Source organism: Ruegeria sp. CH8, from assembly GCF_056536985.1.
The window spans coordinates 1-112,287 of sequence record NZ_JBQFQR010000003.1 but is presented as its reverse complement, the minus strand read 5'-3'; the positions used below and the strand labels follow the sequence as shown (position 1 = coordinate 112,287).

Here is a 112,287-nt window from a genome sequence, read left to right as displayed (position 1 = left end):
TGAATGCGGATGATGCTGGGCGACGCATTACGGAGGCAACCGCAGGCCCGCTTTTCGCCGACCATGCAATCGATGGTGACGAACCCAGCGGCAAAATATATGTCCTGCGCAGCAAATCCGATCACCCAATGATCAGAGAAAATCGCGAGTTGGCCCATAAGATCGGTGTGACTAACATGGATGTGGAGAAACGTATTGCGGGCGCGCATCTGCAAGCAACATTTCTCCTATCTGAGGTCGAGATTGTCGCAACCTACGAACTCTTCAATATCAACAGGTCCAAGCTCGAAAACCTATTGCACAGAATATTTGAACCTGCGCGGTTGGACATAGAGATAATGGACCGGTTCGGAAATCCGGTTCGACCACGGGAATGGTTCTTGGTTCCATTGTTCGTAATCGATGATGCGGTTCAAAAGATTAAGGACGGTACGATCACGGACTACAGATATGATCCTAGTAAAGCCAATTTGGTTCTCCACTCTGACGAAGAAGAGGTTTTCCCCAAGTTGGCGCTGTTAGTCGAGCGAATGCACCCTAAAGTCGGATCCGAAAAGAAGGTGTTCCCAATGCAATCCAAAGAAAGCGCCGACTGGTTCATGGAAATGATTGAAACATGTTGGGGGGGGCGAGCGACGTTGATAGATTTACGGTCTCCAAAAGAGAATATTGACCTTTTTCGAGAACGAGAACTTAATTTGCTTTCACCATGGGTGATGGTGCAGGTTCGCAAAGGTACGGCTGAAGGCTTTCTCCACTCTGAAGAAAAAACAGCAAGGCAACAGGCCGTTAACTGTCTTGAATTGTTTCCAGATGCGACCGCTGAAGCCGTTCAATTCTTTTTTGAAAGCAAATCAGTTAGTGGAGGAGATGTAAAAAGTTATGTCACTTGGTATGGTTCGCGGTTTTATGACGATTACTTCGTTGACGGAAAGCCTTACGGGCTAAAGAAACTGCATGAGTGAAAACAGCTCTTTCACTGCCTGAGGCATCAAAATGACTGGCTTCATGCCAAGGCAAAACGGTCGCTAACCTAATTTGATCGGAGCCTTGTGTTGTTCTACAAAAATAACATTCGAAAACACTGACAGTTTTCGTTCATTGAATTGTATGTTTCGGAGGGAGCCAATTTGAGCAGGCGGACGAGGAACAAGTTTAACCCACTGGGAGCAAGCGGAAGAAGTGTTCCAAGTCCGGGCGGCACCAAGAAGATAGTGCCGGGCCAATATCTGAAACGAGCCGAAGCCGCCAATCAACTGAAATATGTCAAAGGTCTTCTTGTCGAAAGTGATGACCTAGCCGGAATAGCAAAAGAGCTAAACGCCCAATGGTGGAGCTTCGATGGGCTACCATGGACCGAAGAGAAGCTCAAAGCTATCAGAAAAAAACATTTGAAAAGATGAAAAACCCGTATCGCGAAGTCCGCAAACAACTCATCGCATTGGCCTTAAGCAAGCCGGTTTAGGACTGAATTTTGCAAACCGGAAAAACGCGAGGTTCACGAAGGACGGCACCTGCCCGGCCGTAAAAAAGAGGTTCAAAGGTCGCCGTTTTCTTTCACTGATGGCGTGCAACTTGGTATTCATACCGCCTTTGGTTCTGCCAATCTGGAGACCGCGTCCGCCTTTTTTACGCTCAAACTGGACGCTTTGCGGTGGGCTTTCAGATAGGTGGCGCCGCCACGTCCATTAACTGCTCGGCCAACATCCTTTTCAGCTTGGCGTACTCAGATTTCAGCGTCTTCAAACGCCGCGCGTCAGACACATCCATCCCGCCATACTTGGATCGCCACCTGTAGAAGGTCGCGTCGCTGATCCCATGCCTACGACACAGCTCCTTCGCGCCACGCCCAGCCTGATGCTCTTTCAAAATGCCAATGATCTGTTCTTCGCTGAAACGGCTTCTCTTCATCGTCTGCCTCCTCAGTTGGAGAACAGGCTAACTCCATATCACGGACATTTCAGTGGAGCAGGTCAGGTCGGGAATGTCGTCAAACCTTAGCATTCGTGCTTTCCTCTAACTGAAAGGTATAGGATTTGAAAAATGTCGCGTATTTGCTCTGGTTGCGACCTTAGGGTTGCTTGCCGCAGAAGATTACCAGTGCCAGTGCATTCGATATAACCGAACCTCGATTGCTTCTAAGAAACGCCAAGACGCACAACATACATCACACCTCACTTGATCCAGCACTAGCTGCATTTGTCTGCGGCCCCGGCTTTAAGAAGTTTCTTGAGTTTATCAATTGCACTTTGACGATCCGGAACAGGCTGGCCCGCTTCTTCGCAGGTCTCCCGTACAAACTCCCATACCGCATCTATCAAACTTGGGGCGTCTTCGAGCTTCGGAGGTTCATCATGTACAATTAAATCCAATGCGCACAGTGCTGCCCAGTAAGCTTCTCTTCCGCGAAAGCGATCAACTGTATCATCCCTCATGCGTCACCCCACATTACGTACTCGGCTTGTGAAAAATTGCGTAGCTAGAAACCCAACAACTGGGGCGCTTGTTTTTCAAATTCAACCAAGCGTTCGTACAGTTTCGATATATCCGATTTTAAAGTCTCTTCATTGGGTACGCCATCAATCAAGAACACGGGCCAGCTTTCGCTGTGCGCTGGACTGTCATCAACGCACTCCCAAACTTCAACAACACCGGGTAGATCCCCTAAATACTTCTCGACTTCATACGTATCCGCAGACAACTCAAATCTTATCGGACCGGAACTGCATTCAATCTGAAACTCTTGGTTTTCGACAAGCTCGCCCGCAACTTCTCCCACAGAAGTCATGTCGAGTTCTGAAAGTCTGCCGGCTCCTAGCTTTAACCCAAAGAATTCGTTTTGGATGGCGTACGCCAAAACGTCTTCATATTGATAATAACCTAGCTGGTCATCTTATCTGCGCTCCGAATACTTTATGTACAATTCACCTATCGAAACAGTTCGTACGGATCGGCTAGGTTGTTAAAAACCCAGCGCTGATGCAAGGCCAAATGCTCAAGATCAGATTTACTCCTGAACGCTATCCCGAACAACAATGCACCGCCAAGTCAAAACGCAGCGGCAAACGATGCAGACGCTGCCGCAGGCCTGGTTGGACCGTCTGTCGAATGCACGGTGCGGGCGGACGAGATCGCGTTGACAGACAAAAACCAGAACCAGCAACAGGACCCACAAACCAGCGCAATCGAATGCTGAAAATGGGACGACGGTTAGCGCGTTCTGCGGTCCAAGACGTGCCACGCGAGGTAAAAAGGGAATTTGCCAAAAACTGGGCCGAAAAAGTTCCGGAGCCTGATCATGAACGGTTTCTTTTGTCGCTTTGGGCCAGAATGGGCGGTAGGATGGATACTCGCGGGTGGCGAGAAGCTCAGAAACAAGTTGGCCTCTTGCATGAGACGTGAAGAAGCGCGCAGCCGCGCTGCGAACGCGGTAGGTGTAGTTTTGTGTCAAATGTAAGGTTTTGAAGCGCGAAGAGTTAACAAAATTGAAACCGGCCTTCGCGACAAAAAACATCATGCGTAGCTTTCGAAACTTAGGAACTAAGCCCGGAGGCAACCGCCACAAGTAAGAACAGTGTAATTGGTTTCTCGCCGACCCGCGATATGGCCCGGGGTGGGGTAGTGTAGCCCTGCGGAACTACCCTACCCCGATGAGAATATCTGCGCAGCGTGAATGTGAATGAACAGCATATATAAGTTCGTTCATTCACGCTTTGGCCGCCACCCACCGCACCCTCGGCTTACGGTCGTTTCCGAGTTTGGGGTTCACATGGTCCTCCTTCACGATCCACCGTTCGGCCTCCAAATGCTTGATGACTTTGCCATGATGGTATTCTTTATCCGGATCGATCTGTTTTATGACCTCTTTAAGTGAAATGGCGGCATCTGCCTTTCGATATGAAACAAACTCCGTGTCGAGGATCGGTTTAAGCTTCTGCCAGAGTTCTTCGTCGGCTTGCTCCTTACGACCGTATGGCTTCAGGGCTGGCGTCATGACCATTACCGTTTCGGTCCGTCCGTCTTGGCACTTCACAAGCTCGACGGTTTTTTCCATGAAGCACCGGATGCCATCGGGTCCGATGTTGCTTTTACCGATCGTGAGTTCGACCACTTTATTCGGGTCATGAACGGAGCGACCCTCCCAATCCTCCTTCTCGGTCTTTGTCAGGTTGTTCATGACAGCGACCACGCGACCCGCGTCGGCGAGTTCCCCTCCGTGTTTGACATCCGAAACGCCTGCCTTTTTGTTCTGGTCCAGTTTCCGAGTGTGAACGACAAGGATAATCGCCACGTCGGTTTTTTGTGCAATTTCCACAAACGCCCGAATTAGGGCGTTCTGCGCCTCGTTTGAGATTTGCGTGCCGCCATAGAGGACTGCCAGCGGATCGATGACCATAACATCGAACCCGCCTTCGACGATGAGGCCTGTCAGTTTCTTCCTGAACTGTGGATTTACGCTGACACCTTTTTCGTCTTCGATGAGCGCTTTCAAGTCTTTTCCAAAATACTTCTCCAGTTGATTTGATCCGGCGATGTGAAGCCGATCTTCGATGTGGTGATCTTCGATATGATGCTTCTGCGCCACGCCTTTCAGGGCACGCCTGATCATGTCGGTGTCATCTTCGGCCTGCATGTAGAAGACGCGCGCGGCTCGGGTGACGGTCCATCCGACGATTTCATTGCCTGCGGCGATGCCGACGGCGGTAGTTCCCATGCAGGACGACTTCCCCGTGCCTCCGGAGGCCGCCACGACGCTCACAAAACCTTTTGCGGCGAAGGGGCCGATTATCCGGTCAATGCCCCTTTCTGGGACGTCTGAGGGCCTCCAGCACGTCGTCTGCAGGAACTCCTTGGCGCTCATGGTTGCGCTTTGCGGGATCGCGACGACATTTTGCCGGAAATCGAGCCACGGCTGCCACTGGTCGTCCGCCTTTTCCCTTTCGAATGAGAAGGGGCGCCCGTCGGCGTCTTTTATATCTTTCCTTACGTCGTTTTCGTTGGTGACGGACCAGCCCTGAGGGAGGTCGCCGTTGGCAAATCCGTGCGCCGTGCGCCAGTCTGCGTCGGCATAATCACGCTGCTCGTCCTTCTTTGGGATTTTCCGGCGGGAGACGATGCTTTCGTTTTTGAAGAATATGTTATCCATCATACCTCCCCCGTGCGCTTGTTAAATTGTTTGATACGTGCGCGGGCGTTTTCGAGACCCTCGGTACTGTGTTCGATCTGCTGGTAGATTTTCTGTGGCAGTTCGGCGTATTCGCCGTCTGGCTCGCACTGGTCAAGAATGACATCGAGTTTCTGGGTGATGCTGGCGATTTGCGACATGAGCTTTTCCATCATTCGACCACCTTCAATTCGACATTCAGCTTTTCGATCCGCTGGTTTTTGCGTTCGAGGCGGCCGCGTTCGCCGAAGGCTTCGGCGTCGACATCCGTGATCTGGTTAAAGAGGTTCCATGGGTCTCGTGTCATGTTGTTGTATTGGACGACGTGCTTGAAGCCGGATGCGATGGTGACGGTGATCTGGCTGTCGCCGAAGGCGTTTGTGCCCAGTTCGGCGCTTTCGATCCTGTTTTGATCGACGGTGAGGAGCTTCGCCACCCCAGATATTGTAGTGTAAGGCATGCGCCCTCCTCCATGTTGTGGAGGGCGGTTTCGTATGCTAGGTGGGTAGGTACCATACGGGACCGCCTCCCGTTTGAAATTGGTCGCCGAGAGTTTTGGTAGAACCTCGGCGACTTTTTCGTTTCTGGCACATGTTGGGGTTTCTTAATAGTTACACGATATCAGGGTCTTACCCTGGATTGGGGTTACTTTAGGTCTGTATCGTTATCCAGCCAGCAGTCGCGCGATACGGCTTTTAGCCGACGGGTAGGCGTTAGAGATACGGCCTCTATGTAACGATAAATCGTCGGCTAACTTGGGAGCAGTAGAACGGCTGATGAATTAACGCTACGAGGACCACATGACGCAACGCCAAGAAGCTCTCAAAACAGGCATGATTGAAATTGACCACATTATCTCAAAGCGCCGTGATGCGCGTGAGGACTTCCACTGGCGCAAGGACAAGGTGCCAGGGTCGAACTGGGCGGTGGCCCTTAGGGAACGCCTAATGGCGGCCATAAGCGCCGTGCGCGTGATGTTCGACGAGCAGTTGCCGTTACTCGACGACTGGTGGGATCAGGACCGCGAATTATGCCACGCTCGGTGGCGTGTCTAGGATGTGCTGCGCGCCGAAGCCAAGCTGGAGGTGGCCGTGTGGCGCAAGCCGAAGGATGCCGAACGGCAGCGCGAGAAGCGTCCCAGGGCGCGGGAGGCCAAGCAGACCGACTGCGCTCACTGCGGGGAGCCCCTCAAGCCCCAGCGCTCGACCGCCCGCTTCTGCTCGACCAAGTGAGTGCCGCGTGGCGGCTCATCGCAGCACCTCAACCCAGTCGACCATGGCCTGACGGCGCTCTTCGAGGCGCTGGGAACGGTTGTAGACACCTGCAATGCCTTTGCGGGTGTGGGCAAGCTGTCTTTCGATCAGATCGTCGTCAGCGATCCCCAATTCGGCCCAGTGCGTGGCCAGCGTCCGACGGAGGTCATGCGGGTTGAACGGATCGATCCCAAGTTCCTCGGCCCACTTTACTGACCAGCCTTCTTTGCCATTGAACTGCCCGCCATAGGGGCCATTGCGTCGGCCATTGGGGAACACCCACGGGCAGCGTTCCTTGAGGACGGTTTCCATTAGCGGGTCGACAATCGGACAGGAATGCGGCTTGCCATTCTTCATCCGCGATCCGGCGAGATCGATCGTGTCGCCCTTCAACTCCGACCACCGCAACTCGGCCACCTCCTGCTTCCTGAGGCCTGTGACGATCAGCCAGAGCATGATGGCGGGCGCGCTGTTGAGCGACGGGGCATATTCCCTGCAGTGGCGGTAGAGCTTTCGAACCTCGTCGAGTGTCAGCACCCTGTCGCGGTGCTTGGCCGCTACAGGTGGCTTGCGCGGCATTGGCGATCTGTCGACCAGCCGGACGCTCTCGGCCCAGTTCCAGAAATGTGAAGCGACCCGAAAGAAATTTCGAGCGCCTGCTGTCGCTCCCCATGACGACACCATCAGCGCACAGTCGTCTGGTCGAACCTCTGTCAGGGGAATGTGACCGATGGATGGCTCCACCTTTCTGCGCCAGTGGCTCATATCGTCTTGCGGACGTTTTAGCTGGCACTGCCTTAGCGGCCAGTACAGTGTTTCGAACACTTGCTGAGTGGTCTGAGTGCCCTCTACAGGCTTGTGTCCGTCTACGGCTGCATGAGCAGCGGCTGCGCGGCGCCTAGCCTCCTTGAGAGTAATCTCCCCGGCGCGCCCAAGGGCCTTCTGAGTCTGCTTACCATAGCGGCTGTATCTCACGACGTAAGTGCGAGCGCCTGCCGGCGTGACGCGTACTTCAAGTCCACGCTGCGTTGGATCGGAATGTCGCCCAACAGGAAGCTCTCTGATCATCTTTTCCGTGAAGGGTGTGTCCTTAACACGTCCACGTTTTTTCGGAAAACTGACGATCTTTCTATCTTTAATTTGCTCGGACAAGGTACACCTCTACGTTCATAAACGTAAATAATTACGTCTATAATGTACCCCACATCAGTAGATGTACCAAGGGCTTTAATCTGAACTAGTAGATATACCGGATCTGGTCTGTCCAGTATCGCTCGACCCGGCGCAGAGAGGCGGTGATGTCGTCGATCCCCTCCAGCCCCAATACACCACGGGTCTGCAATCCTTCGGCATGGCGCAGGAAAAGCGTGGACACGATATCGCGGATTTCCCGCCCGCGTGGGGTCAGACGCACCCGGACCGATCGTCTGTCGATCTCGCATCGCTGGTGGTGCATATAACCCATTTCAACCAGCTTCTTGAGGTTGTAGCTGACATTGCTGCCCTGGTAATAGCCGCGGCTTTTCAGTTCACCCGCCGTCACCTCATGATCGCCGATATTGAATAGCAGCAAGGCTTGAACAGCGTTGATCTCTAGCACCCCGACACGCTCGAACTCATCCTTGATGACGTCCAGCAACAGACGGTGAAGACGCTCGACCAAAGCGAGCGCTTCCAGATAGCTGGTCATAAACCCCTTGGTTCCAGGCGCGGAGACCTGCATTTCCATACTCATCCGATCCTCCGATTCAGTCGCGCTGTTTCAGGCAGCATGAATCGAATTCCCGAAAAATCGGTTAAGCTGGATTTTCTTTATTTTTGAAAGGTCTGCGCGATTTCCGCGATGAGGTCGGCAAAAACTGCGGGCGGCTGGACCTGACCTGTAACCCACTGATAAAGGTCCTGATCGTTTTCGTGCAGCATGGCATCATACAGGTCCAGACCGGCTGCATCCATCTTTTTCAGGTTGCGTTCGGCATAGGCTGACAGGATCAGGTCCATTTCTTTGATCCCGCGCCGCATGGACCGCATCTGCATACGCTTGATCCGTACTTCTCGTGTTTCTGTCACTGGGTCCGCTCCAGCATCAACCTCAACTTCTTTTCCAGACGCGCGGCGCGTTCAGCGCTGGCACGCATCTCACCACGGATCGCGCGCAACTCTGCAACAGCGTCCGCCAATTCCAGATCGCCCTCGCCTTCTTCGACCGGGGCTTCCATGCCCTCACCCTCACCAGTCAGCAGCCACATGATCGAGACGTTGATCATGCCCGCCATCATCGACAACCGGTTGGCGCGCGGCTCGGACAGATCATTTTCCCAAGCTGCAATCGTCGCCTTTTTTACTCCCAGGCGTCGGGCCAGCTGGGCCTGAGTCATCCCTGCTGCCTCACGTGCGCCTGCCAGCCTGTCCCCGAATGTCGCTGCGTCTGCTCCGTACCAGTCGTTTTCTTCGTTCATCGGGGTCTCCTGAATCTGCTTTTTATACTTCTTGATCGTCATTCAGGCGCACCCTATGACAGTCAGGTTGAACATACAAACCGAGGCCGACCATGAGTTTCCTGTCTGCGACACTGTCACGCGTAAAACCCTCTCCGACGATTGCGATGACAGCAAAAGCGGCCGAGTTGAAAGCTGCCGGTCGCGACGTGATCGGCCTGAGCGCGGGAGAACCCGATTTCGACACGCCGCAAAACATCAAGGATGCGGCGGTGGCGGCCATTGCAGCGGGTAAAACCAAGTACACTGCGCCCGATGGCATCCCCGAACTGAAGCAGGCTGCCTGCGCCAAGATGAAGCGCGATCATGGGCTGGACTATGCGCCCGCGCAGATTTCAGTTGGAACCGGTGGCAAGCAAACGTTGTATAACGCGCTGATGGCGACGATGAACGATGGTGATGAGGTCATCATCCCCGCGCCCTATTGGGTCAGCTATCCGGATATGGTGCTGCTGGCCGGGGGAACTCCGGTTGTGGTCGAAACGACGTTGGCGAACAGTTTCAAGCTGACCGCAGATCAGCTTGAGGCCGCGATCACGCCCAAGACCAAGTGGTTCATCTTCAACTCTCCGTCCAACCCAACCGGCGCGGGCTACAGCCGCGACGAGTTGAAAGCGCTGACCGATGTGCTGATGCGCCACCCGCATGTCTGGATCATGTCCGACGACATGTATGAGCACCTTGCCTATGACGGGTTCGAATTCTGTACCCCGGCCGAGGTCGAGCCCGGACTCTATGATCGCACGCTCACCTGCAACGGTGTCTCCAAGGCTTATGCTATGACAGGCTGGCGCATCGGCTATGCCGCCGGTCCGGTCGAGATCATCGCCGCAATGCGCAAAATCCAGTCGCAGTCCACGTCGAACCCCTGCTCGGTCAGCCAGTGGGCGGCGGTTGAGGCGTTGAACGGCACGCAGGCCTTTCTGGCCCCGAATAACGAGACCTTCAAACGCCGCCGCGATCTGGTCGTGCGGATGCTGAACGAGATCGACGGTATCACCTGCCCCACGCCCGAAGGCGCGTTCTACGTCTACCCCTCGATTGCAGGTCTGATCGGCAAGACCACCCCGGCGGGTACAGTGATCGACTCGGATGAGTCCTTCGCCACCGCCCTGCTGGAAGAGGCCGACGTGGCCGTTGTATTCGGCGCGGCCTTTGGCCTGTCACCGAACTTCCGTGTCAGCTACGCAACCTCAGATGAAGCCCTGACCGAGGCCTGCACCCGCATCCAGCGCTTCTGCGCGTCCCTGACCTGAGCCGGAGGCCCCGATGACCGCAGAACTGCCCGAATACTACTTCCGCATCCGCGAGAACGGCGCGGCGGTGTTTCGGATCGACACCGAAAACCGCCAGCGGCGGATCGAGATGGATCAGATCGCGGTCATCAACATCCGCAACGGAGAGGTCAAACCGCAAGGCCAACGCACCCTGACCGAGGCCGATCAGGCCGAAATCGCGCGTTGGATCGAGGAACGCAAAGCCCTGCTGGCGCAGCGCGATATCGACGACATTCACCGCGCGGTTGACTACATGAACCTGACGACGCAATGGGCGCAGTCTAAGGCGACAGATGAGCAGCTAGAGGATGTCACGGACCGGTTGCTGCTGGCGATGCACGATCTACGCTCTGTTTTGGTGCGCAAAAAAGCGGATCGGCTGACCAAGGGCTAATCGGGCAGCTATTCCGCTGGCACACCAACAGCGCGAACTGAACGCATCCAGAACCGCGCCATCAGCAAAACCGCAGCACAGGCAAGGCCCAGAACGAGGCCCATCCAGATGCCGATACCGTCCATGCCCCGCACGAAGCCAAAGTAGTACGAGGCCGGTATCCCTACGACCCAATAGCTGAGCCCAGCCATCACCATCGGTATCTTGGCGTCCTGCAATCCACGCAGCAGGCCCAGCGCAATAACCTGCGCCCCGTCCACCAGTTGGAACAGAGCGGCCATGGCCAGCAGCCCCGTGCCGATGGCCAGAATCTGCGGGCGTTGCGGATCGTCGGATTCCATAAACAGCGAAATCAGCGGTTCAGCGCAGGTCAGGAACAGGATGACCGTCATCACCGACACCACCAAAGACATGCCCGTCACCGCAATCGCGCCCTTTTCAAGATGCGCCCGGTCCTTGCGACCCAAGGCATTCCCGGCCCGGATCGTTGCCGCATTGGACAAGCCCAGATGCACCATGAACGTGGCAGAGGCCAAGTTCAACGCGATCCCATGCGCCGCCAGCGGCACCTGACCCAGCCAGCCCATCATGATGGCCGACATCGCGAACAGGCTGACCTCGGCCAACGTGGTCAGACCAATGGGCACGCCGAGGCGCAAGACGCTGAAAAAAAATTCCCAATCCGGGCGCCAGAAGCGTTGGAATAGGCTGTGTTCCGGCAGCACCCGCACTGCGTAGATGACGACAAAGACCAAAGACACGATCTGCGTCACGACCGAGGCGATTGCCGCCCCCATCACCCCCAGCTCGGGCGCGCCCCAGTTGCCGAAGATTAAGGCATAGTTCGTCACCGCATTCACCACTGCGGCGGTGACGGTAATCCACAAAACGATCTGCGTGCGCTCCAGCGCGGCCAAATAGGATTTCAGCACCATGACCAATAGCGCCGGGAACAACCCCCACCCTGCGACACGCAGGTATTGTGACGCGGTTTCAGCGACTTGCGGGTCTTGCTTAAGAGCGATCAGGATCGGTTGAGACCACCACAGAAGTGGCATCATCAGCGTCGCATAGATCAGCGACAGCCACAGCCCCATGCGGGTCGAGCGGCGGATGCTGGTCTCATCTTCTTCAGCGGCAGCGGTGGCCACTATGGGCATCACCGCCCAGCCGAACCCGGCCCCGAACAGGAACAGCACGAAGTAATAACTGCTGGCCAGCGTCACGGCGGCCAGCGCCTCGACCCCGTACCAGCCCAGCATGATCGTATCAGTCAGGCCAATCGCAAACTGCGCTAGATGCCCACCGATCAGCGGGAAACCCAGCACAGCGATAGCCCGGAAGTGGCCGCGATATGTCATCACCTTGTTCATCCCATCAGCCTTATGCCCGGCCAGAGGCCGGGACAAGAGGTGATAATGGAAATTTCAGGTTGAGACTATCTGTGCGCGGCCAGTTGGCTTAGCCAGTCATTTCATTTCAGGGTGCAGGGTATTGCCTAGAATATGCTCGGACCGATGGATCACGTGATGTGCCTGCCCCACGATCAGGGGATCAGGTTGACCAACGATATCGTGATCCTTGTCCGGGTAGTCCAGCGTCGACAGGAAATGCCGCATCGTATTCAGACGAGCGCGTTTCTTATCGTTCGATTTGACAATGGTCCAAGGCGCATCGGCGGTGTCGGTGTAGAAAAACATCGCTTCTTTCGCCTCGGTGTAGTCGTCCCATTTGTCGAGGCTGGCCTTGTCGATCGGTGACAGCTTCCACTGTTTAAGCGGGTCGGTCTCACGACTTTTGAACCGGCGCTGCTGTTCGGCCTGCGTGACCGAGAACCAGTATTTGTAAAGCTGAATGCCCGACCGGACCAGCATCCGTTCCAGTTCGGGCGTCTGGCGCATGAATTCCAGGTATTCATTGGGCGAGCAGAAGCCCATGACCCGCTCAACGCCGGCACGGTTGTACCACGAGCGGTCGTAGAACACCATTTCCCCAACAGTCGGAAGCTCCTGAATATAGCGCTGATAGTACCACTGGCCTTTTTCTTCCCAGGTCGGCTTATTCAGCGCCACAACGCGGGCCTGACGGGGATTCAGGTGCTCCATGAACCGTTTGATTGTGCCGCCCTTACCGGCCGCATCACGGCCTTCGAACAGCAAAACGAACCGCTGGCCGGTTTCCTGTGCCCAAAGTTGCACCTTCAGCAATTCGGCCTGCAATTGAGCCTTCTGCGCCTCGTACGCGCCGCGCGCCATCTTGCGGCCATAGGGGTATTTACCGCTCTCGAAAGCTTGCCGAATTCGCTCGGGGCTGGGCTGAGCCGGCTCGGGTTTCGGGGGCGGAACAATTTTGACGGGGGATTGTTTTTCTTCGATTATTACCGCAGCTTCCATTCAGTCTTTCCTTTTCTCACTATCCGCGGACAGGGCTAGCAGAAGACGCAGCTTTTCGCTTTGATTGGTGTCAAATTGATGCCCGAAAAACCCATCAATTCGAGGATTGAAAGGATGGTCAAAATGCGTACGGATACCATCGAACTGAACGGCCAGACCTTCTTTCTGCGGCGCTGGGGAAAGCCCGGCCTCCCGCCCCTGCTGATATTGCACGGATTTCCAGAATATGGCGGAGCGTGGAGCGATCTGGCCCCGTATCTGGCGGATCATTTTCACTGCATTGCGCCGGATCAGCGCGGCTATGGGCAAAGCTGGTGTCCTGCGGGCGTGGGGAACTACGCCGTGTCTCAACTGGTCTCGGACATGGCTGAGCTGATCGGACAGGTTGGCGGCCCGACCTGTGTACTTGGTCACGACTGGGGCGCGTCGGTTGCCTATGGGCTGGCCATGTTCCGCCCGGATCTGGTCAGTCGCCTGATCATCGCAAACGGCGTCCATCCGGTTCCGTTTCAACGCGCCATGGCCGCCGGTGGCCCGCAATCCGAGGCGTCGCAATATATCAACGCCTTGCGCGCGCCGGATGCTGCGTCGCAGTTCTCGGCTGACAATTTCGCGCGGCTTGAACACTTCTTTCGCTTCGGCATGGGGATAGACTGGCTGTCCGACGCGCGTATGGAGGAGTATCGCACCGAATGGGCCCGCCCCAATCGGATTGAGGCGATGCTTAACTGGTACCGCGCCTCGCCTCTGGTCGTCGCCAAGCCGGGAGAGCCGCGCACCGATCTGCCCGAATTGCCAGTGGACCGCCTGATGGTCCGTTGCCCGCACCTGCTTCTGTGGGGACCTGATGACAAAGCCCTGCTGTCTGAGGCCACAGCAGGGTTGGAAAAATACGCGCCCGACCTGACCCGCATCGAAATCCCCGGCACCGACCACTGGCTGCATCACCAGCGACCAGAGGCCGTCGCACAGGCCATTCTGGAATGGGTTGCGGACTGACCGCCTAGGTATGACCCCAATCCTCGGGGTCATCCGAGTTGTTCGGCGACAGGCCCAGAATATCGCCCTCGGTCGAGCACCCCAACCCAAGAACTGTCCGGTTCGCATAGGCAAAGTAGGCGCAAACCTGATTGATCTCGAGAGTCTCACCGTCATCCCAGCCGGCGTCTCTTAGGGCCTGAATGTCCGCCTTAACCATTTCCGCCGGAGCTTCGGTTAACTTGCGCGCATAGTGCATCGCCGCGATCTGCGCCTCATCCAACGGGGCATCACTCAGCGTTTCTGCCTCAATCGCCCGGCGGATAGCGTTGCCTTGATCCGGATTTTTCAGCAAGCGTTGCAGCCCGCTGAAATGATGCTCAACACAATACCCGCATTGGTTCAAGGAACTGACCCAGACGCCCAGCACCTCAAGAAACCACTTTGGAACCTTGTTGGCCGAATGATGCAGGACATTCTTGTACAGCGCCATATGGCCTTCCATCGAATGCGGTCGCAGGGAATGCGCCATCATGATGTTGTCGACGTTGTTGCCCGGCCCGGTGACCCGCTCGTATAGCTTCCTCAGCTTGCCGCTTGCTTCTTCGAACGGAACAGTCTTGATCCAACTCATATTGCCCCCCGTCATTGCGCCTTGCGTTGCAGCACCGGTTTCTTCCCAATAGTGCATGAGACGAAACTGGATTGCCTCACCATGTCGGGATAAGGTCTCAAAACACAAGAGGGGGAGTGTGTAATGGAAATGGCGGAAAAAACTGTCGCGGATTGGTATGCGAGTCACCCGATCTCTGCCCCGCACATTTTAACGAAGCTAAAGTCCCTGCGCGGTTCGCTTGAGGATGTCACCCCGCAAGAACTCTATCCCTATGATCAGGATCACTATGACGGGCTCGAGGCAAATTACCGGCTGGCAGATAAGGTCCGGATGAATGCCGGGGACAGTGTTCTAGACGTCTGTGCAGGGTTATGTGGTCCTGCGCGCTGGTACGTGTCCGAACGCGGAGTAGAGGTGACTGGCATCGACATCAGCCCCAACCGTGTAGATGGCGCAAAGGAGTTGAACGCTCTGGTCGGGCTACAGGATCAGATTCACCCTATTCTGGCCAGCGCCTTGGATCTGCCCTTCGACGACGCGCAGTTCGATGCGGCCGTAAGTCAGGAATCCTTCTTGCACATTCCGGACAAGCCCAAGGCCCTGCACGAGGTCTTTCGCGTATTGCGCCCCGGCGGACGCTTTGCTTTTACCGATTGGGTGATGCACACGCCTCTGCCCGAAGACGAGTTCGAGCAATACCGCCAGCGTTTTGCCTGTCAGTCTCTGTTTAGCATCCCCGAATACGAGTCCCAGCTTCAGCAAGCCGGATTCGAAATTGTATCCGCCGAAGATGTCACTGACCCTTGGGGCGAGATTCTGGCACGTCGGCTCAGCATGTATCAGACACTGGATGCCGAAGCCGAACGCGCAGGCAATCCGTCCAAAGGCGATGATTTCCTGAAGATGTACGCTCAATTTGTGAAAGACGTGCAGCAACACCGCATCGGTGGCGTACGTTTGACCGCTGAAAAACCTAAGTAACCTTACTTAAATCGCTGGCACTGTCCCTGGCCCCTGCTCGCGGGGTTGCGACTTTTCTACGTTCCTTACGGCCAAACGCCCACAACACCTCGGGGCCCTCTTCCCCCGGACCACATCACCTGCCATAATGGGCCCCAACCCAAAAACAAGAGCAGCACCGATGCCCGACGATCTGTTGACGCCCAGCGCGACCGCCACCTACGACGCCTCCTCAATTGAGGTGCTTGAAGGGCTGGAACCGGTCCGAAAACGCCCCGGTATGTATATCGGCGGCACCGATGAGCGCGCGCTGCACCATATGGTCGCCGAAATCCTCGACAACTCGATGGACGAAGCGGTCGCTGGCCACGCCAACCGGATCGAGGTTGAGCTGCACGCCGATTACGCCCTGACCGTACGCGACAACGGGCGCGGTATTCCGATCGACCCACATCCCAAGTTCCCCGGCAAATCGGCGCTGGAAGTGATCCTGTGTACCCTACACGCGGGTGGCAAGTTCTCGGGCAAAGCTTACCAGACGTCGGGCGGTCTGCACGGCGTGGGTGCCTCGGTCGTGAACGCCCTGTCGGATTCGATGGTCGTGCAGGTGGCCCGCGACAAAACGCTGTTCGAACAGCGTTTCTCACGCGGTGTTCCTTTGGGTCCGGTCGAGAAAATCGGCGCGGCCCCCAACCGACGTGGCACCACGGTCACCTTCCACGCGGATGAGGAAATCTTCGGCCATCACCGTTTCAAACCCGCGCGGCTGTTCAAATCCATCCGCTCCAAGGCCTATCTGTTCTCGGGCGTTGAAATCCGCTGGAAATCCCACATCGACGACGGCGAAACTCCGACCGAGGCCAGTTTCCATTTCCCCGGCGGCCTGTCGGACTATCTCAAGGAAACGATGAACGGCTCGTCCACCTATGCCGAGCAACCATTTGCAGGCACTGTCGACTTCAATGAGAAATTCGGAACGCCGGGCAAAGTCGAATGGGCGATCAACTGGACGCCCTCGCGCGACGGGTTCATCCAGTCCTACTGTAACACCGTCCCCACGCCCGAAGGCGGTACGCACGTCGCGGGCTTCTGGGCAGCGGTTCTCAAAGGGATCAAAGCTTATGGCGAGTTGATCAACAACAAAAAGGCTGCGCAGATCACTCGTGATGACCTGATGACCGGCGGCTGCGCCTTGGTGTCGTGCTTTATCAGCGAGCCGGAATTCGTCGGCCAGACCAAAGACCGCCTTGCCACGGTCGAGGCGCAACGGCTGGTTGAAAACTCGGTCCGCGACCATTTCGACAACTGGCTGGCCGCCGACACGAAATCCGCCGGCGCGATTCTGGACTTCATCATCCTGCGGGCTGAAGAACGCCTGCGCCGACGGGCCGAGAAGGAAACACAACGCAAGTCCGCCACTAAGAAACTTCGTCTCCCCGGCAAGTTGGTGGACTGTTCCAGTTCAACACGCGACGGCACGGAATTATTCATCGTCGAGGGCGACTCGGCGGGCGGGTCCGCCAAAATGGGTCGCGACCGCAAGACACAGGCCCTGCTGCCCCTGCGCGGCAAGATCCTGAACGTGCTGGGCGCGGCCAGTTCGAAACTGGGCACCAATGCCGAGATCAACGACCTGACACAGGCGCTGGGTGTGGGCCTTGGCACCAAGTTCAACGTCGACGATCTGCGCTATGACAAGATCATCATCATGACCGACGCGGATGTGGACGGGGCGCATATCGCCTCGTTGCTGATGACGTTCTTCTTCACCCAGATGCGCCCGATGATCGACGCGGGCCACCTGTACCTCGCCTGCCCGCCCCTCTATCGCCTGACGCAGGGCGCGAAACGGGTTTACTGTCTGGACGAGGCCGAACGGGACGAGTGGCTTGAGAAAGGTCTGGGCGGCAAGGGCAAGATCGACGTCTCGCGCTTCAAAGGTCTGGGTGAAATGGACGCCAAAGACCTGAAAGAGACCACGATGGACCCCAAGTCCCGCAAACTTATCCGTGTCACCATTGACGAGGACGAACCCGGCGAGACCGGAGACCTTGTCGAGCGTCTGATGGGCAAAAAACCCGAACTGCGGTTCCAATACATTCAGGAGAACGCGCGGTTTGTGGAGGAGTTGGATGTTTGAGGAACTGTTTGAAACGGAACAACAATCGCACCACGCAATTTTTCTTGAAGAACCCAGTCGATACCACTTCAAAGCCTATTGGTATTCATCCCAGAATCTACACGCTCCCTGACATTGCGTATCGGCGGATTTTTTTATCTGAGTAGTACGGCAAGGCGGCCAGCGTCGACCTTTAGTTGTTCCTCCTAGCCCTCCTAGACAAGTCATATGCTTTAGCCTTGCAGTCGTCCCATTTGATAAATTTAAGTTGCATTCTCTGGTAACAGATCGCGCTTCCCGCCACTCGGCGTTTGGAATCATGGTGTACGTAATTGTGGCATCAATCCATCTATTGTCGCCTTGCAGCAAGGTTGCGCGTGGTATGGTGGAATAGATTTGGATACGACTGGTATCAGCAGAAACATGGAAATGAGGTTCGTCACCGCCGTCAAATGGAGCGATGCTCGTAACGCCCACACGAACTTGGCAAAGTTTGTAACCGCGCTTTGGGAAAAGCACCACTCTTGTTTCTTCACCTACCGTTTCATTCAAAATCACAGCAGCGTAGTCCAGTATCTCAATGGAATCTTCATCAAGCCCCACGGAGGCTGCAATACCCTCAGTCGCCTTTTTGCAAAGAACATCAGCGCGGCATTGTTCCCACGCTTCTAGGGGGATTGTGGTGCCATAGTCGGATTGAAATCGAAGGCGCTGACAATTTTATTCTCGCTTCCTGCTTGGAGCGCATTAGGTACTAGATTTAAGACAACTAGTGCCGCAAGAACTTTTGAACAAACAGCCTTCATCAGAATTCTCCTAATGAACCAAAAAAATAAATACCCCGATAAACTTCGATACTAACACAGACGGGCAAGTTGGCAAAAAACGGAAATAGCCCTGTTGGCCGTTGTTTGAAGTTCTTTCCGCTTATAATGGCGCAAGGGTTCATACTGCGCTCTCAGACTCGCCACGTCCTTGAGCCTCTGAGACGCACTCTTGATGCTTGGCATAATACACTGGAAGGATAGCGCGGAACGATTCCGCAAGCGCCCCGCAACCCCCTTGCCTAACCCGTTGATCTCGTTCACACTTACCCTCAAACCGTCATTCAAGAACGACATTTGAGGTTCCGAGCGTCCAAGACCGAATAAGACCAACAGATATTCGAACGGGAGGACGACATGAAGACATTGACCCTCGGGCTGGCCTTTGCCCTGCTGGCCACGCAAGCCCCAGCGCAGCAGATGCTCAGCACCGCATCCCCTATTCCGGAAGGGGCCGAGAAACGGTTCTGCTATTACGACGGTATGGCCTATTCGCAGGACGCCTTTGTCCTGCTGACCGGCGACAATACTGTCACTGAAACGGTCAGCACGATCCAGGAACGTCTGCTGCGCTGTCACCGGGAAGGCGACGGCACCCTCAAGTGGAAACCGCAGAGCACGTTCTCGACCAATAACTGAGCCCGCAGGGTGGGCGTTTCAGCCCACCTTCTCGTCCAGCCAGTCGGCGATTTGGCCTGCGGGTTTCTCCCAGCCGGGTTCCATGAACAGAAAATGCGCGTGGTCTTTGACGGGCATGAAGGTCGCGCGATCTCCGTACAGATCGGCCAGCGCGCGGCAGGTGTTGGGATTTACGGCCCGGTCCTCGGTGCCCGAGACGACCAGCACGGGGCAGTCGACCTTGTCGATATCCACCTTCATCGCGTGGTGGTCGTCGAACATCCAGAAGAACATCTCAAACATCACCCGACCGCTTTCAGCGCCTAAGCGATCGAACACAGCGTGCTGCTGCGCCTCGGGCATTTTGTTCAGAGCGAAGGGGGCCATCAGGTCGAATTCAACCCGCATGGGCTGTTTCCAGAACGCCCCGCCCTCCATCAGCGCGCGCGGGATGGCACGTTCGTCGTCGGTTTCGGGCAACGTCCCCCACGCCGCGTTCGGGTTTATCAACACGATGGCGCTGGCCAAACCGCGAGACGCCACCTGCTGTGCCACCACCCCCGCGATGGCGTGACCGAGCAGCACGGGTTTGCTGTCCAACCCCTGCACGAAGTCGGCGATGTCATTGGCATAGTCCATGACGCTGGTGTCGGTCAGGCCGGGATCGGGTTCGGCCTTTGGATCTCCGCCATGATAGCGCAGGGCCGGGGTGTGCACCGTCCAGCCGCGGTCGCGGAAGAAACCCGCGTAATCTTCCATACACCACGGCCCGGCAAAGGCCCCGTGGATCAGAACAATCTCTTTGGTCATGAAAATCTCCCTCACCTCTGGTCAGTATGAGAGGTGAGGGATGGGTTCGGCAAGCCTGTTACAGCGCCGCCTTGAACAGCGTGGTCAGGTTGTCTTCGGTCAGTTCGATCGGGTTGCCACCGCAGGATGGGTCAATGATCGCTCCTTTGACCAGTTCGGGGATCGCCGTTTCGGTCACACCCAGATCGGAAAGTTTGCGCGGGATACCCAGCGCATCGTTGAACTCCTGCACAAAGGCGCGGAAGCCGTCGAAGCCGCCGTTTATGTTCAGATAGGCGGCTGCGGATTGGAACCGATCCGCGATGGCAGACGCGTTGAACTCCAGCACGGCAGGCATGCAGACCGCGTTGGTGGTGCCGTGATGGGTGTTGAAATGCGCGCCAACGGGGTGGCTCATGGCGTGGATAGCGCCGAGACCCTTCTGGAATGCGGTCGCGCCCATCGCGGCCGCGCTCATCATCTGGGCGCGGGCCTCGATGTCGGACCCGTCGGCATAGGCGCGCGGCAGGTATACCATCACCAGACGCATCCCTTCCAGCGCGATGCCTTGGGACATCGGATGGTAGTGCGGGCTGGAATACGCCTCCACACAATGCGCAAAAGCATCCAGACCGGTGCCTGCGGTGATGAACTTGGGCATCCCAACGGTCAGCTCCGGGTCGCAGATCACCACGGTCGGCAGAACCTTGGGGTGGAAGATGATCTTCTTGGCGTGCGTCTCGGAATTGGTGATGACGCTGGCGCGGCCCACCTCGGACCCCGTTCCAGCCGTCGTTGGCACGGCAATGATCGGGGCGATGGCATCGGCGTCTGCTCGGGTCCACCAGTCTCCGATATCCTCGAAATCCCAGACAGGGCGTGTCTGACCAGCCATGAAGGCCACCATTTTGCCCAGATCCAGCCCTGAGCCACCCCCAAACGCGATCACCCCGTCATGGCCACCTGCCTTATAGGCCGCGACGCCCGCATCGAGGTTCTTTTCATTCGGGTTTGGGTCCACATCGCTGAACAATCCGCGGCCCAGACCTGCGGCTTCCATAATGTCCAGCGTCGCGGTGGTGATCGGCAGATCGGCCAGGCCCCTATCGGTCACCAGCAGTGGGCGCTTCATGCCAGCCGCCGCGCAGGCCTCGGGCAATTCCTTTATACGGCCAGCACCGAACTTGATTGCGGTCGGGTAGGACCAGTTTCCAACAAGGCTCATGATGTCACCTTCTTCAAATGGTAGGATTTGGGGCGTGTGAGGTTGTGATAGCCGATGACCGACAGACCACCCCCACGCCCGGTATTCTTGCAACCGGTCCAGCACAGGCCCGGGTCCAGATAGTCGGCCCGGTTCATGAACACGGTGCCGGTTTCGATCTGGTCCCCCACCCGTGCCGCGCGATCTACATCGCGGGTCCAAAGGCTGGCGGTCAGGCCAAACTCGCTGTCATTCATAAGCGCGATGGCTTCTTCGTCTGAGGACACTTTCATGATGCCCACGACCGGGCCAAAGCTCTCATCCCGCATCACCCGCATATCATGAGTAACATTGGTCAGGATCTGAGGGGTCAGGTAGGCGCCTCCATCGTCCTCGGGGAAGGTCTCGATATGGGCAACAGCTCCGTCTGCCACAGCCTCGGCAATCTGTGCGCGAACCTCGTCGGCAAAGCGCACATTGGCCATCGGGCCGATTGTCGTCTCAGCATCCAGCGGATTGCCCAGTTTGTATCCTTTCACGATTTCAACCGCTTTGGCGACGAAATCGTCATAGAGGCTTTCATGAACGTAAATCCGCTCGATCCCGCAGCAGCACTGGCCCGAATTGAACATCGCCCCGTCAATCAACGTATCAACTGCGGCATCCAGATCAGCGTCATCCATGACATAGCCGGGGTCCTTGCCGCCCAACTCAGTCCCGACGCCGGTAAAGGTGCCTGCAGCTGCCCGTTCCATCGCCTGCCCGCCACCGACCGAGCCGGTGAAGTTCACGAAGTCAAACGCATTACCCGCGATCAGGTCATTGGTCACGTCATGGCTCAGGAAAACGTTCTGGAAGACGTCCTCTGGCACACCCGCCGAATGGAACGCTTGCGCCATCCGCTCACCCACCAACAGGGTTTGCGTGGCATGCTTAAGGATCACTGTGTTCCCAGCAATCAGCGCCGGGGCAACCGTGTTGATCGCCGTCATATAGGGGTAATTCCAAGGCGCCACCACAAACACCACGCCATGCGGTATACGCTTGATATAACGCTCGAAGGTCTCCTCCTCGCCCACCGCGATATCGGCCAGCGAAGCTTCGGCGATCTCGGCCATATGACTGGCGCGCTCGTTGAAGCCGCCGAACTCTCCGCCATAGCGCACCGGGCGCCCCATCATATGGGCCAGTTCTGGGACGATCTCGTCGTTCATCGCGCCAACTGCGGCCACTCCGGCCATCACAAGATCAATCCGCTCTTGCAAAGGCCGTGCCGCCCATGCGGCATGTGCCGCGCGGGCCCGGCCTGCAACCTCAAACGCCGCGTCCCGAGACAACACTTCCCGCTCCGCAAAAACCGATCCATCAATCGGTGAGACACATTTCAACATCTGCCCCATATCCACTCCATTTCCGAAGGAAACAGGATCCCCTGCTTCATCTGGCCAAAAATATCCCGGGGAGCGCGAGGGGCTGGCCCCTCGCTCCTACCCTCTAAGCCCGCTCGAAACCGCGTGCAACTTCCCAATCGGTCACCACGCGTTCGAATTCCTCAATCTCGACCTCCGCCGCACGGGCGTAGTGATCGACTACCTCATCCCCCATTGCCGCGCGCAACATGGCTGAGGCAAGAAGCGCCTCGCGCGCTTCGCGCAGGTTGCCGGGGATCATGCCGGTATCGCCCTGATAGACGTCACCCGTGGTCGGTGGCTGCAACTCCAACCCCTCTTCGATGCCCGCAATCCCCGCGGCCAGCATCCCGGCCATCGCCAGATAGGGGTTCATGTCGGACCCTGGAATCCGGCATTCGACCCGCACCGCCTTTGTACCGTCACCGCACAAACGATAGCCAGCGGTACGGTTGTCCACTGACCAGATGATCCGCGTGGGCGCAAAGGTGCCTTTCATAAAACGCTTATAACTGTTGATGTAAGGCGCCATGAAATAGGTGTAGTCCGGGGCGTATTTCAGCAGCCCGGCCATGTAGCTTTTCATCAGCGCCGACATGCCCAGCTCATCTTCCGCGTCATAAAAGGCAGGCTGGCCATCGGCCCACAGCGACTGGTGCACATGAGACGAACTGCCCACCTTGTCGTGATGCCACTTCGGTAGGAAAGTCGCGGCGTGGCCGTGCTGCCAGGCGATCTCTTTCACCGCGTTTTTGGCGATCGAGTGATACTCGGCCGTTTCCATCGCGCCGGCGTATTTGATGTTCAGCTCTTCCTGCCCGGTCTCGGCCTCACCCTTCGAATTCTCAACCGGAATACCCGCGTTCCACAAATGGTTGCGGATCGGGCGCATCACATGCTCTTCCTTGGTGGTCTGCAGGATGTGGTAATCCTCGTTGTACCCCGAGATCGGTTCCAGATCGCGGAAGCCTTCCTTGCGGATCTGGTCAAAGCTTTTCTCAAACAGGAAAAACTCCAGCTCAGTGGCGCACATGGCGTCATAGCCCATCGCCTTCAGACGGTTGACCTGTTTCTTCAGGATCGAGCGTGGCGCATGGGGCACTTCTTCATGCGTGTGATGATCCAGCACATCACACATTACCATCGCGGTGCCTTCCAGCCACGGCACCGGGCGCAGAGTGCTGAGGTCCGGTTTCATCACATAGTCACCATAGCCCCGCTCCCAGCTGGTTGCCGCAAAGCCATCGGGGGTGGCCATCTCAAGATCCGTGGCTAGCAGATAGTTGCAGCAATGGGTTTCCTGCCACGCGCCCGCCACGAAATGCCCGGCATGGAACCGCTTGCCCATTAACCGCCCCTGCATGTCGACCATGCAGACCAGCACGGTATCCACCTCGCCTGCATCAACCTTGGCTTTCAGGTCGTCCAAACGCGCTTCATTGCCCATCCCGTTCATCCTTTGTCACCTTCCGAGACCCCGGTCTCGTGCTCCCTTTCGCAGCCGTCAGTCGTCGGCCGCGTCCTTTTCCATTTCCATCACCAAACGCGTCTCAAGAACCTGTCCACTCTTGTAGAGGATCGGATAGGCGACGGCGGCTATATGGCCGTGCAGATCTCGCATGGCGCGCAACGTCTCAAGATGCAGATCGCTGGATTGGAAGCTTTCGGTCTGCCCCCGCTCCAGCCGTTTCAGATGCGCCTTGCGGCTGCGGCGCGACATCCGTTTGACCTGGGCCTTGTCCAGAACCAGTCGGCGGGCGCAGTCCATGTCATCGACCAGCAGCACGTGACGGGCCAGAGAGAAGCTTTCCAGAATGGCCGCGTGCAGATCGGTCAGTTCTTTCCACCCCTGCGCGGAAAACTCGGTGCGCTCGGTGTGTTTGATCTGGGCGGTGCGGGTCATGCGGTTGGAAACCACGTCGCCTGCCGCCTCAAGCCGAATGGCATATTCCACCAGACCGCGCGCTGCCTTGATCTGCGTCTTGCTCATGTTCTGGCGCGGCATCCGCGCGACAAAGCGGCGGATTTCGGTAAGCTGCGCGTTCACCCTTTCATCCTGCTGCCATAGGGCCGAGATAGCATCGCTGTCATCCCGCTCATAGATATCCAGCACCGGGCGGAACATGCGTTCAACCTGCGTGACCATCTGCAACAGTTCATGCCGGACCGAGGACATCGCGACGTTCGCTCCGGATGCGCTGGGATCGCTCAACGGGCTGAGCGCATCCGTAAACTGATCCATCACGTTTGCCTCTACCTTCGGTTCCGGCAGCAGCAGGGCCATTGGTCGTTCCATCCAGTTCACGAAACCGGTGGCCAGCACAAACACAGTCAGGTTGAACCCGATATGGGCCAGGATCAACGACTGCCCTGCCCCGGCGACCATCAGCGCTTCATGCGCGCCGGTCACGTTAACCACGACCAGCATCACCAAGGCCGCACTGCCCCGCAGCAGCAGGTTGGCCCATGGAATGCGCCGGGCGGTTATAGTCATGTCGCGCGTTAGCCAGATCGGGATAAAAGCCGAACCCAGATTTGCCCCCAGCACCAGCGACAGACCGGCGGCAAAGGGGATCGCTCCGACTTGCACTAGTGTCACGCACATCAGGATCGTCGCGACCGAGCTGTGCATGACAAAGGCCAGAACCGCACCCACGATGAAGGCGCTGAAATAGTCGCTTTCCAGATATCCCGCGATGGCCGGCAAGAAGGCGCTTTCCCGGATCGGGTCAACCGCATCCCGCAGGAATTGCAGCGAAACAAGAATGAAGGCGATGCCCAGAACGATCCGCCCGATCAGCCGCACATTGGCCCGGTCGGATTTGAGGTATAGCCAACCACCCAGCGCCAGCAGCACCGGTTGCAACCACCCCAGATCGTAGGACAGCACCTGAATGACCAGCGCCGCGCCCAGATCGGCACCCAGCACCCCGGCCAGCGCAAGGCCAAACGTGACCATCCCCGCCGCGGCAAATCCAGTCAGCAGAACTGTTACTGCGGCCGAGCTTTGCAGGATCGTGGCCAGAACCATACCGGCCCCACCCGCAACAAATGTGTTCGAGTGGCGCGTCAGGATCGATTGAAACAGCGCACCAAAACGTCGCTCGATCCCTGTGCGCACCAGCCGCACGGCAAACAGCAGCAACATGGTTGCCGCGAAAATCTCGATCAAAAAGCCTGCTATAGCCATCCGTTCACACCCCGCTGATCCGGGTCGCACCACAGCGCGCCCGGAGTTTTCTTTTCTGTGTCTGAACGGATGCTAGCATTCGCAAAGTCGTTTCCTGTGGTTCGATTCCGGCGCGTGGTATCGCTAACGCGCCGGAATCGGGTCCTTTAGCTATAGCGATAGGGCCGTCCAGCCTTGAGCATTTCGGCATTATAGCGCTTGAAGATATCGACAACCTTGGCCTTGGTCTCAGACTCAGCGGCGATTTCATCCCAGAACTTGACCGCAGCTTCCTCGACCGTTGCCCATTCTTCGTCCGGTATGGTGGTCAGCTGCATCTTGGTGCCGTTGACGCGCAGATTGGCCTCTCCGCCCCAATACCACCACTGACGATAGTAGTGCGATTGATCACAGCAAACCTTGAACAGGGTTTGCAGGTCTTCGGGCAGTTCGTTCCAGCGGTCCATATTGGCAAAGAAGTGACCCGCCCAGGCGCCCGAGATGTTGTTGGTCAGGAAATAGTTGGTCACATCGGCCCAGCCTACGGTGTAGTCCTCGGTGATGCCCGACCATGCGATGCCGTCCAACTCGCCGGTCTGCACCGCGACTTCGATATCTTCCCAAGGCAGGGTGACAGGCACCACGCCGAATTGCGACAGGAACCGGCCCGCCGTCGGGAAGGTGAAGACGCGCTTGCCCTGCAAGTCTGCGAGGCTGTTGATCGGGTCCTTGGTGGCGAAATGGCACGGGTCCCATGCACCGGCGCTGATATGTTTGACGCCGACCTTGGAGTATTCCTCATCCCAAATCTCGTTCAGGCCCCACTGGTTGAACAGGACCGGCACGTCCAGCGAATAACGCGAGGCAAAGGGGAAATAGCCGCCGAACACGGTGACCTCGGTGGGCGACGCCATCGAGTCGTCGTCCGATTGCACCGCGTCGATGGTGCCTTTCTGCATGGCGCGGAACAGTTCTCCCGTCGGAACCAGTTGATCCGCATAGAACAGCTCGATCTGCATCCGGTCGCCGGCGATCTGGTTGAACATCTTGATGGCCGGGTCGATCACGTGCTCGGCCAAAGCCGGGCCGGCATAGGTCTGCATCCGCCATGTGATCGTGCCTTGCGCCAGCGCGGGCGTGGCCAGCGGTGCGGCGGCAACGCCCACCCCGGCGGTCTTCAGAAACTTACGTCTTGTCGTCATGTCAATTTCCTCTCCGTTGAAGTTTGCGTGCCCATTCACCGGGCATTCTTGTTAATTTCCATAGACATAGCCGGGCAGCCACAAGGCAATTTCCGGGAATATCATTATAATGATCAGTGCCAGTACCATCACGCCGACAAAGGGAATGATCGAGCGGTAAATGTCCTTCAACCCGATCTCGGGTGGCGCCATCGCGCGCATCAGGAACAGGTTATAACCGAAGGGCGGCGTCATATAGGCGATCTGCGTGGTGATCGTATACAGCACCCCGTACCAGATCAGGTCGAACCCAAGCGCGCCGACCAAGGGTACGTACAGCGGCGCCACGATGACCAGCATCGCAGTGTCGTCCAGAAACGTGCCCATGACGATAAAGCTGAGCTGCATCAGGATCAGGATCATCCAAGGCGACAGGCCCAGTTGTTGGGTGAACAGGTTCTCGATGGCTTTCACCGCGCCCAGCCCGTCGAACACGGCGCCAAAGCCCAGCGCGGCGAGGATGATCCACATAAACATGCAGGAAATCGCCAGCGTTTGCTTGGTGCAGTCTTCGAAGATCTTCCACGTCATACGGCGTTTAAGGACCGAAACGACCAGCGCGGTCAGCGCCCCGATGGCCGAGCTTTCCACCAGCGAGGTCCAGCCATTCACAAACGGCACCATCATGGCGGCGAAGATGATCAGCGGCAGCGCCCCTGCCCCAAGCAGGCGGATTTTCTCGGACCACGGCACTTCGTGCGCGTCTTCCATCGCAGGGCCGAGTTCAGGCTGAATACGGCAGCGAATCCAGATGTAGAGGATGAACAGGCCCGCCATCAGCAGACCCGGCAGGATGCCTGCCAGCCACAACTGCCCGACCGGCTGCCGCGCAATCATCGCGTAAAGCACAAGCACCACCGAAGGAGGCACAAGGATACCCAGACTCGACCCGGCCTGAATAACCCCGGTCACCATCGTCTTGTCATAGCCCCGCCGCAGCAGTTCCGGCAGCGCAATGGTCGCGCCGATGGCCATACCCGCAACGCTGAGGCCGTTCATCGCCGAGACCAGCACCATCAACCCGATGGTGCCAATCGCCAAGCCGCCATTTACCGGCCCCATCCACACATGGAACATGCGATACAGATCGTCTGCCAAACGGCTCTCGCTCAGCACGTAACCCATGAAGATAAACATTGGCAGCGTCAGCAGCGGGTACCACTTCATCAACTTCATCGCGGCTGAGAACGTGATGTCCTGCCCGCCTGTTCCCCACAGCGCTAATGCTGCGATGGTGGCAACCGCACCGATCGCGCCAAAGACACGCTGGCCGGTAAACAGCATCAGCATCATCAGCGCGAACATGAAGATGGCGATAAATTCCTGGCTCATGCCCGGCTCACCCCGATTTCCTGCCCGTTGATCCGGGCTATGTCTTTGAAGAATTCCGAAATCGCCTGCAGCAACATCAGGAAGAAACCGAACACCATGATGGCCTTGATCGGCCAGATATAGGGCCGCCACGCGGTCGAAGACCGCTCCAGCCGTCCGATCTCTTCACTTCCGGTCAGCAGGCCAGTGAAATACGAGACCGGCGCGTCGCCCCAATAGCCAAGGCTATAAGCTGTCGACCCCAGCCCGCCGTAGAGCAACACACTCAGATACAGGATCAGCAACAGCACGGTGAAGGCGTCGAACCACGCTTTCTTTTTGTGGCTCCAGTTGTGGTAAAACAGGTCCATCCGCACGTTCGAGCCCAGCTGGATCGAATACGGACCGCCGACGATGTAATATGTCACCATCGCGAACTGCGCCATTTCCAGCGTCCAGAGCGACGGCAAGAAGAACGTCTTCGAGATCGAAGACCACAGCAGGATGCCCATCATCACGAACAGGCCCCACATCATCACCCGACCGATCCGGTAATTGATCGCATCGACCACCCGCACATATGACGCCATCACTTTGATCACGCGAAACCCCCTTCGTCGAACCCAGCAAGGGTGCGGTCGATCCATGGCACCAGATGCTCGGCCATGGCCTGTTGCTGCTGTGGCGTGCGGATCAGATCGTTGCGGATCTCGATCATGACGTTCAGCAATCCGCTTGGGCAAGCCTGCGCATCCAGCGTATGTGCCACCCCATCCGCTGCGGAATAGGGTTCGTTCAGACGGGTCACAAAGGATGGTTGCGCGGGCACTGCCTCCAACATCGCCACTGCAAACCGATCGTCACGGCCATGCAGGATTCCAAGCTCGACCGAGCGTTGCAGGCCATGAAAAACAGGCGTGAAACTGTGCACGGTGACCAACAGCTGCAACGACGGACGGTGATGCGCGATCTGGCCCGAGACAGCCTGCGTGAAGGGAACATAGATGTTCTCAACGCGGCTTTGACGCTCCTCTACCGTCATACGGGCGTTGGCAGGGATGTCATACTGCTCACTTTTGACCGGCATGGCACCGGCAGCTTCGGGCGGGCGGTTGCAGTCATAGACCAGCCGGGACACCCCTCCATGCACCAACGGCGCGGATATCACCCGGGCCATGTGCTGGGCAACGCCCAACGCGCCGGGATCCCACGCGATGTGGCTTTCAAGCGCCTCGTTCGTCAGCCCCATATCTCCCAGAAACACCGGAATACGGTTCGAGGCATGTTCACACACCAGCAGCACCTTTGGTGCGCCGTCCGCGTTATCCGTGTGAACAACCGTTCCGAAGTCCAATGTGCCGCCCTGCGATTCCGTAAATGTGAATTGTGGAAAAATTTCCACACGATACATTCACCTGTCAATAATTTTCCTGTAAAGATTTCTCCAGAGCAAGTTGTGCTGAAAAATTCTGCACAACTTGTCGGAATTGTTGAAGGAGGACCCACAGGTGCGGGTAACAGACAGGCTGCTGGCCCATCGGGACAAGATGACCCCGTCTGAAAGGCAACTGATCAGCGTCCTGCTGGACGACTACCCCATGGCGGGTCTGGGCAGCATTACGGAACTGGCCAGCACGGCTTCGGTCTCAACCACAACCGTCGCGCGGATGCTGCAAAAAACCGGGTTTGGCGGCTATCCGCAGTTTCAGGCGGCGTTGCGGGGTGAGGTCAAAGAGATGATCTCTGGGCCCGCCGCCAAACGCGACGTCTGGCAGAACGACCTGCCTGAAGAGCATATCCTGAACCGCTATTCCCAGCAGACGCTGGCCAATCAGAAACGTACGATTGATGAGGTTGATCCGGCAGAGTTTGACAACTTTTGCACCCTGCTCTGCGACCCCAACCGGCGCATTTTCATCACCGGTGGACGCATCACCGGCGCGCTGGCGCAGTATCTCTATCTGCATATGCAAATGATCCGCCCCGATGTGCGGATGCTGCCTTTCGCGGCCTCATGGACCCATGACCTGTTGGATGTGCGCAAGGACGACGTGCTGATCGCGCTGGATGTGCGGCGCTATGAGAACTCGACCATGTTGATCGGGCAACTCTGTCAGGAACGCGAGGCCGAGATCGTGCTGTTCACCGATCAATGGCGCTCGCCCATTCACAGACTGGCAAAGCACACCTTTGCGGCGCGCATCGCAGTTCCGTCGGCCTGGGATTCGATGGCGTCTATTCTGGTTCTGATGGAATGCGTCATCGCCGAAGTACAGGAACGACTGTGGGATTCGGTCAAGGACCGCACCGCCGAGCTGGAACAGGCCTTTGACCGCACCAAACTGTTCCGGAAATTCGGCCAAAGCTCTGGCTCTTAACTACAACTGCCCGTGAGGAGTGTTGCCAGCACGCTGGCAGGTGGTCACTTTGGTGTCATGACCTTTGTGACCGAAAACCAGTTGCCGCTGCTGATCCTGTTCTTTTTGGCTGGATCGATTGGCACCGCGTTTCTGTTTCGCAAACCGGCAGGACACCGGGCTTGGAAACTAGCGGATCTGGTCTGGGTCGTTCTAGGTGGGATCGGGGCATTGGTGGCGGTTCTTGCAGGCCTCTATACCTCAGACAGCTCGCGGCTTGACCGGCAGATCGACGTAGCCTATGCTGCCACGTTGGCCTTTGACCGTGATGCGGCACGGTTCCGGTTGCGGTTCTGCGATCCAGCCTATGACCCGGACACCGCTGTCTTGTGCGACAGGGTCGAGTTCCTGTCCGCCTCAACGGCCAGCAATGCCGATCTGCCCCTGTTCATCGCCGTGACCAATGAGGTCGCTCCGCTACAAGGGCTGCATTTCCTGTTCGGGCGCCAGGAAAAGGAAGAGATAGACCAGATGGCCGCCAAGGCCGACGCGTTTAATATCGACCAGTTTCTTGTTTTCACGACGCTGGATGAAACAACCCAGACCGCTATCGACAACATGCGCCGTAAGGTGCCAGCCATCGCAGGGGATTATCTGATCCTGGCCCAAAGCTACGATGATCTGGTCGAACAGGTTGGAAAGCTGAAGGATGAATGGGAGTACCTGCAGGCCAACGCGCATATTCTGGTGCTGCAGATCATCGCCCTGTGTCTGGTCAGCTTTGCCGCGCCGTTCCGTCTGGGCAAATCCGTGGTTGAGCTGCGAACGACCCTTATCGCCGATACGCCTGCGCCAGCTGCTCCGGATCGGCCCCAAGAAAATACCGGGTCAGAGTCCACAGATTCCGCGCGCCCCGACGCAGCCACCCCACCCGCGCATAACGCTCCGCACGCGTAACCGCGCGGGTGTTCAGCAAGGTGACGCGCGGCAAGGCACGCACCAACGCCACGTCCTCCATCAGCGGCTGGTCCGGGTAACCTCCGACCTTCTCATACATGCGACGCGGCATCAGCAGCCCCTGATCGCCATAAGGCAGGCCAAACACCCGGCTGCGCAGATTTGCCCACCCCGCGACCCATGCGGGCCAGAACCCTTTTGCCCCAAAGGTCAGACGAAAGGCCGCCGGTTGGCCAGTGGCGAGGTGTTCGCCCACTTCTTTGGCCCACCCCTCTGGCAGCACGGTGTCGGCGTGCAGGACCAACAGCCACTCGGCCTTGGCAGCCGCACAACCCCGCCGCAACTGCCCCCCGCGTGAGGGCGCGCCAGTGACGATCTCGGCCCCGGCCTCTTCGGCGATTTCCAGTGTAAGGTCAGTTGATCCGCCATCGGTGACGATCAACTCGCGGATCAGCCCGGTGTGCAGGCCTTCCATCAGTGCTGGCAAGGTTTCCGCCAGGGCCTCGCCCGCGTTCAGGGTCGGGATGACGATGCTGATCGGTGCTGGCAAGGCGGATACCCTCTGGTCATGGCGGCGGGAACTCCTATATCACGGGGCCGAGGGAAATGACGAGGACCACCCGATGCCCAATCGCCGTATTCTGCGCCTTAGCGGCTCGGACACTGACAGCTTTCTTCAGGGGCTGGTGACCAATGATATTGAAGGGCTTGATGGCGGGCTTGTCTATGCGGCCTTGCTGACCCCGCAGGGCAAGTATCTGGCCGATTTCTTTTTGAAACGTGAAGGCGACGCGATCTTGCTGGATGTCGCAGAAGAGATCGCCGACGGCTTCGTCAAACGACTGGGCATGTACAAACTGCGCGCCGATGTTGCGATCGAAGATAGCGGCCTGAACCTACAACGCGGCACAGGTCCAGCGCCTCAAGGCGCTCTGCCCGACCCGCGCCACCCGGATATGGGCTGGCGGGCCTATACGCCCGCGGCTGAAACAGATGATGGCACCGATTGGGATACCATCCGTGTGCAGCACTGCATCCCGGAAGCCGGAATCGAACTGACGCCCGACAGCTATATCCTCGAATCCGGGTTCGAAGCGCTGAACGGTGTTGATTTCAAAAAGGGCTGCTATGTCGGGCAAGAAGTCACCGCCCGGATGAAGCACAAGACCGAGCTGCGCAAAGGGTTGCGAAGCGTCCGTGTTGAAGGCTCGGCTCCTGTTGGGACGGAAATCACGTCCGGCGGCAAACCGGCGGGCACGTTGTTCACCCAGTCGAATGGTCAGGGGATCGCCTATCTGCGCTTTGATCGTGCTACCGGAGACATGCAGGCCGATGGGGCCACGGTCACCATGACGCCGTAACATGTTGCCATTCCGGCACGGCTGGCTGCTGGCCGAATACCGCCCCGTTTAACCGGACCTTCGGCGCTGCCACACTGCGGTCAGTTCACTGAACGGATGCGCATATGTTTAGGTTATACCGTGCGATCTGGCGTGCCAGCGCTGGGCGGCAGATTATCCTTATTATCCTTTCCATCGCCATCGCTGCTCTGGCGGCGGTCCCGTTGGAGTTTCAGCGCGATATCATCAACCACCTTACGACAGACGATATCGCCACTGAACGGCTGATCTATCTGGGCACGGGTATGATGTCAGTCATCTTGCTGAGCCTCGCCCTGAAATGGTTGCTGGGCTACCGCGCAGGCACGCTGGGTGAGGACATGATCCGCATGATCCGGCAACGGCTGCTGGTCCGCGCATCGGACATCCGTGAAACCGGCGAAACAGTGCGCAAGGGCACTATGACCACTGCCATTTCGGCCGAGGCGGAAGAATTGGGCAAGTTCGCCGGGGGCGCATTTTCGGACCCCGTGGTGCAGATCGGCACGCTGATCAGCGTGATCGGCTATATCTCGTCAACCCAACCGGGGTTGGGCATGATCGCTTTTTCCATGATTGTGCCCCAGATCGTTATCGTGCTGATCTCACAACGCAAGGTGAACATCTTTGTGGCCGAGCGTGTTCGCATTCTGCGCAACGCTACCGACAAGTTGACGATCGAAGACATCAATGATGTCGCGCGCGACATCGACGCCCAGTTCGACGATATCTATGAAACCCGCCGCCGCATGTTCTTATGGAAGCTGTCGGCCAAATTCCTGCTGAGCGTCATCAACGGCGCGGGCACGGTCGGCGTCCTGATGTTGGGTGGTTATTTTGTTCTGAACGGCAAAACGGATGTCGGCACCGTGGTTGCGGCCACCAGCGGCCTTGGCCGAATTCAAGGCCCTACCGCCTTTCTGATTGCTTTCTACCGGCAGGTCAGCGCCAACCGCATCAAGTATGAGCTGATGATGGAACTCTTCGGCCCCAATCCCGAGCGCTATCAGTATCTGAAAGACAGGCATTAAAAAAGACCGCGCGGTCGGCGCCTGCGCGGTCTTTTCCTGTTTCGAACAGACGCGAGGTTACGCGCGTTCGGAATATTCCATGGTTTCGGTGTTCACCACGATCATCTCATCCTGGCCGATGAACGGCGGCACCATGACCTTGACGCCGTTGTCCAGAATGGCCGGTTTGAACGAGTTCGCAGCGGTCTGACCCTTCACAACCGGCTCGGTCTCAACGATCTTGCAGGTCACTTTTTGCGGCAGCGTGGCGTTCAACGCCTCAGATTCGTAAAATTCTACGACAATTGTCATGCCGTCCTGCAGAAACGGACGACGCTCACCCAGCAATTCGGCAGGCAGTTCGATCTGCTCATAAGTCTCGGAATCCATGAACACCAGCATGCCATCGGATTCGTACAGGAACTGCTGATCTTTCTGCTCAAGGCGCACGCGTTCGACCTTATCCGCCGAGCGGAAGCGTTCGTTCAGCTTCGAGCCATTGCGCAGATTGCGCAGTTCGACTTGCGCAAAAGCACCGCCTTTACCGGGCTTTACGTGGTCGACTTTGACTGCGGCCCACAGACCGTCGTTATGCTCAAGCACATTGCCGGGGCGAATTTCGTTCCCATTTATCTTGGGCATTACATAATTCCTTCACAAACGGTTGATGCGTCAGTTCCCGTCCCTATATCTGGCAGGACACCACCTGACAAGACAACGACACCTAGTGCTGCACTTGCAGCAAGCCATGCACATGACGCAACGCAACTATGCATTTTAGCTGTATCCGAATCACGTTGAATAGGTCATAAGGACCGTCACGCCGAAAATGCAAGAGCAAGAACAACAAGGAAGACGAGATGAGAGATTTCGTTGACGGCACTGCCTTTAATAATGAGCAAGGCAATCGTGCACGCAAACTTTTCGCGGCCGTTGTGTTGGCTGCACTGGATGACGCCATCGCCGATGACAAGAAATACGGCAATGGCCCCGAACAGATCGCCCGTTGGGCGCGCTCGCGCGATGGTCGCGAAGTGCTGTCCTGCGCGGGTATCGACCCGAACGAACGGGTTGTCAGCGGACTGATGGAGTTCGTTGGTCGTGGCGTGCGGACCTCGGTCGCACTGTCGCGTGAAGAAAGCGAGCGCCGCAATGCCGCTCAGCAGGCAGAAGCCGCATAAACAACGCGACTTCTGAAGGAAAAAACGCGCCTCCGCACTCCGGGGCGCGTTTTTCTTTTGCCCTGTCAAAAGAACAGCAGCCATTGGCGGGCGACCCAGATTTCAGCCGCCAACAGGGCAGCAAAGAACAGCTTGCCCGACAGGGACAACCCCCTGTTCCACAGCACAACATAGGCTCCCGCACAAACCGCTATTGAAACCGGCGCTACCCACAGGGCGTGATGAGTGCTGTCCCAATAGCTGACCGGGCTGTGAAAAACCCAATCGCTCAGCGGCCAGAATTGCGGCCGCCCGTCGCCCGCGTGCAGCAGGAAATCCATCACCAAATGCAGAAGGCCAGCGGACGCAGCCACGGTCAGGAACCGCCAACCACGCCAAAGACCGATGCACAGCACCAGCCCCCACAGGATGAATGAGTTGTCGATGGCAAAAACTGTTTGCCAGGCGGGTGAAAAATAAAGCTGATCGAACACCACCTGTTCGGGTATGCCCAAAACGAACAGCGAAACGCCCGCCATCACGTACAGCGACAGATCGGGCAGCAACGATCCCAGCAATGCGGCCGCAAGGATTCGCCCCTGGGCTGGTCGTGCAAAGGCAGCGGCACCGATCAAAAGATGCGCGGGCGTGTTCATCCGGGCTTTCCCTTTAGGCTCAAATCAGGTCATCTGCGCGCCAACGTATAGGAGACGGCTATGGTTCGCGCCATCATGATTCAGGGCACCGGCAGCAATGTCGGAAAATCGGTTTTGGTCGCCGGGTTGGCGCGCGCCTATACGCGGCGGGGATTGCAGGTCGCTCCATTCAAGCCGCAGAACATGTCGAATAACGCTGCCGTTACCGAAAACGGGGGCGAGATTGGTCGCGCACAAGCCCTGCAGGCGCGGGCTGCGAAGCGATCCACGCACACGGATATGAACCCAATCCTGTTGAAGCCGGAAACTGATACGGGCGCTCAGATCATTGTACAGGGCCAGCGCGCGGGCACTATGAAAGCGGGCGATTACCGCAAAGACAAATCCAAACTGCTCGGTGCAGCGCTGGAGAGCTTTGACCGGCTGTGCGGCGACGCCGATCTGGTGCTGATCGAAGGCGCAGGCAGCCCGGCCGAGACCAACCTGCGCAAGGGCGACATCGCCAATATGGGCTTTGCTTGCGCCGCAGACGTACCGGTCGTTCTGGTGGGCGATATCCACCGCGGCGGCGTGATCGCTCAGATCGTGGGCACGCAAGCAGTTCTGGAGGCTGGTGATCTGGAGATGATCTGCGGCTTTGCCGTCAACCGGTTTAAGGGCGATGTTTCGCTGTTCGACGAGGGGCGCGATAACATTGCCGCGCGCACCGGCTGGCCCTGTCTGGGCGTCGTGCCATGGTTCCACAACGCCTGGAAACTGCCCGCCGAGGACATGATGGACATTCGATCCCACAGCGGCGGAGCCTGCAAGGTCGTCGTGCCGCAGCTGGAACGGATGGCCAATTTCGACGATCTCGATCCATTGTCCGCCGAACCCGGCGTCTCGGTCGAAATCATTCCCGCTGGACGCCCCCTGCCCGGCGATGCCGATCTTGTGCTGCTGCCTGGTAGCAAATCCACCATCGGCGATCTGACCTATTTCCGGGCGCAGGGCTGGGATATCGACCTTTATGCCCACGTCCGCCGGGGCGGCCATGTGCTGGGCCTGTGCGGGGGTTTTCAGATGATGGGCAAAACTATCGCCGATCCCGATGGCGTGGACGGTCGCCCCGGCACGGTTGAGGGGCTGGGCCTGTTGGATGTGACCACCACCATGGCAGGCAAGAAACAGGTCACTCTGCGCACGGCGTACACCGTTCCCGAAACCGAACCGGTGACCGGATACGAAATTCACATGGGGCGCACCGAAGGTCCCGATTGCGATCGCGCATGGCTTGAGATTGAAAACCGTCCTGAAGGCGCCGCCGACCGGACCGGCCGCATTCGGGGCAGCTATCTGCACGGTATTTTCTCGTCCGATACGTTCCGAGCCCGCTATCTGAAACAGCTGGGCGCGACTTCGGACCTGTCATATGAGGAAGGGGTTGAGGAAACGCTGGACGCGCTTGCGGACCACCTGGAACAGCATATGGATCTGGACAGACTATTGGATCTGGCCCGGCCGCCAAAACGGCCCTGAGGCCTAATCCAGCTCCCGCTCGGCCAGTGCCCGGTAAATCTCGCGCCGAACCATCTTGCGAACATTGCGGGTGATGCGCTGGCCCAGAACACCCTGCAGTTCTTCCCGAACAACTTGCGCGATCAGTGCGCGTAGCGCGTCTGTGTCTATAGTCAGTGAGTCCGGTTGTGCCTCAGGCGCTTGTGGCTTGGCAGAGGTTTTAGCTTCAGGATCACGTATAAAGGTTGCCTTGGCACCTGGGTCTTTAGCACCGTCATTCCCGGCGGCATCGGTTTCAGCCTGGGCTTTCCAGGCAAGCGGTCTGTTCGGTGTGCCTGAATATGCGTCATCGCTATCGCCGTCCGGCTCCCATTGGTCCTCGGTCCGGGCAATTGCGGCCTCCAACGCCTCGATTTTGGCGCTCAGACTTCCAGCCAAGCCCTCCTCCGGCTCAGGCTTGGCTTGCTGTTCAACGGCTGGTTCAGCGTGTTTTACAATATCGCAAGCCCGCAGAAGCATCGGCTTGATAGAGTCTTCGGCCTTATAGGCCGCTTCCGTTTTTTCTGGCTGAGGCTGCTTTTCCAACGACGGTTCATTGACCCGCAGCGCGTCGGTCAAAACCAACTTGCCCGGCTTTCGCGAGTTGGTCGACGCAAGGGTACCCGGAGTTTTTCTATCTTCTTCTCTTACAAGACGTTTAATCGAGGACAAAACGTCCTCGATTCCCGCTTTTACGACTTTTTCCGTCATTGTTCTCTACCGCTCTATCCTCAGGATCGAGTGTAGCCAAACAAACCGGACCTCACAACAGGTAGTATTGCCCGTTAGTCACGACGCAACGCTTTGAGGACGCGATCCAGATCCCTGCTCTGCCTGCTGACCTGAGCCGGAGCTTTCTTGACCAGATTATAGTAAAGGGTTGGATCGTAAATCTGCACGGCCAGCCCCAGACGTTCCGCCGTCAGCAAACCTTGCGCCTGCAGCAACTGGTACGCAGCGCGGGACCGCTCGGTACGCGAGGCAACCTCGGCCAGTTGCGCATCCAGTAAGTCCTGCTGTGCGTTCAAAACATCCAGAGTTGTACGAGCACCCAAGGTTGCTTCTTCGCGGATACCGTCAAACGCAACTTGCGACGCACGGACCCGTTCGGTCGAAGCCCTCAGGCTGGCAGTGGCAGCCTGGAAAGCGGCATAGGCATCGGCAACCCCTTGGGTGATGTCCTTTTGAACGTTCAGCAGGTTTGCACGCGAAGCATCCCGCGTCGCCATCGCCCGACGTACGCTGGCTGCCAAACGGCCACCAGCATAAATCGGCTGAGTGAAACGTAGCGCGACGGTCGCGTCTTCAACGTTGTCGTCGTTGTCATAGCTTTCGGTGATTCCCGCGTCTGCGTTCAGGCTAACATTCGGGCCAAGGTTGGCGCGCTGCTGCTGTACGACCAGATCAAGCGCACGCACTTGGTGCTGCGCCGACAAAATCGCCGGGTGGTTGCGTTGTGCGAGACCTACGGCTTCCGGCTCGGACCGCGGCAGGTTCGGTAAACTTGGTTGGCCTGCCGTGCGTCCCGGCTCACGACCGACAGCATTGACGTATTCCGCTTGCGCAATGCTCAGGTTACCGCGGGCAACCGCCAAGTCAGCTTGCGAACTGGCCAACTGGGCTTCGGACAACGCGACGTCCGTCCGGGTTACCTCACCCACATCAAAGCGATCTTGAGAAGCGCGGAGTTCTTCGGCGGAAACTTCCACGTTGTTCAGGCGAATCTGCACGGTTTCTTCCTGCAGAAGAACACCCAGATACGCGTTCAGACCGCGAAAAAGGACATCTTGCTCGACATCCAGCAAGGTCTGACGGGTGGCCAGAACCGTTTCCTGCGCAGATTGCTTACCAAGGACCGAGAAGCCGCCGTCGTAAATCAGCTGGCTCAGCGTGAGTCCTGTAAAAAAGTTGGATGGCTCCGTTCGGGTAACGACATCACTCGTGGTACGGCGGGTGTAATCCTGACTGACTTCGACCGTCCAGTTGATAATCGGCCGAAGCGCCGACAATGCAATCGCGACGTCTTCATCAGCTGCGCGCAACAACGCTCGGTTCTGTTCCAGCAAGCCGCTGGTATTGTAAGCTCCGATAAATGCGTCGGTCAGGTTATCAGCCCAAACCGCCCGCACCGGCACTGTACTAAGCGCGATTCCCGCAGTCAGTGCCAATGCCTTTACAAGCTTCCCCCCCGTCCATGAACGCATAACGAAATCCTTCTCAAACTAAAATTACGCTGCCCTGAGCGCAGTTTGCGCGTTTATCTTCAACTAATCAAGGCAGCGCAGCAATATGAGAAAGAACTATAGCGAAAATGCACACTCGGCACAAAATGCCTTTAAAATCGGGGCGTTGGCATTGAAGGCATGACGCCAGGTCACCCGCCCACCTGATTTATGCCCGATCCGAACGGTGCCCAGCTCTCCTTCAACGAAAAGGCAGGCAATGCGCCCATGATCCTTGAGTTGTGCGATCAGCGCATCAGGCACCTGCTCGACCCCGCCTTGAATCATGATCACATCATAGGGTCCATGCTCAGTCGCGCCTTGCTCTAGCGGTCCAACATGAACAATCGCGTTGTCGGCATCTGCTTCCATCAGGATCGTCTGCGCTTCGGCGGCAAGGGCTTCGTCTTCTTCCACGGCCACGACCAGTTGCGCAATGCGCGCCGCGACTGCGGTGGAATACCCCATCGCAGGGGCGATATCCAAAACAACCTCATCATTCGAGATATTCAGCACGTCCAGCATCTTGGCCAGCGTCCGCGGCTCCAGCAGGCAGCGCCCGTTACCCAGATCAATAACGCCCTCGGCGTAGGCAGCCTCGCGCTGCGCATCTGGCACGAAGTTCTCTCTCTGAACGGTCAGCATGGCGTCAATGATGGGAAATTTCGTGACGTCAGAAGGTCGGACCTGCGTATCAACCATCGTGCGGCGCCGAGTTGCGAAATCTGTCATTGGATCGCTCATGTTAGTCCCAAGTATGTCCGGCTTGTGCCATATCCAGACGAAACCGGCAACGGCTTGGCGTGGAAAGTTTCGTCAGATCGCAGGAACTTGGTGTCGCACTTTGCAATGTCACGGCAGGTGGGAATGGATTTTTGCAATCAACCCACTGGACGCCCCTGACGAAAGGTGCTAAAACGCCTGCCACACCACGACAAGTATTTGATTTTACTTGAAAAGGCGAGTTGGCGGAGTGGTGACGCAGCGGATTGCAAATCCGTGTACACCGGTTCGATTCCGGTACTCGCCTCCATTTAACTTCAAGTAGTTAGTTCTCCCTTATCGTTGCTACGTCCGAGACGTTTAAAATTGCGTATTCAGTTTTGTCCCCGCGACGTTGCTTTTCACGCGTCGGTAGGTCGAGGACTTCCGCGCTCTCGGCATTCGAAACAGGATCACTGCGCTCAATATCAGCTGCCACATAACAGAGCGGCCAGCCCATTTGACTCATCATTTGATTTAGCCCCAAGCCAACTTGTAGGAGCCTTGCAGCAGCAGTGCCGCGCGCACTTGGGAACCTTGACGTTGAACGACGAAACTACGTCGTGGCAGAAGAGATCGCGATGCAGCACTGGCAGCAAAAAACGAAGACTCTATCAACGAAAACACATTGATGCGGACACTCAATGGATAACCCAACAAATCAACTAGAAAACAACCTTTTGGCGTATTTTCGGGGGCAAGCCGACTTTGGAGGGCTCGGGCTTGGCAAGCTTTCAGAGAACTATGTTTGGCCGAAAAGAGGAAGTTTCCCATCATACTCACATCTAGCCGACGTGAACGAGGGAGACGGCGACAACTACGCGAAAAATATCACGCTCAAAGAACAATCTCCCCGTATTTGGATAGAAGGCAACAAACTTGAAATCGCCAAATGGGTAGTTGCTGATTGGGGTGGGATAAAAGGCAACAAGCCCGCGACCATAGCCAACTACGTTGGGGCGATTTGTGAAGGGTGTTATCCAAGCGAGCTAAAAGGCGTTGCCAGTTACTCAAAAATTCTAAGTTTTTTAGACCCTAGTGAATTTGCCATCTACGACGCTAGAGTTGCCATAAGTCTAAATGCAATTCAGCTTTTGCAAAACGAAAAGCATGGAATAGCGTTCTCTTATCTTCCTGGGCGAAACACAAAGCTGCAAAAATTCAGGAAATTGCCATCAACTCGGCGTCGCGCGTTGTTGCAAACTGGCTGGACAGCCCTTGCGTCGAACGATTGCTACACGTTCTACCTTAACACCCTAAAGCGAGTGAGATCAGAGCTGGGATCCGCACATTTATACGAACTAGAAATGTCGCTTTTCGCAGACGCTGAGGAGCTTGCAGGGCGATACATTGAGGCGTCAAAATCTGAATGAGCTAAGCTGTGGTGAACTATTACTGTTGCTTCAATCGACTACGCTAGCGTTTGCCACACATTAGTGATGGAGAAAAAGAAGGGCAGCGCTCAGCGCCGCCCTAAGCATCTGCATAACGCCGGGCAGAGAAACACATGCTAACCAAGACCTCGATATCCATAAAAATTTCGTTGCCTACAGAACAATAGCAAGTCCGACACTCGCCTCCACTTCTCTGATTTGGTTGCTGGTTTCGAACCTGCGTTCAGTGCATCATTCAGCCCGCCTGCCCTGAGGGACGACTTCGTAGCCTGGTTCTTCCGGCTCGTCGTCCAGCATCTCTGTCGGGAAGCCGGGGGCTGTGATGTTCAGGCCAGTGGCCTCTTCTAGCCGCTTGATAATGTTCGGTGACAGTTCGCGCTCTCCGAATCGTGCAATTCCATCGTCGAAGATTTTGATCATCACCGGATTGATTTCCAACGGTACTCCGGCGCGGTCGGCGACGTCCTGGAACAGGCCGATATCCTTTTTCACCAAATCCATTGTGAACGAGATATCGCGAGACCCGTTCAGGATGACCTGGCTTTCGGTTTCATGCACAAACGAAGTGCCGGACGAGATTTTGATCGCCTCATAAGTGGTGTTGAGGTCCATCCCGGCGGCCTTGGCAGTAACCAGTGCCTCAGCGCAGGTGATCAGGTTGGCGGTGGCTAGGTAATTTGTCAGCACCTTCAGAACAGAGGCCGTGCCCAGTTCTCCGGTATGCAGAACGCGTCTACCCATCGTGGTCAGAAACGGCAGAATCCGCTCGAATGTCGCGCGGTCGCAGCCTGCAAAGATCGAGATATTGCCGGTTGCCGCCCGATGGCAGCCGCCGGACACGGGGCAATCGACGGCGGCCCCGCCACGTTCAATCACCATCGCCCCCAGACGCTTGACCTCTGCCTGGTCCGTGGTCGACATCTCCATCCAGATTTTGCCGGGACCGACCTCAGGCAGCATCTGTTGCATTACAGCATCCGAGGCGGCGGGGGACGGCAAACAGGTGATGACCGCATCGCAATCCCGCATCATCTGCGCCGGGTTTTCGGCAGCTTTAGCCCCTTGGGTCACGAACTGTGTCACCAATTCGGGGTTTAGGTCGTGGACCGTCAGGTCAATTCCGTTGCGCAACAACGAGCCGGACAGTTTACCACCGACATTTCCCAGACCGATAAATCCAACTTTCATGTTTCCCTCCCGAAAGTCGCTGTTTGCGTAAAGCATCGCTGTTGCTTGGCCGAAGCGGAAATGAATAATAAAGCGCATTATGGTCAAAAATTTTTGGTGATAGTATGGATCGCCTTCCAAACCCAGCTTGGTTACGCAGCTTTGAATCCGCAGCGCGCCATCTGAATTTCACCACCACCGCGCAGGAACTTGGCCTGACGCAGACGGCGGTTTCATTGCATATTCGGTCCCTTGAGGCCGAGTTGGGGCAAAAGCTGTTCACCCGAAACGCGCGCCGGCTGGAGCTAACCGAGCTAGGGCAGTCCTATTCCCTGACGGTGCGGCGGGCGCTTTCAGATATTGCCCTGTCCACCAACAGCCTGTTTGGCCCTGCTTCGCGTCAGACCCTGACGATCCGGGCAGCGATTTCGACCGCGACCTATTGGGTAGCTGCCGAACTGCCGGACTTCTCCGCACGGCATCCGGACATCCCGGTTCGTCTGGTCTCGCACATTTGGAACGACAGCGGGACGCCCGGTGATGTGGACGTGGAAATCCGGCTGGGTTATGGCGACTGGCCGGGGGTTCGGTCCGAAAAGCTCACCGATGAAAAGCTGGTTCCGATCTGTCGAGCCGGAGACCGTTCGCCAAAACTGACAAATGGGCCGCTGATTCACATCCTTGGATACGAGGATAATTGGGCGCGGTATTTTCAAGCCATCTGCACTGCGCCCCCCGATCAACCGCCCCGGCATTCAGTGGATACAACGGTGGCGGCGCTGCAACTTGTGATGGCTGGTGCTGGATACGCTACTATCTTGGAACGGTTTGCCAAAAACGCAATTCGGCAGGGTGCGCCGATTGCAATTGCGGGTCCGGCGATTCCTTTCGCCCTGTCGCATTATCTGGTCAGTGCTCAACAGTCTGTGCAACCCACTGCGGCGGCGGGGTTGTTCTGTGCCTGGCTACGGGCCCGGCTGGCAGCGGATGCCGCTGATTGACATAGGCTGGTCGCTTTTCTGATCCTTGCGCTTTCTCACTGCGTCTCGCGCTTGACAAGGCCCCTGCCCGTGCCGCATGTCGCTTGCGTTGGTGTCCATCTTCGGATGGATGAAAAGGGAATGCGTCAGCGGTCATCCGTCAAACGCAGCCGCCCCCGCGACCGTGACCGGAGAGGGTGCCCAAAGCCACTGGCCTAATAGGCCGGGAAGGCGGGACATCCGGCAGAGGCCCACCTCTGACATCCGCAAGCCGGGAGACCTGCCAGCACCCGAAGATGAAACCGGGCGGGGTGTTCCGGTGTCGGGTCCATGTCGCAACACGTGGCCCGCATGAAACCCCGTCCCCCGCGATGAGGATTTGGGGGGATGAGAGACATGACCGAGACCGCACCAGTCGAGCTGCTGGTCTGTACCACGTGCCGCCGCGGCCTGCCCGTCGAGGACGACGCGCAACGGCCCGGCACATTACTGCATAAAGCGTTGGAACAGGCCGATCTGCCTGAGGGCATCACACTGAATGCCGTGGAATGCCTGTCGAACTGTGATGAGGGCTGTTCCATCGTTTTGCGAGGCGGGCCGGATCGCTGGACATTTGTCTACGAGCACCTCAACGAAAACGACCATGTCGAGACCATCGTGGAAGGTGCCACCAAGTACCTCGCGACCGAAGACGGCTTAGTCAAATGGCGCGAACGCCCCGAACATTTCCGCAAAAACTGTGCGGCCCGTATTCCCCCGATTGGAGCCCTGAAATGAGCAACCTCGAGAAACTCCCCGTCACTGTGATCACCGGCTTTCTGGGCTCGGGCAAGACCACTCTGGTCAAGCACCTGATGCAGAATCCGCAGGGCAAGCGTCTGGCCGTTGTGGTCAACGAGTTCGGCGACGTTGGCGTCGATGGCGAAATCCTGAAATCCTGCGCCATTCCTGACTGCCCTGCCGAAAACATCATGGAGCTGGCAAACGGCTGCATCTGCTGCACCGTGGCCGATGACTTCATTCCGACTATCGAAGCGCTGATGGCTCTGGAACCGCGCCCCGATCACATCCTGATCGAAACCTCCGGCCTCGCCCTGCCCAAGCCGCTGCTGAAGGCCTTCGATTGGCCCGATATCCGGTCCAAGATCACCGTGGACGGTGTGATCGCTCTGGCCGATGCCGAGGCCGTCGCGGCCGGACGTTTCGCCCCGAATGTCGAGGCCGTGGATGCCCAGCGCTTGGCCGATGACTCGATCGACCACGAAACGCCCCTGTCCGAAGTGTTCGAGGATCAGATCTCTTGCGCCGACATCATCCTGCTGACCAAGCCCGATCTGGCTGGCCCCGAAGGCGTGGCCAAAGCCAAAGAGATCATCGCTGCCGAAGCTCCACGTACCCTGCCTGTCGTCGAAGTCGCCGAAGGTGCCGTGGACGTGCGCGTCGTTCTTGGTCTGGAAGCTGCTGCCGAAGACGACATGGACGCCCGTCCGTCACATCACGACGGCCACCACGATCACGAGCATGACGATTTCGAAAGCATCATCGTCGAACTGCCCGAACAAACCGACCCCGCCGATCTGGTCGCCAAGATCGAACGTCTGGCAATTGAGATGAACATCCTGCGCGTTAAAGGATATGCCGCTGTTCAGGGCAAACCGATGCGCTTGCTGGTGCAATCCGTTGGGGCCCGCGTCCGTCACCAATACGACCGCCCGTGGGAGCCCGGTGAAGAGCGTCGCTCGCGTCTGGTCGTGATCGCCGAGCATGACGACATCAAAGAGGCCGCGATCCGCGATATCTTGGTGGGTGTGACCGAGGCCGCCGAATAAACCATGCATGTCGTCTTCCGCGAAAGCCACGGGTTAGAAGAAACCGAAACCCCGACCGATCTGGGCCAGAGCCCGGCGGATCTGGTGGTGCTGTCCTTTTCCGACAGCGACCTTGGCGCTTTCGCGGCGGGCTGGCATCGCGGTGGCGGCCCCGAGGGGCGGATGCCCACGATGCGTCTGGCCAACCTGACCGCGCTGAAGCACCCTCTGTCCGTCGATACTTACGTGGAACAGACGCTGGAGGGCGCAAAGGGCATCCTGATCCGCCTGATCGGTGGTGTTCCTTACTGGTCCTACGGTCTGCAGCAGGTTCTGGCTCTGGCGCAGGCCAAGGGGATTGCTTTGGCCGTCCTGCCTGCCGACGGCCGCGAGGACACGCGGCTGGATGAGTATTCCACCCTTCCCGTCTCAACCCTACGGCGGCTGGCGCATCTCTGCGACACGGGTGGCGAAGTCGCGGCGCAGGCCGCCTTGGCGCAGATGGCGTTGGCGGCGGGTCTTTATGCGGGCCCGGTTATGGGCGCCAAAACGCTGCCGGATTGCGGCGTGTGGTGTCCGGATCGCGGTGTGATCCCGGTGGACACGGCGTTCACAGGCGATGCGAAACGTATCCTCGTCACCTTCTACCGCGCCTACCTGACCTCGGCCGATACGGCCCCGGTCTCGGCATTGATCCGCAGCCTGCGCGACCGGGGGCTGGACGCGGTTGGGCTGTTCGCGCCTTCGCTGAAAGCGCCCGCAGCCGCTGCGTGGCTAAGCGAACAGGTCATGGCGCTGGAACCCTCGGCGATTATCAACGCCACCTCATTCTCGGGCAAAGGCGCTTCGGGCACGTCACCTCTGGACGCGGCGAACGTGCCCGTCTTTCAAGTCGCCCTCGCCACCTCGCGCCGCAAAGCCTGGGCCGAGGCGGAACGGGGCCTGTCGCCCGCCGACCTTGCTATGCATGTGGTGCTGCCCGAGGTGGACGGTCGGATATCGGCGGGCATTGCCTCGTTCAAAGAACCGGGCAAACGCGATCTGCATCTGGAATACTCCCGCTTTGCCCATCGCGCCGAACCTGAGCGGATTGAGGCCATCATCGACAGGGTCACCGGCTGGCTGAACCTTCACGACAAGCCCAAGGCGGATCAAGTTCCCGTGCTGGTGCTGTCCACCTATCCCGGCAAGGATTGGCAGATGGCCCATGCGGTGGGCCTCGACGCGCTGGCTTCGGCCGAGGCGATGCTGTCCGACCTGCAAAGCGAAGGCTTTGACACCGCACCAGCAGAGCCGATTTCCGAAACTCTGCTGAACGCTCGCATTTCGTGGTCACTGGACCACTACCAAGCGGCATTGACCGAGATTCCCGATCAACTGCGCGCCGATCTGCAAACCGTCTGGGGCAACCCTGAGAATGACCCGGCCTTCCTGGATGGTGCGTTCCACTTTACCGCTTTGCGCCGTGGCAAGGCGCTGGTTGCGTTGCAACCGGAGCGCGGCACGCCTGAACTGCGCGATGACGATTATCATGACCTTTCGCGCACTCCACGCCACAGCTATGTCGCGTTCTATCTGTGGCTCCGCAAAAGGCTGGGCGCGGACGCCCTGATCCATATCGGCGCGCACGGCACCTTGGAATGGCTGCCCGGCAAATCAGTCGCCCTGTCCGCCGAATGCTGGCCTGAGGCGCTGATCCGTGATCTGCCGGTCATCTACCCTTTCATTGTCAATGATCCCGGCGAAGCCGCGCAAGCCAAACGCCGGATTGGGGCCGTCACGCTGGGTCACATCCCCCCCGCCCTGAAAGAAAGCGGCACGCCGGATCGGATGGTGCGGCTGGAATCGTTGCTGGACGAGTTCTCGAACGCCGACGGGCTGGACCCCAAGCGCCGCGATCGACTGCAAGAAGACATTCGCAACGAAGCACAGGCCATCGGGCTGGAAAGCGATCTGGGACTCGATCAGGCCACTTGCACCGCCGAGGCAATCACCCGCATCGACCGCTTTGTCTGTGACATCAAGGAAAGCCAGTTCGGTGACGGTCTGCACATCTTTGGCCGCGTGCCCGAGGTAACAGGCAATTTCGATCTCGCGCCCTCGGCCCATGCCGAACGCAGTGCCCTGATCAACGCCCTGGCCGGCAATCGGATCGAAGCTGGCCCATCCGGCTCCCCCTATCGCGGTCGGTCGGATGTGCTACCGACCGGGCGGAACCTCTACACAACCGATCCGCGCTCGGTTCCGACGCGCGCCGCTTATACGCAGGGCGTGAAACTGGCCGAGGAATTGGTGCGTCGGCATCTGCAAGAGGAAGGCGATTATCCCAAAGGGCTGATCGTCGATCTGTGGGGTTCGGCCACAATGCGCACGGCCGGAGAGGAATTCGCCATGGCGCTGCACCTGCTCGGCGTGAAACCAGTGTGGGACAAGGGCTCCGAGCGTGTTTCCGGCATCGAAGTTTTGCCGATTACGGACCTCAGTCGCCCGCGCCTGGACGTGACACTGCGCGTCTCAGGCCTGTTCCGCGATGTCTTCCCAACGCTGTCGGCGCTGTTCGGTCAGGCCGTACGGGCGCTCGCGCAGCGCGATGAGGCCATGGATTGGAACCCCTATGCAGGTCAGGCCCCGGCCGCTCGCGTCTATGGCCCGGCACCAGGCAGCTATGGCCTGAACATGACCCATCTGTCCGAGACCTATACGGATGAGGCCCGCATACAGGCGGGGGAAGCATGGCTGGAGGCCAGTTCCTTCGCGCTGGAAGGCGAGCATATCGCGCAAGACAAGGATGGCATCACCCAGCGCGTCGCCAGTGCCGACAGTTTCGTGCACCTGCAGGACCTGACCGAGACCGATCTGCTGCTGGCCAATGACTATGCCACGCATGAGGCTGGGTTCGCCGCTGCCAAGAAGATCACCGGTGGCAGCGCGCAGCTTTACCATTTGGACAACACGAACCCGGAAAACCCACGCGCCCGCACCCTGCCCGAAGAGATCAGCCGCGTTGTACACGCCCGGGCCGCCAATCCCGGCTGGATTTCGGGTATGCAACGTCACGGGTTCCGCGGCGCTGCCGAGATCGCCGCGACGCTGGATCACATGGCCTCGTTCGCGCATCTGTCCGACACCGTCGCACCGCATCTTTTCGACCTGTACCACGATGCGACTCTAGGCGACGAAGAGGTTGACGCCTTCCTGCAAGAGGCCAACCCACTGGCCCACCAAGCCATGAAGGATAGGTTCCTTGCACTGCTGGAAGCCGGGCTTTGGAACACACGCCGCAATTCGATCCGCGCCAATCTGGAGGGGTTGGAATGAGCGCACCAATCGTCCAAGGCTGGTGCCCTGGCGCACATCGCCCGATGATGTCGGGCGATGGTTTGGTGGTGCGGGTGCGTCCTCGGCTGGCCCGGCTAAGCGCCGCGCAGGCGCTTGGTCTTTGTGAACTGGCAGAACGGTTCGGGAATGGCACCATCGACCTGACCAACCGCGCCAACTTGCAATTGCGGGGCGTGAAAGAGGCCGATCATCAGTTGTTACTGGCAGAACTGGCAGCGCTGGACCTGCTGGACGCGGAACCCGGCATCGAAGTTCGGCGTAATATCCTTGTATCGCCCCTTTACGAAACAGGTGACCTGACCGCCCGGTTGACGCAGCAGTTGATCAACCGATTGGGCGAACTGCCTGCCCTGCCTGCGAAATTCGGCTTTGCCATCGATACCGGCCCCGAACGTCTAATGGCTGGAGACTCGGCGGATATCCGGCTTGAGACCGGTGCCGAAGGTCTGATCCTACGCGCCGACGGGTGCGAAACCGGATGCCGCGTGACAGAAGCGGACGCCATCGACCGAGCGATAGCTCTGGCCGAGTGGTTCGCCGAGCATTTGACAACCGAAACACGCCGCATGGCGCGGGTGGTTGCAGCGCAGGGCTTGCCGCAGGACTGGCAGGGCAGCGCACCGGCGGCCATCGGCGCGCCATTGCAACCCGGAGCCTGTGCTTTGGGCGCGCTATACGGCGCGGCCTTTGGACAACTGCCCGCGCGGCGGCTATTTGGCCTGATCGAAGACACCGGCGCGTCAGCACTGCGCGTGACCCCATGGCGGCTGATCCTGCTGGAAGGCGGAGCGGCGATCCCCGCATCGGCCTTTGTAACCGATGGCTCCGACCCGCTGATGACAACCGATGCATGCCCCGGCGCGCCATTCTGCCCGCAGGCGCAAGTAGAGACACGCGAGATCGCACGCGCACTTGCACCGCGCATCAGCGGCAGTCTGCATGTCTCGGGCTGCGCCAAAGGATGCGCCCGGATGGGCGCGGCTGATGTCACTTTAGTCGGCCACAACGGACGATTTGATCTTGTCAAACAGGGTCGTGCGGGGGATGAGCCCAGCCAGCACGGCCTGACCGAAGAAACACTTATGACCATGGACTTCACCTGATGCCCTATGAATACGAAACCGACGGCGCGGCGATCTACAAAGAAAGCTTTGCCACCATCCGGTCCGAGGCCGATCTGGCCCGGTTCGATGCCGACGAAGAGCAGGTCGCTGTCCGCATGATCCACGCTGCCGGGATGGTTGGGCTGGAAGAGTTTGTCCATTTCTCGCCCGGTTTTGTGGCAACCGCCCGCACCGCTCTGGAAAACGGCGCGCCGATCCTGTGCGACGCGCGCATGGTCAGCGAGGGCGTGACCCGCTTTCGCCTGCCCGCCGATAACGAGGTGATCTGCACCCTGCATGACGAACGCGTGCGCCCGCTGGCCGCCGAGATGAGCAACACCCGTTCCGCCGCAGCGTTGGAACTGTGGCGCCCGCATCTGGCAGGTGCTGTGGTCGCCATCGGCAACGCGCCAACCGCGCTGTTCCACCTGCTGAATATGCTGGAAGACCCCGATTGCCCGCGCCCCGCTGCCATCATTGGTTGCCCGGTGGGCTTTGTCGGCGCGGTCGAATCCAAGGACGCTCTGTGGGAGGCGCAACCAGTGCCGTCCTGCATCGTCAAAGGCCGTCTGGGCGGCAGCGCCATCACCGTAGCCGCCGTCAACGCCATCGCGAGCCGCGCCGAATGAGCGCGGGCAAGATATACGGTGTTGGCCTCGGCCCCGGTGACCCAGACCTGATGAGCGTCCGGGCCGACCGTTTGCTGCGCAATGCCCGCCACGTGGCTTTTTTTCGTAAACCCGGACGCAGCGGTCAGGCGCGCAAGATCGTCAACGGCATGATCCCCGGCGACGCGGTGGAATTCCCTATGGAATACCCGGTCACCACCGAAATTCCGGTGACCGATCCGCGCTATAACGAACTGCTCTCGGCCTTTTACCAAGACTGCGCCGCGCATCTGAAAACCCTGTCGGATAAGGGCGAGGATGTGGTGGTCCTGTGTGAGGGAGATCCGTTTTTCTACGGCTCTTTCATGCATCTTTACAGCCGCTTGCGAGATGAAGCTGAGGTAGAGGTCGTGCCCGCCATAACCGGCATGTCCGGTGCATGGACGGCGACCGGCGACCCGATCACATGGGGCGACGATGTGCTGACCGTGCTGGTCGGCACTCTGCCCGAGGACGATCTGGCGCAGCGTATGGCGCAGACCGACGCTCTGGTTGTGATGAAGATCGGACGCAACATCGACAAGGTGAAGCGGGCGCTGAAAACGGCCGGTCTGTATGACCGCGCCTGGATCGTGGAATTTGCCCAGATGCCGAACCAGACCGTGACAAAGCTGTCTGATACTTGCGACAAGGTCACCCCCTATTTCTCGATCATCATCGTGCATGGTCAGGGGCGACGGCCATGAGCGGTTGGGTCAAAATCGCAGGCCTCGGGCCCGGCAACGAGGATCTGGTGACACCCGAGGTTTCCGCCGCACTGGCCGAGGCCACGGATATAGTTGGCTACATCCCCTACGTCGCGCGCGTGGCAGAACGCCCCAGCTTGACGCTGCACGCCAGCGACAACCGGGTCGAAATCGACCGCTCGCAGCACGCGCTGCAAATGGCGGCCGAAGGCAAACGCGTGGTTGTCGTCTCCTCGGGCGATCCCGGTGTCTTTGCCATGGCGGCGGCAGTGTTCGAAGCGTTGGAGAACGGCCCCGCCGAATGGCGTAACATCCCCATCGACGTCCTGCCCGGCATCACCGCGATGCTGGCGGCGTCGGCTCGGGCAGGCGCGCCTCTAGGGCATGATTTCTGCGCCATCAACCTCAGCGACAACCTGAAGCCCTGGTCGCTGATCGAGAAACGCCTGCGTCTTGCCGCGCAGGGGGATTTCGCGATGGCGTTCTATAACCCGCGCTCAAAGTCCCGTCCCGAAGGCTTTGTGAAGACGCTGGAAATTCTGCGTGAGGAGTGCGAGCCCGAGCGCCTGATTCTGTTCGCTCGCGCCGTATCCCGCGCGGATGAAGCGATCCGGATTTCAACGCTGGCCGAAGCAACGCCCGATATGGCTGACATGCAGACCGTGGTCATCGTTGGTTCGTCCCTGACCCGCTTGATCGAGCGGGACAGCACCCCGATCGTCTACACTCCGAGGTTCACGACAGAATGAACCAGCCAGTCCAGAACCTGTGCGACACTCGACAGTTCGGTCCGCTGCGGCAGGGCTGGACGGTCGATCATCAGCACCGGCACGCCAAGCGCCCGCGCGGCGTCCAACTTGGCGCGCGCGCCGGTGCCGCCTGCGTTCTTGGACACCACCAACTCAATGCCATGCTGCTGCATCAGCGCACGGTCATCCTCAACGGTGAACGGCCCGCGCGAAACAACGACATCACAGTCCGGCAATGGCAGCGCGCCCGGTTCATCGACCAACCGCAGCAGGTAGTGGTGCTGGGGCTGGGCGGCAAAGTCCTCAAGATGCATTCGTCCAACGGCCAGAAAGACGCGCCGCGGCGCACCGGACAGAGCGGCGACCGCGCTGTTGATATCCGCAACGTGATGCCAGTTGTCACCCTCCTGAGCCGTCCATACCGGGCGGGTCAGCGCGGCCAAAGGCACTTGGGCGTCGCGGCACGCTTGAATGGCGTTCCCGCTCATCTGCGCGGCAAACGGATGGGTGGCATCAACCACATGAGTCACCGAGTGGTCCCGCAGGTAATTTGCCAATCCGTTAACACCGCCAAACCCTCCGATACGCACCGGCAAGGGCTGCGGGCGTGGGTTTTCAACGCGACCGGCGTAGGAATAGGTGGCTGGAATGCCCTGTTCGGCAAAAGCTTTGGCCAGTGCATTGGCCTCGGTCGTGCCACCAAGGATCAGGATGTGTGTCATGCATGAATCTCCGTGGCTGACCGTTCTGGGTTTGGGCGAAGATGGACTGGATGGCCTGCCGCCCGCAAGCCGTCAAGTGCTGGAACGTGCCGAAATCATCATGGGCCCGCCGCGCCACTTGTCGCTAGTGCCCGAGACCACCGCACAGCGGGTGGAATGGCCAGTACCTTTCGCTGACGGCTTGCCGATCCTGACCGAATTCCGGGGACGACCAACCGTTGTTCTGGCCTCAGGCGACCCGTTCTGGTTCGGTGCGGGCTCGGTCATCGCGCGCAATTTCGAGGCCGGAGAATGGGCCGCCCTGCCCGGCCAGTCGACCTTTTCTCTGGCCGCAGCACGGTTGGGCTGGCCGTTGGAAAGCACGCTGACTTTCGGCCTGCACGCCGCACCGTTGACCCGGCTGCGGCCGCATCTGGCACGAGGCCTGCGCGCCATCCTCCTGTTGCGCAACGGCGCTGCGGTGGCGGAACTGGCGACCTACCTGACCGAGACCGGATTTGCGGACAGTGCCCTGCACGTCATGGAAGCCCTCGGCGGGCCTCGCGAACGCGCACGGTCCGTGTCACTGACTGAAGCTTTACTGGGCAGCTTTGACCACCCGGTCTGCGTCGGGCTTGAAGTCGCGGGCGAAGGGCGGGCATTCCCGAAGGCCTCGGGCAAACCGGACGAGATCTTTGAGACCGATGGTCAGATCACCAAACGCCCGGTTCGCGCGCTGACTCTGTCGGCGCTGGCGCCGCAGCGCGGCGAGCATCTGTGGGATATCGGCGGTGGCACCGGTTCGATCAGCATCGAGTGGCTAATGTGTGATCCGACTCTGACGGCCACCACCGTCGAGCCCCGCGCAGATCGCGCCGAACGCATTCGCCGCAATGCCGATGCACTGGGACAAGACCGTCTGAATGTGTTGCACGGCACCGCGCCGGTTGTACTGACCGAACTTGCCCCACCTGATGTTGTCTTTATCGGCGGCGGACTAAGCAGCGAATTGCTGGAGTGGCTGCATGGCGCTCTGCCTGCGGGTACTCGGCTGGTCGCCAATGCGGTGACGTTGGAAAGCGAGGCGCTTTTGGCACAGTGGCATGACAAGCTGGGGGGTGAATTGCTACGCATTGAACTTGCGCTGGCTGCAGCGCTTGGCCCCCGTCGCGGTTGGAAGTCCGCCTATCCAGTGGTGCAGTGGAGCGTCACCCTATGATCGTCGCGGGATTGGGATTTTCTTCGACGGCCACGGTGGACAGCTTGCGCGCGGCCTTCGACCGCGCCAGCGCGGGCCAGGCCATCGACGCGTTGGCTACTGTCGCTGACAAAGAAGGCCACGCCGCTCTTACCGAATTCGCTGCGACCTCTGCCCTGCCCCTGCATTTCATCGCGCCCGCCGATCTGGCCGGGCAGCGCACCCTCACCTGCTCGAACCGCAGTCGCGCCACCTATGGCACCGGCAGCGTGGCCGAGGCATCCGCTCTTGCCGCCGCCGGATCCGGCGCGCGACTGACTTCACCCAGACATATCTCGCACGACCGGCTTGCCACCTGCGCCGTCGCCATCGGAGGACAAACATGACCGTTCATTTCATCGGCGCCGGACCGGGCGCCGCCGACCTGCTGACCCTACGTGGGCGCGATATCATCGCCTCGTGCCCGGTGTGCCTGTATGCCGGGTCACTGGTGCCCGAGGAAATCCTGAGCCACTGCCCCGAGGGTGCAAAGATCATCAACACCGCGCCGATGGACCTGGACCAGATCATGGCCGAGATCGAAACCGCGCATAAGGCCGGACAGGATGTGGCGCGCTTGCATTCCGGTGATCTTTCGGTTTGGTCGGCGATGGGTGAACAACTCCGCCGCCTGAAAGAGATGGGCATCCCGGTCAGCGTTACTCCCGGTGTGCCATCCTTTGCCGCTGCGGCTGCTACCCTTGGCGCTGAATTGACTCTGCCCGGATTGGCGCAGTCTGTGATCCTGACTCGGACACCCGGACGCGCGTCGTCGATGCCCGAAGGCGAGACGCTGGAAAACTTCGCCCGCACCGGAGCGACTCTGGCCATTCACCTATCGATCGGCAATCTGGACAAGGTGATCGCCGACCTGACCCCGGCTTATGGCGCGGATTGCCCGGTCGCCGTCGTGTATCGTGCCAGCTGGCCGGACGAGCGGATTATCCGCGCCACTCTGGCCACCTTGAAAGAGGCGCTGGACGAGAGCATTTCGCGCACCGCGCTGATCATGGTCGGGCCCGCGCTGGCTGGCGAAGGCTTTGACGAAAGCTGCCTGTATTCCAAGGACTACGACCGCCGCTATCGTCCGCAAAGCGCTGACAGCCCATGGTCAAGCTGGAGCCACGGCGATGACTAACCCTCCGGGCCTTCTGATTTCTGCGCCCTCTTCGGGCACGGGTAAAACCACAGTCATGCTGGGCCTGCTAAGGGCGCTGGCAGAGGACGGGCTGGCCGTTCAACCGTTTAAGAGCGGGCCGGACTATATCGACCCGGCTTTTCATCAAGCGGCGGCGGGGCGGGCCTCGTTCAACCTGGACAGTTGGGCGATGGGCGGTCCGCTGCTGAGCGCCATATCGGCGCAGGCCGAGGGTGCTGATATCGTGGTCGCCGAAGGCTCGATGGGGCTGTTCGACGGCGTCGCCAAGCCCGGAGAGCTGGGGCACGGGTCGAGCGCCGAGACCGCACTGCGCATGGGCTGGCCTGTTGTGCTGGTGCTGGATGTGGGTGGTCAGGCGCAATCGGCTGCGGCCACGGCGCTGGGGTTTCGGATGTATAACCCGGACCTGCCGTTTGCGGGCGTAATCCTGAACCGCTGCGCCAGCCCTCGGCATGAGCGGCTGACGCGGCTGGGGATGGAGCGGGCGGGCCTGCCGGTTCTGGGCGTTTTGCCCCGTCGCGGAGACCTGACTTTGCCAGAACGCCATCTGGGTCTAATCCAGGCGGTTGAGCACCCCGATCTGGAAAGCGCGATTGCCGGTTATGCGGCGTTTTTGCGTGAAAACGTGGATCTGGAGGCCATCAAGGCGGCGGCTTCCTCAGGCCCGAAGGGGCCATCGTCAACCGCGCTGCCGCGCCCTCCGGCGCAACGGATCGCGTTGGCCCGGGATGCCGCGTTTTCCTTTACCTATCCGCACCTGTTAGAAGGCTGGCGCGCCGCAGGGGCCGAGATTCTGCCGTTTTCACCGCTGGCGAATGAGGCCCCGACAGAGGATGCTGATCTGGTCTGGCTGCCCGGTGGGTACCCCGAGTTGCACGCTGGGGCGTTGGCCGCAGCAAGGACCTTCCTGACCGGGTTGCGTAAGCACGCTGAAACCAAACCCGTTCACGGAGAATGCGGCGGGTACATGGCTCTGGGCCAGGCGCTAATCGACAAAGAAGGTGTTCAGCACCAGATGGCCGGTCTGCTGGGGCTGGTGACCTCGTATGAGAAGCGCAAGTTCAACCTTGGATATCGCAAGGCGGAACTTTTGGCCCCGATGCCGGGCTATGCGTCCGGCGCGGCTCTACGCGGGCATGAGTTCCACTATTCATCGATTGTCGAACAACCGGACGCACCGCTGGCCCGGGTTTTTGATGCCGAAGGAGCCGAGGGGCCGCAAACCGGATCGGTGCGTGGCAACGTCACTGGAACATTCTTCCACCTGATTGCGGAGGCCACGGCATGAGCGGCTTCGTTTCCTTTATCGGTTCAGGCCCCGGTGATCCGGAACTGCTTACGTTGAAAGCGGTCGACCGGATGCAAAAGGCCGACGCGGTTCTGTTTGACGACCTGAGCAGCGGCCCGATTCTGGAGCACGCACGCAAAGATTCGGATCTGGTCGGTGTGGGCAAACGCGCCGGGCGGCCCTCGCCCAAGCAGGACCATGTCAGCCGCCTGTTGGTGGACTATGCCAAGACAGGTGCCCGCGTGGTGCGGTTGAAATCCGGCGATGGCGGATTGTTCGGACGGCTTGAGGAAGAACTGGTTGCCCTGCGCGAAGCCGGGATCGAATACGAGATCATCCCCGGCATCCCCTCTGCCGTGGCCGCCGCAGCTGCGGCTGGCATTCCTCTGACGCGACGCCTGACCGCCCGTCGAGTGCAATTCGTCACCGGCCATGATGTCAGCGGTCAATTACCGGAAGACCTGAACCTGCTCGCGCTGGCCGATCCAGATGCAACCACGGTCGTGTTCATGGGCAAGCGGACATTCCCCCTGTTGGTCGAGACCTTGCACGAGCATGGCCTGCCGTTGGACACCCCTGCCCTGATGGCTGAGTCCGTTTCGACCCCTGATCAGAAACTGCATCGCGCCACCATCGGCGCATTGTCGGAAAAACTGGCAAACGAAATTGGCACCGCCCCGGCACTGATCCTCTATGGTCCGCTGGCAGAGTTTGACGATGTATGATCTGACCCTGATCGGTATCGGCACCGGCAACCCGGATCACGTGACCTTTCAGGGCGCGCAGGCGATCCGCGATGCGGACCTGATCCTGATACCCCGCAAGGGCGAGAACAAGGCTGACTTGGCCGGGTTGAGGGAAGAGATCATCGGCGCCGTAACCGACACGCCGCCGCAGATCGCCTATTTCGACATCCCGAAGCGTCGCTCGGACGATGGGTACCTGCGCGGTGTGGATGAATGGCACGACGCGATTGCCCTGCGCTGGAACGAGGCGATCCAAGGCCATCCAGAGGCGCAACATGTAGCACTACTAATCTGGGGCGACCCATCGCTATACGACAGCTCGCTGCGGATCGCCTCGCGACTGGATCCACAGCCGGGCACCCGAGTGATCCCCGGCATCACAGCGCTGCAGGCGCTGACGGCGGCCCATGCGATTCCGATCAACGATTTGGGCGCGCCCTATGTCGTCACCACGGGTCGCCGCATTCGGGATGAAGGTTGGCCTGTAAATGCCTCGAAAGTAGCGGTTATGCTGGACGGCGAATGCTCGTTCCAAAGCCTTGAGGTGCAAGACTATGACATCTGGTGGGGCGCCTATGTGGGTATGAAGGAGGAACTACTGATCAAGGGACCTCTGACCAACGTGGCGCAGCAGATTCTGGACACCCGCGCCCGTGCGCGGGCCGATCACGGCTGGATCATGGATATCTATCTGCTGCAGAAACGCACGGGATTGTGAGAGCGCCGCACCCGGTTCTCTGTCATCAATAAAGCCAGTCAGGGTGTTGGAGGTGACAAGAATGCGCGTTCTTTGGGCTTTGCTTTGCTGTCTGGCTTTGCCGGCTTGGGCCGAAGAACCTCTGGTCGGCTGGGCGGTTTACCAAACTGACAAAAGCTATGAAGACCTCGTGGCAGACACCAAGGCTGCAGTGAAAGAAAACGGGCTGATCGTGGTCACGCAGGCCGGCCCGACCAAGGCGGCGGCCGCGCGGGGCATTACTATTCCCGGCAATTTGGTGATCGGGGCCTTTAACAACGACTATGCGGTGCGCGTGTTGGAAACCTCAGTCCGGGCGATGATCGAGGCCCCGATCCGGTTCTACATCACTGAAAACGAGGACGGGACTGCAACCCTGTCCTACAAAACACCCAGCTTTGTTTTTGCTCCTTACGTCTATGAGGGTGGCGAACCGCTGAGTGCCATCGCCACCGAACTTGACACAAAGTTTCAGGCGGTGGCGGAAACCGCAGTCAAATAGTCACACTGACGTGAACCCGCTTGCGTCTGGGCGCGTCCTCCGCAATCTCCTGTGAAACAAGATTTCGGAGCTTGACTGATGCAGGACCTATCCCCCCGTGCGGCTGATCTTTTGGCACAACGCCTCTACGAGGCGGGATGTCGCCACGCCTTTGGCATGCCGGGAGGAGAAGTTCTGACGCTGGTGGATGCGCTGGAACAGGCGGGGATCAAATTCCACCTGACCAAGCACGAAAACGCCGCCGGGTTCATGGCCGAGGCCGTGCATCACCGCGACGGCGCGCCTGCAATTCTGGTCGCCACTCTCGGCCCCGGCGCAATGAACGGAATCAACGTGGTGGCAAACGCGTTGCAGGACCGGGTGCCAATGATCGTGCTGACCGGCTGCGTGGATGCGGATGAGGCACTGACCTACACCCATCAGGTTATGGACCACGCACAGGTCTATCGCTCGATCACCAAGGGGACGATTACCCTGACCGCGCAAGGGGCTGATATCGTCGCTGACAAAGCGGTATCGCTGGCCAACCAGCCGCGCCCCGGTCCGGTGCATATCGACGTTCCGATCTCGGTCGCGGATACGCGCGTGTCCGGCGTCAAACGCCGTCGCTTGACCAAACCCGCCGCCGTCGCACCCGAAGGGAATTGCGTTGAGAAAGCCCGCCGCTGGGTGGCCGAGGCCGAGCGTCCCATCGCCATCGTGGGTCTGGACGTGCTCTATGACGACTCGCGCAATGTCGTGCAGGCTTTTTTGGAGCATTTCAGCATTCCTTTCGTGACCACCTATAAAGCCAAGGGTGTGGTGCCCGAAGATCACCCCCTGTGTCTGGGGGGCGCCGGTTTGTCACCGCTGGCCGACAAACATCTGGTGCCGCTAGTCGAACAATCCGATCTGGTGCTGTGCCTCGGCTATGACCCTATCGAGATGCGCCCCGGCTGGCGCGAGATCTGGAACCCCGAGGAAAAGCGCGTGATCGATATCTCTGCTGTGGTCAATGACCACTACATGCATCAGGCCGGGTTGAATCTGGTCGCCCATACCGGCGCCACGCTGGAGGCCATCGCCAAGGGTAACCCAGCCCGCGCGACATGGCCCGGCGGTGAGCCCGCCCGGGTCAAGGTCGCCTTGGCGCAGGCCTTTCCCGCCGATGACGACTGGGGGCCGGCGGCAGTGATCGCAGAGACCCGCGCCGTTCTGCCCGCTGAAACACTGGCCACTGCCGATAGCGGCGCGCATCGTATCCTGCTCAGCCAGATGTGGGACTGCCACGAGGAACGCGGGCTGATCCAGTCCTCGGCGCTCTGCACCATGGGCTGCGCGGTACCGATGGCAATTGGCCTGAAACTGGCCGAGCCCGACCGCCCGGTGATCAGCTTCTCGGGCGATGCCGGGTTCCTGATGGTGGCCGGAGAGCTGTCGACCGCCGCTGAAATGGGCGGCAACCCAATCTTTCTGGTCTTCGTCGATGCCAGCCTTGCGCTGATCGAGTTGAAACAACGGCAGCGGCAGATGGGCAATATGGGCGTGGACTTCGACCGTCATGACTTTGCCGCCATGGGCCGGGCCTTTGGAGGCAACGGCCATACTGTCCGCAATCGGCAGGAACTGCGCGCCGCTCTTGATGCCGCCGTCAAGGCCGATACATTCACCGTGATCGCCGCCGAAATTGACCGTGGAGGCTATGATGGCCGTATCTGAAGGACCGCTGAGGGGCGTCAAAGTACTGGACCTCAGCCGCATTCTGGCCGGACCAACCTGCACGCAGTTACTGGGCGACCTGGGCGCCAGCGTCATCAAGACCGAAAACCCGGCGACGGGCGGTGACGATACGCGGCAATGGGGCCCCCCGTATGTTGAGGACGCGGACGGCAACCGCTCGGATCTGAGCGCCTATTTCATGTCGACCAACCGCAACAAGAAATCGGTGGCCATCGACATCACAACGGCTGAGGGTCAGGCGCAGATCAAACGACTGGCCTCGCACGCGGACATCTTGGTCGAGAATTTCAAACCCGGTGGGCTGGCGAAATACGGGCTGGATTACGCGACCCTGTCGCAGGAGTTTCCCAGCCTCGTTTATTGCTCGATCTCGGGTTATGGCCAGACCGGGCCAAACGCGTCCAAACCCGGCTATGATCTAATGGCACAGGGCTATGGCGGGATCATGTCGCTGACCGGCGATTCCGAAGGTGCCCCGATGAAGGTGGGGGTCGGCATCTCTGACGTCATGTGTGGGATGTATGCAACCGTCGGTATTCTGGCTGCGCTGCGCCACCGCGATCAGACCGGAGAAGGCCAGCAGATCGATCTGTCGCTGGTCGATACGCAAGTGTCTTGGCTGATCAATGAGGGCGTGAACTATTTGACTTCAGGCGAAGTGCCCCAACGGCGCGGCAACGGGCATCCCAATATCGTACCTTATGACGTTTATGAAACCGCCGATGGCCACGTCATTCTGGCCGTGGGCAATGACGGCCAATTCCGCCGCTTTTGCGATTTCATCGGTCACCCGGAGCTTGCCGACGATCCACGCTTTGCCACCAACCCGGCGCGACTGGAAAACCGTGACGCCCTGAACGCGGTGCTTCGTCCGGCGGTACGAACCTATGCCACCGCCACGGTCATCGCCGAGCTTGAAGCACGCAAAGTGCCGGTTGGTCCCGTGCAAACGCTGGACCAGGTTTTCGCAACAGATCAGGTCGCTGCGCGACAAATGCAGATCACCATGCGGGCTGCCCCGGGCGAGGTACAGTTGATCGGGAATCCCCTGAAACTGTCGCGCACTCCTGTAACATATCGCAGTGCGCCGCCCGTATTTGGGGCGGACACTCAGAGCGTTCTGAACGCTGAAAATCCATTCGAAGATTGAAACACAGTGCCCGTTTCGGCGGCATGTTGCTGAAACATGCCGTTGAATCGGCGGTTTTTTTCACGTTTTCCACACACGGCATTTCACCAATTCGAGAGCAGCGGCGATACTGATACGACGCCGCGGAAGTCTCTGCTAAATCAGATATTGTAGAAATTCATAATTGGATCGGACCACAAGCATGAAACAAGATGTTTTCGGACAGATGAACACCCTCAGCCAGCCCGCAAGCGTCGAGGCGTGGAATGGTGTTCTGCTTGGCTTCATGGCGCATTCGGCCACAACGCCACAGCATCTGGGCAAAGTGCTTGAGCTTGAGCCCGACTTTGCACTGGGTCATGCGATCAAAGGTCTGTTCATGGTTCTGCTGGGCCGCCGCGAGATGACAGCGGTCGCGGTTGAGGCTTTAACGGCTGCAAATACCGCCAAGGAACGGCAACCCGTTTCCGCGCGCGAGCAGTTATATATCGATGCGCTGGGTCTGTATCTGGCGGACCTGCCCTCGCAGGCTATTCAGAAATTCGAGGAGATTCTACGCGCCCATCCGCAGGACACGCTGGCGATGAAGCTCAGCCACGCAACACGGTTTGTTCTGGGCGACGCGGCGGGTATGCGACGGTCCATTGAACGGGTCATGCCGGCTTACGCACCCGATCATCCCGGACGCGGCTACCTGCTGGGCTGTCATTCCTTCGCGCTGGAGGAAACCGGCGCCTACGAGAAAGCCGAGATTGCCGGACGTCAGGCGCTGTGGATGGTTTCCGACGACTCTTGGGGCCTGCACGCAGTGGCCCATGTGCATGAAATGACCGGTAACGCGCAGCTGGGTTTGGACTGGCTGGCAGGACGCGAGGACGCTTGGACCCACTGTAACAACTTCCGTTATCACGTCTGGTGGCACAAGGCGCTGATGCATCTGGATCTGGGTCAGGTCGATCAGGTGATGGAGCTGTATGACAACTACATCCGTCAGGATAAAACCGACGATTACCGCGATATTTCGAACGCGACCTCGCTGCTGTCGCGGCTGGAACTGGAAGGCGTCGATGTTGGCAACCGCTGGGAAGAGCTGGCCGATCTCAGCGCCGCCCGGACCGAGGATGGCTGCCTGATCTTTGCCGATCTGCACTACCTTCTGGCCCTGACCGGCGACAACCGCACCGACGCGACCAATAAAATACTGAGCCGCATCCAGAAGGACGCGCAGCGTAATCAGGGGGACACCCCGATCCGCATGTCCGATCCGGGCATAGCAGCCGCCAAAGGGCTCGAGGCCTTTGGCGACGGACTCTATGGCCAAGCCTTCGACTTTTTGTCGAGCGCCCGAAATGGTATGCAACTGGCAGGTGGCAGCCACGCCCAACGTGATGTATTCGAGCGCATCACAATTGATTCCGGCTTGCGCGCGGGTCGTCTGGATGCTGTCGAGCACATACTGGACGATCGCCGAGCCAAACGCGCCGGCGGAGAAGACAATTACGCCTTGGCGCGCCGCGCATTGATAGACGCGGCCCGCGATGACCGAGACGCACAAAGCGTACCGGCTGAATAAAAAACAAAAAAAGACCAAGAAGGACAGAATACGTATGGCGACAGCTTCGCCCGCTTCTGATTTTGCGCCTGTGGCGGCCTCGACGGCTGCCCCTGCGCGCACGCGCGACCCGCGGCTGGATTTCTATCGCGGCATCGCGATGTTCATCATCCTGATCGCTCATATTCCGAATGATCCATGGGCCAAGTGGATTCCAGCCCGGTTTGGGTTCTCGGACGCGACCGAGATTTTCGTGTTCTGCTCGGGCATGGCATCGGCAATCGCATTCGGCGGCGCGTTTCTGCGCAAAGGCTGGTGGATGGGCACGGCCCGCGTCGCCTACCGAATCTGGCAGGTCTACTGGGCGCACATAGCGCTGTTCTTCTTTGTCGCCATGACGATGGCAGCGTTGGATCAGAGCGGGATGTTTGAGAAAAGCTACATCTCGTCGCTGAACCTGCAGTTTTTCTTCGAAGAGCCGGCACCGCAAATCGTCGGGATATTCACGCTGACTTACGTCCCGAACTATTTCGACATCCTGCCGATGTATCTGGTTGTGCTGGCAATGATGCCGCTGGTTATGGGCCTGTCCCGGATCGGATTCTGGGCGGTTGCCTTGGCCTCGGTCACACTGTGGCTGATCGCACAGACCGATGTTCTGGACCTACCTGCCGAGCCATGGTCTGACCGTCAGTGGTTTTTCAATCCCTTCGGCTGGCAGTTACTGTTCTTCACCGGGTTCGCTTTCATGCGCGGCTGGATTCCGGCGCCTCCGGTGTCGAAGACGCTGATCTGGGCAGCGGCTCTGTTCCTGATCTTCTCGATGCCGTTTGGTTCTTGGAAGGTGTTTACCTGGATCAACGCCGCAGCCCCTGATCTGGCGGATGAAATCCGCAAGGTCTGGCCGGTTACCAAGGAACTGCGCGACAAGACCGACTTTGGCCTGTTCCGTTACCTGCACTTCCTGTCGCTGGCCTATCTGGGCTGGGTCATCGCAGGTGAACACGGTCACCGCCTGATCGCCACCGGGCACGGAGCCGCTGCCAAAGTCTGGCAGTTCCTGCTGACCGTGATCACCAAGGTCGGACAGCAATCGCTGGCAGTGTTCGTATTTTCCATGGCAGCAGCACGACTTATCGGCGTCGGACTGGACGTTAGTGGGCGAGATGTTGCCAGTGTGTTCGTCGCTAACATGATTGGCTTTGCGATGATCATCGGCGTGGCCTACATGGCCGCTTGGTTCAAGTCACAACCTTGGAAGTCAAAGAAATGAATTTTACACGCCGCGCATTTTTGGCCTCGACTTCGGCGCTTGCCTTTGCGCCTGCCACCTTTGCCACCGGTGGGGAAACCCCGTTTGACCGTAACGAAGTCATTGCCATGGCACGGGAACTGGCCAGCCAGCCGTACGCCGAACGCGAGATGGTGCCGCAGGAGTGGCAGGATCTGACGTATCAGCAGTACCGATCGATCCGGTTCCGTCTGGACCGCGCGCTGTGGTACGAGACCGAGACACCCTTCAACGTCGATTTCTTCACACCCGGCCTGTACTTTCCACGCACGGTCAAAGTGATGACGGTCGAAAACGGGATGGCCGCGCCCGTCGCCTTTGATCTTGGAATGTTCGACAAGTCCGAGGATGTGCCGGAATTGCCGATCGACGACACGCTGGGCTTTTCCGGCCTGCGCTTGCGCACCGAGATGCACCGTCCCGGTAAAACCGACGAGTTCTGCGTCTGGCAGGGGGCGAGCTATTTCCGTGCGATTGGCCTGCACGAGGTCTACGGCCTGTCGGCCCGCGGTCTGGCGCTGAAAACCGGCGACCCGGATGGTGAGGAGTTCCCTGAATTCATCCGCTTCTGGCTGGAGCGTCCCAAACCCGGCCAGCGCGACATGGTGGTTCACGCGTTGATGGACAGCCCCAGCGTCACCGGTGCCTATCGGTTCAACGTCACCGCAGGCGCGGATTGCGTGATGGATATCGAAGCCACCCTCTTCCCGCGCGAAGAGCTGACCCATGTCGGCATCGCCCCTGGCACGTCCATGTTCCTGTTCGACCAGACCAACCACAGCCGGTTCGACGACTTCCGTCCTGCCGTGCATGACAGCGACGGCCTGCTGATCCGGAACGGCGGCGGGGAAATTCTGTGGCGGCCACTGGCAAATCCGACCCGCTTGCAGATTTCATCTTTCGTTGATACGAACCCGCGCGGCTTTGGTCTGATGCAGCGCAAGAGGCACTTCTCGGATTACGCAGATCTTGAGGCGAACTATCACAAGCGTCCGAGCCTGTGGGTCGAACCCGGCTCGGATTGGGGCAAGGGCTCGGTCACACTGGTCGAAATCCCAGCCGATCAGGAAATCTACGACAATATCGTCGCCTATTGGCGTCCTGCCGAACCCTATGCTGCAGGCACCCAGGTGGACCTGAGCTATCGCCTGATCTGGGGAGAGGAGCCCCAGCGCACACCGATGCCGCGTGTGATCAACACGGCAATGGGGGAAAACACGTTTGGCGAAGGACGTCTGGCCGTCATCGATTTTGAAGAAAGTGAGTTGTTCGACGACCCCGAGGCGATGACGATCTTTGTTGACTCACCCCATGCCGAAACCTCCGAGGGCGTGCTGCAGCGCAACCCGGACACCGGCGGCCTACGGCTGGCTTTCTCGTTCCAGCCGGGCGACCGCGACCATGTGGAGTTGCGCGCACAGTTGCTGAAAGACAAACAACCGGCCTCTGAGGTCTGGCTATATCGTTGGACCGCATGACCCAGGAATTGCACATCATGCCCCCCGAGGCGCCTTTGGCCATGCCCGCGCAGGATTTCAGCGCGGACTTCCGGGATGCACAGGTACCATCGGGTCAGCGCCCCTCGGCCGGGTTCTGGCGCGCGCTGGCGTTCTCTCCGGCCATGGCGGCCACGCTGGGCCTTTTGTGGGTCATGAGCGATTGGTTCGGGGCTGAGGGCATCAACCTGATCGAGGGCATCCTGCTTGCGCTGATCTCGTTCAACTTCTTCTGGATTTCCTTTACAGTCTGCACCGTCTTGCTGGGCATGGTGTCCTTGTCGCGGCAAGAGCAGCCGAAACGCGAAACCCGCCCGCAGCCGCTGCGCGTTGCTCTGCTGACGCCGGTTTACAACGAAGTGCCTTGGAACGTGCTGGGCAACGCCCGTACGATGCTCGAAGACCTGCGCGCACGCGGCGGTCAGCACCACTATGCCATGTTCATCCTGTCCGACACCCGCGACCCCGAGATCGCGGCGCAGGAACAGGCCAGTGTCGAGGCTCTGCGCACCACCCTCGCCCCCGGTTTGGAGCTTTACTACCGTCGGCGCGAGGAAAACACCGACCGGAAAGTTGGCAACATCGCCGATTGGGTCAGCCGTTGGGGGGCCGATTGGGATGCGATGCTGGTGCTGGATGCCGACAGCCTGATGACCGGGCGGGCGATCACGCGCCTGACGGATTCGCTGGCGCGTGATCCGGGTGCCGGTCTGATCCAAAGCTACCCGCAACTGATCGGCGCACAGTCGGTCTTTGCCCGGATGCAGCAATTCGCCAACGGCGTCTACGGCATTGCCTTTGCCGAGGGTCTGGCGCGCTGGTGTGGACAGGAAGGAAACTACTGGGGCCACAACGCAATCATCCGCACCCGGGCCTTTGCCACAAGCGCAGGCCTGCCGAAGCTGCGGGCTTATAATGGTCAGGAAAAGCTGATCATGAGCCACGATTTTGTCGAGGCCGGTCTGCTGCGCCGCGCCGGATGGGGCGTGCGCTTCCTGCCGCGCATCCGAGGCTCGTATGAGGAAACTCCGCCCACGTTGATCGACCACGCCCTGCGGGATCGTCGCTGGTGCCAAGGCAACCTGCAGCACCTGAAACTGCTGGGCTCTACAGGGTTCCGCGCCGTATCGCGGTTCCACATGTTCCACGGCGCGGTCGGATATCTGATGTCGCCGCTGTGGTTTGCGCTGTTGGTGATGTGGGCGCTGATCGGTCAGGGCGAGGATGCCTCGGTCCTGCACTATTTCAGCCCCGACAACCCGATGTTCCCGCAATGGCCCGAGATGTCGGAAACCCGCCACGTGCTGATCATTCTGGTGATGTACGCGATGCTGCTGGCGCCCAAGGTACTGGGCGTTCTGGCCCTGCCCCTGAGCGGAGTGCGCTATGCCGAGTTCGGCGGCGGGTCCAAGTTCGTGACATCCTTCCTGGCCGAGGTGCTCCTGTCGATCCTCTACGCCCCGATCCTTATGGTACAGCAGATGATCGCTGTATTCCGCACAGCGCTTGGCATTCAAAAGGGCTGGTCCCCGCAGGCGCGCGATGGCGGCACCTACAGCCTGCGCACCCTGATCCTGTGTCACACGCTGGAAACCATCAGCGGCCTCGCACTGAGCGTCGGTATCCTGTCCGGCCTCGTCTCGGTCTGGCTGGCTCCGATCGCGATCAGCCTTGCGCTGGCGATACCACTGTCCGCGCTCAGCGGTGTCTCGGCTGGCGCGGCACGGCGTATGGTCGGGATGAGAGAGGACTTCCGCGAACCCGCGATCACCCGCTCGGCCCGGCGTCACCGGAACGAACTGAAACGTCTGATCGAGGGCAAAGGCGTGATGACCCCGGCAGAATGATCAACCGCCGGGCAAACCTTCGTACCAATCTACCATCATGTCTGCCCAGCCCTCGGGCACTCCGTGACCGCCGGGGAACAGCGCGAATTCCAGCGCGCTGCCTTCGGCGCATCCGGTCCAATAGCGGCGCATGAACTGGCCGGTGGTGGAAAACCCGCTGGGTTTGGTGTCAACGCACTCGTTGGCAACGCGCCAAATCTCCAGACCGGCAAAGATGTCGCCCTGATGGAACCGGCCACCGCCCAGCAGACGCCCCTCCAGCGGCACCACATTGTCGGTCCAACCATGGGTGTGAAACAACCGCACCGGACCGTCGCAAGCCTCGGGATGTGGTCGCCAGAATCCACCCGAGACGGGCACATAGGCTGAAAACGTATCCGGCGCGGCGCAGGCAAGGTAGTAAACCATGAACGCACCGGCAGAAAACCCGCCCAAAACAACCCTCTCGGAGTCGGTCCCAAACCTTTCCGCCGCGTCCTGAACGGCTTCGGTCAGAAACGCGGTCTCATCTCGCTCGCCAAATCCCGGATAGAAGTTCCAGCTTTTGATACCGTCGCGGTTAGGTCGCTCAAGCCCTTCAGGCGCCATTACGGCATAGCCGCGCGCCAACAGAGGCTCGACCATGCTGCGGTTCTTCATTGTCCCTGCACCGCTGCCGCCATAGCCGTGCAGGAACACGACCAGTGGTGGGTTTTCAACCTCGGGCAGTTCGATGTGATAACCGCCCGATGCGGTTTCGCACATACCCTCCTGATCGGCACACGCGGCAAGGCCAGCCTGCCCCGCCAGCACCAACCCGGTTGCCAGCGTCAATTCACGGATCATCCAGTCTCTCCTGTATTGCGCTGAACCGGCAACCCGGCGCGCACCCATCCCGGCCCTGCGGCCGACCCCAACATACCCTCGGGCACATCTATGACATTTGTGAACCCTGCTTCGGTCAAAAGGTTGCTCAGACGGGCCGAACGCACCCCGCGGGCGCAAATCAACGCGACCCGGGCATTGCGTTTTCCGCCGGTGAGCTGCGCCAGCGCCTGCTCAAAATCATCACGCCGCATATCCAATGGATATGCTCCCTCACCAACGCCCGTTGCCTTCCATTCGCGCGGGGTTCGGATATCCACCAACAGGACATCGCCCGACAACGCCTGCTCATACGCGTCAGCAACGCTCAATTGTCCGCCTGAATAGTCCTGAGGAATCAGGCGGTATTGCCGGATAGCGAAACCGGCGGTGATGGCAGCGCCCCCGCCCAACAGAACCCATCTTCGGGCTCGGTTCACCTTTTCTCCCATACAATGCCCTCCTGAGCCGTCAGGCCGGTTTTATCACAATCGCCCAAATGCCGCTGCGCGGAAAATCAATCCCCTGATCAAGTTCACGTCATTATTTCACTCGCGAAAATGGCCATGATGAATGGCCATGGAACGCAGTGAAAAACTTGCAATAGCTGGACAGTCAGAAAATTATCCTTACAAAATCAAGACTACTATTGACCGCTCAGACCGGAGTATCGCACTTGTCCCTATTCCTCATCGCGGCCCTTCCCTTCCTCGGAGCTGTTTTCCCAGCCCTTCTGATCCGGGCAGGACGAAACGCAGCAGCCTCGGCGGCGGGCTTGACCACTTTTCTGGCGCTCATGGGGCTGTTGATCCACATCCCCTCGGTCATGCGCGGAGAGGTCGTCACCGCCCGGTTCGACTGGATCCCGGCGCTGGGTCTGAACGCGAACTTCATGTTGGACGGTCTGGGGTTTCTGTTTGCCCTGCTGATCCTTGGCATCGGCCTGCTGATTATCCTCTACGCGCGATTCTACCTTTCGCGCGAGGACCCGATGGGGCAGTTCTATACCTACCTGCTGCTGTTTCAGGGCGCGATGGTCGGGATTGTTTTGTCTGACAACATCCTACTTCTTCTTATTTTCTGGGAGCTTACATCGCTTAGCTCATTCCTGCTGATCGGGTATTGGAAACACCTGCCCGAGGGGCGGCAAGGTGCTCGAATGGCGCTGGCCGTGACCGGTTCCGGCGGGCTGGCGATGATCGCGGGGATGCTGATCCTGGGCAATATCGTGGGGTCTTTTGACCTGAGCGTCATTCTGCAGAACAAAGAGCTGATCCAGTCCTCGCCCTATTACATGCCCGCTCTGATCCTGATCCTGCTGGGCTGCTTCACCAAATCGGCGCAGTTCCCGTTCCACTTCTGGCTGCCGCACGCGATGGCTGCGCCAACACCTGTTTCGGCTTATCTGCACTCGGCCACGATGGTGAAGGCCGGGCTGTTCCTTATGGCGCGGATGTGGCCGGTTCTGGCCGGGACGGATGCGTGGTTCTATATCGTTGCGACCACGGGGCTAGTGACCATGTTGATCGGTGCTTGCATTGCGCTGTTCAAAGATGACCTTAAGGCGCTGCTGGCGTTTTCGACCGTGTCCCATCTGGGTTTGGTGACGATGCTACTGGGCTTTGGCACCAAGATTGCTGCTGTGGCCGCGATCTTCCACATCATCAACCACGCGACGTTCAAGGCGGCGCTGTTCATGACCGCCGGGATCGTCGATCACGAGACTGGTACCCGCGATATTAAACGTCTGGGCGGGTTGCGGCATCTGATGCCGATCACCTTTACCATCGGCACGATTGCCGCCCTGTCCATGGCCGGTCTGCCGCCGCTGAATGGCTTCCTGTCCAAGGAAATGATGCTGGAGGAGACGGTCCACACAACATGGCTAAACTCGCACTACCTAGTACCGGGTCTGGCGTTGCTGGCTGCGCTGTTCTCGGCGGCCTATTCCTTCCGCTTTGTCAGCCATGTCTTCCTTGGCCCGCAGCGTACTGATTACCCACACCACCCGCATGACCCGCCTGTCGGCCTGTGGCTGGCCCCGGCTTTCCTTGTAGTGCTGGTGGTGCTGATCGGGTTGTACTCGGCAGCGATTGTCGGGCCTTTGGTCGCAGTTGTGTCCAGTGCCGTGATCGGTGGTGAGAAACTGCCCTATTACTCGCTGAAGCTTTGGCATGGGTTCACACCCGCGTTGTACATGTCCGCCGTGGCCACCCTGGGCGGTCTGCTCTTGCTGGCCCTGCACCGCCGGGGAGAGGCGTTGTGGAACGCCCTGCCTCGACCCGAGGCCAAGACAATCTTTGACGCTGTGATCGGTGCCCTGACAGCGCTGAGCCGCTGGGTCACCGATACGCTGCATAACGGCGTGATCAGCCGCTATGCGATTATCCTGATCGCTTTCACCGTCGGGCTTGGCTATTACGCCTTTACGACCGGCACGATTGGCCCGGAAACGCGCGAACCGCTGCCGATACAGATTATCCCGTTCTTCGGCTGGATTTGTCTGGTTGCTGCGACGCTGGCGATCATGTGGTTCCACCGCAACCGCCTGTTGTCGCTGGTGCTGATCGGCGTGGTTGGCCTGATCGTTTCGATGGCGTTCAACTACCTCTCGGCCCCAGATCTGGCGCTGACGCAGATCTCGGTCGAGGTGGTGACGATGATCCTGCTTCTGCTTTCGCTGAACTTCCTGCCCACGGACACACCCTGGGACAGCAGCGCTGCGCGGCGCTGGCGCGATGCCGCGATCTCAGTTGTGGCGGGTCTTGGTACCGGTGGGTTGATCTATGCGCTGATGCTGCGGGACTTTGCCTTCCCAACGATCTCGGAATTCCATCTGGCGAATTCGTACAAAGGCGGTGGCGGCACCAACGTGGTCAACGTGATCCTGGTGGACTTCCGGGGCTTTGATACCTTTGGCGAGATCATCGTTTTGGGCATCGCTGCTCTGATCATCTTTGCCCTGACCGAGTCAGTCTTGGGCTCGAACGTCCGCGCCTATCTGCTGAACCGCAAACCGCATTGGCCGCAATCGGGAGACTCGCATCCGCTGATGATGGTGGTGGCGACCCGTGTGATGATGCCCATCGCGCTGATGGTCGGTGCCTACATCTTTTTCCGCGGACACAACCAACCGGGTGGCGGGTTCATCGCCGGTCTGATCGTGGCCATTGCGTACCTGATGCAATACATGGCCAGCGGCTATACTTGGGCCATCGAACGGCAGAGGTTCTATTACCACGGTACAATCGGCTGGGGTGTATTGATCGCCGCCGCGACGGGTCTTGGCGCATGGTTCAACGAACGTCCGTTCCTGACCAGTGATTTCGGCTACATCAACTGGCCCCCATTGGAAGAGTTCGAATGGGCGACCGCCATCCTGTTCGACACCGGCGTATTCCTTGCGGTTCTGGGTGCGGTGATGCTGGCGCTGGACAGCCTTTCACGGTTTGCTTGGCAACCAGGCATGGCACAGGAATTCCCGATGGATATCAATCCGCTGCGGGATGACCTGAAAGACGAAGAAGAGAAGGAGCAGGCCTGATGGAAGCGCTCGTAGCCTCAGCCGTAGGCATCATGACCGCCGCCGGGATTTTCCTGATCCTGCGTCGCCGCACATTCCCGGTTATTCTGGGCCTGTCACTGATCACCTATGCGGTGAACGTGTTCCTGTTTGCCACCGGACGGCTGGCGCTGGACGCGCCTGCTGTTCTGAACAAATACGAAGACGTGCCCTATACCGATCCGCTGCCACAGGCGCTGGTGCTGACGGCCATCGTGATTTCCTTCGGGATGACGGCGGTGATCGTGATGATCGCGCTTTCGGCCTATCTGTCCTCGAAGGATGACCATATCGACATGACCGCGCAGGACAGCGTGGACGCGCCGGGAGAAGACGCATGAACCACTGGATCGTAGCGCCGATCGTCCTGCCCGCGATCCTGGCCCCGTTCATCATCATGGTCCTGCGGTACCATCTGGACCTTCAGCGCATCTTCTCGGTCGCCGGTGTGGTGGGCCTGTTGGGGATTGCCCTGACCATCACCGCGCAGGCCTCTGGCGGCGATATTCAGGTCTATGAGCTGGGCAACTGGCCCGCGCCGTTCGGCATCGTAATGGTGTTGGATCGGTTGTCGGCCATGATGGTTCTGCTGACCGCGCTGCTGGCCTTGCCGATCGTTCTTTACGCCATTGCCTCGGGTTGGGACAACCGGGGCAAGCATTTCCACGCGCTGTTCCACTTCCAGCTTATGGGCGTCTGCGGCGCTTTCCTGACCGGGGACGCTTTCAACCTGTTCGTGTTCTTCGAGGTTCTGCTGATTGCTTCTTACGGTCTGATGACGCACGGGGGCGGTTCCGTGCGCCTGAAAGCCGGGGTGCAATATGTGGCCTATAACCTGATTGGATCGACCCTGTTCCTGTTTGCGCTTGGCACGCTTTATGCGGTGACCGGCACGCTGAACATGGCGGACATGGCAATGCGCGTGGCGGAGCTGCCCGCCGACGACACGGCCCTGCTGCGTGTGGGGGCCGTGCTGTTGCTGCTGGTGTTCTGCATCAAGGCCGCCGTACTGCCGCTGCATTTCTGGCTGCCCGCCAGCTATGCCAACGCGCCTTTGCCCGTGGCTGCGCTGTTTGCGATCATGACTAAGGTCGGCGCCTATTCGATCCTGCGGATGTACACGCTGGGCTTCGGCCCCGAGGTTGAGGCGACGCAAGGTCTGGTGGGCGCATGGCTGCAACCGGCGGCGCTGGTGACGCTGGCCGTTGGGGTTGTCGGCATTCTGGGTGCGCAGCACATCGCGCGGATGGTCGCCTTTTGCGCTATCGCCTCGATGGGCACGCTGCTGATTGCGATATCGCTGTTCACGGAAACGGCCACCGCAGCGGCACTCTATTACATCTATCACTCGACCCTTGCGACCGCGCTGCTGTTTCTAGTCGCCGATCTGGTGATTGAGCGTCGGGGCGGCGCCATCGAACCCAAGGCGCCGATGCCGCAAAGCGGTCTGATCTCGGCCCTGTTCTTCGTCGGCGCCATCGCGTTGGCGGGGATGCCGCCGCTGTCGGGCTTTATCGGCAAGCTGCTGGTGCTGGACGCATCCCGCGACGCGCCGGATGCAAACGCGATCTGGGCCGTTGTCCTGATCGGGTCGTTTGTCACTATTGTCGGACTGGCACGCGCGGGCTCACTGATCTTCTGGAAAAGTCACGACGCCCAATACACCCCGGCGCCCGAAACAGACGAAGAGGCCCCCGCCCAACCCGCGCCCGAACCCAACGCAGGGCTGGCCTTCACCTCTGTCTTCGGGCTGGTGCTGGGCCTTGTCATGCTGACCCTGTTCGCGGGTCCGGCTCTGAATTATGCTGGCAAAACCGCTGAGCAATTGTTCACACCCGAACACTACATCTCGGCCGTTCTGGGAGGAGAGGAATGATGAGACTTCTGCACCGGATTTTTCCGCACCCTCACCTGACCTTTCTGTTAACCATTGTGTGGGTTCTGCTGGCCAACAAACCGTCGTTGAATTCGCTGGTTTTCGGCCTGATCCTGGGGATCATCATCCCGTTCATCACCCAGCCCTACTGGCCCGACCGCCCCAAGCTGCGCAACTGGCCGATGGTGGTGGAATATATGCTGGTGGTGCTTTGGGATATTGTGATCGCCAACATCACGGTTGCCCGGATCATCCTGTTCAAACGCGATGCAGACCGGCAACCGAACTGGATCTGCGTCCCGCTGGAACTGCGCACGCCCGAGGCAATCACCGTTCTGGCCGGTACCATTACCATGACCCCTGGCACGGTAAGCTCGGATCTGTCGGCGCAGGGGCATAACTTGCTGGTCCATTGCCTGGATGCGCCCGACCCAGAAGCGGTACGGGATCAGATCAAACAGCGCTATGAACGTCGCCTGAAGGAGATTTTCGAATGATCGAAGTCGCGATCTGGTTTGCCTTCGCCTGTTTTGGCACCGCCATCATGCTGTGCCTGTATCGGATCATCTCAGCCGAGGGTGTCGGCACCCGTGTTCTGGCGCTGGATACGATGGTGATCAACACCATCGCGCTGATGATCCTTTATGGGCTTGCTCTGGGGACTGAGATTTTCTTCGAAGCCGCGATGATCATTGCGATGCTCGGCTTTGTTTCAACCGTGGCCTATGCGCGCTTTATGCTGCGCGGCAATATCATCGAGTGAGGGTGAAATGGAGTTCATTTTCGAAATTCTGATCGCCTTCTTCCTGATCATATCGGGTATCTTCGGCTTTGTCGGGTCGTTTGGAATGATCAAGCTGAAAGACCCGATGTCCCGCCTGCACGCGCCCACCAAGGCGACCACGCTGGGCGTGGGCGGCGTGTTGCTGGCCTCGATCTGTCACTCGGTACTGATCGAGCAGCAACTGTCGTTGCACGAACTGCTGATCACCCTTTTCCTGTTCCTGACTGCACCGATCACGGCTCTGTTCATTGCCAAATGGCACATTCATCGCCATGAAAAGCCCAGCGATCTGCCGGACGCGGGCGAGGATGAGCTTTGGGCCACCCACGCGGTCGAGCAAGTCGAAGACGTCCCGGAACACACAGCGAACTAACGCCCATGCATCACACTCCGCTGCCCCTGACCCGTGATCTGGTTCTGATTGGCGGCGGGCATACCCACGCACTGGTGCTGAGGAAATGGGGGATGAACCCGCTGCCGGGCGCACGAGTGACGGTGATCAATCCCGGCCCTGTTGCGCCTTATTCCGGGATGCTGCCCGGCTTTGTCGCGGGCCACTATGAGCGCTGTGAACTGAACATCGATCTGGTGCGTCTGGCCCGGTTTGCCGGTGCACGCGTTATTCTTGGCCCGGTCGAAGGGATCGATATTGATCAGCGTCTCGTCCATGTGCCCGGTCGCCCTCCGGTGGCGTACGATGTGGCCTCTGTTAATGTGGGGATCACCTCGGACATGCCCGCCCTGCACGGGTTTGCTGACCACGCGGTCCCGGCCAAACCTCTGGGGCCGTTCGCGGCGCGGTGGGCCACGTATCTGCAAGGCACCGGTCCAGCTTCGGTCGCGGTGATTGGTGGCGGCGTGGCGGGGGTTGAGCTGGTGATGGCCATGGCCCATGCCCTGAGTGCCAAAGGCCGTGCGGCGCAGGTGACACTGATCGACAATGCCCAAGCCCTCACTGCGACGGGACCAAAGGCAGCCGCAACCATTCGCAAGGCAATGGCGGAACTGGGCGTTGATCTGATCGAAAACACGGCCATTACCCGCATTGATGCCGATCACATTGTTCTGAGTGATGGTCACGAAATCCCTGCCGCTTTCGTGACCGGAGCCGCCGGCGCCCGCCCTTATGACTGGATTGCCCAGACGGGCCTTGACCTGCAAGACGGCTACATCCGCGTGAACGGTTACCTGCAATCCAGCGATCCGGCGATCTTCGCCACCGGGGATTGTGCCCATCTGTCGGAAAACCCGCGCCCCAAAGCGGGGGTCTATGCGGTGCGTGAGGCTCCGGTCTTGTACGATAACCTGCGTGCCGTTTTGGGAGCAGGACGGATGCGGCGGTACACGCCGCAGAAGGACTATCTGAAACTGATCTCTCTGGGCGGAAAATCCGCATTGGCCGAGCGACTTGGCACTTCGTTCAGCGGGTCCTTGATGTGGCGCTGGAAGGATCATATCGACCAGAATTTCATGAACAGGTTCCGCGACCTGCCTGAAATGACGCCCCCATCCCCGCCGAGATTCCATGCAGCAGGGCTGCAAGAGGCACTGGGCGACAAGCCCATGTGCGGTGGCTGCGGTGCAAAGGTTGGGCGCGGCGCACTGCAGGCCGCACTGCACAACCTGCCCGCGCCAGAGCGCGCCGATATCAACGCCCTGCCGGGCGACGACGCGGCCCTGCTGGCAACCGGTGGGGCGAAGCAGGTGATGTCCTCGGACCATCTGCGCGGGTTCACCAATGACCCGGCACTGATGACCCGCATCGCAGCCGTTCACGCGCTGGGGGATATTTGGGCCATGGGCGCCAGCCCACAAGCGGCAACCGCAACGATCATCCTGCCTCGCATGTCGCCCGAATTGCAGCACCGAACCATGGCCGAAATCATGACGATCGCGACCGAGGTCATGCGCAACGCCGGGGCCGAGATCGTGGGTGGCCATAGCTCGATGGGGGATGAGATGACCATCGGCTTCACCCTGACAGGCCTGTGCGAGAATGACCCAATCACCCTGTCGGGTGCGCGCCCGGGCGACAAGTTGATCCTGACCAAACCGCTGGGCGGCGGCGTGTTGATGGCGGCAGGAATGGCGGGCAAGGCCCGTGGCGAATGGGTCGTTGATGCGTTCCAGCAAATGGTTCATCCGCAGGGCGAAGCCTCCCGCATTCTGGCAGGCGCCCATGCGATGACTGACGTGACGGGCTTTGGTCTGGCCGGGCATCTGTTGGGCATGTGCGAGGCGTCGGACTGCGGCGCATCTCTCGATCTGGACGCCATTCCGCTGATGGCTGGCGCGATGGAGTTGAGCGCGCAAGGCGTCCGGTCAACGATTTTCGACGAAAACCGCTCTATTGCGCCGAACCTGCCGTTCGGCGGCAAAGCTGACCTGTTGTTCGATCCGCAAACCGCTGGGGGGCTATTGGCCGCCGTCGCGCCCGATCAGGCGCAAAAGTTGTGTGAAAAGCTGAGGCACGCGGGTTATCCGGCGGTCATCATCGGACACATGTCCGACACACCGGGTCTGCGCCTTCAAAGCTGATCCAGAATCCGTTCGATCCGCGCGGCCGAGTCGTTTAGACCCGCATCGTCCAGTGCGGCCGCATCGACCCGCGCCACAACCTCGGCGGTGCGAGCGCGGCTGGATTTGGCATAGGACGGGTCATAATGCTGCTCCATCAACGCCCGCGTCAGCGCCTGCTTGTCACCGGTGTCGATCAGGGCGAGCCAGCCATCCACCACCTCGTGCCCCCGGTAGAACCGCAGCGGAGAAAGCCGATCGCGCAACCGGTCGGGATCCGACAGGATGTCGTCATAGGCACGGGCCAGATAGGCGGTGCGCGCTTCGATCGAGGCCTGAACCTGAATACGCGACGCATTTCGCAAAGCGGTCCACAAGCTGGGTGGAAGGATCAGGGTTCCGATCTTGGACGACTCGGCCTCGACAATAACCGGGCGTTCTGGGTCGAGCCCGCATAATGCTGCAGCCAGAGCGGATTCGAACGCCTTCTGGCTGGGTTGCCCACCGGGCATCTCACCCAGCAATGAGCCACGGTGATTAGCCAGCCCTTCAAGGTCCACAACCTGAACGCCGCGCGTTTTCAGATGCGCCAGAAGGTCGGTCTTGGCCGTGCCCGTGTAACCGTCCAAAGCGACCAGACGATGCGGCAAGGGGTCTTCGTAAAGAAATCGGTTCACAAGACGCCGATAGGTGCGATACCCGCCTTCGACCACCTCAGCCCGCCAGCCGACCTGTTGCAGCATCCATGTGAACGACCCGGACCGCTGCCCACCCCGCCAGCAATAGACCAGAGGTTTCCAGCCGCCTTCATGATGCGACAGACTGTGTTCGATGTGGTTAGCCGCGTTACGGAACACCAGCGCCGCGCCCAGTTTGCGGGCCAGAAAAGGGCTTTCCTGCACATAAATCGTGCCAACCCGCGCGCGTTCGTCATTGTCAAGAACCGGCAGATTGATGGCACCGGGCAGATGATCCTCGGCAAATTCCGCCGGGCTGCGCACATCGATCACCGTATCGAAGTCATGTGCGTAAAGGCTGGGCAGGTTGGTAAAGTTCAATGCCATATCAAGGGTCTATCCTGCAAAGGTAGCATTGGAAAGGCGCACGGTTATTCCGGGATCGGTTCGATCAGGTCAGACCCGCTGGCACGGTTCGAGTTTACCGCCGGATCAACACGGTAAAAATCCAGCACATCCTCGGCACCGGGCTGCATCAGACGCGCGGCCCCCTTCCCTGCCTCACCCAGCCAGAGCGGCCAGTCGTCAGGCTCTAGGATCAACGGCATCCGGTGGTGGATGGCACTCAGGTGGTTGTTGGCGTGTGTCGTCACGATGGCACAGGTACCTTGCCGCGCCTCGTCAGTGCCCCAGTCCTGCCAAACACCAGCAAAGGCAATAGGCGCGCCATCCTTGCGGTGGATGTACCAAGGCAGTCGTGTGTTCTGGTCGGTCTTGGTCCATTCGTAGAACCCCGTCGCCACGATCAGGCATCGCCGTTCACGGCAGGCAGCGCGAAACGCAGGTTTTTCAGCGAGCGTCTCAGCCCGCGCATTGATCAGCAGAGGACCGGCGGTTTCGGTCTTGTACCAATGCGGCAGAAACCCCCAGCGCAGCGGGTCCAGCCGGCGCCCGCCCTCTCCGGCGCGGACCACATGCACCTGATTTGTCGGGCACACGTTGAAGTTAGGGACAGACGGCAGCGTATTCGCTGGTCGTGCAGCAAACAGTTGTGCCATCGCGTCATTGGGAAGTGTTATTGCAAACCGTCCGCACATAGGTAATGAACCATCGATAATCGTTTCATACAGGCACAGGGTGTCACGGGGTCTCATGCAAAATCAAACAGCGAAAACCCTCAAAGGCAAGGCAGTAGCGGCTCTTGACGCTGGCAAGCTGCAACAGGCACTGAAAAAGGCGCAGCTCGGCGTTAAGAAATTCCCGAAGGATCCGGACTTTCACGCCATTTCGGGTTTTGTGCTGACCGAGATGGAACAGTACAAGAGATCCATCCCGCATTTTGTTGAGGCATCCCGGATGAAACCGGACGATCCGCAATTTGTGGAAAATTTGGCCAACGCTCTGATGCAAACCGGGCAGATTTTTAAGGCGCTGGAATACACCGAGCAAAAACTTGAACAGTTCCCCAACAATAAAGAGCTGAACCGCGTCTTGGATGAGCTTTACCTCAAGGGTAACAACTGGCGCAGGATCATAGAATACGCGTCTAAGAAGCTACTAAACGATCCGGACAACGTGGAAATTCTGGCCAAACGCGCGAAAGCGTACGAACATATTGGCTTTCTCGATGACTATTCACGCGACATTACCCGAGCTTACGAGCTTAGCCCGAATGACGAAAAGGTCGCATTTCAAAGAGCGGTTAACCTGCATCGGCATGGCGACAAATCGGGATCAACTGCAATCCTGCAAAAACTGCTTGCCGAGAACCCTGAGCACAAACCAACCTTGCTACACCTGTCGATGATGACGAACGCGGAAGACACTCCACACCTGTTGGAAATCGTCGAAGCAGCAATCGCCAAAACCGGGTATGACAATGCAGACTTGGAGTTCGCGAAGGGCAATTTGATTTCCGCAAAAGATGGTTTGGCCGCAGCCTTGCCTCAAATCGCCCGCGCCAATGCGATTCAGCACGATATCAACCCTTTTGATTTTGCTGCTGAAGAAGCAAAACTGAACAACATCACCGGGCTTTTCCCTGTCGGTTACGAGACTCCAAATTCCGGTTCAAGTGAAACTCCCTTGCCAATATTTGTCGTCGGCCAACCCCGATCAGGCACCACATTGATGGAAATGATGCTGAGCTCTGCGCCAAGGATCGCAGGATGCGGTGAGCTTACGCTGGGGGCCGATCTGTCACTGGATTTCGAAAAGGAAGGTTCCGTATTCAATGCGGAAAACGCCGCTGAATTTGCGAACGAATTTCGAAGATTAATGCCGCCAATAGCAGACGGATCGATCGCCTTCGTCGATAAAATGCCCCACAATTATCAACGCGTCGGGTTTCTGCTCGCAGCTTTCCCAAATGCGAAAATCATAAATATGCTGCGGGACCCGCGAGATGTCGGCTTGTCCAAATGGATCAGGTTGTTCCCGGCGGTTGGTATGCGCTACGCATCAAACCTTGAAGCCATTGCCCAAACGGCGAACTTGTATCGCCGCTATATGGCTCATTGGGATGCTGTATTCCCAGGTCAAATCCTGACTGTCCCCTATGAACGATTGGTCGCGGACCCTGAGACCTACAGCCACCAAGTCGCGGAGTTCTGCGGGATCGAGTGGAACGAAGCCATGATGCATCCCGAGAAAAACAAGAAACAGGTCAGAACGGCCAGTATTGATCAGGTTCGCAACAAGATTTCGACCAAAGCCATTGGTGGTTGGGAAAGTGTATCCGAACATTTGCGTCCGATGCTGGACGGCTTCGACCCAGCACTTTGGCCGGAATACGACCTCGGCTGAGCAGGTCTGAAAAAATAAAGGCCGCATCGAGTGATGCGGCCTTTTCTTGTTGCTACAGTGCAGGGCTATTTCTGCTTGATACGACCGTCCAGATAGGGCTGATACGGCGCGTTTTCGGCCAGGAATTCCGCCGTTACATCGGCCAGATCGGGCCCATAGTCATAGGCGTTTTTGTCGTCGCCTTCGAACATCGAATAGCCGTCACCGCCGTTGCGGACATAGTTGTTGGTGACCACCAGATACGTGGCGGACGGATCAATGGGCACGAACCCGTCGCCTTCGGCCACCATCACCTCGGTGATGCGGCCTTCGTTAGGTGCAACTGATGGATCCCACGTGAATGTCAGGCCTGCGACCTGCGGAAAACGGCCCTTGACCTCTTCGACCTGGCTGACGCCGTTTTCCAGTGCGTCGATGACAGTTTGACCGGTGATTTCAAAGGTTGAAAGCGTATTCTGGAAGGGCAGCACCGTCAGCACCTCGCCCATAGTCACCTCTCCGGGGTCAATCGACGCCCGCAGCCCGCCCGAGTTGGCAATCGCGATCTGCGCGCCCTGATCCGCGACCCGCGCCAGCATGGCGTCGGCGACCAGATTGCCCATCTCACATTCCTGCACGCGGCAGACCGCGCGGTCGCCTTGGATCGCAGCTGCAGAGTCAGCAACGACGCGCTTTTTCATCTCTTCAATCGGTTCGCCCATTTCGGCCACGCGCGCGGCGATGTCCGCGTTCGGCTCGACGGAGGCATCCAGTAAAATCGGCTCCCCTTCCGCCGAAATCTGGTTGCCATCGTCGTCAAAGGTCAGCGTGACCTCGCCCAGATATTTGGAATAGGCATAGGCCTGAACCACCGGCACATCGCCCACCATCAGCGGGTACGACCCCGCCGCGCCTTCCTGCGTGTTGGAGAGCAGCGTGTGAGAGTGCCCGCCGATCACCAGATCAAGGCCCGGTACTTTCTCGGCAATCTCGATATCCTTGGCCAGACCGACATGGTTCAGCGCGATGATGATATCGACACCTTCGGCCTGAAGCGCCTCGACATCTGCGGTCAGGCTTTCGATTTCATCCTGAAACACCACGTCCTTGCCGGGGCTGGAGGTGTCGACTGTGTCCGTGGCCAATGCCGAAACGATGCCAATCTTCTGGCCGCCGACCTCAAGCACAAGGCGGTTTTCAACCTTGCCGTTCAGCTCGGCCGATGACGACAGATCGAGGTTGCCCGAAATGACCGGAAAGCTGACGGTGTCGATGAACGCAGCCAGACCTTCGGGACCATCGTCAAACTCGTGGTTGCCGACCGCCATGGCGTCATAGCCGATGGCCTCCATGAACTCGGCCTCAGCCGCACCTTTGTAGGTCGTATAGAACAGCGAGCCCTGAAACGGGTCACCAGCATCCAGCAGCAGCACGTTCTGATCCGCCAGTTCATCCCGCTTGGTATCCACCATGGTTTTCAGCCGTGCGACGCCACCAAAACACTTGCCTTCGGCTTCATCCTCGGCATCACAGGTCGAGTCGTATTTGTTAATCGACTCAATGCGGCTGTGAAGGTCATTTGTGTGCAGAATCGTTAACTTATACTCCGCCGCGGCCATGCCTGCGGTCAGGCCCAGAACGGCCACTGACGCCAGAAAACGGGTGAACATATTGATACTCCCTGTATTTGTTTGACGCGATGGTGCGCTCAGCGGCAGGAAGAGTCAAAGGGGGAAATCCGGCTTGATTCTGCCCGTCACGCGGGGCATCACCACCTCATGCTGATTTACAAGATTTTCCGGGCCGATGAATGGGCCCTTTTGCAGGATCAGGGTGCCTCGGACGGCGCGCCGATTGATGTATCCGATGGGTTTGTCCATTTCTCAACCGCCGAACAGGCCGCCGAGACCGCAGCCAAGCATTTCGCCGGGGTCGAGGGGTTGACCCTGCTGGCCTGCGATGCGGATGCGATGGGCGATGATCTGAAATGGGAGGTATCGCGTGGCGGCGCCCTTTTCCCGCATCTCTACCGCCAAATCCGCATGACCGATGTTGTGTGGTCGCGCGCCCTGCCCTTTGACGGGCAAGCACACCAGTTCCCGGCCGAGATGGCATGACCGCGTTCGTCGACCCCGACCGCGCCCAGTTCGAGGCGTTCAAGGCGCTGGACCGCGATCATCCGATCGAGATGCTTAATCTGGTGAAGTTCCGCGCCAAGGCGGAATATCCCGCCGGGCACGAACTGTCCGAGGCAGGGCTGACCGGCGCGCAGGCCTATCGCAAATATGGGGCCGAGACCGCCCCGATTATCGCACGATTGGGCGCGTCGATCCTGTGGCGCGGCGCGTATCAGACCACTCTGATCGGCCCGCAGTATGAGGCCTGGGATGAGGTGTTCATCGCACGCTATCCAACGGGCCACGCGTTCCTTGAGATGGTGACCGACCCGGATTACCAGAAGGCCGTCATACACCGGCAGGCAGCGGTTGAAACCTCGCGCCTGATCCGCTGTGCACCCACCCAAAGCGGAGAGGCTTTCGGATGAAACTGACCGAGAAACTGGGGCTTTCCGTCCTGCACAAAATGGACCCCGAAGCCGCCCATGGCATGTCTATAAAGGCGCTGAAGGCCGGGCTGGCCCCGATGCCGGGGCCGGTGACCTCAGCCCGTCTGAAAACCCAGGTGGCCGGTCTGAACCTGCTCAACCCGGTCGGGTTGGCCGCAGGGTTCGACAAGAACGGAGAGGTTCTGACCCCTCTGTCTCGCACCGGGTTCGGCTTCATCGAAGTGGGTGCCGTCACCCCGCGCCCGCAGCCCGGCAACCCCAAACCCCGCCTTTTTCGCCTGTCCGAGGACAAGGCCGCCATCAATCGCTTTGGCTTTAACAACGAGGGCATGGAGGTGATGGCAGGTCGTCTGGCCAACCGCCCCAAGGACGCGGTGATCGGCCTGAACCTTGGCGCGAACAAGGACAGTGACGACCGGCCCGGCGATTTTGCCAAAGTGCTGGCCCATTGCGCCGCACATCTGGATTTCGCCACGGTCAATGTCTCGTCCCCCAACACCGAAAAGCTGCGGGACCTTCAGGGAAAGGCGGCGCTTGGCGCGTTGCTGGGCGGCGTAATTGAGACGCGTAACTCTCTGCTCCGCCCAATTCCGATTTTCCTGAAGATCGCCCCCGATCTGACCGAAGCGGAATTGCAGGACATCGCCGAGGTTGCCTCGGAAACCGGCGTGGATGCGGTGATTGCCACCAACACCACTCTGTCGCGCGAAGGTCTGCGTAGTGCCCACAAGGATGAAATGGGCGGGTTGTCCGGTGCCCCGCTGTTCGAGAAATCGACCCGGGTTCTGGCGCGTCTCAGCCATCTGACCGAGGGAAAAATCCCCTTGATCGGTGTAGGTGGGATCAGCAATGCGGACCAAGCTTATGCCAAGATTTGCGCCGGTGCGTCTGCTCTGCAACTTTACACGGCTCTGGTTTATGGCGGAATTTCACTGGCCGCTGAGATTGCGCAGGGCCTGGATGAGTTGCTGGCACGGGACGGGTTCAACTCTGTCGCGCAAGCCGTTGGAAGTAAAAGAGAGGACTGGCTGTGATCACATATTGGCACAACCCCCGCTGTTCGAAATCCCGCGCCGGGCTGGCTCTGCTGGAAGAGAACGGCGCGCAGATTGAGTTGCGTAAATACCTTGAGGATGCGCCCTCGGCTGACGAAATCCGCGCGGTGCTGGATCGGCTGGGTATCGGTGCCATCGACTTGATGCGGACCGGAGAGAAGCGGTTCAAAGAGCTGGGCCTGACCAAGGACACCCCTGAAGACGACCTGATCGCCGCCATGGCCGAGAACCCGATCCTGATCGAGCGCCCCCTGGCCATTGCCGGCGACAAGGCCTCCATCGGCCGCCCGCCCGAGAACCTGCTGACGCTGCTTTAAGCCACCTGCGCCTCAAGCCGGGGATAGCGCCACCCCAGCGTGATGCCGCGCGCGATGTTTAGAACCATCAGCGCGGCCCACAGCCCGTGATTGCCCAGCATCGGCACCAGAATGAACAGCGCGACGACATAGATCGCGACCGACTGGATCATCGCGTTGCGCATCGCGCGGGTCCATGTGGCCCCGATATAGATGCCGTCGAACATCCAGCTTGCCACTCCGATCGCCGGGGCCAGCGCGGCCCAGATCAAGTAGTCCCGTGCAGCCTCCCGAACCTCGGGTGAAGTGGTCATCAGATCGATCAGGGCTGGTCCGGCCAAATAGAACACAGCGCCCAACGCAAAGGCTCCACCCACGCCCCATTGCGAGGCCATGATCGACGCGCGTCGAACCTGATACCGGTCGCGCGCGCCCACGGCGCTACCGACCAATGCCTCGGCAGAGAAGGCAAAGCCATCCAGCGCAAAGGCAGTGATCTCGAGGAATTGCAGCAACACCTGATTGGCCGCGAGGTTCACATCCCCCAAATCAGAACCCACGAACAGAAAGGTGGTGAACGCCCCGGTCAACAGAACCGAGCGGATCATGATGTCCGTGTTCACCTGCAACATCCGCCGCAGCCGGGCGGCATCGAAAATCCGGGGCCAGTCGCGCCACTGGTTTCCGCCAAAGGCATCGCGGCACAACCACAGGCCCAGCGTCAACCCGGTCCATTCGGCGATCAAAGTGGCGATGGCGACACCTTCGACACCCCAGCCAAGTCCAAGAACGAACCACAGGTCCAGCAGGATGTTCAGCCCGTTCATCCAGACCTGCAGGAAGAACACACCGCGCGTCCGCTCGACCGCGATCAGCCAGCCTGTTACGGCATAAAGGGCAATCGTCGCCGGAGCGCCCCAGATTCGGATTTGCAGGTAGTCCCGCGTCAGCGCCTCGACCTCGGGGCTGGCGGGTGACAAGGCAAACGCGCCCCAGAACACCCAGATCTGCGTGACAATAAAGAACAGCCCCGCCGCACCACCCAACAGCAGCCCGCGCATCAACAAGGCACCGGTCTCGGCGGTATCCCCAGCCCCGCGCGCTTGTGCAGCAAGTCCGGTGGTTCCCATGCGCAAGAAACCGAAGATCCAATAGATCGTCGCCAGAATAACCGCGCCCATGCCTACGGCACCGATAGGGGCTGCCTGCCCCATCTGTCCAACTACTCCGGTATCAACAGCCCCCAGAATGGGCACCGTGGCGTTGGAAAGCACGATCGGAACCGCGATCTTCAGCACCCGTTTATGGGTGAGAGGTGCCGAGGCGGTCTGCACGGTGATCTACTCTGCTTTGGGTTTGGATTGCGGCATCAGAAAATGCCCGGTCGCCTGCGCAATCGGACGCGCGTGATTGTCCTGCCAGGCCTCAACCCGGACCGACGCATAGCGCCGACCGGACCGGCTGACGAAGGCGCGGGCATAGGCGTCGCGTGGCAGGCCCGAGCGCAAGTAATCCACCGTGAAATCAACGGTCTTGGGAAAGCGCACCGAGTCGGCCTGGAACAGCTCTTCCGCTTCGATTTCACCGCTTTCGATCATGGGAAAGAAATACTCCCAACTCAGAGTGATAACGGCAGTTACCTCAAGAAAAGCCGCCGTCACCCCGCCATGCAGCGCGGGCAGCAACGGGTTGCCGATCAGCTTGTCGTCGAAATTCAGCACGCCGGTCAGTTCATCGCCACGCCGGTCGAAGGTGATATTCAGGAAACGGATATACGGCACCCCTTCGACAATTGCATTCAGGGCTGCATCACGGCGTTGCTTGACCACCTGCATGGGTTCGGGACGAGGGCGCGCCATCACAGACCCTCCACCGTAAAGGAACCCGCGGCGGTTGCGACCGGCAGGTCCTGATTTTCATCCATCGCCGTGGCCCGGACAAAGGCGACGTTGCGTGTGATGTGGTAGCAGGTGGCATGAGCAGTGATGCTCTGCCCCGGCGTTGCGGCGCGCATGTAGTCGATCCTTAGATCAATGGTCGCGGTTCCGCCGGGCGCCGACGGGTGGGACATCACGGCCGCACCGCAGCAAGTGTCCAGCGCAGCAAACACCGCGCCACCGTGGATGACGCCGGTTCGGGGGTCTCCGACCAGATCGGCGTTGTACGGCATCGAGATCGCGGCCTCACCATCGCTAATTGTGGTCAGCTTTAGCCCCAGCGCCTTGGCGTGCGGGATTGCCTCGATAAACCGGCGCGCAATTTCTACTTTGTCGACCATGTCGTGGTGCCCCCTTGATTTCTTTCTTTATGAGCCTGAGCCTTGCAAAAGAGCAAGACCACCTGTTGCGCTTGCCGCGACGACGGCCTAGTTTGCGGCCAAGGAGATCGAAAATGACCGACAACCGTTTGTCATTAAACGAGATGTGCGAAGAGTTCGATGTAACCAAGCGCACCTTGCGTTACTACGAGTATATCGAGCTGCTTCAGCCGGAACGCGAAGGCCGTAGCAGGTACTACGGCCCCCGTGAATGCGCGCGGATGAAGCTGATCATGCGCGGACGTCTGTTTGGATTCTCGCTGGAAGAGATTCGCCAATGGCTGCTGATCTACGAAGATCAGGGAAACCAAGCCCAAATGGCCGAGTTCATTAAACTGGCTGACCGGCAAATGCCGGAACTGCAAAAGCAACGGCAACAACTGGACGAGGCGATGGATGAGCTCCAGCGCCTGCGTGACCAGACCGCCAAGTCCCTGCGCTGACCCCACTCCGCTTCTGTACTGATTTCCGAAGCCTCAAGCACTGCGGCCATGGTCGACCGGTTGTGTTCTCACACCGGATACCCGGCCCCTCCCTTATCTAAATTCCGTTACGTCACGTCCGAAAAGTCGGGTTAAGCACACCTTGACGCGAGAGGATCCTACGTCAACTTTCCTTGTGACGTAGCGTTTGCATTACGTGAACGTCATCTACGTGTTGTAACGTGCGCATCGACTGCGCAACTGACTTTGATAGACGCCAGTGACGAGAGTGCTGAATCCATGACCGAAGACCTGATGACCATCCGTGAAATGTGCGAGACCTACGAGGTCACGCCGCGCACCTTGCGTTTTTACGAGGCAAAGGAACTTTTGTTTCCGATCCGCGAGGGCCAGAAACGCCTGTTCACCAAACGAGACCGGGCGCGCCTGAAACTGATCCTACGCGGCAAGCGTTTCGGCTTTAGCCTGGAAGAGATCCGGCAACTGCTGGATCTGTACCATGTGGGTGACCAACAAAAGACCCAGATGATCCGTACGATTGAAATCGCACGTGAACGTCTTTCGGACATGGAAGCCCGCCGCGAAGAGCTGACTCAAGCCATTGACGATTTGAAAGAACAGCTGCGCTGGGGCGAGAAAGTCATCGCCTCAATTAACAACGAAAAAACAGCCGTCGGGTAACCCTCGCGGCTCAATCCCCGGACATCTGAATTTAAGGGAGCTTCAAATGCCCGTTTACAACGCGCCAACCAAAGACACTCAGTTCATTCTGCACGATGTGCTGAAAGTCTCGGAATCCGATATTCCAGGCTATAGCGAACTGGAGGCCGAATTTACCGGCGCGGTTCTGGAAGAAGCGGGCAAGGTTGCCACCAACGTTCTGCATCCGCTGAACGTCGTGGGCGACACTGAAGGATGCAGGTTAGAAAACGGCATCGTCTACACCCCGACCGGGTTCAAGGACGCCTTCGAGCAGATGAAGGAAGGTGGCTGGACCGGCCTCGACATGCCGGAAGAGTATGGCGGCCAGAACATGCCTTATGTGATTGGCACCGCCGTGGGCGAAATGTTCTCGGGCGCGAACCAAGCGTTTGTAATGTATCAGGGCCTGACCCATGGCGCGGCCTCGGCCATTCTGGCGCATGGCACCGACGAGCAGAAGAACAAATACCTGCCCAACATGGTCAGCTGCGAATGGACCGGCACCATGAACCTGACCGAACCGCATTGCGGCACTGATCTGGGCTTGATGCGCACCAAGGCGGAACCGCAGGGTGACGGCAGCTACAAGATTTCCGGTCAGAAGATCTTTATCTCGTCCGGCGATCACGACATGGCCGACAACATCATTCATCTGGTTCTGGCCAAGATCCCCGGTGGCCCCGAGGGCATCAAGGGTGTGTCGCTGTTCATCGTACCCAAGTTCATCGTCAACGAAGACGGCACCCCGGGTGAGCGCAACGGTGTCTCGGTCGGCAAGATCGAAGAGAAAATGGGCATCCACGGCAACTCGACCTGCGTCATGAACTATGACGAAGCCACCGGCTGGCTGCTGGGTGAAGAACATAAAGGTATGCGCGCCATGTTCACCATGATGAACGAAGCGCGTCTGGGCGTGGGTATGCAGGGCCTGTCGCAGGCCGAGGCTGCGTTCCAGAATGCCTTGGAGTATGCCAAGGACCGCCTGCAGGGGCGCGATGTGACCGGCGTGAAGAACCCCGATGGCCCGGCCGATCCACTGATCGTACACCCGGATATCCGTCGTAACCTGATGGATCAGAAAAGCTTCACCGAAGGCGCGCGTGCATTCATCCTGTGGGGCGCGACCATGATCGACAAGGCGCACCGCTCAAGTGACAAGGATGCGGATGGTCTGATCTCTCTGCTGACCCCGGTCATCAAAGGCTTCCTGACGGATCAGGGCTATGACATGACCGTACAGGCGCAGCAGGTCTATGGTGGCCACGGCTACATCGAAGAATGGGGCATGTCTCAATACACCCGCGACGCCCGGATTGCGATGATCTACGAAGGGGCGAACGGCGTTCAGGCACTGGACCTTGTCGGCCGGAAACTGGCGCAGGATGGCGGCAAGCACGTCATGGCCTTCTTCGACATGGTCAAAACCTTCTGCAAGGAAAACGGCGGCAAAGACGAAGCCTATGACAAGGCCTTCATCGAACCGCTGAAAGCTGCGTCCAAGGATCTTCAGGCCGCTGGCATGTATTTCATGCAGGAAGGCATGAAGAATCCGAACAATGCGCTGTCCGGCTCTTATGACTTCATGCACATGTTCGGCCATGTCTGCCTGGGTCTGATGTGGGCACGGATGGCGAAAGCGGCTCAGGACGCTTTGGACGGCGGTGCCTCAGACAAAGAGTTCTACGAAACCAAAATCAATACCGGTCGCTTCTACATGGCCCGCCGCCTGCCCGCCACCGCGATGCATCTGTCGCGCATCCAGACCGGCGCAGACACGGTCATGGCGCTGGAGGCCGCGAATTTTTGATCACTCTCCGGTTTCGGGGCCCCGCCCCGGAGCCGGTTTTCCGAGGAGCGAGAATGCCCAAACGCTTTCGCCTGACCCGCCGCTTTCCGGTCGCCATGACCGAAGATGGCTACCGAAAGCTCAGGGCATTTGCCCGCGAAGCCGGGCTGGACGAAGGTGAAGCACTGTCTTTTCTGTTCGAAAATTTCAACAGCGTCACGGATGAGGAGAAACTGACGCGCCGACTACGAGAATTCAATTCTGAGCTTGAGGCGCGCAAGCGTTAACAACTTCAGTCACATCGGTTTTGGGTGTGCGTGTTTTCAGCAAGATGAACAGCTTATTGCGGCTAAAAGTTCAACTTTCTCGAAATACGCAAATGCGGCACTGCACTATGCGCCTTGGGAGGGGCGATCGCATGACCATCAAACTTCACTGTTTCGGCGAAAGCGGTAACTCGTACAAAGCCGCACTTGCGCTTGAGATGTCCGGGCTGGATTGGGAGCCGGTCTTTGTCGATTTCTTCAACGGCCAGACCCGCACGCCAGAATACCGGGCCGAGGTCAATGAGATGGGTGAAGCCCCCGTCATGGTCGACGGCGATTTTCGCACTTCGCAATCCGGTGCGATCCAAGCCTATGTAACCGAGAAATCGGGCAATTTCGGTGGCAAGGATCGGGATGAGAATTACGAGATTTTCCGCTGGGTGCTGTGGGACAACCACAAGCTCAGTTCAATGGCCGGGATGACCCGGTTTCTGATGAATTTCCTGCCCGAGCACCATCGCAATGCGGATGTGATCGCCTTTAACCAAGGGCGCCTCAAGGCAGCTTACGACGTCCTCAATTCTCACCTTGAGGGCCGCGACTGGATCGTCGGCGATGGCTTGACCAACGCCGATATCAGCTGCTGTGGCTACCTTTATTACCCTGAACCATTCGGCTTTGACCGCGCCGACTGGCCCCATATCGACGCCTGGCTAACCCGCTTGTCGGAACAACCCGGCTGGAAACACCCATATGACCTGATGCCCGGCAAACCGTCGGATCGAGCTTAAGGAGAAGACCCCATGACCGAAGCCTATATCTATGACGCCCTGCGCACCCCGCGCGGCAAGGGCCGCAAGGATGGCAGCTTGCACGAGGTGACCTCGGTGCGCCTGTCCGCCCTGACCCTGAACGCGATGAAAGAGCGTAACAATCTGGAAGGCCACGCCGTTGAAGACGTAATCTGGGGCAACGTCACGCAGGTGATGGAACAAGGCGGCTGTCTGGCGCGCTCGGCTGTTCTGGCCTCGGATCTGGATCAGTCGATCCCCGGTCTGGCGATCAACCGTTTTTGCGCTTCGGGCATGGAAGCCGTGAACCTGGCGGCAAATCAGGTTAAAGGCGGCGCGGGCGATGCCTATATCGCGGGCGGCGTTGAAATGATGGGCCGTGTGGCGATGGGCAGCGACGGTGCAGCGATTGCCGTTGATCCTACACTAGCAATGGACACCTATTTCGTGCCGCAGGGTATCTCGGCCGACATCATCGCGACCGAGTATGGGTTCAGCCGTGACGACGCTGACGCGCTGGCCGTAGAATCTCAGAAACGCGCGGCAGAGGCGTGGGAAGACAATCGGTTCGAAAAGTCGGTCATCACCGTCAAAGACCAGAACGGCCTGACCATTCTGGATCGCGACGAATACATGCGCCCCGGCACCGACATGCAGAGCCTCGGCGCGCTGAACCCGTCTTTCGCGATGATGGGTGAGCAGATGCCGGGCTTCGACAAGGTTGCGATGCTAAAGTATCCGCATCTTGAGCGCGTGAACCATATCCACCACGCGGGCAACAGCTCGGGCATTGTGGACGGGGCTGCCGCAGTTCTGATCGGCAACAAGGAATTTGGTGAGAAATACGGCCTCAAGCCGCGTGCCCGCATCAAGGCAACCGCCAAGATCGGCACCGACCCGACCATCATGCTGACAGGCCCGGTTCCGGTGACCGAGAAGATTCTGGCGGACAATGGCATGAAGATCAGCGATCTGGACCTGTTCGAAGTGAACGAAGCCTTTGCCTCGATCGTGCTGCGGTTCCAGCAGGCGTTCGACGTCGATCCGGCCCTGGTGAACGTCAACGGCGGCTCGATCGCGATGGGTCACCCGCTGGGTGCGACCGGTGCGATGATCATTGGCACACTGCTGGACGAGCTTGAGCGTCAGGACAAGGAAACCGGTCTGGCCACGCTCTGCATTGCGTCCGGCATGGGTGCGGCAACCATTATCGAGCGGGTCTGATGCCCAAGCTGGATCTCTCTCAGATCCCGTTCAAGGGCGGCTCGTCCTATCCCGGCAAGCTAGCCGAGGCGACGGCTGGTCGTTTCGTCCAGCGTGTAGGCGACGCAGGCGGGTTGTCACAATACGGGGTCAACATCGTACGGCTGGAACCACAGGGCATGTCTTCGCTGCGCCATTACCACATGGAGCAAGACGAATTTGCCATCATGCTCAGCGGCACATGCGTGCTGATCGACGATGATGGTGAGCATGAGATGCAGCCCGGCGACTGCGCCGCTTGGCCAGCAGGTGAGGCCAACGGCCACCACCTTGTGAACAAAACCGATGCGCCCGCGACATTTCTGGTGGTGGGCACACGGACCCCGACCGAGACCGGCTATTACAGCGACATAGACATGATGGTGAAGGATGATGAGAACGGATTCTCTTTCACCCGGAAAGACGGCAGCCCGCTGACGGCTGACCAGATTGGAGATGACAATGACTGATTTCACTCTGAGCAAAGACGCAGACGGCGTCGCTTTTGTCACCTGGGACGCCCAGGGCAAATCCATGAACGTGCTGACCCGCGAGGCCTTTCAGGAGGTCAGCCAACTAATCGATCAGGCCCTGAATGATGAGGAGATCAAAGGCATCGTCATCACCTCGGGCAAAGAAGGCTCGTTCGCTGGCGGCATGGATCTAACCACGCTGGCCACCATCCGTCAGGAATCGGGTGATGAACCGGCGCAAGCCCTGTTCGACTTCGTCATGGGCGGCCACCATATCTTGCGCAAGATGGAACTGGCGGGCATGGACCCCAAGACCAAGAAGGGTGGCAAACCGATCGCCTGTGCGATTAACGGCACCTGCGCAGGGATCGGGACCGAGATCGCGCTGGCCTGCCATCACCGTGTCATGACCAGCAACCCGAAATCCAAGATTGGTTTGCCCGAAATTTTGCTGGGCATCTTCCCCGGCGGCGGCGGCACCATGCGTTTCAGCCGGATGGTCGGCGCGATGGCCGCGGCCCCTGTCCTGCTGGAAGGCAAGATGATGGACCCGAAAAAAGCCAAAGGCGCACAACTGATTGACGCCGTGGCGGATGATCCAGTTGCTGCCGCGAAAGAGTGGGTTCTGAACGCCAAGGACGCCGATCTGGTGAAACCTTGGGATGCAAAGGGTTACAAGATGCCCGGCGGCGCGCCCTATCACCCCGCTGGTTTCATGACCTTTGTCGGCGCCAACGCGATGGTGAATGGCAAGACCCAAGGCGCCTTCCCGGCGGCCAAGGCTCTGCTGAGCTCGATCTACGAAGGGGCGCTGGTCGATTTCGACACCGCCCTGAAGATCGAAGCGCGTTGGTTCACCAACGTCCTGATGAACCCGTCCTCGTCGGCGATGATCCGGTCGCTGTTCCTGAACAAGGAAGCATTGGAGAAAGGCGCGGTCCGCCCCAAAGATGTGCCCGATCAGCGCGTCCAGAAAGTCGGCGTGCTGGGCGCTGGCATGATGGGTGCTGGTATCGCGCTGGTGTCGGCTCAGGCCGGCATGGAGGTGGTTCTGATTGACCGTGATCAGGAAGCCGCCGACAAGGGCAAGGCCTATAGCGAAAGCTACATGGATAAAGGTATCAAACGCGGCAAAGCCACGCCTGAAAAGAAAGAGGCCCTGCTGGCCCGCATCACTGCGACCCCTGATCTGGAGCATCTGAAAGGCTGCGACCTGATCATCGAGGCCGTGTTCGAAGACCCGGGCGTCAAGGCCGAGATGACCAAAAAGGTCGAGGCGATCATCCCCGAGGATTGCATCTTTGCCTCGAACACCTCGACCCTGCCCATCACCGATCTGGCGAAAGCGTCAGTGCGGCCCGAGCAGTTCATCGGCATCCATTTCTTCTCACCGGTTGAGAAGATGTTCCTGGTCGAAATCATTAAGGGCAAGGAAACTGGTGATCGCGCTGTCGCCAAGGCTCTGGACTATGTGCGCCAGATCCGGAAGACGCCGATCGTGGTCAACGATGCACGCTTCTTCTACGCTAATCGCTGCATCATCCCCTACATCAACGAAGGTGCGCGTATGATCACCGAGGGAGTTAGCCCCGTGCTGATCGACAACGCTGCACGCCAGTTGGGCTTCCCGGTTGGGCCGATCCAGCTGACCGATGAAACCTCAATTGATCTGGGTGCCAAGATCGCGCGTGCAACCAAGGCCGCGATGGGTAAAGCCTATCCCGCAAGCTCTGCGGACGATCTGATCTTCTGGATGGAAGAACAGGGCCGTTTGGGCCGCAAGGCTAATGCGGGCTTCTTCGACTATGACGAAAAGGGCAGGCGCGTCGAATACTGGAAAGGCCTGCAGGATAAATACCCGCTGGCCGAGGATCAGCCTGACCTGATCGAAGTGCAGGAACGCCTGATGTTCGCTCAGGTTCTGGAAGCTGTGCGGGCGCTGGAAGAGGGCGTTCTGGAAGACATTCGCGAAGGCGACGTAGGCGCCATCCTCGGTTGGGGCTTCGCGCCTTGGTCGGGCGGTCCGCTCAGCTGGCTGGACATCATCGGCACACCCTACGCGGCGGAGCGGTGTGACCAGCTGACCGAGGCCTATGGCGAGCGTTTCTCTTGCCCACCGCTGCTGCGTGAGATGGCTGAAAAGGGCCAGAGCTTCTACGGTCGCTTCGCCCCCGAAGCCAAGGCTGCCTAAATAAAAACGCTGGCGCATGCCCCCTTGCGCCAGCGTAACCTTTTGGTTTCAGATAGTTCCCCGTTCAGATCATCATCACTGGCCGCCCCGGTCGCCCGGGCCGACGCGCGCCTCTGACCGGCCTCACAGGAACAATCGGATGGTCAAAAACCGGCGCGGGCAGCGAGCCCAGCGAGTTTGCCAGAACACCAATATCGCCGCGTCTTGCGGTCAGATAAATCAAATCCGCAGCAACCTCGGCTGTGACAACCTCGTACGACGCACCACCGGATTGGTGGCCAATCCCAAAGCGTCCCGAGGGGCAAAAGGCCCGAAATCCGCCTTCGATAAAGATCACCTCATCCTGATCGAAGAAAAGGGTAGTGACGTCGAAACATGTCGCGGGCACATCCGGGGTGATCCGGAAAACCCCACCCAGAAGCCTTGCCGAGACGATCGGCGCTCTGGCTGGCGATGTGAACGGATCATGGCCCAGCTTGGTGCTATCCAGTACGACACCTTGCTCTGGCATCAGCCAGACTGGACGCCCGTTATAGGCCGCGTTTGAAGGTACACAAACCGGCATGCACTCGGCCTTGGTTTCGCCGTGCGGCACTGTAATGCAATCTTCCGAAATACGGTTTACCGGCCTGAAACCGTTGTCCACAGTGCGAACAAAGTCACCGACCTGAAGCTCTTCGACAAGCTTCCACCCCGCCCTTGTCGCAACTTTGGTTCCGTGCACCAGACCACCTCGGCGAGCGTTCAGCACAGCCTGTGGTTCTGCGCTACTCTGGTACTCGGACCGTTCTGCGAAATCTATAACACTCTCTACTTTCAACAAGAACCAACCCACCTATTACACACAAAAAACTAAGCTTAGTTGGTACCACAGGGTCGGGATGCGTGACTTAATTTTGACATATTGAGGCCCCATTTGGGTCATTCTGGGCCCACCAAACACTCAAAACCTAGACAACAGACCCAATTCTGATGCCATTGGGATTCATTTGGAAACTATGAACCAACCGCCGGATCAAAGGCGTACCCGAATCTGGCAATGTCCTCTGCGCAAATTTCGGCCACCACAGAAGCCGTCTGATCAGAATAGGACCGGCGATAGTCTTCGGCTCGTGCAGATCGGTTGAGGTGAGGCAAGTTTATGTTAAATCCGAGGTGGCCGAAAACAGGGGCCGCATCCTCTTCGAAGTGCTCAAGCCGGATGAAAAATCGGCACTGTTCGACCCCATCAGCCCGTGTCATGTAGTGGCGCGCAGGGTTCAACCGGAAAGATCGCCCTATGTCGGGGTGTTGAACGAACTGACTGAAGGGCAAAGACTTGGCCAGCGAAACCGCGGCGTGATCGAAGCTTTGCTCACGTAACCAGTGGTAGTAACTAACGATCTGGTCCCATGGGTTGCGTACAAGGGTGAACGTGGTCAGCGACTGTAATTCTTCAATCGACAGAACCCCGTCGATATCCGCCAGCGTGGAGTGTTTCCACAACCGCCCCCTGCCCTTCAGCGCCTTGACCCGCTTGCGGCGCTTCACGGCTTTGGGCGTATCTCCGATAAGGATGTCATCTTTCATCGCCCGCTGTTCCAGCGCCTGCGCCAGCGACGTACCGCCTGTCTTTGGGATGTGAACGAACACATACCGTCGCCCGCGCGAGATGATCACGCTGTGTCCTCCAATGCGGCTGCGCGCCTTGATCTCCAGCCCAGCAGCGCTCCGGCTGCGGCGATCAATCCGATCCCGGCAATCTGCATGACACCGATCGCCTGACCCAGCGCGACCCAGGCGAACAGTGGACCGAAGATCATCACCGAGTATTCGAACACCGCAACATAGGAGGTCTCACCAATCTGATAAGCCTTGATCAGCATGAAAACGGCAATCGTCGATCCAACGGCCTGCACGACGATCCAGAGCAGCGCCGGTTGCATGTCCCAGACCATCCCCCGCGTCACAAAACCATCGGGGAAGGAATGCGGCAGGGTCGAAAACACGATCAGGCCTATCGCTCCGGCCATCCCAAGGGTAGTGATCATCGCCGCCAACAGCGCGACAGTGCTTTCCTGTGCGCAATGGCTGCGTGTGATGATCGAACTGAGTGCGTAGAAAAACCCTCCGGCCACCGGCAGAAGGGTTTGTGCATCGAATTCATAAGGATTGGGCTGCAACACACAGAGAATACCAGCAAACCCAATCAGAACTGCCAGAATGCGCCACGGGCCGATCCTCTGGCCCATTGCAAGGGCCGAGATCAGCAGCACAAAGATCGGCGAGGTGAATAACCCCGCCAGCGCCTGCGCAATCGGCATCAGCGCGAGTGATGCAAAGTAGAACAGCATCGCCAGTGTGATCAGAACGCTGCGCAGGATCACAGGCCCCAGCCGTTGCGGGCGCAAACTGCCCATCCCTAACAGCGACAATCCACCGATCAGCGGTAACATCAGCAGGGCGCGGCTCAGGTGGAATTGCCAAAGGCCAATTGTGTCGGCCAGCAGGATTACCACGTTGTCGATCACCCCTATGATGGCCATGGCACTGACCATCAGAACCGAGGCCAAAACCGGTGAAGTCTGACTGTCCGCTTGCATTCAAAGCCCCGGTTACAAAGCGGCGTTAAGTGCCGCGCATCGTGTTATCCAGCACATTTAACAATCCGCGCGCAACAGGTTTGCGCCTTTGGATTTTACCATGCTAAGCTAAGTCAAAATAATCACGAGCATACCTCATCTTGAAAACGGCACTTAAACAGTACCAGCGGATCGAAGCCACCGGTCTGTGGCGCCCCTCGCCCGATGCGCAGCGGCGAGAGGTGGTGGTGTCGCTTGGTGAGGCTACGCTGACGATCTCGGACTTCAACGAACAGGCGTTGACCCATTGGTCTCTGGCCGCGTTGGAACGGCAGAACCCGGGTGTGTTCCCCGCGATCTTCAACCCCGATGGCGACCCGGATGAAACGTTGGAACTGGAGGATTCCGAAACCACGATGATCGAGGCTATCGACCGCCTGCAACGGGCCATCGACCGGGCGCGACCCCATCCGGGGCGGTTGCGCTGGCTCAGCGTCGCGGGTGTGGTGGCCGCCGTGGCCGCGCTGTTGCTGCTGTGGATGCCGTCGGCTTTGCAAAACCACGTCGTCTCGGTCGTGCCCGAGATTAAACGCGAGGATATCGGCAACGCGATTCTGCACCGGATCGAGCGGGTTTCGGGGCGAGCCTGCACGTCTGAGGATGCAGAGGCGGCGCTGGACCAGTTGGCCGCACGTACCGGAGTGCGAAAAGTCATCATTCTGCCTGCCGGGGTGCAAGACAGCCTCAGCCTGCCAGGCGGCATCGTTCTGCTGAACCGGGCTTTGGTCGAGGATCACGAAGACCCCTCGGTCGCGGCTGGTTACATCATCGCCGAACGCGCCCGGGCTCAGACGCAGGATCCGCTGGACGAGTTGCTGGATCGCACAGGTGTCACAACCGCCTTCCGCCTGCTGACGACCGGAGAGCTGACGCCTGATATTGTCGACAACTACACCGAACAGGTGCTGGCCGAACCGCGCCCGACCTTGCCTGATGACGATCTTCTAGCCGTATTCGCGCAGGCCGCCTTGCCGTCGACGCCTTATGCCTATGCGATGGATGTCACCGGTGAGACAGTGCTGGGCCTGATCGAGGCCGACCCGATGGCGGGCCGCCCCCTACAACAGGTTCTGCCGGACCGCGATTGGGTCCGGCTCCAAAATATCTGCGGAGAGTAGACGTTACTTGGTTCCGAACATCCGGTCGCCCGCATCGCCGAGACCGGGCATGATGTAACCCTTTGAATTCAACTCGCGGTCCAGAGACGCTGTGACGATTTTCACATCCGGATGCGCCTCCTTCATGCGTTCCACACCCTCGGGCGCAGCCAGCAGGCAGAGGAAACGGATATCGGTCGCGCCCGCCTCTTTCAGCAGATCAATCGCCGCGGCCGAACTGTTGCCGGTGGCCAGCATCGGGTCAACAGCAATTACCAGACGGTCCTTCAACCCTTCGGGCGCCTTGAAATAATACTGCACCGGCTTCAGGGTCTCTTCGTCGCGGTACAGACCAACAAATCCGACACGCGCCGAGGGGACCAGTTCCAGTACTCCGTCCAGCATCCCGTTGCCGGCCCGCAGGATCGACACCAGCGCCAGTTTCTTGCCTGCCAGAATGGGGGCGTCCATCTCCTCCATCGGGGTTTCGATGTGGCGGGTGGTCAGCTTCAGTTCGCGTGTGACCTCATAGGCCAGCAGCAGCGTGATCTCGCGCAGCAACTGCCGGAAAACGGCAGTCGAGGTGCCCTTGTCCCGCATGAGCGTCAGTTTGTGCTGCACCAGCGGGTGGTCAACGACGGTCAGGTGTTCGCTCATGTTCTCTCCAGTCTTTTCTTGACTCGCGCGCGGGTTTCTTCATCGCAGAAGGCCGCGTTCAGGGCCGTTTCATTCAGGGCAGCAAAGTCTTCGGCCTCCCAACCAAAGGCTTGGCTCAGCATCTCATATTCACGCCGCATGGTGGTGTGGAAAAACGGCGGGTCGTCGGTTGAGATAGTGACGTTGACCCCGTGGTCGCGCAACCGGGCAATCGGGTGCGCCGCGAAATCGGGGAACAGGCCCAGAACCACGTTCGAGCCCGGGCAAACCTCAAGCGTTACCTCTCGGTCGACCAGTTCGCGGATCAGGTCGGGGTCTTCGATTGCGCGGACGCCATGACCCACTCGTTCCACCCCCAGATCGCGCACAGCATCGCGCACGCTTTCGGGTCCGCCGAATTCACCTGCATGGGTGGTCAGGCGCAGCCCAGCCTCTCGGGCGCAGTCGAAGGCCCACTTGTAATCGCCCTGCGTGCCGACGGATTCGTTGCCACCCATGCCAAAGCCGGTGATCCAGTCTCCCGCCGTCTCGGCGGCGCAATGGGCGCTGCGCTTGGCTTGCTCGGGCCCGAAATGGCGCACGCAAGTCACGACACCGCGCAGGGTGATATCAAACTTGCGCTCGGCCTCATCCGCCGCGTCCTGAATCGCATTCAGAAAATCGCGCCAAGCGTGCAGGTCACCGCTGCCACAGAAATCGGGGCTGAGGAAGGTTTCAGAATAAACCACTCCGTTGGCGGCGCTTTCTTCGAGGATCGCCAGCGTTAAGCGACGGAAATCCTCGGGCGTTTTCAGCACTTCGCAGGCGGCCTCATAAACGCTGAGGAAATGCGCGAAGTCGCGGAAGTCATAGCTGCCGTCGGGCTTGAAAATCCCGCTCAGATCGATGCGCTTTTCATGTGCAATTTGACGGATAAAAGCAGGCGGGGCCGCGCCTTCGTGATGCAGGTGCAGTTCGATTTTGGGCAGGTCTGCGACAGTCATAGGAAACTCTTCCCCGGCCCTTGTGCCGGAATGTCCAAATGGTGCGCGATGCTGGCGGCCACGTCGGCGAAATTAACCGCGCCGATCTGACCCGCGCCCTGCCCGGCAATCAGCACAGGCACTTGTTCGCGCGTATGATCAGTGCCGATCCAGCTGGGATCATTGCCGTGATCGGCGGTCAACAGCATCAGATCGCCGGGGCGCAGACGCGACAGTATCACGCCGATCTCACGGTCGAACCATTCTAGCGCGCGGGCATATCCGCTGATATCGCGGCGGTGACCATAGAGGCTGTCGAACTCGACGAAATTGGCGAAGGTCAGGCTGCCCTCTTCGGCCTCATTGACCAAATCGGACAGGTGACCCATCAGCTCGGCATCCGAACCCTTGCGCAGGGTGTCGATCCCCTGCATCGAGAAGATGTCACCGATCTTGCCCACCGCGTGCACGCGGCGCCCGGCATCCTGCGCCCAGTTCGTCAGGACCGGCGCGGGCGGCAGAATGGCAAAGTCCTTGCGGTTGGTGGTGCGGGTGAAGCCCTGTTCGGGCGTTCCCACAAAAGGCCGCGCGATGACACGGCCAACTTTCATCTCATGCAGACGCGGGGCCAGCGCCTTGCACATGTCCAGCAAGCGGTCGAGACCAAAGCTCTCCTCATGCGCGGCGATCTGGAACACGCTGTCGGCGGAGGTGTAGCAGATCGGCCAGCCGGTGCGCATGTGCTCGGCCCCCAATTCGGCAATGATCGCAGTACCCGAGGCGTGGCAATCACCTAGTATGCCATCGGTTCCTGCGGCCTCGGCAGCATCGCGGCTTAGATCGGCGGGAAAGGACGGCGTCGTGTCTGGGAAGTAATGCCAGTCCCACGGCACCGGCAGCCCGGCCAACTCCCAATGACCCGAAGGCGTGTCCTTGCCCCGCGAATGCTCGCGCGCGCAGCCCCAAAGGCCCGCGGGTTCGGCTTGTAACCCGGGCGTTTCCGCGCCCGAAGCCAAACGTGCCGCGGTCCCCAGCCCCAGTGCATCCAGATTGGGTAGGTGCAGCAGGCCGGACCGTCCATCCTCTGCCCGGCCTTCGGCGCAGGCCTGCGCGATATGCGCCAATGTGTTGGCGCCGGTATCCGGAGTTTCGCCGTTAAAGAACCGATCCGCATCTGGCGCACCGCCGATGCCGACCGAGTCCATCACCACAAGAATGGCACGGGTCATAGCGCGATCCTCTCGTGAACAAGCGTCGGCGTCGGCCCAGCATCCGGACCAATGGTTATCGCCAATTTAACCGCTTCAGCGGCCCGTTGCGCGGCGTCTTCACGAGCCGCGTGAACCACCACCAAAGGCGCGCCCTTTTCGATCTTGTCACCCAGCCGAACAATACCCGACAGGCCAACCGCCGGGTCGATCACGTCATCTTCGACCTGCCGGCCACCGCCCAGCGCGACCACGGCGAGGCCCAGCGCCTCACCATCTATTGCGGTGACGTAGCCGCCGGTATCAGCGGGCACCTCAAGGATCACACTGGCTTCGGGCAAGTAGCGGGACCAATTATCGACAAACTGTAAGGGTCCACCGACCGCGGCCATCATACGGCCAAACCGTTCAGCCGCACGACCATCGCGGATAACGTCCGTGATCTTGTCCCGCCCCTCATCGGCGGTTGCGAACATGCCTGCATCGGCCAGCAACACTCCGCCCAACTCGGCCGAGATTTCGGCCAGCGGTTCGTAATGCGCCCTGGTCAGAACATTCATCACCTCTGCCACTTCCAGCGCATTGCCCAGCGCCGGGGCCAAGGGTTGGTGCATATCGGTGATCACGGCCGAGGTCCTGCACCCCGCGGCATTGGCCGTTTCCGTCAGGGCCCGCGCCAGATTGCGGGCATCTTCAAGCGTTTTCATGAAAGCGCCCGAGCCGACCTTGACGTCCAGCACCAAGGCTTCGGGGCTGGCGGCCAGTTTCTTGGACAGGATCGACGCGGTGATGAGGTCCAGACTTTCCACCGTCGCCGTCACATCGCGGATCGCATAGAGGCGCTTGTCCGCAGGAGCAATCTGCCCCGTTGCACCGACAATGGCTGCGCCGGTGTCGCGCAAGATCTGGGTCAGACGTTCCTGCCCGATCTGCGTGCTGACGCCCGGAATGGATTCCAGTTTATCCAGCGTGCCACCGGTGTGCCCCAGCCCACGGCCCGAGATCATCGGAACATATGCGCCGAGTTCAGCCAGTGCCGGGGCCAGCACCAGAGAAACGCTGTCGCCCACCCCTCCGGTCGAGTGTTTGTCGATCACCGGGCCGTCGAAATCCCAGCTCAATACATCGCCGCTGTCGCGCATGGCCACGGTCAGATCGGCGCGCCCCTGCGCACCCAACCCACCCATGCAAACGGCCATGGCAAAGGCCCCTGCCTGTGCGTCACTGACGCCGCCATCGGCCAGACCCTGCGCGAACCATGTCAGTTCCTCACCTGTGGGCACCTGCCCCCGGCGCAGCTTTGCGATGATCGAACGGGCGTCCATGGGCTCAGACGTCCTCCATGTGCGAGGCGTCGAACGCGCCCGGCAGCAGGTCACCGATGGTGGTTTCGAACTCGGCTCCGTCGACCGTGGCCAGCGTCACTTTGACGTCGCGCTTGCCGAATTCGGCCAGCTTCTGGCGGCACCCCCCACAGGGCGGCACCGGTTGCGGAGAGGACGCGACCACGTAAACCTCAGTCAGGCTCTGTTCGCCGGCAGCGACCATGGCGGCGATGGCTCCAGCCTCGGCGCAGGTGCCTTCGGGATAGGCCACGTTTTCGACGTTGCAGCCGGAATAAACCTCGCCCGAGGCCGACCGGATCGCCGCGCCAACTTTGAAATTCGAATAGGGCGCATATGCTTTCTCGCGGACGGACAGTGCGGCGTCTTTCAAAGTCATGGCGATTCCCCAATTTTTGATCATCTGGTCAGAAAGACATACCCTAAATGAAACCACCCGGGGAGTTGAAGCCCCGAGCGACAGATTCCTTAGCCCAGCGTCGTATTGAACGTGCCCGGCAGGGTCACTTCGAGCAATTCAACATCATCCGAGGGATCAGCCAGCCGGGTACGCATACCGGGCGGAATGACGAATGCATCCCCCTGTTCAAGCCGGAACGGATCGCGGCCTTCACCCTCCAGCGTGACTTCCCCATTCATGACAAAGGTAAAGTGGATATCCGTGTCATGAGCAGCCCAGACCGGATCGCCCTGCCCTTTGCGCACGACCTGCACACCAGCAACACCTTTAGTGTTATCGGCAATGGTCGTGTCGCGACAAATATACCCCGGCAGGCGGAACGGCCCCCATTCGGCCCCTTCGGACTGATTGAAGACGAACCGTTGACCCTGCCATTCCCGTTCCGGGCGGTAGTGTGGTGTGGGCAAGTCCATCTCATGATCGATCTCGGTGACATGTTCAGCCGGCACGCCGATCTCGATCACCTGCACATTGTCCGAGGCCTCAAGCACACGATGTCGGATTTCCGGCGGCTGGATAAAGCAATCACCCGCAGTCAGGCGCATTTTGTCGCCCTGATCCTCATAGACCACATCGACCCAGCCATGGATGCAGAAGATCAGCTGAAACCCGACCTTGTGGAAATGCACCATATCAGGAACCGGCCCACCGTCCGGAATGCGAATATGGCTGGCGATGATCGAGCCACCCAGCCGGTCCGGCACCAGATCGCGATAATGCATCCCGGCCCGGCCAATGATCCAAGGCGCCTGGTCCTTGAGCCTGCGCACCACGAAAGAATGGACCGTCTCCGGCATGACCAGAGGTGGGTTCAACTCGTCGATCTCCACTCGGGTGCCGTTGGGGGCCACAAGGCTGCGCTGACCACCCGCGAATTCATCCGGGCTTTCTGTCAGGATGCGCAATGTTCCGGGCGGTTCGGGCGCGTCTTTTTCGATCCGCAGACGCAGGCCGTGGCCCGAAAACACAGCGATGCGCGGATCGTCGGCGGGATAGATCATGTCCATCCGCATCCCCAGAACCTTGGTATAAAACGGGATGTCGTCGCGCAATTCCTGCGTCGGCAGGCGGAATTCAGCTTGGGTCTGGGCGTGCGGTTTGTTCATGGGTGGTCTCATCGGCCTTGGCTTTCGGCCATCCGATCAGAACGGCGGCCAAAATGCCAACCGAAAAGAACATCTCGAGCGTTTCTTCCAGCACGAACAGACGGGTCGCCATGACGGCTGTCATCTCGGCGCCGATGGCGCTGCTGACCTCTTCCAACCCCTGCGCGATGACAGCGCACATACCGGCCAGAAAGAACACCAGCAGAAACGGTGCCCGTTCTTTGAACGCTCGCCATCCGTTCGGGATTCCGTGCCAAACTAGACCGCCCAACACGATCACCGCTAGCACCACCCGTACCACCGTCATATCCAGCAGGCCATCCAGACCGTTCAGAATAAAGTAAGGCGTGCTGTCCACCGCATAAATTTCGGCCTCAAGCTCTCGTTCCGCCAGCAACAGCAGAACCACACCAATATACAGGCGGCTGATCCCGCGATACCGGTAGAGCGCCACCAAACCAGCGGCCAGCAACGCCGCGGCCGAGCCAGTCTCGATCAGGCCGCCCTCTTGGTTGAACTCCGCCGCCTGCATCGGCCACAGCGAGATGGCGCACAAGATCACTATGCCCAGAACGATGACCGCGCTGAGCACGGATCCAAATTTGCTTTTGTTCGACGAGAGGGGCGCGACCGTCTCGACGTTTTTCTGATAGCTCATGCAGGTTTTCTCGATGCAAACGGGGTGGGTTCGAAAGTTGCGGGAATGTAAATGTTTTGCGACAGAAATCAAGCACAGCGGCAAATCGGCCCGCTTTGCGTTCTTAAGTGACGCAGCGTAGCCAAGCCCAAAAAATTAGTTTAAGGCTAAATCAAATTTCAGAAGGGAGCTGAATTTCGATGTCGGATACACCCAGTTTGCGGCAGGCCGCGCTTGAATACCACGCCCATCCAAAACCCGGGAAGCTGGAAATCAAGGCGACCAAGCCGATGGCCAACGGTCGTGATCTGGCGCGCGCCTATTCACCCGGTGTGGCCGAGGCCAGCCTCGAGATCAAGGCGGATGCATCCAACGCAGAACGCTACACCGCGCGTGGCAATCTGGTGGCGGTTGTCTCGAACGGCACGGCGGTTCTGGGGCTGGGCAATATTGGTGCGCTGGCCTCGAAACCGGTGATGGAGGGAAAGGCGGTACTGTTCAAGAAATTCGCCGGCATCGATTGTTTCGACATCGAGGTCGATCAGCCCGACCCGGAAAAGCTGGCTGATATCGTCTGCGCGCTGGAACCGACCTTTGGCGCCATCAATCTGGAAGACATCAAGGCCCCCGATTGCTTTGTCGTTGAAAAGCTATGCCGTGAGCGGATGAACATTCCGGTCTTTCACGACGATCAGCACGGCACCGCCATCGTGGTCGGTGCGGCCGCGAAGAACGCGCTGCATGTGGCAGGCAAGAAATTCGAGGATGTCAAAGTCGTCTCGACCGGCGGTGGCGCGGCGGGCATTGCCTGCCTGATGATGCTGGTCAAACTGGGCGTCAAACGAGAGAATATCTGGCTGTGTGACATTCACGGATTGGTCTACGAAGGCCGTGCCGAAGATATGAACCCGCACAAAGACCAGTTCGCGCAGAAAACCGACCTGCGCACGTTGGATGACGTGATTGGCGATGCCGACCTGTTCCTAGGCCTCAGCGGCCCCAATGTGCTCAAGCCCGAAATGGTCGAGAAAATGGCCAAGCGCCCGATCATCTTCGCGCTTGCAAACCCGACGCCCGAGATTCTGCCGCAAGCCGCGCGTGAGGTCGCACCGGATGCGATCATCGCCACCGGTCGCAGCGACTTCCCCAATCAGGTCAACAACGTCTTGTGCTTCCCCTTCATCTTCCGGGGCGCGCTGGATGTGGGGGCGACCGAAATCAACGACGAGATGCAGATCGCTTGCGTCGATGGCATCGCCGAGATGGCCCGCGCCACCACCAGCGCCGAAGCCGCTGCGGCCTATAAGGGCGAACAACTGACCTTCGGCCCGGATTATCTAATCCCGAAACCGTTTGACCCGCGTCTGGTGGGCGTCGTGTCCTCCTCCGTGGCTAAGGCAGCGATGGACAGCGGCGTCGCCAAGCGCCCGATCGACGATATCGAGGCGTATAAAGAACGCCTGAACCAGACCGTATTCAAATCCGCTCTGATCATGCGGCCTGTATTCGAGGCTGCCGCCGTCGCTTCGCGCCGGATCGTATTTGCCGAGGGCGAAGATGAACGCGTGCTGCGCGCTGCACAGGCCATTCTGGAGGAAACCACAGAAACACCCATCCTGATTGGCCGTCCCGACGTTATTAGCGCCCGGTGCGAGAGGATGGGCCTGACGGTTCGCCCCGGTGAGGATTTCCAGATCGTGAACCCGCAGGATGACCCGCGGTACTATGACTATTGGAACTCGTACCACGCGCTCATGCAGCGCCGCGGCGTGACGCCCGATCTGGCCAAGGCGATCATGCGCACGAACAACACTGCGATTGCCGCCATCATGGTACATAGGGGCGAGGCAGATAGCATGATCTGCGGCACCTTTGGCGAGTACCGCTGGCATCTGAACTATGTGCAACAGGTTCTGGCCGATGGCGACTTGCGCCCGCACGGCGCGCTGTCCCTGATGATCCTCGAGGACGGACCCCTGTTCATCGCCGACACCCATGTCCGGCAATTGCCGACACCCGAAGAACTGGCCGAATCCACACTCGGGGCCGCGCGCCACGTGCGCCGCTTCGGTATCGAACCCAAGATCGCCTTCTGCTCGCAATCGCAATTCGGCAATCAGGCCGAAGGCTCGGGCAAACGTCTGCGCGCCGCGCTGGAGATCCTGGATGCCGAACCACGCGACTTTACCTATGAAGGTGAAATGAACCTCGATCTAGCGCTGGACCCAGAGCTGCGGTCTCGGATTTTCCCGAACTCGCGCCTGGACGGCATGGCAAATGTTCTGATCTTCGCCCATGCAGATGCGGCCAGCGGTGTGCGCAATATCCTGAAGATGAAAGCTGACGGACTGGAAGTCGGGCCGATCCTGATGGGCATGGGCAACAAGGCGCATATCGTGACCCCATCTATCACGGCCCGCGGGTTGCTGAACATGGCCGCAATTGCCGGAACGCCGGTGGCGCATTACGGCTAACGCCGAAAACAGGGGCTCGGGTGCCCGCGTTGGCACCTGAGCAAATCCCGAGCGTCAGTGATTCTTTGCACGCCCAACTTTGCAGATTTGCAAAATCCTGCATTCCAGCCGCGCAACTTTGCCCTGCCAAAACACTTTGCAAAAATTTGCAGTCGAATTCGGCGTATCCTGCAAAGATTTTGCGATAAAGTGACGCCCCGTTATGTCCCTCGCTTGTGTGTGCCCCCCTACCCACCTTACACACTGCGCAAGGGATTTAAGGAGGAGACCAACGTGGCTTATCAGGACGTTTACGAAAGCTGGAAATCCGATCCAGAGGCATACTGGATGGAGGCCGCAAAAGGGATCGATTGGGTTCAACCTCCGACCAAAGCGCTGTTTGACGACAACGCGCCGATGTATGAATGGTTCTGCGACGCCAAGGTCAACACATGCTGGAACGCGGTGGACCGCCACGTCGAAAACGGTCGCGGAGAGCAGACGGCCATCATCTATGACAGCCCGATCACCCACACCAAGCGCGAGATTTCCTATGTCGAGCTGCGCAACCGCGTGGCTAACTTGGCCGGCGCTCTGCGGGCCAAGGGTGTCGAAAAAGGTGACCGGGTCATCATCTACATGCCGATGATCCCCGAGGCGCTTGAGGCGATGCTGGCCTGCGCCCGTCTTGGCGCCGTGCACTCGGTCGTGTTCGGTGGATTTGCAAGCAACGAACTGGCCGTCCGGATTGACGATGCAAAACCCAAGGCGATCATCGCCGCCTCTTGCGGGATGGAGCCGGGCCGCGTGGTGCACTACAAACCCCTTCTGGACGGCGCCATCGAGATGGCCGAGCACAAGCCCGATTTCTGCGTGATCTTCCAGCGCGAACAGGAAGTAGCGCAGCTGGTCGAGGGGCGTGACTATAACTGGCACGGCTTCCAATACGGTGTTGAGCCGGCGGAATGTGTGCCGGTGGATGGCAACGATCCGGCGTATATCCTCTATACTTCGGGCACCACCGGTGCGCCCAAGGGCGTCGTGCGCCCGACCGCAGGTCATCTGGTTGCACTGAACTGGACGATGAAGAACATCTATGATGTCGATCCCGGCGACGTATTCTGGGCGGCGTCCGATGTGGGCTGGGTCGTGGGGCATTCCTACATCTGCTACGCACCGCTGATCCACGGCAACACCACTATCGTCTTCGAAGGCAAACCAGTCGGCACCCCCGATGCGGGCACCTTCTGGCGGGTGATTTCCGAGCACAAGGTCAAAAGCTTCTTTACCGCCCCCACCGCCATCCGCGCCGTCAAACGCGAAGACCCCAAGGGCGAGATGCTGGCGAAATACGACCTGTCCAACCTACGCGCCTTGTATCTGGCAGGTGAACGCGCTGATCCCGATACGATCGAATGGGCTCAGAACGCGCTGAAAGTTCCGGTGATCGACCACTGGTGGCAGACTGAAACAGGTTGGGCCATCGCGGGCAACCCGCTAGGGATCGAGGAATTGCCGGTCAAGCTGGGCTCTCCGGCCAAGCCGATGCCGGGTTATGACGTGCAGATCCTGGACGAAGGTGGTCACCCGATGAAGCCGGGTGAACTGGGCGCGATTGCGGTCAAATTGCCGCTGCCTCCGGGCACCTTGCCGACTTTGTGGAACGCAGAAGAGCGGTTCAAAAGCTCATACCTGGAACACTTCCCCGGCTACTATGAAACCGGCGATGCAGGCATGATTGATGAGGACGGATATCTTTACATCATGGCGCGCACCGATGACGTGATCAACGTCGCGGGCCACCGCCTGTCCACCGGCGGAATGGAAGAGGTTCTGGCCGCCCACCCCGACGTGGCCGAATGCGCCGTGATTGGTGTGACCGATCAGCTAAAAGGGCAGATGCCGGTGGGCTTCCTGTGCCTGAACGCGGGCTGCGAACGCGACCACGGTGAGGTCGTGCAGGATGTTGTCAAGCTGGTCCGCGAAAAGATCGGCCCGGTGGCCGCATTCAAGCAGGCCGTTGTAGTGGATCGCCTGCCCAAGACCCGCTCGGGCAAAATCCTGCGCGGCACGATGGTGTCGATTGCGGACAGTCAGGACTACAAGATGCCCGCAACCATCGACGATCCAGCCATTCTGGACGAAATCACCGTGGCGCTGAAGTCCATCGGCTACGCCCAGTAAACGCGCTGCGGGCGGTCTCTGACCGCCCGCCTTGCGCCTTTTCCTTGCAACCGGGACCAAGGCCCCTAGTGTCTGACCAAGACAATGAGGCCGCATGACACATTCCGACATCTGGCGACTGAGCGCCACCGACCTGACCGCCCTCACCCGCAGCGGAGACCTGAGCGCCGAAGACGCCGTACGCGCGTCCATTGAGCGGATGCATCAGGTCAACCCGGACCTGAACGCGGTGGTCGAGGATTTGAGCACCGAGGCGCTGGAACGCGCGCGCGGCCTTGATCAGGCGCGGGCGAAAGGAGCGCAGACCGGGCCGCTGCATGGCTTGCCCGTGACCATAAAAATCAACGTCGATCAAAAGGGCCATGCTACATCGAACGGTGTCGTGGCTTTGAAAGACGTAATTGCCCCTGATGACGCGCCCGTCGTGCGCAACCTGCAAGACGCCGGGGCAGTGGTGATCGGGCGCACCAACACGCCCGAGTTCTCGTTCCGGGCCGACACCGACAATCCACTGCACGGCCGCACGCATAACCCATGGGGACGGCATATCTCACCCGGCGGGTCTTCGGGGGGTGCTGGCGCCGCCGTGATGGCCGGAATTGGTGCGCTGGCCCATGGCAACGATATTGGCGGCAGCCTGCGCTTTCCCGCCGCCGCCAACGGGGCCGTCACGGTAAAGCCCGGCCTCAACCGCGTACCCGCCTGGAATCCCAGCCAACAGGCCGAGCGTGGACTTCTGGCGCAATCCATGTCCGTGCAAGGGCTGATCACACGCTGCGCCGCCGATCTGCACCTGTCGATGCCCAGCCTTATCGCAGCCGACCCGCGCGATCCGTTCCATGTGCCAATGCCCTGGCGCGGAGAAACGCCGGACGGACACATCAAGGTCGCTTTCACCAAGTACACGTTCGGCTATGCCCTGCACCCCGAGGTCGACAAGGCGCTGGAAACGGCACGCGATGCTCTGATCGATGCGGGGTATCAGGTCGAAGAGATCAGCCCGCCCGATGTGTTCGACTGTGGCCGAACGGGATACCGCACGCTGATGGGTGAAGTCCTGACCCTATTGAAAGGCGATATCGAGGCTGCAGGGTCCGAGACCATCCGCGATATCTTTGACGTCTATTTTCAGGAATTCCCGCCCATCGTTGGCACCGATCTGGTTCAGATGTTGGCCAAGCGCACCCATTACGCGCGGGAATGGTCACTGTTCATGCAGGATTACCCTTTGGTCCTGTCTCCCTTCCTGCCGCAGCCATTTTTCAAACCCGACCGGGACACCGAAGGTGCCGAAGGCGTGCACGAGGTTCTCGGCTGCGCGGTGTATTCCTATGCAATGAATTTTCTGGGCCTGCCCGCCGCCTGCGTTCCAGCGCGGTTGGCTGATCTGCCGCAGGGACCGCAACCGATCAACGTCCAGATTGCCGCCCGGCGCTGGCGCGAAGATATGGCCGTGGATGCCGCCGCCGCAATCGAGGCGCGTGTAGGTCAGATGTGCCTGCCGCTTTGGGACAGAATGGTTAAGACCGTTTAAAGTAACCCAACCAAAGAAATTGACCCCGGGTTTTTGTACCCGGGGTCCGCTTACTCAAATAAACCAGGAGATCGGTCAACGAGCGTAGCACCACCTACCCTCGCCGGCGCGAAAACTGCGCAATTATTCGACAACGCCGCTTGGTGGCCACTCACTCCCACCTAGGCGTGTTCTCCGGGCAAGTTAAGATTATCAAAAGATGAATGAAACGCCTGTGAACTGGGTCACATAAGCAGAAAAAAGCCTTGGCCCCAAAGCTTCAGGTGAACTGTTCCGAGATAAGACGCTCTTCCAACCCATGACCCGGATCGAACAGAATGCGGTGCTGGATAGACGGTTCTGAGCGGATCTCGACCCAGTCGATATCGGCAAAGGACACCGAATCCGCATCTGCCATCACCGGGCGCTTGTCGGCGTCCAACACGTCGAATCGAACCTTGGCGATCTTCGGCAAAAGCGCCCCGCGCCACCGCCGGGGTCGAAATGCAGCGATTGCGGTCAGAGCCAGCACATCGGACCCGATCGGCAGAATCGGTCCATGCGCCGAATAGTTGTAAGCCGTTGATCCTGCTGGCGTAGATAGCAAGGCGCCGTCACAGACCAGCTCAGCCATTCGCACCCGCCCGTCGACGCTGATCTTCAATCGCGCCGCCTGCGGGCCGGCACGCAACAAAGACACCTCGTTGATGGCCAGCGCTTCATGCAGCTTGCCGGATTGATCCATGGCCTGCATTGCCAGAGGGTTGATCACCTCTTCTTCGGCATCTGCCAGACGATCCATCAGGTCGGCCTCATGAAACTCATTCATCAGGAACCCGATCGTGCCCCGGTTCATTCCATACACAGGCGTATCAAGGTGCTGCATGTTGTGCAGTGTGTGCAGCATGAACCCGTCACCACCCAAGGCGACAACGACATCCGCATCCCGGGGGGCGGCATTGCCATAAAGTTTCACAAGGCTGTCCCGCGCAGTTTGCGCCACTTTTGCGTCGCTGGCGAGAAAGGCGATTCTCTTCGTCATCTTTTCCGGTTTCCGGTCTTGCACATTTGGTTCCGAAACAAACATACCTTTCCCCGATAGGCCAGTCTTGACGCCACAGCGGGCCAAATCGTCGCTTTACAGCTTTTGCAGATGTGCCGTTTCCGATAGGAAATCCGCAAGATAATTCCTGCCATGTGGAGCCCCCATGAACGCCAATCTTCGTGATACCGGTTTTTTCACCCAGTCCCTTGCCGATCGTGATCCTGAGCTGTTTGGCTCGATCACATCCGAGCTGGGCCGTCAGCGCGACGAGATCGAG

111 protein-coding genes, 1 tRNA gene, 4 pseudogenes and 1 riboswitch (1 of these 117 only partly in view) are annotated in these 112,287 nt (G+C 59.2%); of the genes and pseudogenes, 63 read left to right on the top strand and 53 right to left on the bottom strand.

Features of this window, described 5'->3' with window-relative positions; translation table 11 throughout:
* Nucleotides 1-965, top strand: partial view of a GIY-YIG nuclease family protein gene (locus ACR0ER_RS04315; protein ID WP_480767873.1) — the 3' portion only. The gene continues 688 nt to the left of window position 1, outside the view; 965 of the gene's 1,653 nt are visible here — the last part of the coding sequence; the start codon falls outside the window, past its left edge; it ends in the stop codon at nucleotides 963-965.
* Nucleotides 966-1,130: 165 nt separating this feature from the next.
* Nucleotides 1,131-1,403 carry a hypothetical protein gene (locus tag ACR0ER_RS04310; RefSeq protein ID WP_480767872.1) on the top strand — a complete coding sequence of 91 codons (273 nt, stop codon included), beginning with the start codon at nucleotides 1,131-1,133 and terminating at the stop codon, nucleotides 1,401-1,403.
* An 87-nt stretch (nucleotides 1,404-1,490) separates the two neighbouring features.
* Here the strand turns inward: ACR0ER_RS04310 and ACR0ER_RS04305 are convergent.
* From ACR0ER_RS04305 to ACR0ER_RS04270, 8 genes and pseudogenes are all read right to left on the bottom strand, one after another.
* A pseudogene (locus ACR0ER_RS04305) lies at nucleotides 1,491-1,675 on the bottom strand (IS5/IS1182 family transposase); the annotation flags it as partial.
* Nucleotides 1,676-1,677: 2 nt separating this feature from the next.
* A pseudogene (locus tag ACR0ER_RS04300) lies at nucleotides 1,678-1,911 on the bottom strand (transposase); the annotation flags it as partial.
* 278 nt (nucleotides 1,912-2,189) lie between these two features.
* Nucleotides 2,190-2,435, bottom strand: coding sequence for a hypothetical protein (locus ACR0ER_RS04295; RefSeq protein ID WP_480767871.1), 246 nt, complete (start codon nucleotides 2,433-2,435; stop codon nucleotides 2,190-2,192).
* 44 nt (nucleotides 2,436-2,479) lie between these two features.
* Nucleotides 2,480-2,857 carry a hypothetical protein gene (locus ACR0ER_RS04290; protein WP_480767870.1) on the bottom strand — a complete coding sequence of 126 codons (378 nt, stop codon included), beginning with the start codon at nucleotides 2,855-2,857 and terminating at the stop codon, nucleotides 2,480-2,482.
* A gap of 150 nt (nucleotides 2,858-3,007) precedes the next feature.
* Nucleotides 3,008-3,517: a hypothetical protein gene (locus ACR0ER_RS04285; RefSeq protein ID WP_480767869.1), complete on the bottom strand. Its 510-nt coding sequence runs from the start codon at nucleotides 3,515-3,517 to the stop codon at nucleotides 3,008-3,010.
* A 189-nt stretch (nucleotides 3,518-3,706) separates the two neighbouring features.
* Nucleotides 3,707-5,146, bottom strand: a complete 1,440-nt coding sequence (locus ACR0ER_RS04280) for an AAA family ATPase (protein ID WP_480767868.1) — start codon at nucleotides 5,144-5,146, stop codon at nucleotides 3,707-3,709.
* Complete coding sequence (locus ACR0ER_RS04275) at nucleotides 5,146-5,337, bottom strand: hypothetical protein (RefSeq protein ID WP_480767867.1); 192 nt, start codon at nucleotides 5,335-5,337, stop codon at nucleotides 5,146-5,148. The genes ACR0ER_RS04280 and ACR0ER_RS04275 overlap by 1 nt, the downstream gene beginning before the upstream one ends.
* Entirely contained in the window at nucleotides 5,337-5,624 is a 288-nt protein-coding gene (locus ACR0ER_RS04270; RefSeq protein WP_480767866.1) for a hypothetical protein, read from the bottom strand. The genes ACR0ER_RS04275 and ACR0ER_RS04270 overlap by 1 nt, the downstream gene beginning before the upstream one ends.
* A gap of 340 nt (nucleotides 5,625-5,964) precedes the next feature.
* Between ACR0ER_RS04270 and ACR0ER_RS04265 the strand changes: the two genes are divergently transcribed.
* Nucleotides 5,965-6,219: a hypothetical protein gene (locus ACR0ER_RS04265; RefSeq protein WP_480767865.1), complete on the top strand. Its 255-nt coding sequence runs from the start codon at nucleotides 5,965-5,967 to the stop codon at nucleotides 6,217-6,219.
* 3 nt (nucleotides 6,220-6,222) lie between these two features.
* Complete coding sequence (locus ACR0ER_RS04260; RefSeq protein ID WP_480767864.1) at nucleotides 6,223-6,396, top strand: hypothetical protein; 174 nt, start codon at nucleotides 6,223-6,225, stop codon at nucleotides 6,394-6,396.
* A 15-nt stretch (nucleotides 6,397-6,411) separates the two neighbouring features.
* On the opposite strand, the gene ACR0ER_RS04255 is transcribed toward ACR0ER_RS04260, so the two are convergent.
* The 5 genes and pseudogenes from ACR0ER_RS04255 to ACR0ER_RS04235 all read right to left on the bottom strand — a co-directional run bounded on the left by ACR0ER_RS04255 (nucleotide 6,412) and on the right by ACR0ER_RS04235 (nucleotide 8,876).
* Nucleotides 6,412-7,182, bottom strand: coding sequence for a tyrosine-type recombinase/integrase (locus tag ACR0ER_RS04255; protein ID WP_480768017.1), 771 nt, complete (start codon nucleotides 7,180-7,182; stop codon nucleotides 6,412-6,414).
* 93 nt (nucleotides 7,183-7,275) lie between these two features.
* Nucleotides 7,276-7,485 (bottom strand): annotated as a pseudogene (locus ACR0ER_RS04250) (Arm DNA-binding domain-containing protein); the annotation flags it as partial.
* A 169-nt stretch (nucleotides 7,486-7,654) separates the two neighbouring features.
* On the bottom strand, nucleotides 7,655-8,152 hold the full coding sequence (locus ACR0ER_RS04245) for a MarR family winged helix-turn-helix transcriptional regulator (RefSeq protein ID WP_480767863.1): 498 nt from the start codon (nucleotides 8,150-8,152) through the stop codon (nucleotides 7,655-7,657).
* Nucleotides 8,153-8,229: 77 nt separating this feature from the next.
* Nucleotides 8,230-8,487, bottom strand: coding sequence for a succinate dehydrogenase assembly factor 2 (locus tag ACR0ER_RS04240; RefSeq protein WP_480767862.1), 258 nt, complete (start codon nucleotides 8,485-8,487; stop codon nucleotides 8,230-8,232).
* Complete coding sequence (locus ACR0ER_RS04235; RefSeq protein ID WP_480768016.1) at nucleotides 8,484-8,876, bottom strand: helix-turn-helix domain-containing protein; 393 nt, start codon at nucleotides 8,874-8,876, stop codon at nucleotides 8,484-8,486. Before ACR0ER_RS04235 ends, ACR0ER_RS04240 begins: the two co-directional genes overlap by 4 nt.
* Before the next feature lie 92 nt (nucleotides 8,877-8,968).
* Between ACR0ER_RS04235 and ACR0ER_RS04230 the strand changes: the two genes are divergently transcribed.
* Both ACR0ER_RS04230 and ACR0ER_RS04225 read left to right on the top strand, forming a co-directional pair.
* Entirely contained in the window at nucleotides 8,969-10,171 is a 1,203-nt protein-coding gene (locus ACR0ER_RS04230; protein WP_480767861.1) for a pyridoxal phosphate-dependent aminotransferase, read from the top strand.
* A 13-nt stretch (nucleotides 10,172-10,184) separates the two neighbouring features.
* Nucleotides 10,185-10,586: a hypothetical protein gene (locus tag ACR0ER_RS04225; protein WP_170329350.1), complete on the top strand. Its 402-nt coding sequence runs from the start codon at nucleotides 10,185-10,187 to the stop codon at nucleotides 10,584-10,586.
* Between the two features lie 8 nt (nucleotides 10,587-10,594).
* Here ACR0ER_RS04225 and ACR0ER_RS04220 read toward each other — a convergent pair whose 3' ends face one another.
* Together ACR0ER_RS04220 and ppk2 are read right to left on the bottom strand one after the other, a co-directional pair.
* A complete protein-coding gene (locus tag ACR0ER_RS04220) occupies nucleotides 10,595-11,959 on the bottom strand; it encodes an MATE family efflux transporter (protein WP_480767860.1) in 1,365 nt (454 codons plus the stop codon).
* 96 nt (nucleotides 11,960-12,055) lie between these two features.
* Complete coding sequence (gene ppk2, locus ACR0ER_RS04215; protein WP_480767859.1) at nucleotides 12,056-12,979, bottom strand: polyphosphate kinase 2; 924 nt, start codon at nucleotides 12,977-12,979, stop codon at nucleotides 12,056-12,058.
* A 123-nt stretch (nucleotides 12,980-13,102) separates the two neighbouring features.
* Between ppk2 and ACR0ER_RS04210 the strand changes: the two genes are divergently transcribed.
* Nucleotides 13,103-13,978 carry an alpha/beta fold hydrolase gene (locus ACR0ER_RS04210; protein WP_480767858.1) on the top strand — a complete coding sequence of 292 codons (876 nt, stop codon included), beginning with the start codon at nucleotides 13,103-13,105 and terminating at the stop codon, nucleotides 13,976-13,978.
* A gap of 4 nt (nucleotides 13,979-13,982) precedes the next feature.
* Here ACR0ER_RS04210 and ACR0ER_RS04205 read toward each other — a convergent pair whose 3' ends face one another.
* The gene (locus tag ACR0ER_RS04205; RefSeq protein ID WP_480767857.1) at nucleotides 13,983-14,591 is read right to left on the bottom strand and encodes a carboxymuconolactone decarboxylase family protein; all 609 of its coding nucleotides are present in this window, start codon (nucleotides 14,589-14,591) and stop codon (nucleotides 13,983-13,985) included.
* 123 nt (nucleotides 14,592-14,714) lie between these two features.
* On the opposite strand from ACR0ER_RS04205, the gene ACR0ER_RS04200 reads away from it, so the two are divergent.
* Nucleotides 14,715-15,554, top strand: a complete 840-nt coding sequence (locus tag ACR0ER_RS04200; RefSeq protein ID WP_480767856.1) for a class I SAM-dependent methyltransferase — start codon at nucleotides 14,715-14,717, stop codon at nucleotides 15,552-15,554.
* Between the two features lie 160 nt (nucleotides 15,555-15,714).
* The gene (gene parE, locus ACR0ER_RS04195; RefSeq protein ID WP_480767855.1) at nucleotides 15,715-17,673 is read left to right on the top strand and encodes a DNA topoisomerase IV subunit B; all 1,959 of its coding nucleotides are present in this window, start codon (nucleotides 15,715-15,717) and stop codon (nucleotides 17,671-17,673) included.
* A gap of 75 nt (nucleotides 17,674-17,748) precedes the next feature.
* Here the strand turns inward: parE and ACR0ER_RS04190 are convergent, their stop codons facing one another.
* Nucleotides 17,749-18,255 carry a hypothetical protein gene (locus ACR0ER_RS04190; protein ID WP_480767854.1) on the bottom strand — a complete coding sequence of 169 codons (507 nt, stop codon included), beginning with the start codon at nucleotides 18,253-18,255 and terminating at the stop codon, nucleotides 17,749-17,751.
* A 578-nt stretch (nucleotides 18,256-18,833) separates the two neighbouring features.
* On the opposite strand from ACR0ER_RS04190, the gene ACR0ER_RS04185 reads away from it, so the two are divergent.
* Nucleotides 18,834-19,115 (top strand): hypothetical protein, encoded by a 282-nt coding sequence (locus ACR0ER_RS04185; RefSeq protein WP_170329358.1) that lies wholly within the window; start codon nucleotides 18,834-18,836, stop codon nucleotides 19,113-19,115.
* Between the two features lie 18 nt (nucleotides 19,116-19,133).
* Here the strand turns inward: ACR0ER_RS04185 and ACR0ER_RS04180 are convergent, their stop codons facing one another.
* The 9 genes from ACR0ER_RS04180 to ACR0ER_RS04140 form a co-directional block, all read right to left on the bottom strand.
* Nucleotides 19,134-19,904 (bottom strand): alpha/beta hydrolase, encoded by a 771-nt coding sequence (locus ACR0ER_RS04180; RefSeq protein WP_480767853.1) that lies wholly within the window; start codon nucleotides 19,902-19,904, stop codon nucleotides 19,134-19,136.
* Nucleotides 19,905-19,962: 58 nt separating this feature from the next.
* Nucleotides 19,963-21,108 (bottom strand): iron-containing alcohol dehydrogenase, encoded by a 1,146-nt coding sequence (locus tag ACR0ER_RS04175; protein ID WP_480767852.1) that lies wholly within the window; start codon nucleotides 21,106-21,108, stop codon nucleotides 19,963-19,965.
* Nucleotides 21,105-22,487 (bottom strand): aldehyde dehydrogenase family protein, encoded by a 1,383-nt coding sequence (locus ACR0ER_RS04170; RefSeq protein ID WP_480767851.1) that lies wholly within the window; start codon nucleotides 22,485-22,487, stop codon nucleotides 21,105-21,107. Before ACR0ER_RS04170 ends, ACR0ER_RS04175 begins: the two co-directional genes overlap by 4 nt.
* 94 nt (nucleotides 22,488-22,581) lie before the next feature.
* A complete protein-coding gene (locus ACR0ER_RS04165; RefSeq protein WP_480767850.1) occupies nucleotides 22,582-23,943 on the bottom strand; it encodes a glutamine synthetase family protein in 1,362 nt (453 codons plus the stop codon).
* A 57-nt stretch (nucleotides 23,944-24,000) separates the two neighbouring features.
* Complete coding sequence (locus tag ACR0ER_RS04160; protein ID WP_480767849.1) at nucleotides 24,001-25,686, bottom strand: Na/Pi cotransporter family protein; 1,686 nt, start codon at nucleotides 25,684-25,686, stop codon at nucleotides 24,001-24,003.
* Between the two features lie 146 nt (nucleotides 25,687-25,832).
* On the bottom strand, nucleotides 25,833-26,867 hold the full coding sequence (locus tag ACR0ER_RS04155) for a TRAP transporter substrate-binding protein (protein WP_170325415.1): 1,035 nt from the start codon (nucleotides 26,865-26,867) through the stop codon (nucleotides 25,833-25,835).
* 51 nt (nucleotides 26,868-26,918) lie between these two features.
* Nucleotides 26,919-28,238 carry a TRAP transporter large permease gene (locus ACR0ER_RS04150; RefSeq protein ID WP_480767848.1) on the bottom strand — a complete coding sequence of 440 codons (1,320 nt, stop codon included), beginning with the start codon at nucleotides 28,236-28,238 and terminating at the stop codon, nucleotides 26,919-26,921.
* Nucleotides 28,235-28,807, bottom strand: a complete 573-nt coding sequence (locus ACR0ER_RS04145) for a TRAP transporter small permease subunit (protein WP_480768015.1) — start codon at nucleotides 28,805-28,807, stop codon at nucleotides 28,235-28,237. The genes ACR0ER_RS04150 and ACR0ER_RS04145 overlap by 4 nt, the downstream gene beginning before the upstream one ends.
* 8 nt (nucleotides 28,808-28,815) lie before the next feature.
* Nucleotides 28,816-29,628 (bottom strand): N-formylglutamate amidohydrolase, encoded by an 813-nt coding sequence (locus ACR0ER_RS04140; protein WP_480767847.1) that lies wholly within the window; start codon nucleotides 29,626-29,628, stop codon nucleotides 28,816-28,818.
* 97 nt (nucleotides 29,629-29,725) lie between these two features.
* Here ACR0ER_RS04140 and ACR0ER_RS04135 point away from each other — a divergent pair, with 97 nt between their 5' ends.
* Both ACR0ER_RS04135 and ACR0ER_RS04130 read left to right on the top strand, forming a co-directional pair.
* A complete protein-coding gene (locus tag ACR0ER_RS04135) occupies nucleotides 29,726-30,595 on the top strand; it encodes a MurR/RpiR family transcriptional regulator (protein ID WP_480767846.1) in 870 nt (289 codons plus the stop codon).
* 57 nt (nucleotides 30,596-30,652) lie between these two features.
* A pseudogene (locus ACR0ER_RS04130) lies at nucleotides 30,653-31,399 on the top strand (hypothetical protein); the annotation flags it as partial.
* A 7-nt stretch (nucleotides 31,400-31,406) separates the two neighbouring features.
* Here the strand turns inward: ACR0ER_RS04130 and ACR0ER_RS04125 are convergent.
* Entirely contained in the window at nucleotides 31,407-32,081 is a 675-nt protein-coding gene (locus ACR0ER_RS04125) for a TIGR04283 family arsenosugar biosynthesis glycosyltransferase (protein WP_480767845.1), read from the bottom strand.
* A 73-nt stretch (nucleotides 32,082-32,154) separates the two neighbouring features.
* Between ACR0ER_RS04125 and ygfZ the strand changes: the two genes are divergently transcribed.
* Both ygfZ and ACR0ER_RS04115 read left to right on the top strand, forming a co-directional pair.
* Entirely contained in the window at nucleotides 32,155-32,892 is a 738-nt protein-coding gene (gene ygfZ, locus ACR0ER_RS04120) for a CAF17-like 4Fe-4S cluster assembly/insertion protein YgfZ (RefSeq protein ID WP_480768014.1), read from the top strand.
* A gap of 104 nt (nucleotides 32,893-32,996) precedes the next feature.
* The gene (locus ACR0ER_RS04115; protein WP_480767844.1) at nucleotides 32,997-33,941 is read left to right on the top strand and encodes an ABC transporter transmembrane domain-containing protein; all 945 of its coding nucleotides are present in this window, start codon (nucleotides 32,997-32,999) and stop codon (nucleotides 33,939-33,941) included.
* Between the two features lie 57 nt (nucleotides 33,942-33,998).
* Here the strand turns inward: ACR0ER_RS04115 and efp are convergent, their stop codons facing one another.
* On the bottom strand, nucleotides 33,999-34,562 hold the full coding sequence (gene efp, locus ACR0ER_RS04110; RefSeq protein WP_170325421.1) for an elongation factor P: 564 nt from the start codon (nucleotides 34,560-34,562) through the stop codon (nucleotides 33,999-34,001).
* Nucleotides 34,563-34,780: 218 nt separating this feature from the next.
* Between efp and ACR0ER_RS04105 the strand changes: the two genes are divergently transcribed.
* The gene (locus ACR0ER_RS04105) at nucleotides 34,781-35,101 is read left to right on the top strand and encodes a DUF6280 family protein (RefSeq protein WP_037310273.1); all 321 of its coding nucleotides are present in this window, start codon (nucleotides 34,781-34,783) and stop codon (nucleotides 35,099-35,101) included.
* Nucleotides 35,102-35,166: 65 nt separating this feature from the next.
* On the opposite strand, the gene ACR0ER_RS04100 is transcribed toward ACR0ER_RS04105, so the two are convergent.
* Nucleotides 35,167-35,736, bottom strand: a complete 570-nt coding sequence (locus ACR0ER_RS04100; protein ID WP_480767843.1) for a cobalamin biosynthesis protein CobQ — start codon at nucleotides 35,734-35,736, stop codon at nucleotides 35,167-35,169.
* A 60-nt stretch (nucleotides 35,737-35,796) separates the two neighbouring features.
* Between ACR0ER_RS04100 and ACR0ER_RS04095 the strand changes: the two genes are divergently transcribed.
* The gene (locus ACR0ER_RS04095) at nucleotides 35,797-37,254 is read left to right on the top strand and encodes a cobyric acid synthase (protein WP_480767842.1); all 1,458 of its coding nucleotides are present in this window, start codon (nucleotides 35,797-35,799) and stop codon (nucleotides 37,252-37,254) included.
* A 3-nt stretch (nucleotides 37,255-37,257) separates the two neighbouring features.
* On the opposite strand, the gene ACR0ER_RS04090 is transcribed toward ACR0ER_RS04095, so the two are convergent.
* From ACR0ER_RS04090 to ACR0ER_RS04080, 3 genes are all read right to left on the bottom strand, one after another.
* The gene (locus ACR0ER_RS04090; protein WP_480767841.1) at nucleotides 37,258-37,983 is read right to left on the bottom strand and encodes a hypothetical protein; all 726 of its coding nucleotides are present in this window, start codon (nucleotides 37,981-37,983) and stop codon (nucleotides 37,258-37,260) included.
* Nucleotides 37,984-38,057: 74 nt separating this feature from the next.
* Entirely contained in the window at nucleotides 38,058-39,476 is a 1,419-nt protein-coding gene (locus ACR0ER_RS04085; protein ID WP_170329372.1) for a TolC family outer membrane protein, read from the bottom strand.
* 96 nt (nucleotides 39,477-39,572) lie between these two features.
* Nucleotides 39,573-40,226 carry a protein-L-isoaspartate O-methyltransferase family protein gene (locus tag ACR0ER_RS04080; RefSeq protein WP_480767840.1) on the bottom strand — a complete coding sequence of 218 codons (654 nt, stop codon included), beginning with the start codon at nucleotides 40,224-40,226 and terminating at the stop codon, nucleotides 39,573-39,575.
* Nucleotides 40,227-40,453: 227 nt separating this feature from the next.
* On the opposite strand from ACR0ER_RS04080, the gene ACR0ER_RS04075 reads away from it, so the two are divergent.
* Nucleotides 40,454-40,527, top strand: a tRNA-Cys gene (locus ACR0ER_RS04075).
* A 373-nt stretch (nucleotides 40,528-40,900) separates the two neighbouring features.
* Nucleotides 40,901-41,629 (top strand): hypothetical protein, encoded by a 729-nt coding sequence (locus ACR0ER_RS04070; RefSeq protein WP_480767839.1) that lies wholly within the window; start codon nucleotides 40,901-40,903, stop codon nucleotides 41,627-41,629.
* 252 nt (nucleotides 41,630-41,881) lie between these two features.
* Here the strand turns inward: ACR0ER_RS04070 and ACR0ER_RS04065 are convergent, their stop codons facing one another.
* On the bottom strand, nucleotides 41,882-42,838 hold the full coding sequence (locus ACR0ER_RS04065) for an NAD(P)-dependent oxidoreductase (protein ID WP_480767838.1): 957 nt from the start codon (nucleotides 42,836-42,838) through the stop codon (nucleotides 41,882-41,884).
* A 104-nt stretch (nucleotides 42,839-42,942) separates the two neighbouring features.
* Between ACR0ER_RS04065 and ACR0ER_RS04060 the strand changes: the two genes are divergently transcribed.
* The 8 genes from ACR0ER_RS04060 to cobJ all read left to right on the top strand — a co-directional run bounded on the left by ACR0ER_RS04060 (nucleotide 42,943) and on the right by cobJ (nucleotide 52,150).
* Complete coding sequence (locus ACR0ER_RS04060; protein ID WP_480767837.1) at nucleotides 42,943-43,818, top strand: LysR substrate-binding domain-containing protein; 876 nt, start codon at nucleotides 42,943-42,945, stop codon at nucleotides 43,816-43,818.
* Nucleotides 43,819-43,890: 72 nt separating this feature from the next.
* Nucleotides 43,891-44,099: riboswitch (cobalamin riboswitch) on the top strand.
* A 94-nt stretch (nucleotides 44,100-44,193) separates the two neighbouring features.
* On the top strand, nucleotides 44,194-44,574 hold the full coding sequence (locus tag ACR0ER_RS04055; protein WP_480767836.1) for a DUF1636 family protein: 381 nt from the start codon (nucleotides 44,194-44,196) through the stop codon (nucleotides 44,572-44,574).
* Nucleotides 44,571-45,626 carry a cobalamin biosynthesis protein CobW gene (gene cobW / locus ACR0ER_RS04050; protein ID WP_480767835.1) on the top strand — a complete coding sequence of 352 codons (1,056 nt, stop codon included), beginning with the start codon at nucleotides 44,571-44,573 and terminating at the stop codon, nucleotides 45,624-45,626. Before ACR0ER_RS04055 ends, cobW begins: the two co-directional genes overlap by 4 nt.
* Before the next feature lie 3 nt (nucleotides 45,627-45,629).
* Nucleotides 45,630-48,923, top strand: coding sequence for a cobaltochelatase subunit CobN (gene cobN, locus ACR0ER_RS04045; RefSeq protein WP_480767834.1), 3,294 nt, complete (start codon nucleotides 45,630-45,632; stop codon nucleotides 48,921-48,923).
* A complete protein-coding gene (gene cobG, locus ACR0ER_RS04040) occupies nucleotides 48,920-50,047 on the top strand; it encodes a precorrin-3B synthase (RefSeq protein WP_480767833.1) in 1,128 nt (375 codons plus the stop codon). The genes cobN and cobG overlap by 4 nt, the downstream gene beginning before the upstream one ends.
* Nucleotides 50,047-50,676, top strand: a complete 630-nt coding sequence (locus ACR0ER_RS04035; protein WP_480767832.1) for a precorrin-8X methylmutase — start codon at nucleotides 50,047-50,049, stop codon at nucleotides 50,674-50,676. The genes cobG and ACR0ER_RS04035 overlap by 1 nt, the downstream gene beginning before the upstream one ends.
* Nucleotides 50,673-51,401: a precorrin-2 C(20)-methyltransferase gene (locus ACR0ER_RS04030; RefSeq protein ID WP_480767831.1), complete on the top strand. Its 729-nt coding sequence runs from the start codon at nucleotides 50,673-50,675 to the stop codon at nucleotides 51,399-51,401. The genes ACR0ER_RS04035 and ACR0ER_RS04030 overlap by 4 nt, the downstream gene beginning before the upstream one ends.
* Nucleotides 51,398-52,150 carry a precorrin-3B C(17)-methyltransferase gene (gene cobJ / locus ACR0ER_RS04025; protein WP_480767830.1) on the top strand — a complete coding sequence of 251 codons (753 nt, stop codon included), beginning with the start codon at nucleotides 51,398-51,400 and terminating at the stop codon, nucleotides 52,148-52,150. The genes ACR0ER_RS04030 and cobJ overlap by 4 nt, the downstream gene beginning before the upstream one ends.
* Here the strand turns inward: cobJ and ACR0ER_RS04020 are convergent.
* The gene (locus ACR0ER_RS04020) at nucleotides 52,123-52,872 is read right to left on the bottom strand and encodes a cobalt-precorrin-6A reductase (protein ID WP_480767829.1); all 750 of its coding nucleotides are present in this window, start codon (nucleotides 52,870-52,872) and stop codon (nucleotides 52,123-52,125) included. The two genes, cobJ and ACR0ER_RS04020, sit on opposite strands and share 28 nt — an antisense overlap.
* On the opposite strand from ACR0ER_RS04020, the gene cbiE reads away from it, so the two are divergent.
* The 13 genes from cbiE (at nucleotide 52,871) to mdoH (ending at nucleotide 67,553) form a co-directional block, all read left to right on the top strand.
* Entirely contained in the window at nucleotides 52,871-54,070 is a 1,200-nt protein-coding gene (gene cbiE / locus ACR0ER_RS04015; protein WP_480767828.1) for a precorrin-6y C5,15-methyltransferase (decarboxylating) subunit CbiE, read from the top strand. The two genes, ACR0ER_RS04020 and cbiE, sit on opposite strands and share 2 nt — an antisense overlap.
* Nucleotides 54,067-54,435 (top strand): cobalamin biosynthesis protein, encoded by a 369-nt coding sequence (locus ACR0ER_RS04010; RefSeq protein ID WP_480767827.1) that lies wholly within the window; start codon nucleotides 54,067-54,069, stop codon nucleotides 54,433-54,435. Before cbiE ends, ACR0ER_RS04010 begins: the two co-directional genes overlap by 4 nt.
* Complete coding sequence (gene cobM, locus ACR0ER_RS04005; RefSeq protein ID WP_480767826.1) at nucleotides 54,432-55,226, top strand: precorrin-4 C(11)-methyltransferase; 795 nt, start codon at nucleotides 54,432-54,434, stop codon at nucleotides 55,224-55,226. Before ACR0ER_RS04010 ends, cobM begins: the two co-directional genes overlap by 4 nt.
* A complete protein-coding gene (locus ACR0ER_RS04000; protein WP_480767825.1) occupies nucleotides 55,219-56,535 on the top strand; it encodes a cobyrinic acid a,c-diamide synthase CobB in 1,317 nt (438 codons plus the stop codon). The genes cobM and ACR0ER_RS04000 overlap by 8 nt, the downstream gene beginning before the upstream one ends.
* Nucleotides 56,532-57,260 carry a uroporphyrinogen-III C-methyltransferase gene (gene cobA, locus ACR0ER_RS03995; protein WP_480767824.1) on the top strand — a complete coding sequence of 243 codons (729 nt, stop codon included), beginning with the start codon at nucleotides 56,532-56,534 and terminating at the stop codon, nucleotides 57,258-57,260. Before ACR0ER_RS04000 ends, cobA begins: the two co-directional genes overlap by 4 nt.
* Nucleotides 57,253-57,999 (top strand): precorrin-6A synthase (deacetylating), encoded by a 747-nt coding sequence (cobF, locus tag ACR0ER_RS03990; RefSeq protein WP_480767823.1) that lies wholly within the window; start codon nucleotides 57,253-57,255, stop codon nucleotides 57,997-57,999. The genes cobA and cobF overlap by 8 nt, the downstream gene beginning before the upstream one ends.
* A 61-nt stretch (nucleotides 58,000-58,060) precedes the next feature.
* Nucleotides 58,061-58,519 carry a DUF302 domain-containing protein gene (locus ACR0ER_RS03985; protein WP_480767822.1) on the top strand — a complete coding sequence of 153 codons (459 nt, stop codon included), beginning with the start codon at nucleotides 58,061-58,063 and terminating at the stop codon, nucleotides 58,517-58,519.
* Between the two features lie 78 nt (nucleotides 58,520-58,597).
* The gene (locus ACR0ER_RS03980) at nucleotides 58,598-60,217 is read left to right on the top strand and encodes a thiamine pyrophosphate-binding protein (protein WP_480767821.1); all 1,620 of its coding nucleotides are present in this window, start codon (nucleotides 58,598-58,600) and stop codon (nucleotides 60,215-60,217) included.
* On the top strand, nucleotides 60,204-61,388 hold the full coding sequence (locus tag ACR0ER_RS03975) for a CaiB/BaiF CoA transferase family protein (protein ID WP_480767820.1): 1,185 nt from the start codon (nucleotides 60,204-60,206) through the stop codon (nucleotides 61,386-61,388). Before ACR0ER_RS03980 ends, ACR0ER_RS03975 begins: the two co-directional genes overlap by 14 nt.
* 181 nt (nucleotides 61,389-61,569) lie before the next feature.
* Complete coding sequence (locus ACR0ER_RS03970) at nucleotides 61,570-62,940, top strand: tetratricopeptide repeat protein (RefSeq protein ID WP_480767819.1); 1,371 nt, start codon at nucleotides 61,570-61,572, stop codon at nucleotides 62,938-62,940.
* A 34-nt stretch (nucleotides 62,941-62,974) separates the two neighbouring features.
* On the top strand, nucleotides 62,975-64,192 hold the full coding sequence (locus ACR0ER_RS03965) for an OpgC family protein (protein WP_480767818.1): 1,218 nt from the start codon (nucleotides 62,975-62,977) through the stop codon (nucleotides 64,190-64,192).
* A complete protein-coding gene (locus tag ACR0ER_RS03960; protein ID WP_480767817.1) occupies nucleotides 64,189-65,688 on the top strand; it encodes an OpgD/OpgG family glucan biosynthesis protein in 1,500 nt (499 codons plus the stop codon). The genes ACR0ER_RS03965 and ACR0ER_RS03960 overlap by 4 nt, the downstream gene beginning before the upstream one ends.
* Complete coding sequence (gene mdoH / locus ACR0ER_RS03955) at nucleotides 65,685-67,553, top strand: glucans biosynthesis glucosyltransferase MdoH (protein WP_480767816.1); 1,869 nt, start codon at nucleotides 65,685-65,687, stop codon at nucleotides 67,551-67,553. The genes ACR0ER_RS03960 and mdoH overlap by 4 nt, the downstream gene beginning before the upstream one ends.
* On the opposite strand, the gene ACR0ER_RS03950 is transcribed toward mdoH, so the two are convergent.
* Nucleotides 67,554-68,378, bottom strand: coding sequence for a CE1 family esterase (locus ACR0ER_RS03950; protein WP_480767815.1), 825 nt, complete (start codon nucleotides 68,376-68,378; stop codon nucleotides 67,554-67,556).
* A complete protein-coding gene (locus ACR0ER_RS03945; protein ID WP_480767814.1) occupies nucleotides 68,375-68,848 on the bottom strand; it encodes a rhodanese-like domain-containing protein in 474 nt (157 codons plus the stop codon). The genes ACR0ER_RS03950 and ACR0ER_RS03945 overlap by 4 nt, the downstream gene beginning before the upstream one ends.
* A 224-nt stretch (nucleotides 68,849-69,072) precedes the next feature.
* Here ACR0ER_RS03945 and ACR0ER_RS03940 point away from each other — a divergent pair, with 224 nt between their 5' ends.
* The 7 genes from ACR0ER_RS03940 to selD are packed head-to-tail and all read left to right on the top strand — an operon-like array spanning nucleotide 69,073 to nucleotide 77,156.
* Nucleotides 69,073-71,940: a monovalent cation/H+ antiporter subunit A gene (locus ACR0ER_RS03940; RefSeq protein ID WP_480767813.1), complete on the top strand. Its 2,868-nt coding sequence runs from the start codon at nucleotides 69,073-69,075 to the stop codon at nucleotides 71,938-71,940.
* The gene (locus ACR0ER_RS03935; RefSeq protein ID WP_170329401.1) at nucleotides 71,940-72,299 is read left to right on the top strand and encodes a Na+/H+ antiporter subunit C; all 360 of its coding nucleotides are present in this window, start codon (nucleotides 71,940-71,942) and stop codon (nucleotides 72,297-72,299) included. Before ACR0ER_RS03940 ends, ACR0ER_RS03935 begins: the two co-directional genes overlap by 1 nt.
* Nucleotides 72,296-73,834 (top strand): monovalent cation/H+ antiporter subunit D, encoded by a 1,539-nt coding sequence (locus ACR0ER_RS03930; RefSeq protein WP_480767812.1) that lies wholly within the window; start codon nucleotides 72,296-72,298, stop codon nucleotides 73,832-73,834. The genes ACR0ER_RS03935 and ACR0ER_RS03930 overlap by 4 nt, the downstream gene beginning before the upstream one ends.
* Nucleotides 73,834-74,331 carry a Na+/H+ antiporter subunit E gene (locus ACR0ER_RS03925; protein ID WP_480768013.1) on the top strand — a complete coding sequence of 166 codons (498 nt, stop codon included), beginning with the start codon at nucleotides 73,834-73,836 and terminating at the stop codon, nucleotides 74,329-74,331. The genes ACR0ER_RS03930 and ACR0ER_RS03925 overlap by 1 nt, the downstream gene beginning before the upstream one ends.
* On the top strand, nucleotides 74,328-74,597 hold the full coding sequence (locus tag ACR0ER_RS03920; RefSeq protein ID WP_170325459.1) for a K+/H+ antiporter subunit F: 270 nt from the start codon (nucleotides 74,328-74,330) through the stop codon (nucleotides 74,595-74,597). Before ACR0ER_RS03925 ends, ACR0ER_RS03920 begins: the two co-directional genes overlap by 4 nt.
* 7 nt (nucleotides 74,598-74,604) lie before the next feature.
* A complete protein-coding gene (locus tag ACR0ER_RS03915; RefSeq protein ID WP_170329403.1) occupies nucleotides 74,605-74,991 on the top strand; it encodes a Na+/H+ antiporter subunit G in 387 nt (128 codons plus the stop codon).
* 5 nt (nucleotides 74,992-74,996) lie between these two features.
* The gene (gene selD / locus ACR0ER_RS03910; RefSeq protein WP_480767811.1) at nucleotides 74,997-77,156 is read left to right on the top strand and encodes a selenide, water dikinase SelD; all 2,160 of its coding nucleotides are present in this window, start codon (nucleotides 74,997-74,999) and stop codon (nucleotides 77,154-77,156) included.
* Here the strand turns inward: selD and mnmH are convergent.
* Nucleotides 77,147-78,199: a tRNA 2-selenouridine(34) synthase MnmH gene (gene mnmH / locus ACR0ER_RS03905; RefSeq protein ID WP_480767810.1), complete on the bottom strand. Its 1,053-nt coding sequence runs from the start codon at nucleotides 78,197-78,199 to the stop codon at nucleotides 77,147-77,149. The two genes, selD and mnmH, sit on opposite strands and share 10 nt — an antisense overlap.
* Nucleotides 78,200-78,243: 44 nt before the next feature.
* Complete coding sequence (locus ACR0ER_RS03900) at nucleotides 78,244-78,909, bottom strand: SOS response-associated peptidase (RefSeq protein WP_480767809.1); 666 nt, start codon at nucleotides 78,907-78,909, stop codon at nucleotides 78,244-78,246.
* On the opposite strand from ACR0ER_RS03900, the gene ACR0ER_RS03895 reads away from it, so the two are divergent.
* Entirely contained in the window at nucleotides 78,812-80,617 is a 1,806-nt protein-coding gene (locus ACR0ER_RS03895; protein ID WP_480767808.1) for a tetratricopeptide repeat-containing sulfotransferase family protein, read from the top strand. The genes ACR0ER_RS03900 and ACR0ER_RS03895 overlap by 98 nt on opposite strands.
* Nucleotides 80,618-80,682: 65 nt before the next feature.
* On the opposite strand, the gene ACR0ER_RS03890 is transcribed toward ACR0ER_RS03895, so the two are convergent.
* Nucleotides 80,683-82,266, bottom strand: coding sequence for a bifunctional metallophosphatase/5'-nucleotidase (locus ACR0ER_RS03890; RefSeq protein ID WP_480767807.1), 1,584 nt, complete (start codon nucleotides 82,264-82,266; stop codon nucleotides 80,683-80,685).
* Nucleotides 82,267-82,374: 108 nt separating this feature from the next.
* Between ACR0ER_RS03890 and ACR0ER_RS03885 the strand changes: the two genes are divergently transcribed.
* Genes ACR0ER_RS03885 through arsC form a run of 4 tightly spaced genes read left to right on the top strand, consistent with a single transcriptional unit; the run spans nucleotide 82,375 to nucleotide 84,534 of the window.
* Nucleotides 82,375-82,713: a DUF952 domain-containing protein gene (locus ACR0ER_RS03885; protein ID WP_480767806.1), complete on the top strand. Its 339-nt coding sequence runs from the start codon at nucleotides 82,375-82,377 to the stop codon at nucleotides 82,711-82,713.
* Nucleotides 82,710-83,141 (top strand): DUF1330 domain-containing protein, encoded by a 432-nt coding sequence (locus tag ACR0ER_RS03880; RefSeq protein ID WP_480767805.1) that lies wholly within the window; start codon nucleotides 82,710-82,712, stop codon nucleotides 83,139-83,141. The genes ACR0ER_RS03885 and ACR0ER_RS03880 overlap by 4 nt, the downstream gene beginning before the upstream one ends.
* Entirely contained in the window at nucleotides 83,138-84,196 is a 1,059-nt protein-coding gene (locus ACR0ER_RS03875; RefSeq protein WP_480767804.1) for a quinone-dependent dihydroorotate dehydrogenase, read from the top strand. The genes ACR0ER_RS03880 and ACR0ER_RS03875 overlap by 4 nt, the downstream gene beginning before the upstream one ends.
* Entirely contained in the window at nucleotides 84,193-84,534 is a 342-nt protein-coding gene (arsC, locus tag ACR0ER_RS03870; RefSeq protein WP_480767803.1) for an arsenate reductase (glutaredoxin), read from the top strand. Before ACR0ER_RS03875 ends, arsC begins: the two co-directional genes overlap by 4 nt.
* Here arsC and ACR0ER_RS03865 read toward each other — a convergent pair.
* The 3 genes from ACR0ER_RS03865 to ACR0ER_RS03855 are packed head-to-tail and all read right to left on the bottom strand — an operon-like array spanning nucleotide 84,531 to nucleotide 86,791.
* Entirely contained in the window at nucleotides 84,531-85,847 is a 1,317-nt protein-coding gene (locus ACR0ER_RS03865) for an MATE family efflux transporter (RefSeq protein ID WP_480767802.1), read from the bottom strand. The two genes, arsC and ACR0ER_RS03865, sit on opposite strands and share 4 nt — an antisense overlap.
* A gap of 6 nt (nucleotides 85,848-85,853) precedes the next feature.
* Nucleotides 85,854-86,372: a PaaI family thioesterase gene (locus ACR0ER_RS03860; protein WP_170329413.1), complete on the bottom strand. Its 519-nt coding sequence runs from the start codon at nucleotides 86,370-86,372 to the stop codon at nucleotides 85,854-85,856.
* Complete coding sequence (locus tag ACR0ER_RS03855; protein ID WP_480767801.1) at nucleotides 86,372-86,791, bottom strand: PaaI family thioesterase; 420 nt, start codon at nucleotides 86,789-86,791, stop codon at nucleotides 86,372-86,374. Before ACR0ER_RS03855 ends, ACR0ER_RS03860 begins: the two co-directional genes overlap by 1 nt.
* A gap of 113 nt (nucleotides 86,792-86,904) precedes the next feature.
* Here ACR0ER_RS03855 and ACR0ER_RS03850 point away from each other — a divergent pair, with 113 nt between their 5' ends.
* The 8 genes from ACR0ER_RS03850 (at nucleotide 86,905) to ACR0ER_RS03815 (ending at nucleotide 94,724) form a co-directional block, all read left to right on the top strand.
* On the top strand, nucleotides 86,905-87,273 hold the full coding sequence (locus tag ACR0ER_RS03850) for a MerR family transcriptional regulator (RefSeq protein ID WP_170329415.1): 369 nt from the start codon (nucleotides 86,905-86,907) through the stop codon (nucleotides 87,271-87,273).
* A gap of 279 nt (nucleotides 87,274-87,552) precedes the next feature.
* A complete protein-coding gene (locus ACR0ER_RS03845; protein WP_170329416.1) occupies nucleotides 87,553-87,954 on the top strand; it encodes a MerR family transcriptional regulator in 402 nt (133 codons plus the stop codon).
* Between the two features lie 46 nt (nucleotides 87,955-88,000).
* A complete protein-coding gene (locus ACR0ER_RS03840; RefSeq protein WP_480767800.1) occupies nucleotides 88,001-89,782 on the top strand; it encodes an acyl-CoA dehydrogenase C-terminal domain-containing protein in 1,782 nt (593 codons plus the stop codon).
* Between the two features lie 53 nt (nucleotides 89,783-89,835).
* Nucleotides 89,836-90,048 (top strand): hypothetical protein, encoded by a 213-nt coding sequence (locus tag ACR0ER_RS03835; protein WP_170329418.1) that lies wholly within the window; start codon nucleotides 89,836-89,838, stop codon nucleotides 90,046-90,048.
* A 131-nt stretch (nucleotides 90,049-90,179) separates the two neighbouring features.
* The gene (locus tag ACR0ER_RS03830; RefSeq protein ID WP_480767799.1) at nucleotides 90,180-90,818 is read left to right on the top strand and encodes a glutathione S-transferase family protein; all 639 of its coding nucleotides are present in this window, start codon (nucleotides 90,180-90,182) and stop codon (nucleotides 90,816-90,818) included.
* A gap of 12 nt (nucleotides 90,819-90,830) precedes the next feature.
* Nucleotides 90,831-92,042 (top strand): acetyl-CoA C-acetyltransferase, encoded by a 1,212-nt coding sequence (locus ACR0ER_RS03825; RefSeq protein ID WP_480767798.1) that lies wholly within the window; start codon nucleotides 90,831-90,833, stop codon nucleotides 92,040-92,042.
* Nucleotides 92,042-92,530 (top strand): cupin domain-containing protein, encoded by a 489-nt coding sequence (locus ACR0ER_RS03820; protein ID WP_155151793.1) that lies wholly within the window; start codon nucleotides 92,042-92,044, stop codon nucleotides 92,528-92,530. The genes ACR0ER_RS03825 and ACR0ER_RS03820 overlap by 1 nt, the downstream gene beginning before the upstream one ends.
* The gene (locus ACR0ER_RS03815) at nucleotides 92,523-94,724 is read left to right on the top strand and encodes a 3-hydroxyacyl-CoA dehydrogenase NAD-binding domain-containing protein (RefSeq protein ID WP_480767797.1); all 2,202 of its coding nucleotides are present in this window, start codon (nucleotides 92,523-92,525) and stop codon (nucleotides 94,722-94,724) included. The genes ACR0ER_RS03820 and ACR0ER_RS03815 overlap by 8 nt, the downstream gene beginning before the upstream one ends.
* Nucleotides 94,725-94,788: 64 nt before the next feature.
* On the opposite strand, the gene ACR0ER_RS03810 is transcribed toward ACR0ER_RS03815, so the two are convergent.
* From ACR0ER_RS03810 to ACR0ER_RS03800, 3 genes are all read right to left on the bottom strand, one after another.
* Nucleotides 94,789-95,448 (bottom strand): Hint domain-containing protein, encoded by a 660-nt coding sequence (locus ACR0ER_RS03810; RefSeq protein WP_480767796.1) that lies wholly within the window; start codon nucleotides 95,446-95,448, stop codon nucleotides 94,789-94,791.
* A 272-nt stretch (nucleotides 95,449-95,720) separates the two neighbouring features.
* Complete coding sequence (locus tag ACR0ER_RS03805; RefSeq protein WP_480767795.1) at nucleotides 95,721-96,383, bottom strand: sulfotransferase family 2 domain-containing protein; 663 nt, start codon at nucleotides 96,381-96,383, stop codon at nucleotides 95,721-95,723.
* Complete coding sequence (locus ACR0ER_RS03800) at nucleotides 96,380-97,306, bottom strand: DMT family transporter (RefSeq protein WP_480767794.1); 927 nt, start codon at nucleotides 97,304-97,306, stop codon at nucleotides 96,380-96,382. Before ACR0ER_RS03800 ends, ACR0ER_RS03805 begins: the two co-directional genes overlap by 4 nt.
* A gap of 140 nt (nucleotides 97,307-97,446) precedes the next feature.
* Here ACR0ER_RS03800 and ACR0ER_RS03795 point away from each other — a divergent pair, with 140 nt between their 5' ends.
* On the top strand, nucleotides 97,447-98,463 hold the full coding sequence (locus tag ACR0ER_RS03795) for a hypothetical protein (protein WP_480767793.1): 1,017 nt from the start codon (nucleotides 97,447-97,449) through the stop codon (nucleotides 98,461-98,463).
* 3 nt (nucleotides 98,464-98,466) lie between these two features.
* On the opposite strand, the gene upp is transcribed toward ACR0ER_RS03795, so the two are convergent.
* The 7 genes from upp to ACR0ER_RS03760 form a co-directional block, all read right to left on the bottom strand.
* The gene (gene upp / locus ACR0ER_RS03790; protein ID WP_480767792.1) at nucleotides 98,467-99,099 is read right to left on the bottom strand and encodes a uracil phosphoribosyltransferase; all 633 of its coding nucleotides are present in this window, start codon (nucleotides 99,097-99,099) and stop codon (nucleotides 98,467-98,469) included.
* Nucleotides 99,096-100,082, bottom strand: coding sequence for an adenosine deaminase (locus ACR0ER_RS03785; RefSeq protein ID WP_480767791.1), 987 nt, complete (start codon nucleotides 100,080-100,082; stop codon nucleotides 99,096-99,098). Before ACR0ER_RS03785 ends, upp begins: the two co-directional genes overlap by 4 nt.
* Nucleotides 100,079-101,290, bottom strand: a complete 1,212-nt coding sequence (locus ACR0ER_RS03780; RefSeq protein WP_480767790.1) for a phosphopentomutase — start codon at nucleotides 101,288-101,290, stop codon at nucleotides 100,079-100,081. Before ACR0ER_RS03780 ends, ACR0ER_RS03785 begins: the two co-directional genes overlap by 4 nt.
* Nucleotides 101,287-102,594: a thymidine phosphorylase gene (locus ACR0ER_RS03775; RefSeq protein ID WP_480767789.1), complete on the bottom strand. Its 1,308-nt coding sequence runs from the start codon at nucleotides 102,592-102,594 to the stop codon at nucleotides 101,287-101,289. Before ACR0ER_RS03775 ends, ACR0ER_RS03780 begins: the two co-directional genes overlap by 4 nt.
* A gap of 4 nt (nucleotides 102,595-102,598) precedes the next feature.
* On the bottom strand, nucleotides 102,599-102,991 hold the full coding sequence (locus ACR0ER_RS03770) for a cytidine deaminase (RefSeq protein WP_475208757.1): 393 nt from the start codon (nucleotides 102,989-102,991) through the stop codon (nucleotides 102,599-102,601).
* 89 nt (nucleotides 102,992-103,080) lie between these two features.
* The gene (locus tag ACR0ER_RS03765) at nucleotides 103,081-104,178 is read right to left on the bottom strand and encodes a cupin domain-containing protein (protein ID WP_480767788.1); all 1,098 of its coding nucleotides are present in this window, start codon (nucleotides 104,176-104,178) and stop codon (nucleotides 103,081-103,083) included.
* Entirely contained in the window at nucleotides 104,147-104,836 is a 690-nt protein-coding gene (locus ACR0ER_RS03760) for a hypothetical protein (RefSeq protein ID WP_480767787.1), read from the bottom strand. Before ACR0ER_RS03760 ends, ACR0ER_RS03765 begins: the two co-directional genes overlap by 32 nt.
* A gap of 179 nt (nucleotides 104,837-105,015) precedes the next feature.
* On the opposite strand from ACR0ER_RS03760, the gene ACR0ER_RS03755 reads away from it, so the two are divergent.
* From ACR0ER_RS03755 to ACR0ER_RS03745, 3 genes are all read left to right on the top strand, one after another.
* Entirely contained in the window at nucleotides 105,016-107,289 is a 2,274-nt protein-coding gene (locus ACR0ER_RS03755) for an NADP-dependent malic enzyme (protein ID WP_480767786.1), read from the top strand.
* A 273-nt stretch (nucleotides 107,290-107,562) separates the two neighbouring features.
* Complete coding sequence (gene prpE, locus ACR0ER_RS03750; protein ID WP_480767785.1) at nucleotides 107,563-109,452, top strand: propionate-CoA ligase PrpE; 1,890 nt, start codon at nucleotides 107,563-107,565, stop codon at nucleotides 109,450-109,452.
* A gap of 94 nt (nucleotides 109,453-109,546) precedes the next feature.
* Nucleotides 109,547-110,986, top strand: coding sequence for an amidase family protein (locus ACR0ER_RS03745; protein WP_480767784.1), 1,440 nt, complete (start codon nucleotides 109,547-109,549; stop codon nucleotides 110,984-110,986).
* A 259-nt stretch (nucleotides 110,987-111,245) separates the two neighbouring features.
* Here the strand turns inward: ACR0ER_RS03745 and ACR0ER_RS03740 are convergent, their stop codons facing one another.
* Nucleotides 111,246-112,007 carry an NAD kinase gene (locus ACR0ER_RS03740; RefSeq protein ID WP_254437875.1) on the bottom strand — a complete coding sequence of 254 codons (762 nt, stop codon included), beginning with the start codon at nucleotides 112,005-112,007 and terminating at the stop codon, nucleotides 111,246-111,248.
* Nucleotides 112,008-112,287 lie beyond the last annotated feature (280 nt).

Coding starts and splice junctions, on each gene's coding strand:
- ACR0ER_RS04070 (WP_480767839.1), top strand. CDS start 40,901: ATGGATAACCCAACAAATCAACTAGAAAACAACCTTTTGGCGTATTTT.
- ACR0ER_RS03740 (WP_254437875.1), bottom strand. CDS start 112,007: ATGACGAAGAGAATCGCCTTTCTCGCCAGCGACGCAAAAGTGGCGCAA.
- cobF (WP_480767823.1), top strand. CDS start 57,253: ATGTATGATCTGACCCTGATCGGTATCGGCACCGGCAACCCGGATCAC.
- ACR0ER_RS03780 (WP_480767790.1), bottom strand. CDS start 101,290: ATGACCCGTGCCATTCTTGTGGTGATGGACTCGGTCGGCATCGGCGGT.
- ACR0ER_RS03945 (WP_480767814.1), bottom strand. CDS start 68,848: ATGGGAGAAAAGGTGAACCGAGCCCGAAGATGGGTTCTGTTGGGCGGG.
- ACR0ER_RS04090 (WP_480767841.1), bottom strand. CDS start 37,983: ATGACGGAAAAAGTCGTAAAAGCGGGAATCGAGGACGTTTTGTCCTCG.
- ACR0ER_RS04035 (WP_480767832.1), top strand. CDS start 50,047: ATGCCCTATGAATACGAAACCGACGGCGCGGCGATCTACAAAGAAAGC.
- ACR0ER_RS03785 (WP_480767791.1), bottom strand. CDS start 100,082: ATGACTGTCGCAGACCTGCCCAAAATCGAACTGCACCTGCATCACGAA.
- ACR0ER_RS04255 (WP_480768017.1), bottom strand. CDS start 7,182: ATGAGCCACTGGCGCAGAAAGGTGGAGCCATCCATCGGTCACATTCCC.
- ACR0ER_RS04210 (WP_480767858.1), top strand. CDS start 13,103: ATGCGTACGGATACCATCGAACTGAACGGCCAGACCTTCTTTCTGCGG.
- ACR0ER_RS04270 (WP_480767866.1), bottom strand. CDS start 5,624: ATGCCTTACACTACAATATCTGGGGTGGCGAAGCTCCTCACCGTCGAT.
- ACR0ER_RS04285 (WP_480767869.1), bottom strand. CDS start 3,517: ATGATGTTTTTTGTCGCGAAGGCCGGTTTCAATTTTGTTAACTCTTCG.
- ACR0ER_RS03975 (WP_480767820.1), top strand. CDS start 60,204: ATGGCCGTATCTGAAGGACCGCTGAGGGGCGTCAAAGTACTGGACCTC.
- ACR0ER_RS03850 (WP_170329415.1), top strand. CDS start 86,905: ATGACCGACAACCGTTTGTCATTAAACGAGATGTGCGAAGAGTTCGAT.
- ACR0ER_RS04180 (WP_480767853.1), bottom strand. CDS start 19,904: ATGACCAAAGAGATTGTTCTGATCCACGGGGCCTTTGCCGGGCCGTGG.
- ACR0ER_RS04295 (WP_480767871.1), bottom strand. CDS start 2,435: ATGAGGGATGATACAGTTGATCGCTTTCGCGGAAGAGAAGCTTACTGG.
- ACR0ER_RS03965 (WP_480767818.1), top strand. CDS start 62,975: ATGGCGACAGCTTCGCCCGCTTCTGATTTTGCGCCTGTGGCGGCCTCG.
- ACR0ER_RS04225 (WP_170329350.1), top strand. CDS start 10,185: ATGACCGCAGAACTGCCCGAATACTACTTCCGCATCCGCGAGAACGGC.
- ACR0ER_RS04140 (WP_480767847.1), bottom strand. CDS start 29,628: ATGTATCGTGTGGAAATTTTTCCACAATTCACATTTACGGAATCGCAG.
- ACR0ER_RS03860 (WP_170329413.1), bottom strand. CDS start 86,372: ATGGCGCGCCCTCGTCCCGAACCCATGCAGGTGGTCAAGCAACGCCGT.
- cobA (WP_480767824.1), top strand. CDS start 56,532: ATGAGCGGCTTCGTTTCCTTTATCGGTTCAGGCCCCGGTGATCCGGAA.
- cobM (WP_480767826.1), top strand. CDS start 54,432: ATGACCGTTCATTTCATCGGCGCCGGACCGGGCGCCGCCGACCTGCTG.
- ACR0ER_RS03835 (WP_170329418.1), top strand. CDS start 89,836: ATGCCCAAACGCTTTCGCCTGACCCGCCGCTTTCCGGTCGCCATGACC.
- ACR0ER_RS04160 (WP_480767849.1), bottom strand. CDS start 25,686: ATGGCTATAGCAGGCTTTTTGATCGAGATTTTCGCGGCAACCATGTTG.
- ACR0ER_RS03880 (WP_480767805.1), top strand. CDS start 82,710: ATGACCGCGTTCGTCGACCCCGACCGCGCCCAGTTCGAGGCGTTCAAG.
- ppk2 (WP_480767859.1), bottom strand. CDS start 12,979: ATGGAAGCTGCGGTAATAATCGAAGAAAAACAATCCCCCGTCAAAATT.
- efp (WP_170325421.1), bottom strand. CDS start 34,562: ATGCCCAAGATAAATGGGAACGAAATTCGCCCCGGCAATGTGCTTGAG.
- ACR0ER_RS03930 (WP_480767812.1), top strand. CDS start 72,296: ATGAACCACTGGATCGTAGCGCCGATCGTCCTGCCCGCGATCCTGGCC.
- ACR0ER_RS04080 (WP_480767840.1), bottom strand. CDS start 40,226: ATGACAGATTTCGCAACTCGGCGCCGCACGATGGTTGATACGCAGGTC.
- mdoH (WP_480767816.1), top strand. CDS start 65,685: ATGACCCAGGAATTGCACATCATGCCCCCCGAGGCGCCTTTGGCCATG.
- ACR0ER_RS04100 (WP_480767843.1), bottom strand. CDS start 35,736: ATGAACACGCCCGCGCATCTTTTGATCGGTGCCGCTGCCTTTGCACGA.
- ACR0ER_RS03935 (WP_170329401.1), top strand. CDS start 71,940: ATGGAAGCGCTCGTAGCCTCAGCCGTAGGCATCATGACCGCCGCCGGG.
- ACR0ER_RS04020 (WP_480767829.1), bottom strand. CDS start 52,872: ATGACACACATCCTGATCCTTGGTGGCACGACCGAGGCCAATGCACTG.
- cobN (WP_480767834.1), top strand. CDS start 45,630: ATGCATGTCGTCTTCCGCGAAAGCCACGGGTTAGAAGAAACCGAAACC.
- ACR0ER_RS04030 (WP_480767831.1), top strand. CDS start 50,673: ATGAGCGCGGGCAAGATATACGGTGTTGGCCTCGGCCCCGGTGACCCA.
- ACR0ER_RS03820 (WP_155151793.1), top strand. CDS start 92,042: ATGCCCAAGCTGGATCTCTCTCAGATCCCGTTCAAGGGCGGCTCGTCC.
- ACR0ER_RS04010 (WP_480767827.1), top strand. CDS start 54,067: ATGATCGTCGCGGGATTGGGATTTTCTTCGACGGCCACGGTGGACAGC.
- ACR0ER_RS03840 (WP_480767800.1), top strand. CDS start 88,001: ATGCCCGTTTACAACGCGCCAACCAAAGACACTCAGTTCATTCTGCAC.
- ACR0ER_RS04000 (WP_480767825.1), top strand. CDS start 55,219: ATGACTAACCCTCCGGGCCTTCTGATTTCTGCGCCCTCTTCGGGCACG.
- mnmH (WP_480767810.1), bottom strand. CDS start 78,199: ATGGCATTGAACTTTACCAACCTGCCCAGCCTTTACGCACATGACTTC.
- cbiE (WP_480767828.1), top strand. CDS start 52,871: ATGCATGAATCTCCGTGGCTGACCGTTCTGGGTTTGGGCGAAGATGGA.
- ACR0ER_RS03970 (WP_480767819.1), top strand. CDS start 61,570: ATGAAACAAGATGTTTTCGGACAGATGAACACCCTCAGCCAGCCCGCA.
- ACR0ER_RS04155 (WP_170325415.1), bottom strand. CDS start 26,867: ATGACGACAAGACGTAAGTTTCTGAAGACCGCCGGGGTGGGCGTTGCC.
- ACR0ER_RS04220 (WP_480767860.1), bottom strand. CDS start 11,959: ATGAACAAGGTGATGACATATCGCGGCCACTTCCGGGCTATCGCTGTG.
- ACR0ER_RS03830 (WP_480767799.1), top strand. CDS start 90,180: ATGACCATCAAACTTCACTGTTTCGGCGAAAGCGGTAACTCGTACAAA.
- ACR0ER_RS04275 (WP_480767867.1), bottom strand. CDS start 5,337: ATGGAAAAGCTCATGTCGCAAATCGCCAGCATCACCCAGAAACTCGAT.
- ACR0ER_RS04145 (WP_480768015.1), bottom strand. CDS start 28,807: ATGGCGTCATATGTGCGGGTGGTCGATGCGATCAATTACCGGATCGGT.
- ACR0ER_RS04230 (WP_480767861.1), top strand. CDS start 8,969: ATGAGTTTCCTGTCTGCGACACTGTCACGCGTAAAACCCTCTCCGACG.
- ACR0ER_RS03960 (WP_480767817.1), top strand. CDS start 64,189: ATGAATTTTACACGCCGCGCATTTTTGGCCTCGACTTCGGCGCTTGCC.
- ACR0ER_RS04105 (WP_037310273.1), top strand. CDS start 34,781: ATGAGAGATTTCGTTGACGGCACTGCCTTTAATAATGAGCAAGGCAAT.
- ACR0ER_RS04185 (WP_170329358.1), top strand. CDS start 18,834: ATGAAGACATTGACCCTCGGGCTGGCCTTTGCCCTGCTGGCCACGCAA.
- ACR0ER_RS03925 (WP_480768013.1), top strand. CDS start 73,834: ATGAGACTTCTGCACCGGATTTTTCCGCACCCTCACCTGACCTTTCTG.
- ACR0ER_RS04150 (WP_480767848.1), bottom strand. CDS start 28,238: ATGAGCCAGGAATTTATCGCCATCTTCATGTTCGCGCTGATGATGCTG.
- ACR0ER_RS03845 (WP_170329416.1), top strand. CDS start 87,553: ATGACCGAAGACCTGATGACCATCCGTGAAATGTGCGAGACCTACGAG.
- ACR0ER_RS03875 (WP_480767804.1), top strand. CDS start 83,138: ATGAAACTGACCGAGAAACTGGGGCTTTCCGTCCTGCACAAAATGGAC.
- ACR0ER_RS03760 (WP_480767787.1), bottom strand. CDS start 104,836: ATGAGCTATCAGAAAAACGTCGAGACGGTCGCGCCCCTCTCGTCGAAC.
- ACR0ER_RS04200 (WP_480767856.1), top strand. CDS start 14,715: ATGGAAATGGCGGAAAAAACTGTCGCGGATTGGTATGCGAGTCACCCG.
- ACR0ER_RS03885 (WP_480767806.1), top strand. CDS start 82,375: ATGCTGATTTACAAGATTTTCCGGGCCGATGAATGGGCCCTTTTGCAG.
- parE (WP_480767855.1), top strand. CDS start 15,715: ATGCCCGACGATCTGTTGACGCCCAGCGCGACCGCCACCTACGACGCC.
- ACR0ER_RS04065 (WP_480767838.1), bottom strand. CDS start 42,838: ATGAAAGTTGGATTTATCGGTCTGGGAAATGTCGGTGGTAAACTGTCC.
- ACR0ER_RS03980 (WP_480767821.1), top strand. CDS start 58,598: ATGCAGGACCTATCCCCCCGTGCGGCTGATCTTTTGGCACAACGCCTC.
- ACR0ER_RS03985 (WP_480767822.1), top strand. CDS start 58,061: ATGCGCGTTCTTTGGGCTTTGCTTTGCTGTCTGGCTTTGCCGGCTTGG.
- ACR0ER_RS03800 (WP_480767794.1), bottom strand. CDS start 97,306: ATGCAAGCGGACAGTCAGACTTCACCGGTTTTGGCCTCGGTTCTGATG.
- cobW (WP_480767835.1), top strand. CDS start 44,571: ATGAGCAACCTCGAGAAACTCCCCGTCACTGTGATCACCGGCTTTCTG.
- ACR0ER_RS04115 (WP_480767844.1), top strand. CDS start 32,997: ATGTTTAGGTTATACCGTGCGATCTGGCGTGCCAGCGCTGGGCGGCAG.
- ACR0ER_RS04165 (WP_480767850.1), bottom strand. CDS start 23,943: ATGGGCAATGAAGCGCGTTTGGACGACCTGAAAGCCAAGGTTGATGCA.
- ACR0ER_RS04245 (WP_480767863.1), bottom strand. CDS start 8,152: ATGAGTATGGAAATGCAGGTCTCCGCGCCTGGAACCAAGGGGTTTATG.
- ygfZ (WP_480768014.1), top strand. CDS start 32,155: ATGCCCAATCGCCGTATTCTGCGCCTTAGCGGCTCGGACACTGACAGC.
- ACR0ER_RS04265 (WP_480767865.1), top strand. CDS start 5,965: ATGACGCAACGCCAAGAAGCTCTCAAAACAGGCATGATTGAAATTGAC.
- ACR0ER_RS03890 (WP_480767807.1), bottom strand. CDS start 82,266: ATGTTCACCCGTTTTCTGGCGTCAGTGGCCGTTCTGGGCCTGACCGCA.
- ACR0ER_RS03915 (WP_170329403.1), top strand. CDS start 74,605: ATGGAGTTCATTTTCGAAATTCTGATCGCCTTCTTCCTGATCATATCG.
- ACR0ER_RS03950 (WP_480767815.1), bottom strand. CDS start 68,378: ATGATCCGTGAATTGACGCTGGCAACCGGGTTGGTGCTGGCGGGGCAG.
- selD (WP_480767811.1), top strand. CDS start 74,997: ATGCATCACACTCCGCTGCCCCTGACCCGTGATCTGGTTCTGATTGGC.
- ACR0ER_RS03825 (WP_480767798.1), top strand. CDS start 90,831: ATGACCGAAGCCTATATCTATGACGCCCTGCGCACCCCGCGCGGCAAG.
- ACR0ER_RS03815 (WP_480767797.1), top strand. CDS start 92,523: ATGACTGATTTCACTCTGAGCAAAGACGCAGACGGCGTCGCTTTTGTC.
- ACR0ER_RS04095 (WP_480767842.1), top strand. CDS start 35,797: ATGGTTCGCGCCATCATGATTCAGGGCACCGGCAGCAATGTCGGAAAA.
- ACR0ER_RS03765 (WP_480767788.1), bottom strand. CDS start 104,178: ATGAACAAACCGCACGCCCAGACCCAAGCTGAATTCCGCCTGCCGACG.
- ACR0ER_RS03855 (WP_480767801.1), bottom strand. CDS start 86,791: ATGGTCGACAAAGTAGAAATTGCGCGCCGGTTTATCGAGGCAATCCCG.
- ACR0ER_RS03900 (WP_480767809.1), bottom strand. CDS start 78,909: ATGTGCGGACGGTTTGCAATAACACTTCCCAATGACGCGATGGCACAA.
- cobJ (WP_480767830.1), top strand. CDS start 51,398: ATGAGCGGTTGGGTCAAAATCGCAGGCCTCGGGCCCGGCAACGAGGAT.
- ACR0ER_RS03745 (WP_480767784.1), top strand. CDS start 109,547: ATGACACATTCCGACATCTGGCGACTGAGCGCCACCGACCTGACCGCC.
- cobG (WP_480767833.1), top strand. CDS start 48,920: ATGAGCGCACCAATCGTCCAAGGCTGGTGCCCTGGCGCACATCGCCCG.
- ACR0ER_RS04055 (WP_480767836.1), top strand. CDS start 44,194: ATGACCGAGACCGCACCAGTCGAGCTGCTGGTCTGTACCACGTGCCGC.
- ACR0ER_RS04060 (WP_480767837.1), top strand. CDS start 42,943: ATGGATCGCCTTCCAAACCCAGCTTGGTTACGCAGCTTTGAATCCGCA.
- ACR0ER_RS04175 (WP_480767852.1), bottom strand. CDS start 21,108: ATGAGCCTTGTTGGAAACTGGTCCTACCCGACCGCAATCAAGTTCGGT.
- ACR0ER_RS03770 (WP_475208757.1), bottom strand. CDS start 102,991: ATGACTTTGAAAGACGCCGCACTGTCCGTCCGCGAGAAAGCATATGCG.
- ACR0ER_RS04280 (WP_480767868.1), bottom strand. CDS start 5,146: ATGGATAACATATTCTTCAAAAACGAAAGCATCGTCTCCCGCCGGAAA.
- upp (WP_480767792.1), bottom strand. CDS start 99,099: ATGAGCGAACACCTGACCGTCGTTGACCACCCGCTGGTGCAGCACAAA.
- ACR0ER_RS04205 (WP_480767857.1), bottom strand. CDS start 14,591: ATGAGTTGGATCAAGACTGTTCCGTTCGAAGAAGCAAGCGGCAAGCTG.
- ACR0ER_RS04170 (WP_480767851.1), bottom strand. CDS start 22,487: ATGGGGCAGATGTTGAAATGTGTCTCACCGATTGATGGATCGGTTTTT.
- ACR0ER_RS04085 (WP_170329372.1), bottom strand. CDS start 39,476: ATGCGTTCATGGACGGGGGGGAAGCTTGTAAAGGCATTGGCACTGACT.
- ACR0ER_RS03755 (WP_480767786.1), top strand. CDS start 105,016: ATGTCGGATACACCCAGTTTGCGGCAGGCCGCGCTTGAATACCACGCC.
- ACR0ER_RS03775 (WP_480767789.1), bottom strand. CDS start 102,594: ATGGACGCCCGTTCGATCATCGCAAAGCTGCGCCGGGGGCAGGTGCCC.
- ACR0ER_RS03920 (WP_170325459.1), top strand. CDS start 74,328: ATGATCGAAGTCGCGATCTGGTTTGCCTTCGCCTGTTTTGGCACCGCC.
- ACR0ER_RS04235 (WP_480768016.1), bottom strand. CDS start 8,876: ATGAACGAAGAAAACGACTGGTACGGAGCAGACGCAGCGACATTCGGG.